The sequence below is a fragment of the Leifsonia virtsii genome (assembly GCF_030433675.1).
Taxonomy (GTDB): Bacteria; Actinomycetota; Actinomycetes; order Actinomycetales; family Microbacteriaceae; genus Leifsonia; species Leifsonia virtsii.
Genome location: NZ_JAROCB010000002.1, coordinates 899,134 through 988,071, shown reverse-complemented (window position 1 = coordinate 988,071; position 88,938 = coordinate 899,134). Strand labels below are relative to the sequence as shown.

Annotated in this window: 86 protein-coding genes, 1 tRNA gene and 1 pseudogene (1 of these 88 only partly in view); 41 read left to right on the top strand and 47 right to left on the bottom strand. The window is 68.7% G+C overall.

The genetic code is table 11. From position 1 onward, the window contains the following. The 3 genes and pseudogenes from P5G59_RS10780 to galU form a co-directional block, all read right to left on the bottom strand. A pseudogene (locus P5G59_RS10780) lies at positions 1–342 on the bottom strand (hypothetical protein); the annotation flags it as partial. Positions 343–403: 61 nt separating this feature from the next. Beyond that, positions 404–1,066 (bottom strand): GNAT family N-acetyltransferase, encoded by a 663-nt coding sequence (locus tag P5G59_RS10775; RefSeq protein ID WP_301218778.1) that lies wholly within the window; start codon positions 1,064–1,066, stop codon positions 404–406. Positions 1,067–1,088: 22 nt separating this feature from the next. After that, complete coding sequence (galU, locus tag P5G59_RS10770) at positions 1,089–2,066, bottom strand: UTP--glucose-1-phosphate uridylyltransferase GalU (RefSeq protein WP_301218776.1); 978 nt, start codon at positions 2,064–2,066, stop codon at positions 1,089–1,091. A 60-nt stretch (positions 2,067–2,126) separates the two neighbouring features. Here galU and P5G59_RS10765 point away from each other — a divergent pair, with 60 nt between their 5' ends. From P5G59_RS10765 to mscL, 3 genes are read left to right on the top strand one after another with little or no spacing between them, the layout of a single operon-like run. After that, on the top strand, positions 2,127–2,711 hold the full coding sequence (locus P5G59_RS10765) for a 5-formyltetrahydrofolate cyclo-ligase (protein ID WP_301218774.1): 585 nt from the start codon (positions 2,127–2,129) through the stop codon (positions 2,709–2,711). A gap of 19 nt (positions 2,712–2,730) precedes the next feature. Continuing rightward, a complete protein-coding gene (locus P5G59_RS10760; RefSeq protein ID WP_301218772.1) occupies positions 2,731–3,030 on the top strand; it encodes an FmdB family zinc ribbon protein in 300 nt (99 codons plus the stop codon). A 17-nt stretch (positions 3,031–3,047) separates the two neighbouring features. Then, positions 3,048–3,485 (top strand): large-conductance mechanosensitive channel protein MscL, encoded by a 438-nt coding sequence (gene mscL, locus P5G59_RS10755; RefSeq protein ID WP_301218770.1) that lies wholly within the window; start codon positions 3,048–3,050, stop codon positions 3,483–3,485. A 68-nt stretch (positions 3,486–3,553) separates the two neighbouring features. Here the strand turns inward: mscL and P5G59_RS10750 are convergent, their stop codons facing one another. From P5G59_RS10750 to P5G59_RS10730, 5 genes are all read right to left on the bottom strand, one after another. Continuing rightward, positions 3,554–3,733, bottom strand: a complete 180-nt coding sequence (locus P5G59_RS10750) for a hypothetical protein (protein ID WP_301218768.1) — start codon at positions 3,731–3,733, stop codon at positions 3,554–3,556. A 22-nt stretch (positions 3,734–3,755) separates the two neighbouring features. Beyond that, positions 3,756–7,511 carry an AAA family ATPase gene (locus tag P5G59_RS10745; protein ID WP_301218767.1) on the bottom strand — a complete coding sequence of 1,252 codons (3,756 nt, stop codon included), beginning with the start codon at positions 7,509–7,511 and terminating at the stop codon, positions 3,756–3,758. A 119-nt stretch (positions 7,512–7,630) separates the two neighbouring features. Continuing rightward, the gene (locus tag P5G59_RS10740; RefSeq protein ID WP_301218765.1) at positions 7,631–8,131 is read right to left on the bottom strand and encodes a hypothetical protein; all 501 of its coding nucleotides are present in this window, start codon (positions 8,129–8,131) and stop codon (positions 7,631–7,633) included. Between the two features lie 53 nt (positions 8,132–8,184). Then, entirely contained in the window at positions 8,185–9,450 is a 1,266-nt protein-coding gene (locus tag P5G59_RS10735) for an MFS transporter (RefSeq protein ID WP_301218763.1), read from the bottom strand. Continuing rightward, on the bottom strand, positions 9,447–10,100 hold the full coding sequence (locus P5G59_RS10730) for a helix-turn-helix domain-containing protein (protein WP_301218760.1): 654 nt from the start codon (positions 10,098–10,100) through the stop codon (positions 9,447–9,449). Before P5G59_RS10730 ends, P5G59_RS10735 begins: the two co-directional genes overlap by 4 nt. Positions 10,101–10,175: 75 nt before the next feature. Between P5G59_RS10730 and P5G59_RS10725 the strand changes: the two genes are divergently transcribed. Then, positions 10,176–11,621, top strand: coding sequence for an MDR family MFS transporter (locus P5G59_RS10725; RefSeq protein ID WP_301218830.1), 1,446 nt, complete (start codon positions 10,176–10,178; stop codon positions 11,619–11,621). Positions 11,622–11,646: 25 nt separating this feature from the next. On the opposite strand, the gene P5G59_RS10720 is transcribed toward P5G59_RS10725, so the two are convergent. Together P5G59_RS10720 and P5G59_RS10715 are read right to left on the bottom strand one after the other, a co-directional pair. Continuing rightward, positions 11,647–12,282, bottom strand: a complete 636-nt coding sequence (locus P5G59_RS10720) for a class I SAM-dependent methyltransferase (protein WP_301218758.1) — start codon at positions 12,280–12,282, stop codon at positions 11,647–11,649. Positions 12,283–12,362: 80 nt separating this feature from the next. Next, the gene (locus P5G59_RS10715) at positions 12,363–12,986 is read right to left on the bottom strand and encodes a G5 domain-containing protein (protein WP_301218757.1); all 624 of its coding nucleotides are present in this window, start codon (positions 12,984–12,986) and stop codon (positions 12,363–12,365) included. Between the two features lie 174 nt (positions 12,987–13,160). Here P5G59_RS10715 and P5G59_RS10710 point away from each other — a divergent pair, with 174 nt between their 5' ends. Next, positions 13,161–14,069 carry a DsbA family protein gene (locus P5G59_RS10710; RefSeq protein ID WP_301218755.1) on the top strand — a complete coding sequence of 303 codons (909 nt, stop codon included), beginning with the start codon at positions 13,161–13,163 and terminating at the stop codon, positions 14,067–14,069. Positions 14,070–14,203: 134 nt separating this feature from the next. Further along, entirely contained in the window at positions 14,204–14,527 is a 324-nt protein-coding gene (locus P5G59_RS10705; protein WP_301218753.1) for a hypothetical protein, read from the top strand. On the opposite strand, the gene P5G59_RS10700 is transcribed toward P5G59_RS10705, so the two are convergent. Continuing rightward, the gene (locus P5G59_RS10700; protein WP_301218751.1) at positions 14,524–15,111 is read right to left on the bottom strand and encodes a TetR/AcrR family transcriptional regulator; all 588 of its coding nucleotides are present in this window, start codon (positions 15,109–15,111) and stop codon (positions 14,524–14,526) included. The genes P5G59_RS10705 and P5G59_RS10700 overlap by 4 nt on opposite strands. Before the next feature lie 132 nt (positions 15,112–15,243). Between P5G59_RS10700 and P5G59_RS10695 the strand changes: the two genes are divergently transcribed. From P5G59_RS10695 to P5G59_RS10685, 3 genes are read left to right on the top strand one after another with little or no spacing between them, the layout of a single operon-like run. Then, positions 15,244–15,840 (top strand): DUF6230 family protein, encoded by a 597-nt coding sequence (locus P5G59_RS10695; protein ID WP_301218749.1) that lies wholly within the window; start codon positions 15,244–15,246, stop codon positions 15,838–15,840. After that, on the top strand, positions 15,831–16,391 hold the full coding sequence (locus P5G59_RS10690) for a DUF6114 domain-containing protein (RefSeq protein ID WP_301218747.1): 561 nt from the start codon (positions 15,831–15,833) through the stop codon (positions 16,389–16,391). The genes P5G59_RS10695 and P5G59_RS10690 overlap by 10 nt, the downstream gene beginning before the upstream one ends. Then, on the top strand, positions 16,388–17,095 hold the full coding sequence (locus tag P5G59_RS10685) for a hypothetical protein (protein ID WP_301218745.1): 708 nt from the start codon (positions 16,388–16,390) through the stop codon (positions 17,093–17,095). The genes P5G59_RS10690 and P5G59_RS10685 overlap by 4 nt, the downstream gene beginning before the upstream one ends. 80 nt (positions 17,096–17,175) lie before the next feature. Here P5G59_RS10685 and P5G59_RS10680 read toward each other — a convergent pair whose 3' ends face one another. Next, positions 17,176–17,796: a DnaJ family domain-containing protein gene (locus P5G59_RS10680; protein WP_301218743.1), complete on the bottom strand. Its 621-nt coding sequence runs from the start codon at positions 17,794–17,796 to the stop codon at positions 17,176–17,178. Positions 17,797–18,042: 246 nt separating this feature from the next. On the opposite strand from P5G59_RS10680, the gene P5G59_RS10675 reads away from it, so the two are divergent. Both P5G59_RS10675 and P5G59_RS10670 read left to right on the top strand, forming a co-directional pair. Continuing rightward, positions 18,043–18,675, top strand: a complete 633-nt coding sequence (locus tag P5G59_RS10675; protein ID WP_301218741.1) for a class I SAM-dependent methyltransferase — start codon at positions 18,043–18,045, stop codon at positions 18,673–18,675. Further along, entirely contained in the window at positions 18,672–19,460 is a 789-nt protein-coding gene (locus P5G59_RS10670) for a hypothetical protein (RefSeq protein ID WP_301218740.1), read from the top strand. The genes P5G59_RS10675 and P5G59_RS10670 overlap by 4 nt, the downstream gene beginning before the upstream one ends. A 3-nt stretch (positions 19,461–19,463) precedes the next feature. On the opposite strand, the gene P5G59_RS10665 is transcribed toward P5G59_RS10670, so the two are convergent. The 3 genes from P5G59_RS10665 to P5G59_RS10655 all read right to left on the bottom strand — a co-directional run bounded on the left by P5G59_RS10665 (position 19,464) and on the right by P5G59_RS10655 (position 21,853). Next, positions 19,464–20,900, bottom strand: coding sequence for an FAD-dependent monooxygenase (locus tag P5G59_RS10665; RefSeq protein ID WP_301218738.1), 1,437 nt, complete (start codon positions 20,898–20,900; stop codon positions 19,464–19,466). Between the two features lie 130 nt (positions 20,901–21,030). Continuing rightward, positions 21,031–21,573 (bottom strand): GNAT family N-acetyltransferase, encoded by a 543-nt coding sequence (locus P5G59_RS10660; RefSeq protein ID WP_301218736.1) that lies wholly within the window; start codon positions 21,571–21,573, stop codon positions 21,031–21,033. A 61-nt stretch (positions 21,574–21,634) separates the two neighbouring features. Beyond that, a complete protein-coding gene (locus tag P5G59_RS10655; RefSeq protein ID WP_301218734.1) occupies positions 21,635–21,853 on the bottom strand; it encodes a hypothetical protein in 219 nt (72 codons plus the stop codon). 135 nt (positions 21,854–21,988) lie between these two features. Between P5G59_RS10655 and P5G59_RS10650 the strand changes: the two genes are divergently transcribed. The 3 genes from P5G59_RS10650 to P5G59_RS10640 all read left to right on the top strand — a co-directional run bounded on the left by P5G59_RS10650 (position 21,989) and on the right by P5G59_RS10640 (position 25,911). Further along, the gene (locus P5G59_RS10650) at positions 21,989–24,571 is read left to right on the top strand and encodes a winged helix-turn-helix domain-containing protein (RefSeq protein ID WP_301218732.1); all 2,583 of its coding nucleotides are present in this window, start codon (positions 21,989–21,991) and stop codon (positions 24,569–24,571) included. Positions 24,572–24,726: 155 nt separating this feature from the next. After that, positions 24,727–24,933, top strand: coding sequence for a hypothetical protein (locus P5G59_RS10645; RefSeq protein WP_301218730.1), 207 nt, complete (start codon positions 24,727–24,729; stop codon positions 24,931–24,933). Positions 24,934–25,449: 516 nt separating this feature from the next. Next, positions 25,450–25,911, top strand: coding sequence for a pyridoxamine 5'-phosphate oxidase family protein (locus tag P5G59_RS10640; protein ID WP_301218728.1), 462 nt, complete (start codon positions 25,450–25,452; stop codon positions 25,909–25,911). A gap of 9 nt (positions 25,912–25,920) precedes the next feature. Here the strand turns inward: P5G59_RS10640 and P5G59_RS10635 are convergent, their stop codons facing one another. Next, a complete protein-coding gene (locus tag P5G59_RS10635; RefSeq protein ID WP_301218726.1) occupies positions 25,921–26,280 on the bottom strand; it encodes an ACT domain-containing protein in 360 nt (119 codons plus the stop codon). 132 nt (positions 26,281–26,412) lie between these two features. On the opposite strand from P5G59_RS10635, the gene P5G59_RS10630 reads away from it, so the two are divergent. Further along, positions 26,413–27,507 carry an SRA domain-containing endonuclease gene (locus P5G59_RS10630; protein ID WP_301218724.1) on the top strand — a complete coding sequence of 365 codons (1,095 nt, stop codon included), beginning with the start codon at positions 26,413–26,415 and terminating at the stop codon, positions 27,505–27,507. Between the two features lie 106 nt (positions 27,508–27,613). On the opposite strand, the gene P5G59_RS10625 is transcribed toward P5G59_RS10630, so the two are convergent. From P5G59_RS10625 to P5G59_RS10600, 6 genes are all read right to left on the bottom strand, one after another. After that, positions 27,614–27,841, bottom strand: a complete 228-nt coding sequence (locus tag P5G59_RS10625) for an RNA-binding S4 domain-containing protein (protein WP_301218722.1) — start codon at positions 27,839–27,841, stop codon at positions 27,614–27,616. A 665-nt stretch (positions 27,842–28,506) separates the two neighbouring features. Continuing rightward, positions 28,507–29,904, bottom strand: coding sequence for a ThiF family adenylyltransferase (locus P5G59_RS10620; RefSeq protein ID WP_301218720.1), 1,398 nt, complete (start codon positions 29,902–29,904; stop codon positions 28,507–28,509). A gap of 8 nt (positions 29,905–29,912) precedes the next feature. Beyond that, positions 29,913–30,314, bottom strand: coding sequence for a hypothetical protein (locus tag P5G59_RS10615; RefSeq protein WP_301218718.1), 402 nt, complete (start codon positions 30,312–30,314; stop codon positions 29,913–29,915). Next, the gene (locus tag P5G59_RS10610; protein ID WP_301218716.1) at positions 30,311–30,580 is read right to left on the bottom strand and encodes a hypothetical protein; all 270 of its coding nucleotides are present in this window, start codon (positions 30,578–30,580) and stop codon (positions 30,311–30,313) included. Before P5G59_RS10610 ends, P5G59_RS10615 begins: the two co-directional genes overlap by 4 nt. Before the next feature lie 15 nt (positions 30,581–30,595). Further along, positions 30,596–31,279 (bottom strand): hypothetical protein, encoded by a 684-nt coding sequence (locus tag P5G59_RS10605; RefSeq protein ID WP_301218715.1) that lies wholly within the window; start codon positions 31,277–31,279, stop codon positions 30,596–30,598. Positions 31,280–31,290: 11 nt separating this feature from the next. Beyond that, positions 31,291–31,512: a DUF2188 domain-containing protein gene (locus tag P5G59_RS10600; protein WP_301218713.1), complete on the bottom strand. Its 222-nt coding sequence runs from the start codon at positions 31,510–31,512 to the stop codon at positions 31,291–31,293. A gap of 343 nt (positions 31,513–31,855) precedes the next feature. Between P5G59_RS10600 and P5G59_RS10595 the strand changes: the two genes are divergently transcribed. Both P5G59_RS10595 and P5G59_RS10590 read left to right on the top strand, forming a co-directional pair. After that, positions 31,856–32,221, top strand: a complete 366-nt coding sequence (locus P5G59_RS10595; RefSeq protein WP_301218711.1) for a helix-turn-helix domain-containing protein — start codon at positions 31,856–31,858, stop codon at positions 32,219–32,221. Next, positions 32,218–32,763: an ImmA/IrrE family metallo-endopeptidase gene (locus tag P5G59_RS10590; RefSeq protein ID WP_301218709.1), complete on the top strand. Its 546-nt coding sequence runs from the start codon at positions 32,218–32,220 to the stop codon at positions 32,761–32,763. The genes P5G59_RS10595 and P5G59_RS10590 overlap by 4 nt, the downstream gene beginning before the upstream one ends. Positions 32,764–32,931: 168 nt before the next feature. Here the strand turns inward: P5G59_RS10590 and P5G59_RS10585 are convergent, their stop codons facing one another. From P5G59_RS10585 to P5G59_RS10575, 3 genes are read right to left on the bottom strand one after another with little or no spacing between them, the layout of a single operon-like run. Continuing rightward, entirely contained in the window at positions 32,932–33,966 is a 1,035-nt protein-coding gene (locus P5G59_RS10585) for an Eco57I restriction-modification methylase domain-containing protein (RefSeq protein ID WP_301218707.1), read from the bottom strand. 1 nt (position 33,967) lies between these two features. Continuing rightward, entirely contained in the window at positions 33,968–37,303 is a 3,336-nt protein-coding gene (locus tag P5G59_RS10580) for a DEAD/DEAH box helicase (RefSeq protein ID WP_301218705.1), read from the bottom strand. Further along, entirely contained in the window at positions 37,296–37,943 is a 648-nt protein-coding gene (locus tag P5G59_RS10575; RefSeq protein WP_301218688.1) for a DNA methyltransferase, read from the bottom strand. The genes P5G59_RS10580 and P5G59_RS10575 overlap by 8 nt, the downstream gene beginning before the upstream one ends. A gap of 840 nt (positions 37,944–38,783) precedes the next feature. Between P5G59_RS10575 and P5G59_RS10570 the strand changes: the two genes are divergently transcribed. The 4 genes from P5G59_RS10570 to P5G59_RS10555 all read left to right on the top strand — a co-directional run bounded on the left by P5G59_RS10570 (position 38,784) and on the right by P5G59_RS10555 (position 45,595). Next, positions 38,784–40,292 (top strand): restriction endonuclease, encoded by a 1,509-nt coding sequence (locus P5G59_RS10570; RefSeq protein ID WP_301218686.1) that lies wholly within the window; start codon positions 38,784–38,786, stop codon positions 40,290–40,292. A gap of 240 nt (positions 40,293–40,532) precedes the next feature. Continuing rightward, a complete protein-coding gene (locus P5G59_RS10565) occupies positions 40,533–40,817 on the top strand; it encodes a hypothetical protein (RefSeq protein WP_301218684.1) in 285 nt (94 codons plus the stop codon). 375 nt (positions 40,818–41,192) lie between these two features. After that, the gene (locus P5G59_RS10560) at positions 41,193–43,925 is read left to right on the top strand and encodes an AAA family ATPase (protein WP_301218682.1); all 2,733 of its coding nucleotides are present in this window, start codon (positions 41,193–41,195) and stop codon (positions 43,923–43,925) included. A gap of 506 nt (positions 43,926–44,431) precedes the next feature. Further along, a complete protein-coding gene (locus tag P5G59_RS10555; protein ID WP_301218680.1) occupies positions 44,432–45,595 on the top strand; it encodes a site-specific integrase in 1,164 nt (387 codons plus the stop codon). Between the two features lie 80 nt (positions 45,596–45,675). Here the strand turns inward: P5G59_RS10555 and P5G59_RS10550 are convergent, their stop codons facing one another. Further along, positions 45,676–51,813 carry an ATP-binding protein gene (locus P5G59_RS10550; RefSeq protein WP_301218678.1) on the bottom strand — a complete coding sequence of 2,046 codons (6,138 nt, stop codon included), beginning with the start codon at positions 51,811–51,813 and terminating at the stop codon, positions 45,676–45,678. Positions 51,814–52,222: 409 nt separating this feature from the next. On the opposite strand from P5G59_RS10550, the gene P5G59_RS10545 reads away from it, so the two are divergent. Further along, positions 52,223–53,017 carry a type IV toxin-antitoxin system AbiEi family antitoxin gene (locus P5G59_RS10545; RefSeq protein WP_301218675.1) on the top strand — a complete coding sequence of 265 codons (795 nt, stop codon included), beginning with the start codon at positions 52,223–52,225 and terminating at the stop codon, positions 53,015–53,017. Continuing rightward, positions 53,014–53,985 carry a nucleotidyl transferase AbiEii/AbiGii toxin family protein gene (locus P5G59_RS10540; protein WP_301218673.1) on the top strand — a complete coding sequence of 324 codons (972 nt, stop codon included), beginning with the start codon at positions 53,014–53,016 and terminating at the stop codon, positions 53,983–53,985. The genes P5G59_RS10545 and P5G59_RS10540 overlap by 4 nt, the downstream gene beginning before the upstream one ends. Before the next feature lie 342 nt (positions 53,986–54,327). On the opposite strand, the gene P5G59_RS10535 is transcribed toward P5G59_RS10540, so the two are convergent. The 4 genes from P5G59_RS10535 to P5G59_RS10520 all read right to left on the bottom strand — a co-directional run bounded on the left by P5G59_RS10535 (position 54,328) and on the right by P5G59_RS10520 (position 57,141). Beyond that, a tRNA-Arg gene (locus tag P5G59_RS10535) sits at positions 54,328–54,399 on the bottom strand. A 31-nt stretch (positions 54,400–54,430) separates the two neighbouring features. Further along, positions 54,431–54,946 (bottom strand): HNH endonuclease, encoded by a 516-nt coding sequence (locus P5G59_RS10530; RefSeq protein ID WP_301218671.1) that lies wholly within the window; start codon positions 54,944–54,946, stop codon positions 54,431–54,433. A gap of 395 nt (positions 54,947–55,341) precedes the next feature. Beyond that, positions 55,342–56,226: a C40 family peptidase gene (locus P5G59_RS10525; protein ID WP_301218669.1), complete on the bottom strand. Its 885-nt coding sequence runs from the start codon at positions 56,224–56,226 to the stop codon at positions 55,342–55,344. 222 nt (positions 56,227–56,448) lie between these two features. After that, a complete protein-coding gene (locus tag P5G59_RS10520) occupies positions 56,449–57,141 on the bottom strand; it encodes an iron-dependent transcriptional repressor DtxR (protein ID WP_175338348.1) in 693 nt (230 codons plus the stop codon). 131 nt (positions 57,142–57,272) lie between these two features. On the opposite strand from P5G59_RS10520, the gene serC reads away from it, so the two are divergent. Then, positions 57,273–58,388 carry a phosphoserine transaminase gene (gene serC / locus P5G59_RS10515; protein ID WP_301218667.1) on the top strand — a complete coding sequence of 372 codons (1,116 nt, stop codon included), beginning with the start codon at positions 57,273–57,275 and terminating at the stop codon, positions 58,386–58,388. Positions 58,389–58,396: 8 nt separating this feature from the next. Further along, positions 58,397–58,621, top strand: a complete 225-nt coding sequence (locus P5G59_RS10510) for a DUF2530 domain-containing protein (protein ID WP_301218665.1) — start codon at positions 58,397–58,399, stop codon at positions 58,619–58,621. A 21-nt stretch (positions 58,622–58,642) separates the two neighbouring features. Here the strand turns inward: P5G59_RS10510 and P5G59_RS10505 are convergent, their stop codons facing one another. After that, the gene (locus tag P5G59_RS10505) at positions 58,643–59,386 is read right to left on the bottom strand and encodes a DUF3027 domain-containing protein (protein ID WP_301218663.1); all 744 of its coding nucleotides are present in this window, start codon (positions 59,384–59,386) and stop codon (positions 58,643–58,645) included. Continuing rightward, positions 59,379–59,759, bottom strand: a complete 381-nt coding sequence (locus P5G59_RS10500) for a cold-shock protein (RefSeq protein ID WP_175338344.1) — start codon at positions 59,757–59,759, stop codon at positions 59,379–59,381. The genes P5G59_RS10505 and P5G59_RS10500 overlap by 8 nt, the downstream gene beginning before the upstream one ends. Before the next feature lie 56 nt (positions 59,760–59,815). Here P5G59_RS10500 and P5G59_RS10495 point away from each other — a divergent pair, with 56 nt between their 5' ends. The 6 genes from P5G59_RS10495 (at position 59,816) to P5G59_RS10470 (ending at position 65,709) form a co-directional block, all read left to right on the top strand. Next, positions 59,816–60,118 carry a hypothetical protein gene (locus P5G59_RS10495; RefSeq protein ID WP_301218662.1) on the top strand — a complete coding sequence of 101 codons (303 nt, stop codon included), beginning with the start codon at positions 59,816–59,818 and terminating at the stop codon, positions 60,116–60,118. Between the two features lie 23 nt (positions 60,119–60,141). Then, entirely contained in the window at positions 60,142–62,013 is a 1,872-nt protein-coding gene (locus tag P5G59_RS10490; protein ID WP_301218660.1) for a helicase-associated domain-containing protein, read from the top strand. A 125-nt stretch (positions 62,014–62,138) separates the two neighbouring features. Beyond that, a complete protein-coding gene (locus P5G59_RS10485) occupies positions 62,139–62,555 on the top strand; it encodes a hypothetical protein (RefSeq protein WP_301218658.1) in 417 nt (138 codons plus the stop codon). A gap of 82 nt (positions 62,556–62,637) precedes the next feature. Beyond that, complete coding sequence (locus P5G59_RS10480; RefSeq protein ID WP_301218656.1) at positions 62,638–64,281, top strand: DNA repair helicase XPB; 1,644 nt, start codon at positions 62,638–62,640, stop codon at positions 64,279–64,281. A 55-nt stretch (positions 64,282–64,336) separates the two neighbouring features. Further along, the gene (locus P5G59_RS10475) at positions 64,337–64,933 is read left to right on the top strand and encodes an RNA polymerase sigma factor (RefSeq protein ID WP_301218654.1); all 597 of its coding nucleotides are present in this window, start codon (positions 64,337–64,339) and stop codon (positions 64,931–64,933) included. Next, positions 64,930–65,709 carry a hypothetical protein gene (locus P5G59_RS10470; RefSeq protein ID WP_301218652.1) on the top strand — a complete coding sequence of 260 codons (780 nt, stop codon included), beginning with the start codon at positions 64,930–64,932 and terminating at the stop codon, positions 65,707–65,709. Before P5G59_RS10475 ends, P5G59_RS10470 begins: the two co-directional genes overlap by 4 nt. Here the strand turns inward: P5G59_RS10470 and P5G59_RS10465 are convergent. From P5G59_RS10465 to P5G59_RS10450, 4 genes are read right to left on the bottom strand one after another with little or no spacing between them, the layout of a single operon-like run. Beyond that, the gene (locus P5G59_RS10465; RefSeq protein WP_301218650.1) at positions 65,682–66,584 is read right to left on the bottom strand and encodes an aminoglycoside phosphotransferase family protein; all 903 of its coding nucleotides are present in this window, start codon (positions 66,582–66,584) and stop codon (positions 65,682–65,684) included. The two genes, P5G59_RS10470 and P5G59_RS10465, sit on opposite strands and share 28 nt — an antisense overlap. Beyond that, complete coding sequence (locus P5G59_RS10460) at positions 66,571–67,332, bottom strand: pyrimidine reductase family protein (RefSeq protein ID WP_301218648.1); 762 nt, start codon at positions 67,330–67,332, stop codon at positions 66,571–66,573. Before P5G59_RS10460 ends, P5G59_RS10465 begins: the two co-directional genes overlap by 14 nt. Then, on the bottom strand, positions 67,325–68,284 hold the full coding sequence (gene folP, locus P5G59_RS10455; protein ID WP_301218646.1) for a dihydropteroate synthase: 960 nt from the start codon (positions 68,282–68,284) through the stop codon (positions 67,325–67,327). Before folP ends, P5G59_RS10460 begins: the two co-directional genes overlap by 8 nt. Beyond that, positions 68,238–69,458 carry an NAD(P)/FAD-dependent oxidoreductase gene (locus tag P5G59_RS10450; protein WP_301218644.1) on the bottom strand — a complete coding sequence of 407 codons (1,221 nt, stop codon included), beginning with the start codon at positions 69,456–69,458 and terminating at the stop codon, positions 68,238–68,240. The genes folP and P5G59_RS10450 overlap by 47 nt, the downstream gene beginning before the upstream one ends. Before the next feature lie 104 nt (positions 69,459–69,562). Between P5G59_RS10450 and P5G59_RS10445 the strand changes: the two genes are divergently transcribed. Together P5G59_RS10445 and P5G59_RS10440 are read left to right on the top strand one after the other, a co-directional pair. Beyond that, positions 69,563–70,255, top strand: a complete 693-nt coding sequence (locus P5G59_RS10445) for a response regulator transcription factor (RefSeq protein ID WP_018191755.1) — start codon at positions 69,563–69,565, stop codon at positions 70,253–70,255. Between the two features lie 60 nt (positions 70,256–70,315). Further along, the gene (locus P5G59_RS10440; protein ID WP_301218642.1) at positions 70,316–72,016 is read left to right on the top strand and encodes a sensor histidine kinase; all 1,701 of its coding nucleotides are present in this window, start codon (positions 70,316–70,318) and stop codon (positions 72,014–72,016) included. 361 nt (positions 72,017–72,377) lie between these two features. Here the strand turns inward: P5G59_RS10440 and groL are convergent, their stop codons facing one another. The 4 genes from groL to P5G59_RS10420 all read right to left on the bottom strand — a co-directional run bounded on the left by groL (position 72,378) and on the right by P5G59_RS10420 (position 75,567). Continuing rightward, positions 72,378–73,997, bottom strand: a complete 1,620-nt coding sequence (groL, locus tag P5G59_RS10435; RefSeq protein ID WP_301218640.1) for a chaperonin GroEL — start codon at positions 73,995–73,997, stop codon at positions 72,378–72,380. A gap of 322 nt (positions 73,998–74,319) precedes the next feature. Further along, on the bottom strand, positions 74,320–74,523 hold the full coding sequence (locus P5G59_RS10430; RefSeq protein ID WP_175338330.1) for a cold-shock protein: 204 nt from the start codon (positions 74,521–74,523) through the stop codon (positions 74,320–74,322). 156 nt (positions 74,524–74,679) lie between these two features. Next, positions 74,680–75,234 (bottom strand): LytR C-terminal domain-containing protein, encoded by a 555-nt coding sequence (locus P5G59_RS10425; RefSeq protein WP_301218638.1) that lies wholly within the window; start codon positions 75,232–75,234, stop codon positions 74,680–74,682. A gap of 15 nt (positions 75,235–75,249) precedes the next feature. After that, the gene (locus tag P5G59_RS10420) at positions 75,250–75,567 is read right to left on the bottom strand and encodes a DUF3263 domain-containing protein (protein WP_301218828.1); all 318 of its coding nucleotides are present in this window, start codon (positions 75,565–75,567) and stop codon (positions 75,250–75,252) included. A gap of 178 nt (positions 75,568–75,745) precedes the next feature. Here P5G59_RS10420 and msrB point away from each other — a divergent pair, with 178 nt between their 5' ends. Then, a complete protein-coding gene (msrB, locus tag P5G59_RS10415; RefSeq protein WP_301218636.1) occupies positions 75,746–76,171 on the top strand; it encodes a peptide-methionine (R)-S-oxide reductase MsrB in 426 nt (141 codons plus the stop codon). Then, positions 76,171–76,722, top strand: coding sequence for a nitroreductase family protein (locus tag P5G59_RS10410; RefSeq protein WP_301218634.1), 552 nt, complete (start codon positions 76,171–76,173; stop codon positions 76,720–76,722). Before msrB ends, P5G59_RS10410 begins: the two co-directional genes overlap by 1 nt. A gap of 18 nt (positions 76,723–76,740) precedes the next feature. Here the strand turns inward: P5G59_RS10410 and P5G59_RS10405 are convergent, their stop codons facing one another. Genes P5G59_RS10405 through pdhA form a run of 5 tightly spaced genes read right to left on the bottom strand, consistent with a single transcriptional unit; the run spans position 76,741 to position 81,313 of the window. Further along, positions 76,741–77,694, bottom strand: a complete 954-nt coding sequence (locus P5G59_RS10405; protein ID WP_301218632.1) for a DMT family transporter — start codon at positions 77,692–77,694, stop codon at positions 76,741–76,743. Between the two features lie 45 nt (positions 77,695–77,739). Further along, positions 77,740–77,862, bottom strand: a complete 123-nt coding sequence (locus P5G59_RS10400) for a hypothetical protein (protein WP_283810106.1) — start codon at positions 77,860–77,862, stop codon at positions 77,740–77,742. Between the two features lie 9 nt (positions 77,863–77,871). Continuing rightward, positions 77,872–79,200 (bottom strand): dihydrolipoamide acetyltransferase family protein, encoded by a 1,329-nt coding sequence (locus tag P5G59_RS10395; RefSeq protein ID WP_301218629.1) that lies wholly within the window; start codon positions 79,198–79,200, stop codon positions 77,872–77,874. Further along, positions 79,197–80,225 (bottom strand): alpha-ketoacid dehydrogenase subunit beta, encoded by a 1,029-nt coding sequence (locus P5G59_RS10390; RefSeq protein WP_301218627.1) that lies wholly within the window; start codon positions 80,223–80,225, stop codon positions 79,197–79,199. The genes P5G59_RS10395 and P5G59_RS10390 overlap by 4 nt, the downstream gene beginning before the upstream one ends. Next, a complete protein-coding gene (pdhA, locus tag P5G59_RS10385; protein WP_301218624.1) occupies positions 80,222–81,313 on the bottom strand; it encodes a pyruvate dehydrogenase (acetyl-transferring) E1 component subunit alpha in 1,092 nt (363 codons plus the stop codon). Before pdhA ends, P5G59_RS10390 begins: the two co-directional genes overlap by 4 nt. Positions 81,314–81,440: 127 nt before the next feature. Here pdhA and P5G59_RS10380 point away from each other — a divergent pair, with 127 nt between their 5' ends. From P5G59_RS10380 to P5G59_RS10360, 5 genes are all read left to right on the top strand, one after another. After that, entirely contained in the window at positions 81,441–81,869 is a 429-nt protein-coding gene (locus P5G59_RS10380) for an Lrp/AsnC family transcriptional regulator (protein WP_175338321.1), read from the top strand. Continuing rightward, positions 81,866–83,044 (top strand): low temperature requirement protein A, encoded by a 1,179-nt coding sequence (locus P5G59_RS10375; protein WP_301218622.1) that lies wholly within the window; start codon positions 81,866–81,868, stop codon positions 83,042–83,044. The genes P5G59_RS10380 and P5G59_RS10375 overlap by 4 nt, the downstream gene beginning before the upstream one ends. A 185-nt stretch (positions 83,045–83,229) precedes the next feature. Beyond that, a complete protein-coding gene (locus tag P5G59_RS10370) occupies positions 83,230–84,414 on the top strand; it encodes a thiolase family protein (RefSeq protein ID WP_301218620.1) in 1,185 nt (394 codons plus the stop codon). Continuing rightward, positions 84,411–85,157: an enoyl-CoA hydratase/isomerase family protein gene (locus tag P5G59_RS10365; RefSeq protein ID WP_301218618.1), complete on the top strand. Its 747-nt coding sequence runs from the start codon at positions 84,411–84,413 to the stop codon at positions 85,155–85,157. Before P5G59_RS10370 ends, P5G59_RS10365 begins: the two co-directional genes overlap by 4 nt. After that, positions 85,154–86,041 carry a 3-hydroxyacyl-CoA dehydrogenase family protein gene (locus tag P5G59_RS10360; RefSeq protein ID WP_301218616.1) on the top strand — a complete coding sequence of 296 codons (888 nt, stop codon included), beginning with the start codon at positions 85,154–85,156 and terminating at the stop codon, positions 86,039–86,041. Before P5G59_RS10365 ends, P5G59_RS10360 begins: the two co-directional genes overlap by 4 nt. Here the strand turns inward: P5G59_RS10360 and P5G59_RS10355 are convergent. Further along, positions 86,019–86,420, bottom strand: coding sequence for a PaaI family thioesterase (locus P5G59_RS10355; protein ID WP_175338433.1), 402 nt, complete (start codon positions 86,418–86,420; stop codon positions 86,019–86,021). The two genes, P5G59_RS10360 and P5G59_RS10355, sit on opposite strands and share 23 nt — an antisense overlap. Positions 86,421–86,468: 48 nt before the next feature. Here P5G59_RS10355 and paaZ point away from each other — a divergent pair, with 48 nt between their 5' ends. Continuing rightward, a complete protein-coding gene (gene paaZ, locus P5G59_RS10350) occupies positions 86,469–88,517 on the top strand; it encodes a phenylacetic acid degradation bifunctional protein PaaZ (protein WP_301218613.1) in 2,049 nt (682 codons plus the stop codon). Positions 88,518–88,604: 87 nt separating this feature from the next. Here paaZ and P5G59_RS10345 read toward each other — a convergent pair whose 3' ends face one another. Then, on the bottom strand, positions 88,605–88,938 hold the 3' portion of the coding sequence (locus P5G59_RS10345; RefSeq protein WP_301218611.1) for a TetR/AcrR family transcriptional regulator. Its footprint extends 245 nt past the window's final position; the window shows 334 of its 579 coding nt (coding positions 246–579); its start codon lies beyond the right edge, outside the window; it ends in the stop codon at positions 88,605–88,607.

Genomic DNA, 88,938 nt, shown 5'->3' with positions numbered 1-88,938 from the left:
GCGCTCGGCCTCCTCGGCTGCGCGGCGGCGCTCCTCCGCGATCGCCTGCTCGCGGCGCGCGTGCGCGGCGGCCTCGGCGCGGGCGGCGGCGAGCTTCCGCTCCTCCGCGCGGCGCAGGATGCGCTGCTGCTCCGCCACGGTGCGCGCGGTCGCCTCCATGCGCACCTCGTCGGGCAGCTCGCTCGTCTCGGCCAGGATCCGCAGGGTCTGCTGCAGTCGCACGGCGTTCCGCTCGGTGGCGAGGTACTCGCGGCGCCTCAGCCACACCGGGACCAGATAGGCCAGCCAGAGCACGGCCGCGATCGCGACGACGACCCCACCGCCCATCACATCCCCGTTCATGCCTCTACGGTAGGGGCGGGGGACACCGGGCCCGTGTCACCTGCGGGGGTGTGTCACGGGTTCAGCGGTGCCGGGCCACCGGGAGCGGGACCGCGGCGGCGGCCCGATCCTCCGCCGGGATGTGCGCGGCGTCGGCCGGGACGTTCCCGTCGAGCCACCGGCGCAGCACGCCCTGGCTGAGCTCCTCCGTCACCAGGCCGAAGCAGAAGTGGTCGCGCCAGTCCCCGTTGATGTGGATGTAGCGGCGGCGCAGCCCCTCGTAGCGGAACCCGAGCTTCTCCACGACGCGCAGGCTCGGGCCGTTCTCGGGACGGATGCAGATCTCCATCCGGTGCAGGCCCAGCTGGTAGAAGCAGTAGTCGGTGGCGAGGGCGACCGCGGTCGGCGTGATGTTGCGCCCGGCGAACTCCTCCGCGATCCAGTAGCCGATGGTGGCGCTCGACAGCGACCCGTAGGCGATCGACGAGACGTTCAGCTGCCCGGCGAGCTGCCCGTCCCACTCCACGATGAACGGGAGGCCGTGCCCGGCTCGCGCGTTCGCCAGCAGCGACCGGATGCTCGCACGGGTGTCGAACGACCCGGGCGCGTACGGGCTCGTCGCCTCCCACTGGCGCAGCCAGCTGCGGTTGTCGAGCAGCGAGCGCTCGAGCGCGCGCGCGTCCCGCAACCGGATCGGACGCAACCCCACGCGACCCTCGGCGAGGGTCGGGATCACGATCGCCACGGGCTCTCCCTTCAGCAGTCCGTCAGTTGTCCCGCGCGGAGAGCGTCTGGATCGGACCGGTCGGGTCCGCCGGCATCTCCTCGACGAACTCCACCGGCTCGTCCTCCAGCTCGCTCGCGAACTCGCGCAGCCACGGCCGCAGCTCAGGGCCGAGGTCCTCCCGGTCGATCGCGAGGCGGATGATCGCCTTGATGTAGTCGAGCCGGTCGCCGGTGTCGTAGCGGCGGCCGCGGAACACGACTCCGTACACGCCGCCGGTCCAGTCCGGCGCCTCGGCCATCGACTGGAGGGCGTCGGTCAGCTGGATCTCGCCACCGCGGCCAGGCTCGGTGCGCTCCAGCACGTCGAACACCTCGGGGCGCAGCACATAGCGGCCGATGATGGCGTAGTTGGAGGGCGCGTGCTCCTTGTCGGGCTTCTCGACCAGGCCCGTGATGCGGACGACGTCGTCCTCATCGGTCTCCTCGACGGCGGCGGCGCCGTACAGGTGGATGGAGTCGGGGTCGACCTCGAGCAGGGCGACGACCGTCGCGTGGCGTTCGGCCTGCACCTGCAGCATCCGCTTGAGCAGGTCGTCGCGCGCGTCGATGATGTCGTCGCCGAGCAGCACCGCGAACGGCTCGCGTCCGACATGCATCTTGGCGCGGAGCACGGCGTGGCCGAGGCCCTTCGGGTCGCCCTGACGCACGTAGTGCATGTCGGCGAGGGCGGTCGAGTAGTTGACCTTCTCGAGCCGGTCGGTGTCGCCCTTCTTGACGAGGGTCTCCTCCAGCTCGGCGTTGCGGTCGAAGTGGTTCTCCAGCGCGTTCTTGTTGCGGCCGGTGATCATCAGGACGTCGTGCAGGCCGGCGTCGACCGCCTCCTCCACCACGTACTGGATGGCGGGCTTGTCCACGACCGGGAGCATCTCCTTCGGCATCGCCTTGGTCGCCGGGAGGAAGCGGGTGCCGAGTCCTGCGGCGGGGATCACTGCTTTCGTGACGCGGTCGTGATTAGCCATGCCGCCTACAGTATCCGCATTTCCGCGGAGCACACCGACGGCATCTCCTAGGATTGCCCTATGGACTCGGACACTGCCGCTCATCGCAAGCGCGCCCTGCGCGCCGAGCTCCGCGAGCGCCGGCAGAACCTCACCAGCACCGAGCGGCAGGCAGCGACGGCGGGTCTGACCCGCAACCTGGTCGACCTCGCGACCGACCTGTCGGCCCGCTCGGTCTCCGCCTACCTCTCCACGCAGATCGAGCCCGACACGCGTCCGTTCCTCAACTGGGCGCACGCCCAGGGCCTGCGCGTGCTGCTTCCGGTCTCCCGCGAGGACGGCCTGCTCGACTGGACCACCGGCGACGGCGAGTCCGAGACCGAGGGGCTGTTCGGCCTCCCGGAGGCGGTCGGCGAGCTGCTCGGTCCGATCGCGATCAACGACGTCGACCTGATCCTGGTCCCGGCGGCAGCGGTCGACGTGACCGGGATGCGGATGGGGTGGGGCCGGGGATACTTCGACAAGACCCTGGGGAGCATGGAAAAATGTCCCCCGGTGTACGCCGTCCTGTTCGACGGCGAACTCGTGGACGAGGTGCCGCGCGAGCGCCACGACCAGCCGGTGGACGGCGCGGTCACCCCGACCAGGATCGTCCAGTTCACCTGACCTCCCAGCGGGAAGAAGAATGCCCACCTACTCCTACTCGTGCCGCGACTGCGGCACCGCCTTCGACATCCAGCAGGCCTTCACCGACGACGCCCTCACCGTCTGCCCCACCTGCGGCGGCTCGCTCCGCAAGGTGTTCGGCACGGTCGGCGTGACGTTCAACGGCTCCGGCTTCTACCGCACCGACTCGCGCGGCGGGACGAAGAAGGCGGATTCGTCGTCCTCCACCTCCTCGTCGTCTTCGTCGTCCTCGTCCAGCTCCTCCAGCTCCTCGACCTCCTCGACCCCGTCGACGCCGTCGTCGGGCTCCGCCGCGTAGAAGGGTCCGTCTCGGCCATGATCAAAGGTTTCAAGGAGTTCATCCTCCGCGGGAACGTCATCGACCTGGCCGTCGCGGTCGTCATCGGCGCCGCGTTCACGGCGGTGGTGACCTCGATCGTCAATAACCTGATCAACCCTCTGCTCAACAGCTTCTTCGACGCGAAGTCGCTCGACACGGCTCTGGTCTTCACGATCAACAAGTCCGAGTTCCACATCGGCTCCATCATCGGCGCGATCATCAACTTCCTGATCGTGGCGGTCGTGGTGTACTTCGTGTTCGTGTTCCCGATGAACATGGCGAAGCAGCGCGCCGAGCGCCTGCGCAAGAAGGGCGTCGTCGAGCCGGAGGCGCCGGTCACCGAGCTCGACCTCCTCACCGAGATCCGCGACCTGCTCCAGGCGCAGCAGTCGCCGCCGCAGGCCGCCGGCAAGCACGCCGACCCGCTTCCCTGAGCCGTCCCTCCCAACGAGTTGCACGTCGTGGTCGCTAAAGCGCCGCGATAGCGACCACAAGGTGCAACTCACCAGTGGGGTGGGACGTCCCGGCGGAGGCGGTCGTCGTTGGAGGACCAGGTCGGGCGGTCGCCGTCGGCCGGACGCGAGGCGTCCTCGCGCGGCTCGACCTTCGGCGCCGGGTCGGTCCCGGGCGCGCCTGGCCGCTGCACGCGCCGGTGCTTGCGTCGTCCGGGAGTCTCGCTCACCCCTCCAGCCTAGAGCGAGAACCTAGAGCGTCGGCAGCGTGATCGGAGCCGTCTCCGGCTCCGGCTCGGGCTTGCCGATCAGCTTCGCGATGCGGCCGGCGACGGCGTCCGGGTCGGCGAACAGCTCGAAGCTGTGCACCCGGAGGTAGTGCCAGCCGAGACGGCGCAGCACGTCGGGCCGCAGGCGCAGCGACTCGCGGAGGCTGCCCTTCGACACGTCCGCGTCCGTCTCGACCACGACCGCACGGCCCTCGTTCGACGCCACCAGGGTCAGCTTGCCCCGGTAGCCGAGGTGCACGTCCAGCCCGCGGCGCGCCAGGCGCTTGGCCAGGTCGACCACCATCGGGTCGGCGTCCGGGCTCAGATACTCGGGGGCGGCGGCCTGCAGCTGGTCTGCCTCCCCCAGCACCTGCGCGAGCGCGGCGATGCCGTGGCGCATCCGGGACTCGTCGATGTCCTCCGGCTTGAAGCAGGAGACGATGTCCATGCCACGGCGTCCGCGGGTCATCCCGACGGCGAGCAGGCGGTCGCCGCCCGGCTCCGCCAGGGCGCCGAAGTTCGACAGCAGCCGGCCGTGCGGGGTTCGGCCGTAGCCGATGGAGAAGATGACGCGGTCGCGGCTCTGGCCGACCGACTGGTCCAGCGTCACCACCGTGAACGGCTCGGCGCGGTCGCCGAGGATGAAGTCGGCCAGCTCCGACCGCTTCGCGAACGCGGACAGCACGGCCTGGTTGACCCGCACCGCGTGCCGCTCGCTGGCGGTGATGACCATGAGAGACTCTCGCGGCCGCTCGGTGGCGTGCGCGAGCACGAGCTCCACGACCTTGGCCACCTCGGCGTCGGTCGACTCGACCGCGCCGGTGTCGCTGTCGGGCATGCCCTGGCCGCCGGAGACGTAGTGCAGGGCGAGGCTGCCGTGGCCGAGGTAGGTGCCGGCCCACGGGAGGGAGTCGATCATCCCGCCGTAGAAGCGGCGGTTGACGAGCTCGGCGAGGTCCTCCCCGCCGGCGCGGTAGCTGCGGCTGAGCGTGTAGACCGGGAGCAGCTCGGAGAGCCGTGCCAGCGCGGAGTCGGCGTGCAGCTCGTCCACGTCGGCCGGCTCGACCGTCGTGCCGTACTCGTGCACCCCGATGTCGAAGCGCGAGGGCGTCTGCGTCACCGGGTCGCCGAACGCGACGACCTGCCGTGCACGGCGGATGACGGGGACGTTCTCGGCGAGGGTCGAGGCGCCCGCATCCACCAGCAGCACCGCGTCGAAGCCGACCTCGCGGCCGATCGAGGACACCTCGTACGGCGAGATCAGCCAGACCGGGGCGAGCGGCCGCGCCAGGTGCGGCGCGGCCTCGGTGAGGGTCGTCGCGGTGGGCACGGCGCTCTTCAGCAGGCGCTTCAGCGCGGCCGCCTCGTCCGGCCAGTCGACGATGCCGATCTTCCAGGTCTCGGCGAGCATCCACGCCAGCTGCTTGCCGGTGGCGGAGGCGTGGGCCTCGTCGACCAGGCGGAAGTCGGCCTCCAGCCGGTCGAGCACCGCGGTGTTGGCGTTCAGCAGGGCTCGGTCGGAGGCGAGCAGCGACTCCAGCACCGACTGCCACCAGGCGAGCTCCAGCTCGGCGCTCACCTGCGTCTCGGGCACATGGCGGACGGAGAGGTCGGAGATCAGCGGGTCGAGCTCCCGCTCGCGCAGCTGGGTGAGCAGCGAGGTGCGCTCCTGCAGGTTGGCGAGCACCTCCGACTCGGCGGCGAGACCGGCGATCTGCCTGCTCAGCTCGTCGATGGGGAGCGCGGCCAGCGACTGCGGCGTCCCGGTGCGGCGCAGCGGGATGTCGAGGCGGGCCAGATCTTCGGCGACGCGCTGGTAGGCGACCTGCACATCTGCGATGCCGACCGGCACCTCGGGCACCACGCCCGCGACGGCGAACCGGTTCCACAGGATGCGCTGCTGCTGGATGCGCCGCAGGCTCTCGTTCAGGTCGGTCACGTGCACGCCGGGCCGCACGTACTCGAGCGCGTGCTTGCGCAGGCGGCGGCGGTTGGCGCTCGACATCGACGGCGACTCGCGACGGGACGCGGTGGCCGCGATGAGCTCGGTCAGCGACCGGTCGAACACCGACGGCGTGAACTTGTCGAGCGTCTCGCGGATGTCGAGCAGCAGCCGCAGGTAGACGCCCAGCTCCGCGATGGAGGCGAAGGGGCGCATCCGGGTCTGGCCGATGAGCGCGTTGGCGCGGTCGATCAGGCGCGGCAGCTCGGCGCGGTTGAGCTTCTTGGCCAGCTCGTGCGCCGCCTTGCCCTCCTCCGTGGTGGAGAAGGAGGCGCCGTACCAGGGCGAGTCGTTGGGGCCGTAGCGGAACTCGCCCAGGCGGGCCGCGCGGATGAGGGCGTCGGCGGAGGCGGCGCGGTCGCGCGCGAGGGCCTCGATCGCCCGGCGGCCGAGGCGTGCGGTCGTGGACGGCGGCGACGGCAGCAGCGACAGGCGCGACAGCTCGCGCAGCGCATCCAGCACCGACACCCGGAGCACGGGGTCGCGGCGGGTGAGGGCCGCGCGGTAGTCGACCAGCACCTTGCGCAGACGCACCAGCGCCTCGTCGACGTCGGTGACCTTGGGCTGCGTGGCCTTCTCGTTGCGGCCGATGGACTGCACGAGGTCGCGGCGGAGGGTGCGCGGCGTCACCGCGAGCCCCGGCAGGCCGGCCTTCGCCAGCCGCTGCGCGATGTCGTCGAGGCTGGAGCGCCGCGGGCTCACCACGAGCACGCGCTTGTGCTGCGCCACGAGCGCGCCGATGGCGTTCACGATCGTCTGCGTGCCGCCGGTGCCCGGCAGCGTCTTCACGACGAGGGAGTTGCCGGCGGCGATCTGGGCGACCACGTTCTCCTGCGCCTCGTCCGCGTCGAGCAGGAGGGTGTCGGTCGCCGGCGGGCGCTCGTCCTGGCGGATCGGCTCCACCGGGTTGAAGGCGCTCTCGACGGTCGTGCGCGCGGTCGGGTTGCCGGCCAGCGCATCCAGCAGGACGGTGTCGAGGTCCCGCGCCTCCTCGGTGAGCGCCGGGGCGACGTCGGCGAAGGAGGAGGCGACGAGCCGCGGCTGCACGTTGAACCACGGCAGGTGCGAGGTGAGACCGCGCAGCCGGTCGATCACCGGCTGCGGCTTGAAGACCCCGCCCTCCACGGCGAGCGCGACGAACGCGTCGGCGTCGAGGGTGATCTGGAACTGGTCGTTGAGGGCGCGCGCGAGCTCCGGGTTGAGGAAGGTGTGGCCCTTCAGCTTCAGCTCGAAGTCGCGGCCGTAGCGGCGGATGGCGAGAGGTCGCAGCAGGATCGGCGCCATGAACTCGTCGCCGCCGTGACGCCACTGCGCCAGGCCGATGGCGAGGTGGATGGACTCGATGCCGCGCACCGAGCGCAGCTCGATGCCTTTGGCCGTGATCGCATTGGCGGCCGCCCGGGCCGTGCGGAGCGCCAGCTCGTCGCGGATGAGGCTCGACAGCAGCGTGCTCTTGCCCGTGATGAACTGCGGGAGCCCGCCGGGGTGCGTGGTGCTGAGCTCGATGCGCGTGCGCGGGCTGTCCTCGAAGTGGAGCAGCGGCGAGGCGCCGCCGACGGCCGCGATCTCCTCGCGCCAGCGCCTCCAGACCGGGTCGGCGATGTTGCCGGCGACCAGCGCCGGATCGCCCAGGCTGAGCGTGTGGGGCGCGGTCGTCGTGCGCGGGTTCAGGGCGTCGTCTTCTGGGATGTCCGACGTCGCGTCGTCATCCTCGGTCTTCCTGTCCAGTCGCCACACACGGACACCCTACGTTCACTTCCGCGGAATCGCCGGGATTCCTGAGGGGTTTCGCGTCAATATCACGTGCGCAATGTCGGCACGCGAACGTCCCCATCCCGCAAGCGGACGCCCTGCGGTCAGGAGGAGGGGGACGGGGTGAGGGTGCCGTAGGGCTGCAGGGAGCCGGTGACGACCGGCACCTGGAGGCCGACCGTGTTGCCGGCGCTCGTCACGGTGACCGTCGTGAGCGAGCCGGGCTTCGCGTCCAGGCCCGTGACCGACGACAGGTCGTCCGGCGGATCGCCCAGCTGCCGGGTCTGCCGCGGCTTCAGCGTCACCGAGATGCTCTGGCCGCCCTGCGGCGAGAGCTGCACGTGCTGGGTGTCGCTCCCCTCGTTCACGAGGGTGACCACGAGGTTCGCCGTGTCGTCGCCGCCGCTGACCAGCACCGCGTTGCCGACGAAGACGTCGCCGACGGTCGCACTCGGCCCGACGCTCGCCTCCTCGATGTAGAGGGTGTCCTGCGGCGCCCACAGCGTGCACGCCGTGAGGCCCGTGAACGCGGCGCCTGCGAGCACGAGGGCCGTCACCGTGCGCCGCGCCGGCGTACGGCGGACCAGCGGGATGCGGAACGTCATCACTCACCTCCGGCGAGACCTCGGTGGCGCCACACTACTGGCCCCGCGCCCCGTTATGGAAGACGCTTCTCACGCCGAAGCGCCAGCACCCCGATCACGCCGCACACGAGGTACAGCGACGCCTGGAAGTCGAGGATCGGGACGATGTCGCCGCCGTCCGCGAGCAGGCCGCCGAGCAGCAGGCCGAGCCCCTGGGCGGCCCCGTCGACCGTGGTCATGGCCGCGATCACCCGGCCGAGCGCACGCGGCGGCACGATGGTCTGCACCAGCGTGATCTCGCCGGTGGCCGTCGTCACCGACGGCAGCCCCATCGCTATGAACAGCCCGGCGTAGACCCAGAGCGCGGTGGTGAAGGGCGCGAGGTTCCAGGCGAGCAGCGACAGGATCCCGAATACCAGGTAGCCGCCGCCGACGAGCGACCGCGGTCCGAGGCGTCGCGCGAGCCAGCCGGTGACGAGACCGCCGAGCACGCCGCCGATGGCCTGCACGCCGCGGATGATGCCGGCGCCGGTGTCCCCCGCGCCGAGGTTCTGCGTGACGTACACCAGGAAGAGCACCAGGAAGAGACCCTGCGCCACGCCGCCCAGCGCGGCGATGAGGGCGAGCACGCGGAGCGTACCCGAGCGGGCGATCAGGGCGAGGCCCTCGACCCACTCGCGCAGGATGCGGCGCTCCGCCGCGACCGGCTCCTCCCCTTCCGCGTCGGGTGCGGCCGGTGGATGCGGCCTGCTGATCGCGACGAGCACCGCCGTCACGAGGTAGGTCGCGGCGTCGGCGATGACGACTCCAGGCAGACCCCACAGCGCGAACGCGAGACCGCCGATCGGCGAGCCGATCAACCGGGCGAGGCTGTCGCTCACGGCGACGAGCGCGTTGCCGCGGGCGAGCTGGTCCGGGCCGACCAGCTGCGGGATCATCGCCTGCCTGGCCGGGTTGATGATCGCGCCGAGCACCGCCTCCACGCCGGCGACCGCATAGACGATGCCCATGGTGTCGGCGGTCGCGAACAGCAGCGGCAGCAGCAGCACACCCTGAAGCAGCGCGACGACGATGATGGTCTTCCGGTGATCCCAGCGGTCGACCAGGACCCCGAGGAAACTGCCGAGGAGCAGCATCGGCACGAGCTCCACCAGGAAGACGGTGGAGGCGCCGAGGGCCGAGCCGGTCGCCGAGAGAGCGAACAGCGGCAGCGCGATCATCAGCAGCCAGTCGCCGGTGTCGGAGACGAGGCCCGCCGTCCAGATCAGCGCGAAGTCGCGGCGGAACAGCGGCGAGCGCGAGCGGGTCGGCCGCGCTGCGGGGGCGGGGGCGGTGGTCACGGCACGTCATCCCCTTCCGCGGCGTCAGCCGCGGAGGCATCGGCCGCGCGGGCCGCGGCGTCGGCGTCGGGGTGGCGGAAGGCGTTTAGGTGCAGCGCGACGACATCGCTTTCGGCCGGGGCGTCGTCGCGGGTGAGGGCGATGTAGGGGCGGATGAGCGCATCCAGCCTCTCCCCCAGCTCGCGCAGCTCGGCGGGCGTCAACCGAAGGGCGTAGCCGAAGAGCATGCTCGCCTCGCGCCACTCGACCGGCTGGTCGTCGCGCTGCGCGATCGACCGGTGGATCAGGGCGGCCTCGTCGTCGACCTGCTGATCGGCCAGGGCGCGCTCGACGGTGTCCGAGCCGATCGCGAACTCCGGGTCCTCCGACCGCCCGAAGGTCAGCCCGGTGGAGGCGGACCGCCAGGGGCGCTCGCGGCCGTCCTCCGCATCCACCGCCTCCACCAGCCCGACCTTGGCGAGCGCGCGCAGGTGGTAGCTGCAGTTGGACGGGGTGGAGCCGACCACCGCGGCGCACTCGCTCGCGGTGCGCGGGCCGAACGACATGAGGTGGTCGAGCAGCGCGAGGCGCAGCGGGTGCGCGAGGGCGCGCAGCGCACGCGGGTCGGTGACGGTGGTCCGGCGCTCCGGTCTGCCCGATGTGAAAGACATGTTTCAGATTGTCGCGCGGCCCCTCTTTCACGTCAAGCGGGAATGCCCGCCGAAGGAGGAGACTTATTGATGGATATGAACGAACCCACCCGAGCGAGCGTCGGCTTCCGATCGGAACGCGGCCCCATCCTGATCGCCCTCATGCTGACGACCGGGCTGGTGGCGATCGACTCCACGATCCTCGCGACGGCGGTCCCCTCGATCGTGCAGGACCTGGGCGGCTTCGCGCAGTTCCCGTGGCTGTTCTCCGTCTACCTGCTGGCGCAGGCCGTCTCGGTGCCGGTGTACGCCAAGCTGGCCGACACGGTCGGCCGCAAGCCCATCGTGCTGATCGGCATCGCGCTGTTCCTCATCGGGTCGGTGCTCTGCGGCTTCGCCTGGAGCATGCCCGCGCTGATCGCGTTCCGCGCCATCCAGGGGCTCGGCGCCGGCGCCATCCAGCCGATGTCGATGACCATCGCCGGCGACATCTACACCGTCGCCGAGCGCGCCAAGACCCAGGGCTACCTGGCGAGCGTGTGGGCGATCTCCTCCGTCGTCGGACCGACCCTCGGCGGCGTCTTCTCGCAGTTCCTCTCGTGGCGGTGGATCTTCTTCGTCAACGTGCCCCTCTGCCTGCTGGCGGCGTGGATGCTGATCCGCACCTTCCACGAGAGCATCGAACGCCGCAAGCACCGCATCGACTACGCGGGCGCCGCCCTCCTCACCGGCGGTATGACCCTCCTCATCCTCGCGGTGCTGGAGGGCGGCCAGGCCTGGGCGTGGGACTCGGTCTGGAGCATCGGCTCGTTCGCCCTCGGCGGCGCGCTGCTCGTCGCCTTCGTGCTGGTGGAGCGGAAGGCGGCCGAGCCGGTGCTTCCGCTGTGGGTGTTCTCCCGCCGACTGCTGGTCACGACGACGCTCATCTCGCTCGGCGTCGGCGCCATCCTGATCGGGCTCACCTCGTACGTGCCGACCTACCTGGAGGGCACGACCGGCGCCGCGCCCATCGTCTCCGGTCTCGCCGTGGCGGCGCTGACCCTCGGCTGGCCGATCGCCGCCAGCCTCTCGGGCCGGTTCTACCTGCGCATCGGGTTCCGCAACACGGCGCTGCTCGGGACGGTGATCGCCATCGTCGGCGCGAGCACTCTCGCGCTGACCTCCCTGACGCCGTCGGTGCTGTTCGTCGCCGTGAGCTGCTTCGTCGTCGGCCTCGGGATGGGTCTGATCGCCGCGCCGACGCTCATCGCCGCGCAGTCGAGCGTGCCGTGGAACGAGCGCGGCGTCGTCACCGGCAGCAATATGTTCGCCCGGTCGATCGGCAGCGCGGTCGGCGTGGCCGTGTTCGGCGCGATCGCCAACGCCATCATCGGCTCGTCGGCGGCCGGCGCGCACGATGCTGCGACCATCCAGGCGGCGTCCACGGCGGTGTTCGTCGCGGTCGCTGTCGCGGCGGTGCTGACCATCGTCGCCGGGCTGGCGATGCCGCGGTCACGCGTGGAGGATGTGGAGCTCGGGAGGGCGCAGGCCGCGGCCGAGTGAGCCGGCCCCGGTAGACCTAGCGAGCTCAGGTGGGGATGCGGGTCAGCTGCACGAACTCGTTGTAGGTGAACGCCTTCCCGGCGAACCGCGGGAGCGGGAACGAGTACTGCCGTTCGACCGCCAGTCCGGCGCGGTCCGCCAGCCGGCGCAGGCCGTCGAAGTCGGTGAACGACACGTGCGTGTGGTCGCTTGCGTAGCCGCGCTCCTGAGGGGTGATGAACATCACCCGGCCACCGCGCCGGATGTACGGCAGGTACGTCCGGACGAGTTCGACCGCGAAGTCCGGATCCACGTGCTCCACCACGTGCGCCAGTAGCATCGAGTCGAACGCACCCGGGACCGCGTACCCGCTCGTAGGGAACTCGTCGCTGGTGAACGCGGTGAGCCCGCGCGCCCGCGCGATCGCCACCGACTCGGGGTTGTGGTCCACCCCGACGCCGTTGTTGCCCACGTGCGCGAGATTGCGGCCCAGACCGCTGCCGACGTCCAGGACGCGTCCCAGGTGGTGCCGCCGGATGTTCCAGCGGTAGGGCGCCTGCACGTTCAGCGTGCGGCGCCACCACGACGCGTCCAGGCGCCGGAGGCGCTCGGCGTAGTCGGAGCCGGCAGTGCCGCGACCGTCGTTCGTCGCGCCCTCGGCGCGCTCGGACCGCTCGGACATCAGCGTCGCCCCCGCGTGCGTTTCATGGGCTCAACGGTAGGGCCTCCTCCTCCGGGTTCCAAGCCCACAGCCGCGCGGCCCTACTCGCAGCCGATCCCGTCCCCGTCGCGGTCGAGGTCGTAGATGTCGGTGCCCACCACGGTCACGGGTCCCTGCACGTAGGCGGGACCGTTGCCGCTGCCGCCCGCGCAGTCGACGTCGCTCGCGATCGGCACGCAGGCTCCCGAGTAGTTCGGGTCGCAATTGCCGCCCGGCGCGGGTGCAGGTGCAGGTGCGGGCGCCACGGCAGGCGGGGGTGCGGGCTGGCGGGTTCCGACGCTCGTCACCTGATCGACGGGAGGCGTGGTGACCGCGTCCGAGACCAGTTCGCGGGCCGTCTCGACGCCGTCGACGTAGGTGACGCGGTACGTCTTGGTCTTGACGCCGTTCTGGCCGTTCGTCGTGACGGCGGTCCAGCCGACGTCGTGCGTCGCATCCTCGACGGTGGTCGCAGCGAAGGGGATGGCCTCGTCGGCCGTCTCGGTTCGCACCTCGGGAGTGGGCATCGGAGTGGGGGTGGGGCTCGGGCTGGCGGGTGCCGTCGCGGCAATTTCCGAGGTCGAGGCCGCCGGGTGGCTCGCGGCGTTGGCCGCGATCCCGACCCCCAGGACCAGGGCCCCGCCCAGTCCGATCGCCGCCCACGTCTTCGCCCCCGGTCGCGCCACCTGGTCCGCCTCTCTCGTCGCCAGTCCCCCTGGCCGTCAGGCCGATGCTAGGGAAACTGAGTAGTCCTCGCCTATCCCGCGAACAGGGGGTGGCAGCGCCGGCACAGCGGGTTCAAAGCAAATCCCCCCTACGATCGTGGGGAGAACTGTCCACTGTTCGATGGGATGAGCTGAATGGCAACTGGCAGGGGATCGACAGGTCCGACCAAACGCGACCGCCGCGAGGAGGCGCGCGAGACCGCCAGGAGGATGCGCGAAGAAGAGGCCAAGAAGGCGAAGCGGCGCAAGATCGTCGTCCAGAGCTCCGTCATCGTCGGCGTCATCGCGGTGCTCGCCATCATCGGCGTCGTGATCTTCACGACCGTCGGCACCGGGGGCGGCGCGGCCGCCAACCCGAAGAACATGGCCAGCGGCGGCATCGTGCTGACCGCCCCCGACAAGGCGGTCTCCACCCCCGCCATCAAGAGCGGCGCACAGCCGACGCCGACCAAGATGGAGCTCGACGGCAAGACCGCGCACATCCAGATCTGGCTCGACTACCAGTGCCCCTACTGCGACCAGTTCGAGACCACGAACGACGACCAGATCAAGCAGTGGCTGAGCGACGGCTCGGCGACGCTCGAGATCCACCCCGTGGCGATCCTCGACAGCGCGCAGAACCAGCAGTACTCGACCCGGGCGGGAGCCGCGGCGTCGTGCGTGGCCAACTCCGAGCCGAGCAAGTTCTGGGACATCAACTCGGCGCTGTTCGCCAAGCAGCCCGACGAGCAGACCGGCACCGGGCTCACCAACTCCGAGATCCTCTCGATCTTCAAGGATGCCGGAGTGGACTCGAAGGCCGTCACCGACTGCGTCAACAAGCAGACCTTCGCCGACTTCGTGACCAACATGACGTCCGACGCGACGAAGAACTCGCAGCTGAAGAACCCCACGTCCGGAGGCTTCGGCACTCCGACCGTGTTCGTGAACGGCGAGCGCTACCAGGGCGGCTTCACCGACGCGGCCCAGTTCGCCGCCTTCAAGGACGCCGCGGTCAAGGACGCCGGCTCGGGCAAGACCATCACCTTCCCGACCTCCAACTGACCGAAGTCCCCAGCCATCAGTTCCGGAGTTCTTCGACCGAATCCCCGCGATTCGCTCGAAGAACTCCGGAGCTGTTTGCGTGGGGGCGGGGGTAGGGTGCGTGGGGAAGCGAGGCGGCGAGAGGGAGGCTGCGCATGGAGCGGATTCCGGAGGACGGGGTCGACGACGTCGAGATCGGCGAGACCGACGCGGGCGAGACCCCCGGCTGGTCCGATCCGGCCGACGGCGACGTGGACTACGCGCTGAACGACCCGGAGGCCGAGGCCGACTTCGCCGACGAACTGGTCACCAACGACGCGGTCGCCGGCGAGACGATCTGGTCCGGCCCGGGCGACGGCAACGACGGCCCGACCGGCGGCCAGGCACGCGAGGCCGAGCCTGTCTACGACGAGCACGGCGATGAGCCGGAGGAGGACGGCGTCCTGACCGAGGACGACGTGGAGGAAGAGGGGATCTAGCCCAGCGCGTCGACGACGCCGCGGGCGCTCCGCTCCAGGAAACCGACGATCTCCTCCGACGGCAGGTCGGTGCCGATCGCGCTCTCGACGAGCGCCTCCTCGGCGAAGGCGATCCACGACCGCAGCGCGATGCGCAGCATCGGGGTGTCCGCCGCGCCGAGCTCCAGGAACACGGCCACGACGCGCTCCGCCTGCTCGGCGCGCGCCTCCTCGACCACCTGGCGCACCTCCGTGTCCCCCGACGCGACACCGCGCACCAGGGAGTAGAAGGTGCCGCTGTGCTCGCGCACGAACGCGACGATCCGCTCCAGCGTGTCGTGCAGCCGGTCGAGCGGCGGGAGGCCGTCGACCGGCTCCGTCGCGTGCAGCATGGCGTCGCGAGCCGTGCGCACGACCTCCCGGTGCAGCCCCTGCTTCGACCCGAAGTAGTGGAACAGGAGGCCGCGTGAGACGCCCGCGCGCGCGGACAGGTCGTCGATCGTCAGCTGGTCCAGCGGGTTGTCGGCGAGGAACGCCACCCCGAGCGCAACCAGCTGCGCTCGACGCTCGTCCGGCGTCAACCGCGTGCGCCGGTCGTTCTCCATGCATCGACCCTATCCACTTCGCTCAAGCGAACGGTGTGCGCCCGCAACTATTGACACACGGTCAATAACGTCTAAGCTCGCATCTGGACCTGACTGCGGCGTTGCTGTCAAGTCCCCCGAACAGGAGGATCGATGAAGTTCCGAAAGCTCGCCGGTTCGCACGCCGGACGGATCGTTCTCGCCGCCGTCCCCGTCGCGATCGTCTCCACGGTTCTCATGACCGGCGTCGCGCAGGGCGCCGTGCCCGTGTCGTTCGCCGTCTCCGGCAGCCAGTTCCAGATCAGCGCGACCAAGCTCGACGGCACCGGCTTCTCGCAGTACGCCGGCGTCGCGCCGGACACCGCGGGCAAGGACCACCAGGTCGCCATCGCGAACATCAAGTCGGCGACGCTCTCCGACCTCTGCCAGGCGGTCGTCACCGACACCCCGCTCGGCAAGGTGGGCATGCTCATCACCGCGGGCGGCGGCGGCACCCCCGCCTCCGCGTCCGACCTGCAGATCGGGATGACGGACCTCAAGGGCGACTCCGAGTTCCACAACATCCGCATCGGCGTCGACGCCTCGACCGTGAACACCACGGCGAAGGGCGCAGCGGGCGACTTCGCACAGGATGCCGACACCGTCACCATCACGAACCTCCAGCAGACCGCGTGGAGCACCCAGGCCTCCGTCTTCACCCTCAACGGCATGCACGTGCAGCTGACCGACGGCTCGAAGGGATGCTTCTGATCGTGGCCGCGCACGCCACCCGGCAGGGCACAGCGGACGGGACGGACGCCCCAGCCCCCGGCGCCCGCGCGCGGTTCCGCGCCTGGCGCCGCAGCCGGCCGTTCTGGGGCGGACTGCTCACCGCGCTCGGCGGCGTCGAGATGTTCTTCTCCGGGCAGCTCGACATCGGCAAGATCCACGTGCAGCTCGGGATCGAGGGGCTGCAGGCGACGATCATCCCGGTCCTTCTGGTGGTGCTCGGCGTGCTCGTGATCGCGATGCCGGCGCACCGCATCTTCTACGGCATCATCGCGCTCGCGGTGGCGGTCTACTCCCTGGTCGGCGTGAACCTCGGCGGCTTCTTCATCGGGATGCTGCTGAGCTGCGTCGGCGGTGTGCTGACCGTCGCGTGGATGCCGGCGAAGGCAGAGCTGGACGCCGAACCGGAATCACCGGGCGAGCTCGACGGCGATGCTGCCTTGGACGCCGCGGCCGCGGACACCGTCGCGGGCGACGACGGCGCCGCCGACGCCGCCGAGCCCGCCGACCCGGCGAAGGGCGCGATCGCGTGAGGCGCCGCCGCTCGGGGTTCGTCGCCGGGGCGCTGATCGCCTGCGTGGCCGCGTCGCTCGCCGGCCTCGGCGCCGCGCGCGTGCCCACGACCGCGCACACCGCCTGGTGCATCCCCCTGTTCATGTCGTGCAGCTCGCCGAGCCCGACCCCCACCCCGACGCCCACTCCGACGAGCGGTGTCCCGGGCGTCCCGACGCTCCCTCTGCCCGGCTCCCCCGCCGTGCCCGGCGCGCCGACCCCGACGCCCACCCCGACCGCCCCCGCGGCCCCGGCAGGCCCGGACGCCGGCGCCCCCGTCTTCACCCAGCCCCCGGCGCAGCTGGGCAGCAGCTCGCTGTCGTTCTCCGGTCTGAAGGGGATCAGCGTCGTGACGGTCCCGCTGGCCGACGGCAGCCGCATCCCGGTGCTGAAGATCTCCGCCGACAGCATCACCATCGACGGGTTCAGTCTGACCGTGCGCAAGGACACCGGCCCGAAGCTGGCGACCACCGCCGACCAGATGGCGCTGCGCGGCAACGTGCAGGTCTACCTGGACTCGGTGACCGCCACGGGACCCGACGGCAAGGGCATCACGCTCGGCGCCTCCACCCCTCCCCCGGCCGACGGACTGCCGCCGCAGCTGCTGCGCGTCACCCTGGGCCTCGTCGGAGTGACCGCGGACAGCATCCACTTCACCGCGCCGCACCAGCACCTCACCGAGTAGCGCCGATCCATGGGTCGCGACACGCCGTCAGCGCCCAGCCATAACGGCGTGTTGCGCCCCGTGGATGCGCGCTCGCAGGGTCAGCGGCCGGACTCCCGCCGCAGCCGGCGCCGTTCGCGGCGGGACAGCGCGGCGTACGCCTCCTGCTGGGCGCGGCGGGCCTCCTCCGCCTGACGGAGGCGCTCGCGGCGACGGTCATGCCAGCGCTCGACCTCGGCGTCGACGTCACGGGTCGGGGTCACGACCGGCGGCCCGCCCTGCAGCTGCCGGCGCGCCTCCACGATCCGGCGGTTGAAGCTCTCGAGGTGCTCCCGCACCGTCGCCTCGGAGCCCAGCCGGTCCAGCCGGTCCTCCAGCTCCTTGTCCTCGGTGCGCAGCAGGAGCGCGGGCGGGCCGAGCCCGGTCAGCTGCTCGCGCTCGATCTTGCGCCGGATCCACCAGTCGGGATCGTGCGTGCCGGTCAGCCCGGGAAGCGGCTTGCCCGCGCCGGGCAGGTCGTCGAAGTCGCCGCGGCGGATCGCCTGCTGGATGGCCGTCTCGACGATCTGGGCGCGCTGGTCCATGCTCGGCTGGCCCGCGTTCGCCTCCTCGACCGTCTCGCCCCGCGCCTCCGCATCACGGCGCAGGCGGTAGCGCGCGGCCTCGACGAGGGGATCCGACTCGCCGGCCGCGCGACGCTGCTCGTCGCGGTTGCGGGCCATGCCTTCAGCCTACGCTCGGCCGCCGACGGTGAACCCGACGTGAACGTCCGGAGACGAACTGGGGCACCCGGTTGACTTCGTGCCGAATCCGTTTAATGTGTGCACTAAGCAACCGGATGGCAGGCTGAACCGCAGGGGGCGGGCAGCTGTACTGCATTCCCGGTGCGCCGGCGGTCGGCTCTTTCGGGTGGAGCCGACCGCCGCACCTTCTTCCAGCGCCTCCTCTTCCCCGCTACGCTGACGCGGGTGACCGATGACGAGCACCTCCGGGTCGTCCGCGAACGCTTCGACGACCGCGCGCCCACCTACGACGAGAGCGCCATGCACCGCGGCCTGGCCGCGGCCGTCGCCGCCTTCGCCGACCTCGACGGCGTGGAGGCGGTGCTCGACGTCGCGACCGGCACCGGGCTCGTGCTTCGTGCCCTCCGCGACCGCGGCTACGACGGCTCCGCGGCCGGCGTCGACCTGGCGCCGCGCATGATCGACGAGGCCCGCCGCCACCTCCCGGAGGCCGACCTGCTCGTCGGCGACGCGACGCGCCTCCCGTTCGCCGACGACACCTTCGACCTGGCGACCTGCGTTACGGGCCTGCAGCTGTTCCCGGATCCCGGCGCCGCCATCGCCGAGTGGGCGCGCGTGCTGCGACCCGGCGGACGCGCGATCACGGCGACGTTCCTCGCCTTCGACCGGTCGCGCCACCAGGCCGCGCCGCCGCCCGCCTTCATCGACCACATCCCATTCGACTCGGTCGAGCACCTCTCCGCGACCGTCGCACCCGCCGGCTTCGCGGTCGGCCGCACCGACACGTGGACCGACGGCGCCGACGAGGTGCTCATCGCCGAGCTGACGCGGAGCGCTGAAGCGAGCGTCACCCCGTGAGCCGGCACCCTCTCGCCAGAGCGTTGGCGACTGCCGCCGCTCTGGGGACGGTCGCGCTGGCGAGCGTCGCACTGACCGCCTGCACCACCACCGCGACGGCGCACACGCCGACACCGGCGGCCTCCGTCTCGACGGCCGACTGGCCGACCGCCCGGCTCTTCCACGTCGGCCGCGCGACCATGGAGCTGGAGATGCCGACGGGGGCGCGGTCGCTGCGGGTCGACTTCTCCTGCACCGCCGGGCTCTTCGCGGTGGCTCCTGCTCTCGGCGGCATCGACACCCGCTCGGGGACGTGCGGCGGCGCGCAGACCTTCGACTTCGATCTCGGCCACACGTATCCCGGAACCCGGGTGCGGGTCGACCTGACCGTACCCGACGACAGCCGGTTCGCTGCCACTCTCGCGTTCAGCCCACGCCCGTTCGTCCCGGACCAGGCGACCAAGAAGCAGTGCGCAGAGCTCTCGACGATCACCGAGGCGTTCTGGAACGCCGACCAGGCGCACGAGCACGGCGATCTCACGGATGCGGGCTGGGCCCAGAAGACCGCCGATGCCAAAACACGACTCGCCACCCTGTCCGAGTCGACGCAGCGCGACGGCGCGTCCGCAGGCTTACTGGGACCGGTCATCCCGCAGCTGGCGGCCTGGCTGACCGGCGACGGCGACCACCCGGGCGGGCTCCTGCACGCTCCGCTCGGCGATTTCACCGCCGCCGACAGCCTGGCCGGTCAGATCTGCGAGTCGAACGGCACGCCGATCATCGTCAACTCGTCCTACGGCGGCTGACCCTCAGGCGACGGACCGCCCGAACCACCGCTGTAGCGCCTCCACCAGTCCCGCCTGGTCGTCGCCCGCCCACGCCACATGGCCGTCGGGCCGCAGCAGCACGGCCGGCGCCTCCAGTCCCTCCGCCGGCTCGGCGACCAGGTCGACGCGGTCCGTCCAGCCGTCGAGCGACAGCGCGCCGGTCTCATCGAGCAGCAGCCCGCGTCCGTCGCGCATCCGCTCGTAGAGGCGGCCGTGGGTCAGCGGGAGGTCGCGCATCCGGCGACCGACCAGCCCGTCGCCGCCCAGGTCGTAGCGCACCCCGGTTCCCGCGATCTTCTCGGCGAAGAACCGCGCGACGTCGTCGAACTCCATCAGCTCGGTGAGCAGCCGCCGCACCGCCTGCGGGCCGGGCGCCGGGTCGATCAGCTCGCTCTGCGCGCGCGTGACCGTGAGCACCTGCTCCGCCGCCGGGTGTCGCTCGGCGAAGTACGTGTCGAGCAGCCCCTCCGGAGCCCGGCCGCTCAGCTCGGCCGCGAGTTTCCAGCCGAGGTTGAACGCGTCCTGGATGCCGAGGTTCAGCCCCTGCCCGCCGAGCGGCGGGTGCACGTGCGTGGCGTCGCCCGCAATCAGCACGCGGCCCACCCGGTAGCGGTCGGCGAGCCGGGTCGCGTCGGTGAAGCGCGACAGGGACCTGGGCGAGTGGAGGCCGAAGTCGGTGCCCGCGTAGGCGCGCAGCTGCTCCCGGAACTCCTCCAGGGACGAAGGCGTCGTCCGGTCCTCCGACACGGTTGCTGCCGGGACGACCGCACGGTAGCGTCCCTCCCCCGCCGGCCCGATCCCGAAGCCGCGGTGCGTCTTCCGCACCTCCTCCGAGATCGCCGCGATCTCCTCCGCCGACGCCGTCACCTCCACCTCTCCCAGGATCCACTCCGTGGTCGGCGCCTCACCCGGGAACCCGATCCCGAGCGTGCGCCGGGTGAGGCTGCGGCCGCCGTCGCAGCCGACCATCCACCGCGCGCGCAGCCGCTCGCCGTCGGCCAGCGACACGGTGACGCCCTCGTCGTCCTGTTCGAAACCGGCGACCTCCGCACCGCGGCGGAGCTGCGCGCCGAGTTCCGCCGCGTGCTCGGCGAGCAGCCGGTCGGTGACCGGCTGCGGGAGGCCCAGGGTGTACCCGTGCGCGGTGTCGAGCACGACCGGGCGCGGCGCCGGGATGCCCGCGAAGCTGCCGATGCCCGGGTAGCGGGTGCCGAGCTCCAGGAACCGGTCGAGCAGTCCGCGCTGGTCCATGATCTCCAGGCTCCGCGCGTGCAGCCCGAGCGACCGCACCAGCTGCGTCGGCTCCGCGTCCCGTTCCAGCACCAGCACGTCGGCGCCGTGCAGCCGCAGCTCGGCGGCCAGCATCATCCCCGTCGGGCCCCCGCCCACGATGATCGTGTCGTACACGTGTTCCGTCATCCTTGCCCCGTTCCTCGCGCCGGAAGATCGTCGGATTCCGGCCGCGACCAGCCATTCTGGTGGATGCGGGGGCCCTTGCCGCAAGCCCCCGCCCGTCCGGTATCCTGGAAATGCGGGAGGGGCCGGAACGTCAGTCCGCCGCCCGCTCGCTCCACTCCTCGGCGAGGAGCCCGAGCACGATGTCGTCCAGGAACTCGCCCATCACCCACGACGACGACCGCAGCCGTCCTTCGCGCACGAAGCCGTTGCGCTCCGCCGCCCGCAGCATCGCGTGGTTGTCCTCCAGCGTCTCCAGCTGCAGCCGCCGCAGCCCGCGCACGACGAAGCCGTACCGGCACAGCAGCGCCACCGTCTCGGTGCCGTACCCCTTGCCGCGCGCGGCGGGCACAAGCCCGAGGCCCAGATGGGCGTTGCGGTTGTGCGTGTCGATCCCCCACACCGTCGCGCTGCCGATGAGGGCGCCGCTGCCGAGCTCCACCACCGAGAACGCCACGACTCCGTCGTTCGACGGGTCCGGCTTCAGCCGCGGGTCGTCCGCCCACGGCACCACCGGGCGCCAGGGTCCACTTTCCGCGCGCGAGGAGCCCGCGACGTCCTCGTAGAGCTCCGTCAGCAGGATGGGGATGTCCTCTTCGTGCCGGGCGCGCAGCCCGACCGTGGTGCCGGTCAGCATGACTCCTGTCTAGCGGACGCGGCGGCCGGCCGCGAGCGGCGAGCGCGCCTGCGCCCTTACCTCACCGGGCGTCCACCCCGGCCCCCTCCACCCGCCGCACCGACACGACCTCGACGTGGAGCTCGTCCAGCAGCTCGAGCAGGCCCAGCAGCGCGGCCTGGTCGGCCACGGCGCCGACGATCCGCGTGCAGCCGTGCCGCGCGGCCGTGCAGGAGAAGCCGTGCAGCTCGCCGACCTGCTGCAAGAGGCAGCCGGGGTTGCCCTCCACGACGACTTCCACGCGCCGACCCGCCATCCGGAACCTCGTCCTTCCGTGTGCTCTCTTGCGCATGATCCGGCATCGGGAGGAGGCTGTCGTCACCCTTATAGGATGACTTCTATTCACGTATCCCGAAGTCCGATCACGGGAGCCCGGATGCCAGACCGCAGCCCAATTCCGGTGCACGCGGTCTCCCGGCCCGGCCTGTTGAAGCTGCTGGACGCGGGCGTCCGCTCGCCCCTGACCGTCGTCATCGCACCGGCCGGTTCGGGCAAGACGGTGCTGCTGTCGCAGTGGGTGCAGTCGCGTCCCGATCTCGCCTTCGTCTGGTTCGAGGTGTCCGACATCGACCGGGACACCGTGCGGTTCGCCCGCCGGTTCGCCTCCGCGCTCTCGCACGCGCACCCGGGCATCGCCTCCCTGCTGCCTGCACCGGAGGCGACCGGAGGCCTCGGCGAGGCCTACCTCGATGCGGTGGTCGGCGCGCTCTCGGACGTCGACGGCGAGGTCGTGATCGTCGTGGACGACGTGCAGAGGCTGCGCAACCCCGCACTCGTCGACGACCTGTGGAAGCTGGCCGACCTCCTCCCGCCGAACGCGCACCTGGTGCTCTCCTCCCGCGTCGACACCGGGATGCGGCTGACCCAGCACCGCCTGCGCCACTCGCTGGTCGAGATCCGGCAACGCGATCTGCGTTTCGACGACGACGATGCCGCTCGCCTGCTCGGTCTGCTGAGCGGCGGCGAGGTTCCCGCCCGCACGGCCGCCCTGGTGCGCGAGCACACGGACGGCTGGGCCGCGGGCGTGCAGCTCGCCGGCCTCACGCTGCGGTCGCGTCCGGACGACGACCTGCTGGCGAGCATCGCCGAGAGCGACCGGCTGATCGTCGACTACCTGGGCGAGGAGGTGCTGGACGCGCAGCCGCCGCAGCTGCGGGAGGCCCTGCTGCGGCTGTCGGTGCCGGACGAGCTCCACCCCGACCTCGTCCCCCTGCTCGCCGGCGACGGCCTCGCGCCGGACCTGCTGCGCGAGCTGGAGCGCGAGTCCATGTTCCTCACGGCGCGGCCGGAGCGGCCCGGGTGGTTCGCCTTCCATCCCCTTTTCCGCAACCTGATGCGGTTGAGGCTGCGGGTCGAGCATCCCGGGCTGGAGGAGACGCTGCTCGTGCGGCTCGCGGAGTGGTCGAGGGAGCGCGACGACTCGGTGACCGCCGTGCAGGCACTGCTGCGCGCCCGGCAGTGGGAGGACGCCCTGCGGCTCGTGCTCGCCACCGGGCGCGAGGCGTTCGAGGTCGGCTACTCCGCCACCCTCGTGCGCTGGTTGTCCGCCGTCCCCGCCGAGGTGCGGCGCGCCGACCCGCAGGCGGAGGTGCTGTACGGCATCGCCCTCGGTATCAGCGGCCACGCCAGAGAGGCCGTGGAGCTCCTCCGCATCGTCGCCGACCGCACCGACCTGGACGACGGGATCCGGACGATCGCCCGCGGCTACCTGGCCGCCGGGGTCCAGTTCGTCCCGGCCGCCGAGACGCTGCTGGCGGACGGCGTGATGGCGCTGGCGGCGCTCGACGCGGATCCCGGAATGACGCTGCCCGACATCATGCAGCTGACCCAGCGCGAGCCGCTGTATGCGCTCACGTTGGCCTCCGTCGCGCGTGCGGAGCTGTTCCTCGGCCGGCTCGCGCAGGCAGAGGAGCGGCTCGACCGGATGCTGGCCTCGCCGGGCGCCCTCTACGCGCCTTACCGCATCCACGCGCTCGGCAGCCGTGCAATGGTCGATGCGCTGAGCGGGAGGCTGGCCGCCGCGACCGCGCGCGCCGACGAGGCGCTGCAGCTGGCCGCGGAGACGGGACTGCGCGAGCACCAGTCCACCGGCGACCCGCACCTCGCCCTCGCCCTCGTCGCCGCCCGCCGCGGCGCGCCCGAGTCCGGGGCGCTGTCGCTGCGGGAGGGTGTGCTGCGCGCCACCGGGAACGCCCGCCACCAGTTGCTCTGGCTGGCCGTGCTCGCGGAGCGCCTGTCCGCCCCATCCGGAGCCACCGAAGTGGAGGAGCCGCCCACCCCCGCGCCGCCCGTGGTGCAGGTGGAGCTGGACGCCGTCCGGCTGCGCGCCGCCCGCCAGTCCGGCCAGCCGGAGCCCGCCCACGAGACACCGGAGGGATGGTCCTCCGTCGCGTTCGAGGAGGTCGCCGCCCGGCTCGCGCGCGGCGACGTGACCGCCGCGGGACGCCGCCTCCGGGATGCGCTCCACTCCGACCCGTCGCCGACCCTGATCGGCCAGGTCGAGCAGGAGCTCGCGCTCGGCTGGTTCCAGGCGGCCTCCGGCGACCGTGCTGCGTCGGAGCGGCACCTCGTCCGCGCCCTCTCGCTCGCCGAGCCGGAGCAGCTGCTCGGCCCCTTCCTCGCCGCGGGCCGTCCGGTCGCAGCGCTCATCGAGTCCCTCCCCGGCGCCCCGAACGCGTTCCGCCGCCACGTCGTCCGCACCGCCGGACTGGTCGGCCACGGCGGCGCCGACGAGCTCCCGGAGCCGCTCACCCGCCGCGAGCTCGCCATCCTGGCGTACCTGCCGACCCGGCTGTCGAACGCCGAGATCGCGGCGCGCGCGTACGTGTCGCTGAACACCGTGAAGACCCATATCGCCCGCATCTACCGGAAGCTGGACGTGCAGTCCCGCTCCGCCGCCGTCGACCGCGCCGCCGACCTGGGCCTGCTGGAGCCGCTGGGCACCGGCGACGCGCTCTGAGCGCGGGTGCGCCCTCCCGTCACCCGAATCACCCGCAGGGTCACCCTCGCCGGGTGACGCCGCCGGCGCCGGCCGCCCCCTAACGTGCTGCGCACAGGGGTGAGCCGCCGAAGGATCGGGCCATCGACCGCCGCACCCCGGAACCGGAGGGGGACATGACCGACATCGAGCTGCCGATCGGCCTCACGCCGCGCATCGGCGCGGAGTTCCACCTGGTGCGCTGGACGCGCGGGACGGACGAGTGGACGGCACAGACCATCCTCGCCGTCTACCTCTCCTCCACCCCCGAGGAGTGGGAGGTGGAGCACCTCGGCCGCCGGCTGAGGCTGCCGAGGCAGGAGTGGTTGCGGTTCATGCCCTGAGGGCCGGCCGCGGTCTGCGGATTCGGGCCCGCAGGCCGCGGTCGTCGTCTCTACGCGGGCACGTGCGCGCTGTACAGCACCCGCGGGGTGTCGGGCAAGCCGCCGAAGAGGGATGCGTCCTCGTCCAGCTTGAGCCTGCCTTCAACTCCTCGCTCGGCTCGCTCCCGCCGGCCCTGTGATCGCACGGCAGCGCCACCATCCACCCTGCAGGAGGCCGCCGGGCCGCCGACCGGGGCCCGCCGTCCGCGTCGGCCGCTGCCGCCGGAGCGCACCTGGCGTTCGTCGCCGGCGGCGTTCTGTCGCTGGTGGTCATCGCGCTCGCACTGCTGGTGCGGAAGCTGGCCGCGGTGCCGGCGCACTGAATTCACCCGTCTCGTCTCTGTGGAGGTCATCATGGAACGCGCACCGTCGCCCGCACCATCCGGACGCTGTTCGCCCGCCCGTCGGGCCGCCCGGTTCCGCCGCTGGCCCACGCGCTAAGCGCCCCGCACCGCTGATCCTTCTCCGGAGGTCGCCATGACCGATCGCGCCACCATCGACCGCATCCTGACCGCGAACCGCTACTGCGTGCTGGCCACCGCCGATGCCTCGGGACGCCCGTGGGCGACGCCGGTGTTCGTCGCCCCGCTCGGCGACGACCGGCTGCGCTGGGTGTCCGGCGCGGACGCGCGGCACTCCCGGAACATCGCGTCTCGTTCGTCGGTCGCGGTCACCGTCTTCGACTCGACGGTCCCGGTGGGGAGCGCGGAGGCGGCGTACTTCGACGCCGCGGCCTCCCGTGTCCCGGCGGACGAGGTGGGTGCGGCCCTGCGCGCGCTCAACGACCGCCTCCCTTTCGGTCGGGCGCTCTCACCGGCTGACGTCGACGCGGGAGGCCCGATGGAGCTCTACCAGGCGCGGATCCTGCACCGGTACGTGCTGGTGCGCGGCGGCGACCCAGGGCACGGCAACGTGCTGGACATGTCGCTGGAGGTGTGAGGCCGCCCGTCAGTGGACGGCGTGGCCGGCGTCGCGGAGCAGCTGCTGCACATCGGCGAACCGGTCCTGCGGAACCAGCACGATGTCGCCGTCGTAGCTCGCGGCCGTCCACACCGGCACACCTCCCGCCGCAAGCGGCGTGACGATCACGGCGAGCATCCCCGTCGCCTCCGGCGAATGCGCGGCGTCGCCGTTCCAGAGGGCCACCCAGGTGTCCGCGGCCGCGGAGTCGTCGCGCCGCATCCGGGCGCCGCCGTCGGGGCCGTGCACGGTGGCGAGCACCTCGGTCTGCGGGGCGTCGGTGGTCAGGCGCTCGAGGACGTAGCGGCCGTCGAGGATGCGGAGGGTCTGGAGGTCGGCTGCAGACATGTGGGCAGGGTTTCATCGATTGGAGACCGTGTCCAGGCCGTGCCGGACGGCGCTAATTCGAGGCACGAGCGATGCTTCCAGTGCCCTGTCGTGGGGATTGCAGGCATTACCTGCATTTCATAGCGTCGAAGCATGCCCAACATCACACCTGCGCAACTTTCTCTCGAGCTCAACGTCAGCCAGAAGCGGATTAGAGGCATCCTGCGCGAGCTCTACGGGACGCTGCCGGAGGCTACGACGCGATGGATGCTGACAGATGAGCAAGCAGAAAAGGTAAGGGCGCGCATCGGACGATCGGCCCGCGCGGAGCCGGCCGTCTGGACGCTTGAACCCGGAGACACCGTCCATCGCCGGGCGCTCCACGGTGCGTACAACGGCAGCCGCCAGAACGGGATCGTGACTCTCAAGACGCTGCCCGACATCTTGGTGTTCACCGATGTTAGAAGCGGCTCGGCCTTCGGTTACCACCTGTTCGAAGGCCTTCAAGAAGACGGTTCATATTCATACACGGGGGAAGGCCAGCGCGGCGATCAGCAGCTCACGCGCGGCAACCGCGCGCTAGCCGAATCCGGGTCCAGCGGGCGACCGATTCGCCTCTTCACCGTCCAGGGCACGTCGGTTACGCATGTCGGGGAATTTGCGACCGGCGATCCCACCTACTGGGAAAGAACCATTCCTGACGTGGACGGGAACCCGCGCACCGGCCTGATCTTCAACCTGGTTCCGGTGGACGCGGCCATCACTCTCCTTGCGCCGGAATCCGCACTGAAGGCTCCACGAGCGGATATTGAAGCATGGACGCCTCCGAAAACTAGCGACGTTGTGGTCGCTGTTGCAGCTCCAGAGGTATCAGCTGATCGAGTAGTCTCACGCCTGGAATTCGCCCTCCAGTCAGACTTTGGCACCTGGCTGCGGGCCGGCGGTGACGAACCTCGGCGCTTGAGGCTGACCTCGCACGGTGCGACGATCGAGCCGGATCTATACGTGGAGTCCCGCGGATGGATCGTGGAAGCCAAGAAGTCTTCCGGCCGGGAGTACGTACGAACCGCGATCGGCCAGGTACTCGATTACGTGCATGTAGCCGAGCAGGCGGGAAGGTCTGCGACGCCTGTAGTGCTGCTGCCCTCTCGCCCGACGCCGGATCTCGTGGAGCTGCTGGGGCGGCACGGCATCACGTTGGTTGTTCGACACGACGACGAGTTCGAGATCGTGTCGTCCGGGTTTTAGGCTCGCTCACCGGGCTGGGCGTAGTCGCTCTCGTCCTACGGCTCGTCTTCCTCCATATTGAGCGCAAGGATCGATAGTCAGCCTCGGAGGACTGGAGTGCGCGCCTTCACGGGCGAACTCGCACGCTCCGCCCCGCGAACGTAACGACGTCCCCCACATGCAGCTGACGCCCGCGTCGACGATCTACTTCCCCATTTACAGTGACGAAGCCGTCGATGATGGCTTCTTTCACGTTCCCTCCCGAGTCGAGGAGCCCAGCAAACTTCAGGAACTGGCCGAGGCGAATGACGTCGCCGCCGATCGGTACGTCTTCGATGCGGCCAGAGTTAGTCATGCCGGAATGCTAGCCGACCAAGCGGGCGTGCCCGAGTCGCCGCGGTCCCGCGTCAAGCCACGGGAAACGCTCACGACGAATGCAGGTCCTTACATTGCCACCCGAAAACACCAAGCCGCATCTCCTGTCATGTGCGGCGACGATCACCACTAGAGGGACTCGAAAACTGCGACCACCCTTTAATCACCGTTCGCCTGGTGCCAAAAACCGCGGAATTCCGCGCTTTTCGACCCCGGAGAGATGACTGCGATCACATAGAAACTCACTCGGTTGTGGGCAAATTGTGGGCAAATTTCGTCCTGCCGAAATCTAGTACTTGCGACTTGGCGAACGATTTGGTGAGGCCTAGTCGTGACCAGGCTGCTACCTCAGGCGCCCCAGCGCTAACGGATCCGAGGCGGCCTTTGCCATGTGCAAGCCGATGCGCTGGCTACTCGACCGCGACTGGGCGACGCGGCGAACGTCGGGCGCCAATCTTTCGGCTCGGGCGGATGACATAACTAAGCATCTCACTCGCTCGTTTGTTCGGGGAAGCCAGCGTCCTCCGAACGACTGGCCTACCACATCCCTTGCAGATGACCCTGCTCGGCTGCCGGGGTCGCTTCTAGGCTTCACCCAGACCGTTCTGGGAGCCGGCACCGCGACCACACTTGCTTTCCGCCAGATCACCGAATCTTGACCGGTAGCTCAAGAGCGTCGCCTTGCCCGTAACGTCGCGGCCCGCACCAGGGGCAGTCTTGATCCTGCCGAGCACCATCCAAGTTGTACTCGCCGTGGAGGGCGTCGACGGTGACCCAGTCGGGAGTAATCGCTCGCCGCGCCAGTCCAACGGTTCGCATCAGCCATTCGTTGACTGCGATGCTTGCGGCCACGGCGTTGAGCGCAATGACGCTGGGGGCGTGGACGTCTGCGTCGTCCACGTATCTCTGACGCTTGCGTTCGGCCGGAGGAGTGGCTTCTTGGGTGAGTTTGGTCGATGAGATCAACCCGTTGCAGCGAAGGCAGGTTTGGCCGGGTTCGATGAGCCTGCTGACGGAGTACACCGCCGCGACGTCGCCCGCGCCCTCTACTTGGGCTTTCGCGCCGACCTGGGTCACGGGGATCAGGTATTGATGGGCTATCGCGTTGACGAGGAGCCTGGCTGTATGAGAATCGGCGGCGAGAAAGATATGGTCGCAGTCAGTCAACTGTTTCCACACGCCGGCATCTTCGACGTTGGAGCGGACGATGTCGACGCGGGCGTGCCGCGATGCCTGCTTCGCGACTCGTTTCCCGATCCTCACCTTCGGGGCGGTGAGGCGCCCGCCGAGCTGGCGCATCCAGGCTGGACGGTCTTCGCCGGTAAGCCACGTGTGCGCATCGAATCTGGTAGCGCCGACGACGCGGGAGAGGTTGGAGGTTTCGATCCGGTCAGCGTCAATCAGAATGAGGTGTCCGACGCCGAGGCGGGCGACTTCCTCGTTGATGAGCGATCCGGCTCCGCCAAGCCCGATGATGGCGATTTTCTGGCGGCGGAGGATGTCCTGACCAGCAGCCCCAAACAGGAGCGCCTGCCGGTTGTACGCCGGCAGCGCCGCCTGCCGGGCGCGCGGGGCGGGGTACAGTTCTCGGCGGAAGGGGCCGGCGATAACCAGTTTCTCGAGCGGGCGCCTTGCCCCGTCAGCTGTCCAAATGTCACCGGCGACGGCATTTTTGGCGAATACGAGCGCGCCGACGGCTGGCGCGCCGGTGATCTGCAGCAGTGCCGGATAGCTGCGCTCATGGGATCCCAGGTCAATGTCCGAGAACTCCACCTCGTCGTCGCCGCCGTGGTTGTGGACGGCGACGTAGACGGAGTTGTCCTCAGCGAACCGAAGGGCCTGTCCCGTGATGAAGTCTGCGGTAAGCCGTCGGTACGAGCTCGTGCCGGGGACATAGTCGCGGCCGTCGACGGCACGGATCACCTCACGGACGAGAAGTCGGCTTCCGGCGATACCGCAGCGGAGAACAGCTCCGTGCTCGTCGCGATCGCCGGGGAAGATGTGAGCGTTGAGCTCGGCCCAGTGGGCTCCGCTGATGGTCATTGTCCAGCTCATTGCTGCTCCAACCATCGCAGCACTTTGAGGAGCTTCCCGGCAGCGTTGTTCCACCCGCTTTGAAGGCCACGGGTGGTACGGGACAGCTGTGTCGACGGGATGGTCCCGTCCGGGCCACACATGACCTGCTGGAAACCGTGCTCGGCCCGCAGTTCAGCGCCGTCCCTACGGCGCAGATCAGGGGCGATGAAGAGCGGGTAAATGTCCGCTTCCGGGTAGGTGAACGGGATCCGGAACCGCACCCACGTCTGTTCGACCGTGAACGCAGCCCCAATACTGACAGGGTCGATGAGGACCCACGCGCCGCCGTCTCCGGTCTCCTCCGCGACGACTGAGGAATCCGGGAACGAAGCGCGCAGCTCGTCGATCGCACGGCTGACATCGGAAGTGAATGTCATGAGTTGTTGTCGTTGCCCATCGCAGCGAACTCGGACTCCTTGTTCACCTCGACGGTGTCGTGGTCGCCGACCACGTCACGACGGCCGTTGTGCTTGACCTCGAAGAGAACGAAGTCCAGCTGGATGGCGACCCCCTGAGCGATCGCCGCTTCTTTCAGTTCGATGCCGGTGTACCTGCGCTGCTGGAGAGTGATGTGCTGCTTGTTGAACAGCACGGTCACGTCCTTCGCGTGCGCCTTGTTTCCGACCTGCTCGGTGTGGGTCATGTGTTTGTGTTCCTTTCATGAGGTGTGCGGCTCCACGATTGAGGCCGCAAGTGGGCGGCGCGGTGCTGCCCTATGATCTGCAGACCGGTCGGTCTGCTGAATGGTTGCCGCCCGAGAAGGGGCAGGATGTCTGCTTCCACCGGTTCGTCGCCGATGACGGATGAGCGCGATCCGGTTCCGGATGATCTTGACGGCGTCGCGGAGTTCGGAGACGGTGGTGACTACGGGCAGGCCAGCGCCGTGTCGCGCGGTGTGATCGAGGTGCCGGCGGTAGAGGGCGACGAGCGCGACGATCAGGGCGGCGACACTCAGCCAGAGGAGGATGGTCCCTGCCCATAGTTCGACTCGGGAGCTCGGGGCGATGACATCGCTAACGCCCATCCAGGCGAACGCGATCACGTAGAAGGTCGCCATCCCGATCAGCGGGGCTCGCAGTCCAAGGGGTGCCCCGCTCTGTAGGTAGCGGGCGGCGTTGAACCGAGCGTCGTCACGCAGTCGAGCTGGCGTTGCCTGAGCGGTCGCCGGACGGAGGGCCGGAACTGCGGTTGCGCCTGCGGCTTCGAGCGCGGTGGCCAGCTCGAGAGAGGTACGTGCTCGGTCTGCGTACTTCCGGCCAGGCATCCGCCGCGCCTGAATCAGCGCAAAAATCGGCACCAGGACAGCAAGCGCCTGGAGGGCGCGGTCGAAGATCTCAGCCATTTTGAGACCGCTTAGCCGCGGGGCGGAAACGGGTCGTCGCCGTAGGTCCGCTCGTCTTCGATGGCCCCGTCCTGCCGGTGGATGAGCAGCTGGCTCGGCTGGTTCGCCCGAGCAGCGGCGACACCTGCATCGATCGCCGCCTGCTTCGCCAGGTGGTTGGACACCGTCGCCCCGAGATGGGTGAGTCTCCACTGCGTACCGTTTGGGACGACGTCCCACCGCTTCCTCGTCATGACCTTCTCCCTCTCCGGAACACTCCCGGTTCCATACCCACTTGTGCAGATTCTCGAACAGTGTTGGATCTTTCCAACACTCCTGTCTGTGCCAGATTAGCTTCACTGTTCGAAACGTGCAACACATCGAACGCGGTGGGTCGGATTTGATTTCGGCATGCTCAGCACTCCCGAGAAGATGCGGATCGCGGAGCCCCCAACAGGGACCTGTCACTAAACCGAGTTACTGTTGCAGAATTGGAACAGTCAGATAGCCAGTTAAATTAGCCCGACGGCCCGGTAAGCGAACCGTCCTGCGTATCCAACAGAGCAGATCAGAGCAGAGCAGATTAGAGCGGATCCAGTGAAAACACGCATCGATGTAGAAGGTCTGTACGCGGCGCTCGATGCGACCCGTCGCGCTAACGGCCTTTCGTGGCGCACTCTCGCGAAGGAAGTGGGCGTTGGCCCATCGCTGTTCTCCCGCATGGCAAACGGCTACAAACCAGATGCAGACAGTTTCGCCACAATAGTGGACTATTTGAACCTTGACGCGAACCAGTTCTTCACCGACCGGGACGACAACGCAGACCGCGAAGAACCGGAATTAGTCGCACAACTCGCACCGCTACTTCGAGCACGAAAAGACTTGAAAGAGGCAGATGTCGAGTACATCGAAGAGATCATCTCCCTCACGCTCAAGAGAGCACGAGCCGCCGTCAACGAATGATCCACGGGTTCAAGGCTCATGCGAAGCGGCTCGCACTCGAGGTTCGTGACGAACTAGGCCTCAAGCTTATGGATCCCTTCGACCCATACGAACTGGCGGCCCTATACGGCATCCAAGTGATTGCAACCAGTGCCCTCCTTCCCGAGCGCCTCCCAAAGGACGCTGTTTCCGGTGCGCTCGTTCCAAATGGCACCGGTGCTGTCATCATCGATAACGACTTCGAACCGTCAACCCGACGCCGGCTCACCACGAGCCACGAGATGTCGCATGTTGTCCTCGAGCATGAGTTCCCGGCGTCACTGGTCGACGAAAAGGGCTGTCGCACCCGCGTCGGCGACCAAGAAGACGAGGCCACCTACCTCGCCGGGGAACTCGTCCTCCCGTACGATGCCGCCGTGAAACTCGCGTGGCAAAACGCGCCGGACGAAATCGTCGCCCGTGATTTCGGGATCAGCGTGCGCGCCGCCGCTTGGAGGATGAACTCGACCGGCGCGCGCAAGATCGTAGCGCGAGCGCGCGCCAGCCGATGGGGACAACCTTAGCCTGCAAATGCTACGGCGTTTGGACCCGAATACTGCTCGTTAAACATCAGCTGGCTTCAGCAAAAGTGCTGATCAGTCGAGTGATTTCAGCGACATTAGATCTCCACGAATCACTCGTAACCTCGTACGATTGCGGGCAAAAAACGTGGGCAAACGCCGGCGCTCGCGTCATGACATTGGCACGATCTGGTTCTCGAGGAACGAGATCTCGTCGGTGTCGAGGCCATACTTCGCGTAGAGTTGCGCATCGATCTCCGCGCCCGTCTTGGTCCAATCGATGTCCGAGGCCTTCGTGAAGTCTTCTGCGGGGACAAACTTCCAGGTGCTTCGCGGGTTGTGCTGCGTCACCTTCAGCACGTATAGCATCGCGCGCGCAAACTTCGTCTTCACGTACGCAAAGCACGCCTGAGCTTCTGACTCAGTGTCGAACGCGCCGATAGTCAGGAACGTCTGCGTAACACCGATCTTGGGACCGAGGACCTGGGGAGCCGCCATCTGCCCCAATTTTTTTGACTCGTTCGCAGCAGGTACGGCGACTTTGAACTTGTTGAATCCCTCCGGTCCGGTGACGAACGCGCTTCGAATCCAGCGGAGCACTCTTTTGTTCTTGATTACACCGAGGAGTTGGACATACTCGTGACCGTCTTGGGGCCGCTCTTCGGAGTACAAGAAAGAAAGATTCTCGAATGTCTTGGTATTGATCTTGAATTGTTCCCCTGACGGCATCAGCCCTAGCGCCTGCGGAAAGGCTTCGTGCATTGCGGCGGTGTAGCGGTAGGAGCGCGAGCTAGTCATGTTGAGGGCCTCCAGCGGCTTGAAGCCATGCTCTGCAACCTTATGGACAATCCTGTTTAGCTCTGGGTACTCAGTGAATGTGCCGACGGGCTCGCCCTTGCGGGCAGCATCTCGGTAGGTGACTGCAATACCTGCTCGGATCTTTGTACCGGGGAAGAGCTCAGAGCTGTCGCGAACATATATCGGTACCGTCAGGTGTGGATCCGATAGCATCTTCTCGTTCCACGCCTTGGGTGTATAGCCGGCATTGAACAAGAATCGGGCGGGCGTAATAAGCACAACCTTTTCCCCGACCTCGTAGGCCGCATCCATGAACCGGTTGTAGATCGGCATGTTGTGTGTCGCAGAGCCCGTGGCTTCCTCCTGGTAAGGAGGATTGCCAATGACGACATCGAACTTCTTGGCCATTTCAGTTGCCTTCCAGCATCTCATCCACTACTCGCTCGCGTTCTTCGGAGGTCATAGTGGCGAGGTTTTTGACCCGGAAATGACCCGAGCTCTCTAGCCACATCCGTCGCTCCGCCACACCACCACTGACGGCCTCAAGTGTGATGTCGTGCAAGATCTGATTGGGGCTCATCTCGAATACCTGGCGGGTCAGGATGTGTCGGAGCCGCTCGTCTGAGTCCGGCATTGCTTCAGTCAGTCCAGCGTCGAGTCTCCGGACGATCTCCATGCAGAACATGCCAGCTGTAGAGAACAGGTCGGCGAAAGTCTTACTGGAGTCGGAGAAGATCCCTGGATTCTCCGTCTCTAGCACGTCGCACATCATCTGCACGACACGCTTCGGAGTGAATACCAACGAAGTCTTCTGCTGCGGGATGTACCCAAAGATGTCCTCGGTCAGCGCTGGATCGAAATAGTTTGCGAGCTCAGCCTTCTTGTTCAGGAACTCCTGGATCGCCTGGTTAAATACCGCTTCATCGAACAGTCCTGGGACTCGGCTAAGCTCGCCGGTCTGCGGGTCAATGACATCCCTACCGTCGCGGAGTTTGCGGAACTCCTCTTCGCTGATCCCGGTAATCTCAGCGAACACGTCGTCGGGGGTGTAATCGTCAAAGTCCGCAAGGGTGGTCTCCCGTTTGCCGTACGCCATGAGAAGCATCGGGATAGTACGGGCGAATCCGCGCAAATGATCTCGAGCGTCATCGAGGGTCTTATCGACCACTCTTTGCGCCTTCTTCGTCTCCTCACGCTTGACGACGGTTTCCGTCAACGTTTCGAGAGTGTCGTGAAGGATATCAAGAACTTTGGCGTCGAACTCGACTTTTGCCACAGCTCGCTTGGACTGAACCGCGTCAAATTCAGCCTCACTTGCCGCGGCCTTAGCTTCATCGTCGATGTGGCTGATAGCGATCTGGTGCTCGACGTAGGCGCGTTCGACTTTCGCCTGCACCAGGGCTTCCGTGGCCTTCTCATCGTTCTCGACCTGCTTGGCCGTCATGCTGTACTCAGCGGCCACTGCGGTGCGTGTCGGGCGGGCCTTTTCTGTCACGATTGCGGCGATCTGCTTAGCCGCCTCGGATGCCTTTACTGCGGTGGGGTCGACTTCGGGCACGTCTACAGTCGAATAGATCGGTTTGCCGAGCTGGGCCACCTTTGGGTTGATAACCGTCTCGATATTCACCACCACGTTACCTTCGAGGTCAGTGACGGGCGGCGGAGTCGGCATTTCGACCGCTTTGCCCTTATCGACCTTCTTCTCTTTGGCGACGGGCAGCTGATCGAGTATGTCTTTGAAGTGCTCGACGGCCCGGAAGATGCCCGCAACGTTTGCAAACAGGAGGTTCGAGAGGAATCCCCGTCGCACGACCTCCCGCGCTTTGAATACCTGCGGAAACGTAAGTACCTGATCGGCGTCGAGCTCGATCATCCGGCCCTCGGTGTCCTCACCCAGGATGGGGAAAAAGTTGAGCAACCGCTTAATATTTTGTCTACGCTGTCCGCCATCGATCGGCGGATGCGGGGCAAGGTTGTTTGCGAAGGCGTCAAAGATCGTCAGGGTGCGTTCCGGTGCGAAGTCGAAGATGTAGGCGTTTTCCTTCTGGAGCACTTTATTGCCCCGCGTGAACGTGCACGGGTTCTGCGACCGGAACGCCGCCTGCATGTAGAGCGCCGGACTGGCAAGGTTCGACAGCATGATGACAGCCGTCCATTCGGGCACCGTAACGCCGGTAGTTAACTGGCCGACCGACAGGGTGATCGTCTTGCCGCCCTCGGCCTCTGCCTTGGCGATCGCGGCGCGGACCTTGTCGAGTGACTTTCCGACAGTCACCGGGTCATCGGCGTCCTCGTCCAGTCCGCCGTCGTCATCGACATGGGGTCGACCGTCGCCGGCGGCAAGGATGATGGTGTAATCGCGGAACACATCGTGGGCCTTGAGAAGCTTTTCGAGTGCCTTGGCAGACGCGACGCGGTTAAGTAGCCAAAACGAGTGCCTGATTTCGTCGCGCAGCTTTGGTGTAGAGAAGGGATACTTCTCGCTCGCCGTCAGAGCGTCGAGGAACCTAATGACGTCGGCCTCGTAGGTGAAATAACCATTGTCCTTGGTGGAAAAGAACTCCGCCAGATCGAACGTATAGTCGACATTCCCGGCATCTTCTTCGAGCGCCACTCCCGCGGCGAGTTTGTCTCTGACCATGCGAGAGAGCTGGTAGGTCAGCAGGTTGAGGGTCGGAAGCTCGGCGTAGGGGTTGTCCTGGCCAACATTGTTGGAGTGGTGTGCCCACGACTCCTTCGCGCTCTGCTCGTCCTCGTATGTCCAGTTGAATATCTGTTCTGGGTTGCTGAACTTCCCCGATGCCAACGCCTTGAACGGTGTACCCGACAGGTGGAGCGTGTGGGTGCGCTTGATCTGTTTGAACGCAACGTCCGTCTTAGTGGTGTCGATCCCCTCGTGGGCTTCATCGATCACAAGTAGGTCCCACTCGGCATCTGCGATGTGCTTGAGCTTGTTGAGCGAGCCGCCAAAGTACTGCGAGCCCTTCAGATCCTGCAGCGAGACGAACTCGATGATGCGCGGATCTTGATCCAGGTGTTCCGCGCCATAAGCCCGCCACTGTTCCCGAGTCATCGGGGTGCGCTGTCCAAGCGACGGGGAATCGGAGACGAATTGGTAGGAGGTTTGATGCGCTATGAAGCGCTGGTAGTCATCGAACCACGAGTTGGCGATTGCTGGCCGATTGGTAACAATCAGAACGCGCCTAGCGTCCATCTTCCGTATTAGGTCGTAGGTCGTAAGCGTCTTGCCGAATCGCGGCTTGGCGTTCCACAGGACCTCGCTGGCGCCGACCGTCGCGCCGAACGCGTTTATCGCTTGGGCCACAGCCCGCTGCTGCTCCGGACGAAGATCGTAATTTCGGGCAACCACGCTCTGCGGTGCTGAGAATTTCTTCTTGGTGAAGTCGCTGAAATAGTCATCAGAGGCTTTAGGGGCGCTTGCGAACTCGTGCCACTCGGTGCGCGGACTCAGCTCGCGCTGGATTCCCTGCTGGCGCAGGAACTCGTGGAAGTCGCTATCGCGGAATGTGCCGCCATCCTCGGTCACGAATACCGCCTGGTAAGCCCAGACCTTTTCTTTCGTGATACCGAGTTGACTCGCCTGCTGCGCAATGCGCTTGTCAGCTGATTCCTGCTCGGTGTAGCCGATCTTTTCCCAGCCCTCATACTTCGGTATGTCCGGGGTCCGCCACGAATAGATGAGTGGAATTATCTCGCGGAAAGTACGAATATTCGGGCTAGCCACCGGCTCTCACTTCTTCGTGCACATGGTCAATGCGGCAGGAAACATATCGGACAGGTTCAACCAGGTAATCGAACAGGTCTGGCGCGGGTGCGCTCGCGCGCAGGGAGTTGAATGTGAAAGGCTCTCGCACGACCATGCCGGGGTCGCTTTCGTCGCGGATCCACCAGGACAGCGCTATCTCCTCGCCGAGCCAGTCCAGCCCGGTTAGCGTGTTCCCACAGACGATGTTCGAGTTGACAAGGAAGGTCGCAGCGCGCATCAGGTCGGTGTCGGGACTCAAAAAGACATCGCGGCTGGTGTGGAAATGCGCGAACTCCTCAAGCATCGCGGCCTTGGCATCCTGATGATTGTCTTCAAGCAGCTCTATGCCGTAGATCGAGGCGAGGGCAAACAAGGACTCGCGACCCCACAGATCTTTCGCCAGGCGCCGTTCTATTAGCCGGAGCTTCCGCTGAAGGATCGCGATCAGGAAGTTCCCGTCGCCTGCCGCCGGTTCGAGGAACGTCTTGTCAACGAACTGCAGATCCTCGCTGACCAGATCGAGCATCTGGTCGACCATGCTGCGCGGTGTGAACACCTCGCCGTGTGCCTTGACTCGAGCGCGCGACTTCACCAACACCTCCTGGTCGATCGCCCACATTCTGAAGTCTCCTGTACTACGTCCGGGATGCGCTCCACCGGGTACGGTCAGGCTACAGGGCAGGCCGGTTCGGCAACCGTCGCCGCGTCGATTCAGCGCGTTTCGTTACCTTACCGGGGACGGCCGACATCGATCGAGAGTCGTCCGGCCGCTGGGTCGTGCGGGTGGTGGGGCCCGGCAGAGTCAGAGTTTGCGGCTCCCTAACTTGGCGCGGAGCTAAGGAACTCAACGTAAGAAATAAACCAACCTAGATGGGCCCAAAGTCCAGTGTTCCGACGTATCACTGTGTGTCGGCTCGAATCCACCAATGCGCCGCGACCCATCGATGGGGCGGCGACGGAACACAGTGAGGGAGCGAACGAAGCGAGACCAGAACAGGAAGAGACCAATGACGGAGGACTACAGAGACAAGATGCCAAGGGTGAGCGATGGAAGAGACGTAGGCCAAGAGATAGGAACAAAGAGCGAATCAAGAGATAGAACGAAGAGTCAATGAACGAAGAGTCAATGAACGAAGAGTCAATGCACGTAGGCACTTAAGTGGAACGGATACTCATGTCTCAGGAGATCCAATCCCTCTGCCTCGATAGATCGGTGACACCACGGGCTGTCTAGGTGGGGACCCTTCTCTCCATCCCCTAAGGGATGAACCCTGTCCAGCCTGCTGATCCTCGCCATGAGCCGCTACCTGGCCGCCGACTGCTGATCGCGCTGGCACCCGCACCAAGGAGAGGTGATCTGGAAAGTGGTGTCGGCCGTGAGCCTTTTAAACGGTGAGCTCAGTTACTACCCCCACAACGCGGTGATGAGCGGACGGCCGCCCACTGAAAGACTTGACGGGTGCATTATGAGGATTTTGTCGAGATTTATCGTGAGGCGGGGGAACGGACAGGAGCGATCTGGGTTCGCGGCGAGCCGCGGCCCGACCTCGCGTTGACGATGGTTGTGTACCTGACGACAACCTACGAGTACTCCTCCGCAATGAAGACTCTGGAGACGCGGCGCGATCTTGGCGTCCCCAGAGAGCCGGCGAAAGCGCTCATGGCCGAGTTCGAGGCGGCGGCGCACGCGGCCGCCGTGACCGACGAGGCGACGGCGGAGGCCAACGCCCGCGCTTTCGCAATCGAGTTGGCGGAGCGCTCCGCCGAGGGAACACTTCGCGAAGAGTACCGGGCGGTCGTCGCGCGGCTCGGCGAGGAGCCGGTGATTACACGGGAGGCAGCGGCACGCTACTTGGAGTACTACAAACACGCGGATTTGAACTCCGGGATCCTCCAGCAGGCAGTGGAGGCCCGCGCCCGCGCGCGGCGGGAGATCAGCGCCGAGGCGGTCGCGCTCACTGAGCGGTTGTCCGCGGAGCCGAACCTCGTCCTGAGCAGGGTAGAGGGCGAGCTGCTCGCCGGCGAAGTCGGGCGGCTGATCGGTCCGCTGCTCGGCGCCTCTCGGTACGAGGAGCGGCCGAAGGCGTTGACTCAGGCTCTGGCGATCGTCAAGACAGTCGTCGTAGACCGGGCCGAGGGCTGGCGGGAGTTCAACGTCGTCTCCGAAAGCTGGCGCGACCTCGACCCAGGAGAGGTGGCCGAGAGGGCTGCCGAGGCGGCGCTCCGCGACGCCCGTTACCACTACTTGCGTGACTTTCCCGCCGGGGGCGCGCTCCCGTCCGACCCCCGCAAGGCCGAGGCGGAGGCGGAGCGACGCATCGCATTGCGCAAGGAGCACACCGACACCGCTCTGCGTACCGCGCTGCAGCTCCTCGAGCCGTGGGCCTCCGCTCTCAACGCGCGGCTCGCAGCGGTCGCCGACGAACAGCGACGGCGGATCGAGGCCGCCGAGGCTGAACTTGCGGCGCGGCAGGAGACGCTCAGCGCAGCGCCGCGCCCTCCCATGCCCCCGGCTCAGGAGTTCGGGGTCTCAGCCCGCGGCGCAGAGCTATGGTGCCAGCAAGCGCTCCTCGCGCTCGGCATACACGACGCTGTCGTCACCCGACAGTCGGCCGACGGAGGCCAGGACATCTACTCGGACGCGCACAGGCTGTCCGTCAGCGTCAAGAACTACGCCGGCACCGTCGATGTCATCGCGTGCCGCGAGATCTTCGGAGTCGCGGTCGCGCAAGGACGCCGGGCGCTGCTGATGACCAGCGGCGGTCTAACCCGCGACGCCGAGTCGTTCTGCTTGGCTGCACCGGTCGCGGTCATCCACTACGACGTCGCAGCGGCCTTGCTGCGCGGCTTGAACGATCTCGGGAGAGTCCTCGTCGACGCCGGCGCCCCAGCGATGGAGCAATGGCCACCGTCCGGTGCGGCTGGCATAACGCCTTTCGCTCACCTGGCCCCGTCGGGTCGACCGTAGCGCCAAATTGAGCAGCGTCCGATTCGGACTAGGTGCGCCAGCATTACGGCGCGGCCGATTGAGGCTTGAGGGCCTTTCCGCCGCCCGATCGTAGCTCGCTCCCGGTGCTCCGTGCCGGGCTTTCGCGGCGTAGCCTCCTCCGCTACGCTCCCCCGATACTCCACGGACCCGGCACTGCGCACCTTCCACTCGCTCTCGATCACTCGCCGAAAAGGCACTCAAACATGATCGACATTGGGAGTGAGCGAGATGCGGGTATTCATCATCGACGCCAGCAACATGGGCCCAGAACTGCACGGCGGACTCATCGGCGTGGAAGGTCCCTCGAACCTGGACGCGAGCGAAAAGCAGGAGTGCGTGGAGACCGTCAGCAGCTACGTGAAGGATGGGTGGGCAATCGCCGCCGACCCCCACACCCCGATCGGCTGGCTCGCCGCACTCACCGCGGAGACGGCATGCGTGCCCTTCATCAACCTGAGCCGGCTTGAGTTGCACGCGCCCCGGCTTCAGGAAACGCACCAATGACGTAGAGCAGCGAGCGGATCTCGGCCGTCTCGCAGGAGTACTCCGTGGCCGGCGACAGGAGCCGCGAGTGTCTCCAAGCACGAAAACATTCCTGCAAATTTCACGTTTGCGCGTCAAAACCGGCTGGGAAACACAACGTGTAGGTATGAGGGCATTCGATCCGACCCACGACAACGCGGCGCACGTCGCCGACGGTGTCGGTGGCATGCAGGAGCCTGGCGGTGCGATGGGGCACGGCGAAGCCGTGATTTGCCAGATAGGCGCCGGTGCGCGCTCAAAGCGTGCAAAAACAACCGGCGAACCGGAAGTACTAAGTAGAGGACCCCTTTTCTGACCAGGACAAGGCTGTCCAGGTTCGGGAGACGAAGGAGGTGAGTGCAGGTGCGAGGCGGAGTAGCCAGATGGAAGCGGGGACAGCAGTCTCACGGGGTCAAGCAAGCGGTCAACTACGCTTTCAGCGGCGTCTGTGACGCCACCCTCACCGCCAAAACCGCGGACGGCATCATCGCCGCCGCCGGCTACGCCGACGCGGTCATGACCCGGTACATCGTCGAGAACGGTGCCATCCGCGACGACCTCCTCACCCGCGACCAGCTAAAAGCCTGGGTCGACGGGCTCGACCCCCTCATCGGTGAGCGCCGCGGCCGGGACCTCGAGTCGCCCGTGGCGGATCTGATTCTGGATGCGACGATCAACGCCCCGAAGTCGTTCTCCATCGCCGCCATGATCGACACTGACCTCGCCGCCGCCTACGAAGATCTCCAAGACCGACTCCGCGATCGAATCATCAAGCTGTGGCAGTGCGAGCTCAACGCCCGCCGCGGCAAAGGCGGAGCCATCCGCGAGAACCTGGCGCGGATCGAAGTCGTCGAACTCCGACACGAACGCTCCCGGTCCCTAGATCCCCACAAGCACCGCCACCTCTGGCTGAATGTGAAGGTCCAAGGCGTGGACGGCAAGTGGTCCAACATCGACACCCGGGTCGCGCTCAGGTTCCAGAACGTGATCAACGCAGAAGGCGACCTCGCCTCCCGCACCGACCCCACCTGGATCACCGCGCTTGCCGCGAAGGGCTTCACACTCAACGAAGACGGGGAGATCACCCAGCTGCAGCACCTAGTGCGGCCGCTGTCCAAGCGGTCAGCGCAGATCGAAGCCAACAAGAGCGTCCGCTCCGCCTGGTGGAAGCAGCAGCACCCCGGGCAGGAGCCGTCCCACGATGTGCTCAGTCAGATCGACCACTGGGCGTGGGCGGTCGGCCGACCCAACAAGCCCGGCGACCTGGACGAAGACGGATGGGCCGAACTCGTCCGGGAAGAACTCCTCGCCGCCGACCCCGCGCTCGGTACGCATGGTTCGCCAATTTCAGTGCCACCCGTCGCCATTGACCACCTTGACATCAAGTTGCTGGCAGCCAAGGCCGTTGTTGACGCGGACGCTCGCTCGACCGGCAGCGGCGGTCGATTCAGCTGGATGGATGTGCGGGCCGGTGCGCTCCGAGCTATCGCCGGGACCGGCGTTGTCGCCGACCGCGATGCGCTCGCGAAGCTCGCTGAGGAAGTCGTAGCGCGATCCCGCACCGTGACGCTGATCTCCGAAACGGACGCGCCAAAGCACGTCAAGCACCTCATGGCGGTCTCCACCGCAACGCTAAAGGCCACACTGGCCCAGAAGGTCGACGCGTTCTCCGCGCCCGGACAGATCCTGGATACGGACGAGGTCGTCGCGATTGGTCGCGCAATCGAGCCTGACCGAGTTCTGGACGACGGGCAGCTTGATGGTGCTGCGGCCATAGGTGGCACGTCAAGCAGCGTCGTCGTCTCCGGCCCGGCCGGCACGGGAAAGACCACCATGCTCAAGGTCGCGGGCGCCGCTTTGCGGCGACGCGGCCGCAAGATGATCATCGTTGCACCAACCAGAAAGGCTTCCGCTGTCGCCGGACGCGAAACGATGAGCTCGTCGTCGTCCCTCCACCAGCTCCTTCACGATTTTGGATGGCGCTGGGCAGCTGACGCGTCCGGGGCGACCGTGTGGAAGCGCCTCTCGATCGGCGAGAGGGATCTGGTGACGGGCGCAATCTACAACGGCCCACGGATCCGCATCGATCCTGGTGACCGCATCGTCGTAGACGAGGCTGGCATGCTGGACCTCGACGCCGCGTCAGCCCTCCTCGATATCGCCCATGCCTCTGGCGCGGGAGTCGCTCTCGTCGGCGACGAGCAACAAGCGCTCCCGGTCGGGCACTCGGGCGCCATGGCGCTCTTCTGGCGCCGGTCACCTCAGCGTGTTGAGCTCACGACTACGCATCGATTCAAAGATCCCGAGTGGGCGGAACTCATGCTTCGACTACGGGATCCCGTAGACCAGGCAGCCATGTGGGGCGTGGCCACCGACATCATTCGTACCGAGCGCGCTGTGATGGCAGATAGCGACCTCGCCGCGCGCGCGGCGATGGTCGAAGGATGGTTCGACGCCGCACGCGATCGAGAGACGATATCCCTGGTCACGGCGACTCACGCTGAAGCGCAGGAGATTAGCGAAGCGATCCAGGCCCGCCGGATCGCTTCTGGCTCGATCTCCGTGGGCCGCTCGGTTTCCGGACAGGGTGGACAGACAATCTTTGTCGGCGACGTAGTTCAATCGCGTCGGAATGACTCAGTCGCCGACGTGCAGAACCGCCAGAACTGGATCGTAAAGACCATCAGCAACGACAGCGTCATCCTTGCCGCCAGCACCGATACGACCGACCTTAGGAAGGTCAGCCTCGACTACGCCGAGTCGCACATCCACCTCGCCTACGCCACAACGGTCTACGGGGTTCAAGGCGAGACGACCGACCGCTCCCTCGTTGGTCCGGGAGTTGACGCCGCGGGCCTCTATGTCGGTCTTACTCGCGGCAAGGAGCAGAACTCCGTCGTGCTCGTTGCCCCGACTGAAGACGCTGCGAGAGCAGAACTGGTCGAACTGATGCAACGCCGAACGATAGAAGAAACGATGGAGAAGTCTCAAGCGGCCGCCAGATCGGAACTGCGGCGCGCTGCCCAGTCATCCGCTGGACCGATCGTCGAGGCTCCTGTGCGGCACGCCGCTTCGGTTGGCATCGAATGATCAAGCTGAGGGCTCTACCGGGCGAGCCCCGTCGCCCACAGTTGGCGGCCCAGGAAATTGACGCCGTCCAATGTCCCGCCCCGCGGATCGAACCCGAATATCGCGATACCCAGCTGATCGGCGCGATCAATCGCTCCGGGACGAACGCCGCGACGAACAAAGATCAGTCCCCGACGTCCGTCGGACGTGACGAGCGACGCCGCACGCTCAACGAGTTCCGAGCCAATGTTCCCCCGCCCGTTCTCTACCCACCCGAGGTAACGAGAACCATACAGATCGCAGACCCGGTGCGATTCACCTCTGGCCACGACGGCGTCTATCTCACCGAGGTATCGCATCCACTCGGCGCAAAGCTCGACCGCTTCGTCGTCCGATGCTCCCCGCGGTCTTGGTTCTGGTGGCGCTTGCACAGGTCCAGAGTGCACCCATCCTCAGATAGCCGTCGAACCTGGAGTTCCTGGATAGCGCCGCGCGGCGTCGTCGGTGGCGAGAGTTAGGTTCTGCGAGTGGGAAGCATCGACGCTTACGAGTCGGCCAAAGGCCGGCGCTATCGCGTGCGCTGGCGCGACCCCGAACACCAGCAACGCGAGAAGCGCGGGTTCCGCACCAAACGCGAAGCCGAGCTCTATAACGCGACGGTCGAAGTAGCGATGATGAAGGGGACCTACTTCGAGGCATCTCAATCCAGGATCACCGTCGGTGAGCTCGCCGAGGAATGGCTCGCCAACAAGGAGCAAGCCCTAAAACCCTCTAGCTTCTCCCCCATCCGCATCGCCTGGCGCGTCTACGTCGAGCCGCGCTGGGCGGCGACGCCGATCGGCGCGATTCGCCCCTCCGCGGTCGAGAAATGGATCCGAGAACTGAGCCAGGGCAAAGCGGTCACTGTGCGGGTCCGCGTGGGCAACGGCGGCAAGCCCAGATCGGCCGGCGTCGTCCTGCGCGCGGTGGGGATCCTCGCCGGGATTCTCGATGTTGCGGTACGTGATGGCAGGATTGCAGCGAACCCGGCTCGGGGCGCGAGCAACCTTCCACGCAAGGGAACCAAGAAGCGTCGCCGGTATCTCACCAACGAGGAGGTCTTCCGCTTCGCTCGAGCGGTGCCCGATGACAAGCGAAGCGTCCTCGTGTTGACGCTGGCCTACACCGGCATCCGGTGGGGCGAAGCCGTCGCCCTCACCGTGAACGACATCGACCTCGACCGTTGCCGTCTGGCCATCCACCAGACCGCGACAGAAGTAGACGGGCTCATCCACGTCGGGCCACCGAAGAGCTGGGAAGCTCGCTCTGTACCGTTCCCTTCCTTCCTCGCGCCCCGCCTAGAAGCGCTCATCGATGGGAAGAAGGGCGGCGATCTCGTGTTCCCGGCGCGCGCTGGCGGCTACCTCGCCCGGCCCGACACTGCCTGGAACCGGCAATCCTGGTGGCTCAGTGCGCTCCGCGATGCTGGGCTCGAGCACATGACCCCGCACGACCTCAAACACAGTGCCGCCAGCCTGGCCGTGAGTGCCGGCGCCAACGTCAAAGCCCTCCAGCGAATGCTCGGACACAAGTCAGCTGCAATGACGTTGGACACATATGCGGACCTCTTCGAAGACGATCTCGGGTCCGTCGCAGATCGGCTCAACGAGCGAGTGCTGTCGGAGAGCGGCGGAACGTCGTGGAGTAACTGAACCTGCCATTCATCTGTGCGACCCCGGCCCCGCCGACAGTTGGTGCGCACTGCACGCCGAGATCCAAGATGTGGGCTGGGTCATTCGTCGGGCTCGATATCGGCATCGTTCTGAGCAAAAAGCGTTCGGATCATCACAGAAGTCAGATCGAACGGCATCGACTCTGCGAGCTTCGCCATTCGATCGGGTCGGACTAGGAGAGCTTGGCCTTGAATGCGAGGGTACGTGAGTTCGTAGTCGCTGACCTCGTACTCGGCGCGCCACACGACCAGCCGAGCGGCGACTTCACCCGACCCGTCTGCCATCGCGAATTCGGGGTCGGCCGCCCGAAGGTCGAGCGCGCCGCGCAGGGCGGGGGTCGGGGCGAGTATGAAGCGAGGTGCGCCGAGCCCATTCGGGCCCGGACCGTCCTCCGTCATCGCTACCAGCGGGAACGGTTCGGGAGAGAGAAGGCCCCCTCGCCCAGAGTCTTGCCACCATCGAATGCTTCCTGCCGCGAGAGGAATGTTGCCGAAGTCGGGCTCCCCGGCGTGGACGCCGGCAATCGTCAAACTCGTTCGGCTGCCCTTGTCAGGGCGCACACTTTCGTACTCTCGTCGCTCGATCAGTCCGAGACAGATCCATCCGTCAATCTTGAGATCCGCGAGATCACCATTTGATCGGATCGTATTACGTTCCCCGTAGACGTCGTCACCCCAGCCGGGGTCGGAGGGATCGGGAGCGGCTTGGATATCAGGTCGCGGGATGCGAACGGCCTCGATGGCCAAAGCAGTTTGAGCGTCGGGTTCCAGGCTCATCCCGACCAGTCTCTCCCAATTGGCGGGGTCCGGGATGGGGTCTCCTACCACGATGCGCGCCATCCGCGCCGATCCCGCCAGAGACTGGAATTGGCGCTCGGCCTCTTCCTCATGGGACAGGATGGCATCCGGCCATCGCAAGCGAGAACGACTCGCCGAAGCCTCGAGCTGAGACGTGACCCGCTTCTTTATGGCCGCAGAGATGTTTTTGTCGGACAACCGAGCCAGGATGGCGTCCGCCAACTCAGGCATGAGCCATTCAGTTTCTGCGATGCGGTGAGCGAGGAACTGTCCTACGAGTTCCTGCGCCTCCCGGCTCGGTGTCGGATAAGAATCGGCGTCGCGGAGCGCTGCGAGCAGCTCCGGCGGAGGGCTACTCGCCGGGAGTTCGGGAAGAACTTCGAGGTGCCCGCGAGCGACGCTCCGGATGTCCAAGAGCTCAGACCCAGCAGTCTCCGCAAGACCACGTTGCAGCTTGTCGGGGACCCCGCTTATCGCGAGCGCAGCCGACAGCACGGCATGTTGCGTGATGGGGTCGCTCAGCCGTCCGACGATCTGGTCCAGATCGCGGACAATCGATTCTGGCCGGAACTCAAGCAGATCGCCGAGGGCGATTAGTGCTCGGCGTTTACCTTCCCGACTCGATGCGCACACTCGTGCGAGTGCGACAGCCGCGACACAGCGATCTAGTTCAGCTTGAGAAATCTCGACGTCGACGCTGGGCACGTATGGGAACTCAGGGACATCGGATGGCGGGAACCGCGGCGTCCGCCGATCGATTACGTCGCATGCCGCTGACCAACACTGGATGGCAGCGTCCCGCGGCCCATCGGACCATGGGAGTGCGCCGGCTTTCGCTGCCTGGATAAGGGCCTGCGAAATCCCCGACGAATCTGATGTGATCGCGGTGCGCGCCGCTTCCCGACCGAGAACCTCACTGGCGACGGTTGCATCCACCGCGAACGCGCCTGCGAGGTACTCCAGGTTCGCTTCGGCTCCGAACGCTCCCCACCCGCCCCGCTGCCGCGTGCGGGTCCAGACGAGGACGCCTGTCGTGGCGGCGAGCCTGGCTCGACCATATCTCTGAAACCCCTCGCAGAGGTACGTCAGTAGCACCGGACTCTCGCCAAACGGTAGAGCGTCGGCCAACTCGAATACGGCTTGTTCGGCATCACCCCCGCGCCCTGTCTCATCGAGCTCCAGAAGCCTGAACCCGAGCGCGTTTTCAAATCCGTCCGGTCCGAGCCCGCTGCCATCGGAGTCGCGGCGGCGATGTCGGATGGTCTGAATGATCTCGTACACGCCCGGCAGGCCGGGAGCAGAAGGCTGCGAGCGCGACCAGTCAACAATCATTGCCTCGCTCTGATACCGAGACTCCATACCCCATCGGTCGTCCTTGTTCTTCGCGGGAAGTTGTGGCCGGACCTTAGATACCCGAGGGAGCGGGGTCCCAGCGACAGCGTCGTTAGCTCGACCAACCAGTCTCTCGCTCGCGTCGAGGATCTGCTGGCCGTTGGTGTAGACCGACGTTGTGGCGCGCTCGTCGAATCGCGCCAGAATCGCCCTGAGGAGATCCGGACCACCAGGCTCGTCAAAAAGCTTGCTTTCGAGGTACCTCGAGAGGTCGGCCGGGTCCGCGTCGATGAGTGGTGTCTCAACCGCGACTCGAACGGCCGCTGAGATTCGCGGGTCAGCCTTGCCGTGGTGGAATGTCCATACTTCCTCCACCGCGCGATGTAGAGCCCAGTGTGATGAGTTGACGTGGTCAGCGAGTTCAGGCAGCGCCAGGTCGATTAGCCATGTGGGGTCGGCGCGCGCCACTTCCTTCCACCAGTCCGCATGCGTCCGGCTGGTGCCACGGCCGTCGGTGTGATGCTCGACAGCGAGAGTAATGGGCTGAAGTCGCTGGATGAATTCCCGCACCGCCGATAGGTCTATCTCGATCAAGCCCTCGAGCGGTTCGGTCAGCTCGTAGACTGTCGGATCTTTGTGCGATCCATACGCGGTCAAGAGAGACAACGCTCGATTCCAGTGCTCTGCCGCCGCGTCCTTCGCGCCGTCTCGCAACTCAAGGCGTGCCAGACGGAGGTGGTAGACGGCTACTTCGGGATACATGACGTCCGCACCGACGTCGGCGACCGCCTTCAAAAGGTGGGATCGCAGAATACTGCGCCCATTCTCGGGCGAGACGTTCTCAGCGATGCTCGCAAGAACTTCAGGGAGTAGCGGGCCGCCCTGGAATCCCATTCCAATCGTGGTGGTGAAGTTGCTCACACGACCGAGGATGTCGAGCGCGTCAGCCAACTGGTCTGCGTCGACGAGGTGGAGCGCTCGAGTTATCGTTGCAGCGATCGTCTCATGTGCTGAATAAAGGTCGGTGGCCCGCGGTTTTCCCTTGAACGGATTTGTCTCGTTTTCGAGGATCCGAATCGCGTCCAACGCAAGGCCGCCACGCAAGGTGGGTTCCTCGCACTCGGCTCTGACTAGGGCGATGGCGAACTCAAGCCAGCATCGGTACCAACCATCGCCGCCCACGAGCGCCTCGGCGGTTGCGAGTCCTACAGGATCGAGTCGTGCGGCGTACGCGCAGGAGTCCAACCAACGGTCCAGATGGTCGAGTTGCGAAGCTGATGTACCGCCAATGACTGTCCTCGTGAGCATAAGGAGGTGATCCCGGAGCTTAGAGATCTCTGGCCACATCTCCGTTGGATTCAAGCCGAAGGCCAGCGCAATGTTGGCCAACCCGGTACTCTCTTGGGGCGTGGTGCGAAGTCGCTCCAAAGCCATCTCGCGATACTCAGGGAGTCGCTGTGCGAGCTCGATGAGCAGACGCGTGCCATCCTTCGAGTGCTTTGCGAGGGCCGGGATCTGTTCGAGCCCGACGACATCGCTGATCACGTCGACCACTCCCGATACAGGCGCCCCGATACTGTCGACGAACTTTGCGATGGCTTTCCACTTGAGCCCGTCAACGGAATGATCCGGCGTTGCAAGTCGGAGACGTCCTCGGAGCAAAGCCAGGCCAACCTGCTGGTCATCCGCACCACCGCGGCGGACGTTGTGGTCGTCGCGTTCGAAGGCCGACAAGCAATCTGTCCAAGGCGCGACAGCGCCAGCTGCGTCGAGCGCCGCGCAGCGCAGCAAGCCCTGCCTCCCGCTCACGACCAGACGATCGCCGTCGCTGAGCCGATCGGCGATGTGCTGAGGATCAATGAATGCCGCCTGCACATCAGAGAAATCGACGAGCGTCTCGAAACGATCGAAATCGTATGTATTCACGGCGGCAGCCATCTGGATCAGGCGAACAAGTCCAGGCCAGTCCATGAGGATCGCTGCCGATTCCGACGCACGTGCAAGATTGGCGTTGATAGCTCGGGCCGAAAAGGCGTTCGCGATCGAGGTTTCGACAAAGGCGTCGTCGATCAACGCGACCAGCTCATCGTGTCGCTCCTGCTCGGCTAGCGTCGGGAGCAACCAGCGATACGCCCGAGAGTCCTCGAAGATGCCCCGCTTCATGAGCCAGGTGCTGATCGTCTCAAGCAGCGCACTTACCTCAGCGGGATGCTCGGCAAGACGCTCTCGGACGAACCGACCGAACGACTCGTGGTAGAACCTGATGCCCGAGCTGACCTGCACTCTGAGCACCGGCGCCATAACCCGGAGCGCGTTCTCCACACGAGAGGGGTTTCGCAGCTGCTCGAGCTCTTCTCGCGTCATCGCGAAGTTAGCGACAGCGAGTTCTTCGGCTACGACCCAGCCCTCAGCATCCATTTCCGCATACAGGTACTCGTAGTAGTTCTTCAACGTTCCATCGAATGGGGGAAGGGCGGAGATCAGGTCGGCGCGGGTCGGGTACCGGCCTACGTCGCGGCGGGATGCTTCGAATACCAGGTAGGTCGCGTACAGCGCATTGCCGCCCGAACGGGCGTCGAGTTCGTCAAGGTAGTGCCCTTGCTCCGTCTCCCCTTCCGTCGTCTCCCCCAGGAGAAGGTTGCTCAGTTCGTCGAGCTCAGCGCGCGTCATTCCAGGAAGTTCCGACCGCTCCGCCTCCGTGAACGGTGCGAGATGTTCGCCGGGCTGACTGAGTACGACGAGAACGACGTTCTCGGGCAGTTCCAACTGCGCGAGCGCCTCGCAAACCACCAGTGACGGATTGCTCGACCGGTGGGTCCGCATCACACGGGAAATGTGATCAAGGCCGTCGACAACAAGGGCTACTTTGCGTTTGCCGTCGCGAGTCGCGGTACGAAGCGACTGTTGGAGAGTGTTGCGATCGGCGGCGAACCGCGGAAAATTCTCGAGAATTAACTTCCCATCACGGTCAGCCAGCCGAGCGATCAGGCTACCGAAGATGGCATCCAAGAGAACACGATCGTCGCGCTCGAGGTCGGCTTCCCCGAGGAAGCAATAGTGCTCAGCGACGAGCCATCCCTCCGCCTCGAGGCGTTCACCGACCTGGTCACTGACCCAGGACTTTCCCTGGCCGGGCGGTCCAACAATAACGAGCACGCCCCCGGACGAGCTTCGCGATTTTATCTTGCCGACCAAGTCGGTGACGAGCATGTGACGGCCGACTTCTCGTCCGGGCGTGACTGGGGTCGCGGCGGTTACAGCGCCGAAGTCCGTACGGAGCCTAGTCCGCCGAATGAGGGTCGCGGCGGTCGTGTCGTCGAGGCCCGTGCGCGCCGAGACTGCCGCCATGATCAGCTGCGCAGCTACATCGACAGGGGTGAGGTCTGCATTCGGATATGAGCCGGCGCCGACCTCATCACGAACGCGATCCAAAAGCAGCTCCTCGGCGGGTCCAGGTGCAGTTAAGTCACCGCTGAATTCGAGAGCCGAGGTTTCGACGAGTAGGTGATCGCACACCCAATGGAGGTCGTCTTCCGTGAGAGACGGGAGACCAGACAGGACGCTCCCGAGACTCCCGCCCTCTGCTTTCTGTGCTTTCATCTGCCAGAGCCGAGTCGGATCGAAGCGTCGAGTGGTGTTCGAGAGTCCCACAAGCGGAGAGCTGTGGCTCAACGTGGCAGGGCGAAGGAGGCCGGCGAGCTCGCCCGAGCTGGAGAGCGCCTCAGTGAACACGAGTCGGTATAGCGTCGCGTCGGCTTCCTGAGGGAAGGTCGCACGGTCTTGGAGCACGGAGGAGATAACGAGGTCGATTCGGATGCCTCGAGAGTTCCCTGTGAAGGTCGTCAGATTGAGTTCGGTGTTCGGGCCGGCGGAATGCTTGAGTTGAAGTCTCTGACGACCGCTCGAGCTCGTAATCGTCAAGTCGTCGAAGAGATCCCCGGCGAATAGCTTCCGATCGATGATCGTGTCGACGGTGCGCTGAAGTAGGGCGTCCACAAGTGCGAGCGCCGCGATCAGGTCCTGATACTGGTACCCACGGTGAGCCTTCGCAAGCCCGCTGGCTTTCACTTTTTCAGCCCCTTCTGCTCGGAGTCCGTCAGTGCGCACTCGTCACGCCGAACCTATCGCGATCACCGGTGTGCACGACCGCGCCACGATCTAGCTGGCAAGCACCAACGAAGGTCACCCAAGCTCGGTGCTCCGCTCCAGCAGTTTGGCCGCCCTGCAGGGCGTGTTTTCGACGAATAGCACCCATGCGATCGGGGTCATCTAAGGAGGGCGACTACGAGAAGCATGACGTTCGAAAGCGCAAGCGATGCTCCTCCCATCTCTGAGTGGCTGCGGTGTAGGGTTCGGCGCGGTGTCGTACATGTGTAATGGTTACTAATTCTGTAACTTTCCACCATCTTTGACACCGATCGGAAATGGTGTCAAAATAAAAAGGTAAGTAACCAAATACGATACCAAGAAGGACGTTTTGACACGATCCATTCCTCCTGGTTTGAGTGGCATCCTCGAAGACCTCGAACTCGATCAGACCCCGATGGTCACCAGCGACCATCTGTCCGAACTTGTCATCCGGCATGGGCTGAAGACTCCGGCGAAAGTGGTTGCCTCGCGCCTGCGCGACCGCGGCTGGCTGCTTCCAACAGGGCGCCGCGGCGTCTGGGAGTTCGCACCCGCCGCCGTTGCGGGGCCATACTCACGTAACGACCCGGCGACCCCTCTTAAAGCCTTTCTCGCGAGCCGCCCCGATGCTCAGGTCGCACTTACATTCCAAGCTGCCGCATGGGCGCATGGCGCCGCGGACCGAGTGCCCCTACATCCCGAGGTCGCGGCTGCGACCGCCGAACTCGCCCGACAGCTTCCCTCAGCTCTCTCCGGAAGCGTGTTCGCGCCCTCCCTGGCCTACGCGCGTCTGCGTGGGGTTCCGGTGCTTGCTGCTGAGAGCATCGTCGTCCACATGAGCACACGGCCCGCCGCGGTCCGCTCCTGGAGCAGTGCGCTCGAATGGCTTCCCGATCTCACAAACGGGCTCGATCTGGGCGCGCTCCGCACGGAGCTTGCCGACAGGCCCTCGTCGGTTTGGATGCGTACCGGCTACCTTCTTCAAGGGCTGCGTCCCGACCTCGCCCACCAGATTCATGATCAGGTGCGCCCGTCTACCAAGACCTGGTTCGGTCCTCGCGGAAAGCTCCGTCGCCACGACTCTAACTGGCAGGTCGCGGACACGATCTTGCCCTTCGACCCGAAGGGGCTCCGCGTCTCGTGACTGTCGAGCTCAAACTGACGGCCGGACACATCGCCCGCCACACACCGGTTGGCGCTGGCGCGCAGGGGCGAGACGCGGCCATCATCGACGTCGCGCAGGACCTCCTTCTGCGTCATCTTCACGGGATCGGAGTCCTCGAGCCCCTTATCTTTAAGGGCGGAACGTCGCTACGCAAGCTCTACGCCGGCAACGCCGGCCGCTTCTCGCTCGACCTGGACTTCTCAACCTCGGAAATCGGCGCCACAGCCGACGACGCCCTCCTTGGGCTGCTCACCGCAATCGAGGGCCTCGAGGTCGGTCCGTTCCGATACGGAACTACTGAGCACCGCGGGAAATGGTCTCTCACCTTCGCTCACGACTTCGGCGGCGACACAGACCTCAAGAGCAAGCTCGATATGAATCCACCACCATGGCTCCCACCGGTCCGCCGTGGCTGGCGCCCGCTTACCATTCACGAGCAATACGGAGAACCCGCCCTACCCGAATTACAGGTGGTGCGTCTCGAGGAAAACATCGCTGAGAAGATAGCCCGCCTCAACCGCGCCACTCCCGCCCGCGACATGTATGACCTTCGCTGGGTCATGACGAACATGGCCGAGACCGGCGAGCTGGACCTCGCGCTCATGCGGCGCCTCGCCGTCTTGAAGATCTGGGTAGACGCGAACGGCGTCCACGCCGGGGACACCTTCTGGAAGCCTGGGCACGAGGGGCCGCCGTTCGATCCGGACCTGTGGCTCCGCGATCGCAGTCACGACGAGTTCGACGAAGAGGACATCGGAGCGCTGGCTGTGCCGGTCCCGACTGCGAGCGAGCTCAGCGAAGCGTTGCGGAACTACTTCGCCTTCCTGGCCGACCTCGACGACGACGAGAAGACCCTCGCGCGTGCGCTCGAGAGAGATCGACCACTCGCGCTCCGGCTGCTCGGCGAACTGCCAGGCGAGCGGCTCTCTGGCGCGGGGCTGTACTAACTATCAATGTCGAATTATCCCTGACTCTCCGGCCGCCCTCATCAGTGGGCGGAGGCTCCCGCTAGCCGGTCGGACAACGGCCCCTCGAGATGACCGACCCCAGGGGATACATCGCGACGTGAACAGATGGACGGCCCCGCGAGACGCCCGCGAACGAGCTCGCCATGGCGCAGCAAATGCTTTAGCGGTGTCCGTGACGATCGGCCGCGCCGCCGCAAAACACTTGAGCTTCTTGAGATTCTTCGGCGTTGCTGTGGGCAAAATGTGGGCAAATCCAAAAAGAGAGTAACTTAGGCCCTTGGGAAATTAGCCCTGACCGGCTATTACCTTGGAGCGACAAAGTGCCCCTGGAGGGACTCGAACCCCCAACCGTTTCCTTAGGACGGAACTGCTCTTCCATTGAGCTACAGAGGCTGGCCCCGCAAGTCTAGCGAACGACCGCCGGCTACCCGGCCAGCTGCAGTTCGTGGCGGCGCCAGGGCTCGGTGAACTCCTCCCAGTTGGGGTCGTTCCAGCGCATGCTGATCAGGGACGCCATGTTGAGGTGCGGTTCCTTCAGCTCGAAGGGGAGCTTCCAGCCGAGCTCGGTCAGCAGGCGGTCCGACTTGACGTTGTTGCAGCGGAAGCAGGCGATGACGACGTTGTCCCAGGTGTGCGTGCCGCCGCGGGCGCGTGGGATGACGTGGTCGAGGGTGTCGCCGTACTTGCCGCAGTAGGCGCAGACGTGGCCGTAGCGCTCCAGGGCCGACTTGCGGGTGAGTGGGATGCGGCGGTGCGGGACCTTGATGAACTGGTTCAGGAGCACGACGCTCGGCGCATCCAGCACCAGGGAGCGGCTGTGCAGCTGCGCACCGTTCCCGGCGACGGTGGACGCTTTGCCGGCCAGCACGAGCATGACCGCCCGCCGCGTCGAGATGACGCCGAGGGGTTCGTAGCTGGCGTTGAGAACCAGAGTCTTCATGGGCGACCTTCCGGGAAAAGGCGGGAACCGACGGATGGGGAAACAAAAAGGGCACTGTCCGTGCGGACAGCGCCCAAGGAGGAGGCGGCATGGTGGCGGCACGCCACATGGTGGCGGTGGCAGGCCTCGACGTGGTGACGGCAGGCGAGGAAGTCCCCCCAGCGGGAGAGCGTGATGCTCGATCCCGGCCGGAGGCCGCGCTCGTCCCACCCGGTCGCACTCAGCGACCCGGCGGAACAAGTTCCGGCCATCGGATCCTCCGATCAGCAACTGCGGTGACGCAGCGTCAGAACGCAAGGGTAACCCAGAAACGGCGCGCCACCTATTCGTGGCGCGCCGTTCTGGTGCTGTGGTGCTGAATGTTCACCGGCTCGACGCCGGTTCGACAACCTCGCTCAGATGCCGAGGCGGACGATGTAGTAGTCGCTGGTCCAGATCGGACGGATGGACACCGACTTGCCCTCGGTGGGCGCGTCCAGGATGTTGCCGTTGCCGGCGTAGAAGCCGTCGTGGCCCGACATGATGACCAGGTCGCCCGGCTGGGCGTCCGCGATCGAGATGCGCTTGCCCGCGGCGGCCTGGCCGGAGACGGAGTGCGGCAGCGAGATGCCGAACTGGGCGTACACGTACATCACGTAGCCGGAGCAGTCGAAGCCGGCCGGGCTGGAGCCGCCGTAGACGTACGGGGTGCCGATGTACTGCTGCGCCACCGAGAACACCTGCGAGAGGCTGAAGTTCGGGTACGGCGGGTTGGCCAGGAAGTCGGAGACGGACGGGCCGGACGACGACTTGCTCGCGTAGCTGGTGAGCTGGATGGCGGCCTGACGGCGGGCGGCCTCGGCGGCTGCCGCAGCGGCGGCGGCTGCCTTCTGAGCGTTGAGCTGCTCCTCGCTGGTGGCCGACGCGGCGTCACGGGTGACCGCGGAGGAGGCCACACCGCCCACCTCGACGGTCTGCGACTGGGCCTTCTTCATGGAGTCGGCGGCGCTCGGGCCGAAAGCGGCGTTCTCGGCGCCGTCCGGGTTGAACGCGAAGGCGGGGAGCGACATGGTCGCGATGAGCCCGGTGGCGACGGTGATGACGCCGGCGTTCAGGATCCAGCCGCCCTTGCGCTTCTTCTTCTGCGCGGCGGTCGAACCGGTCGCGGTGGAGACTGCGGCGGGGCGCGACGCAGCACGCGCGACGCGACGCGAGACGGCGGGGGAAGACGAGATGTCCGTGGTGCTCTGGTCCGGGTTCGTACGGTCCTTGTCGGGACCGGGCGTGCTCGACAGTGCCAAGTGTGACCTCCAGCGCTCCGGCAGCACTAGGGATGCTGCCCCCGTCCCAAGCTGGGTGGCTTCGGCTTCACGGATCGCGAGACGGGTCATAGGAGGGTGGAGCGTCACGATCCGGGGTCCTGATGGGCCGGCTTCTGGCCCGTTCGGACTCGTTAGAGCCTAGGGGAAGCGCCGCCGTTTGTCACACGTTTTGGCCGCTTTTTAACGAATCGGTAACGGCGATCAGGCGTCGACGAAGATGTGCGCGGCCAGCTCGTTGGGCAGCTCGAGGCCCGGCTCGAAGCCGTCGATCTGCACGGCGACATAGGAGCCGGCGGGAGAGAAAGTGCCGGTCGAGCCGGGAAAAACGCCCGCCTGCTTGAGCTGCAGCAGGAGCTCGGGGTCGACCTGCGCGGGCTCCCCGAGACGGCGGATCCTGGCAGTCACCCCGGAATCGTTGCCGCGGACGACGTCGACGAGGTTGACCAGACTCTCGGTGGATACGGAGGAGTCGGGCGCGCCGAGCTCGCCGAGGCCGGGGATCGGGTTGCCGTAGGGCGACTCGGTGGGGTGGCCGAGCATGGTGAGCAGCTTGCGCTCCACCTGCTCGCTCATCACGTGCTCCCAGCGGCAGGCCTCTTCGTGGACGTACTCCCACTCCAGCTCGATGACGTCGCTCAGCAGGCGCTCGGCGAGGCGGTGCTTGCGCATGACGTGGACGGCCTTGCGGCGGCCCTCGTCGGTCAGCTCGAGGTGGCGGTCGCCGGAGACGACGACGAGGCCGTCGCGCTCCATGCGGCCCACGGTTTGCGAGACGGTCGGGCCGGAGTGACCGAGCCGCTCGGAGATGCGCGCGCGCAGCGGGACGATGTTGTCCTCCTCCAGCTCCAGAATGGTGCGAAGGTACATCTCGGTCGTATCGATCAGATCGGTCATTACCCCTCCACATGACGGCGCGCGAGTGCCGGATATCAGCCTACTTGGTGCGGCCGACAGGCGGCGGCAGGCGGCCACCGCCTGTGCACAACCCGCCGTCCGGAGCGTTCAACAGCCAATACACTTCCTTTATGCCGGACGTCACGATCCCCTCTGAGCTGCTGCCCGCCGACGGTCGATTCGGATGCGGACCCTCCAAGGTCCGCCCGGAGCAGGTCGCCTACCTCGCCGGTCCCGGCGCCGAACTGCTCGGCACCTCCCACCGCCAGGCGCCGGTGAAGAACCTGTTCGGCCGCGTGCGCGAGGGCCTCGGCGAGCTGTTCCGCCTGCCCGACGGCTACGAGGTCGTCATCGGCAACGGCGGCTCCACCGCGTTCTGGGACGCCGCCGCGTTCGGGCTGATCGAGAAGCGCAGCGAGAACCTGGTGTTCGGCGAGTTCGGCGGCAAGTTCGCCAAGGCGGCGACGACTCCCTGGCTGGAGGCGCCGCACGTGCTGGAGGCGCCGGGCGGGTCGCGCAGCGAGGTGGAGGTCGTTCCTGGCGTCGACGTCTACGCCTGGCCGCACAACGAGACCTCGACGGGCGTGATGGCCCCGGTGCGCCGCGTCCACGGCGACGAGGGCGCACTGACCGTGATCGACGCCACCAGCGCCGCGGGCGGGGTGGACCTCGACGTGAGCGAGGCGGACGTCTACTACTTCGCACCGCAGAAGAACTTCGCCTCCGACGGAGGCCTGTGGCTCGCGCTCTTCTCCCCCGCCGCCCTGGAGCGGGTGGAGCGCATCGCGGCGAGCGGGCGCTACATCCCCGAGTTCCTGAGCTTGAAGAACGCGGTCGACAACTCCCGCCTCAACCAGACGCTCAACACCCCGGCGATCGCGACGCTCGTGCTGCTGGAGAACCAGCTGGAGTGGATGAACGGCAACGGCGGCCTCGCCTGGGCCGACGCCCGCACGCGCGAGTCGTCGGGCGCGCTGTACTCGTGGGCCGAAAGCGTCGACTACGCGACCCCGTTCGTGACCGACCCCGCGCACCGCTCGCAGGTGGTCGTGACGATCGACTTCGACGAGCAGGTGGATGCGGCGGCCGTCGCGAAGACCCTCCGCGCGAACGGCGTGGTCGACACGGAGCCGTACCGGAAGCTCGGACGCAACCAGCTGCGCGTCGCCACCTTCACGGCCATCGAGCCGGCGGACGTGCGCGCGCTGATCGGCTGCATCGAGTACGTGGTCGAGCGGCTGGGCTGAGCGACCGCATGCGCCTCTGGCTGCGGGACGACGAGCGCAGGCCCGACCCGGTCCCGGCGAAGACGGACGACCGCCGGGCCGTGCTCGTCGGCCTCGCGCTGTGGGTGGTCGCGCTCATCGTCGTGCTCGCAGTCGGCGGCGGCGGGACCACCGCGATGTGGACCGTGGTGGTCGGGCTGGCGCTCGGCGCGCTCGGGATGGGCTACCTGACGATCACACGCCGGCGGCGGTGACCGCCCGGCGGCGGTGAGGGGTCACTCGTCCTCGTCGGACTCGTCGTCGTCGGAGTCGTCGTCCTCGTCGCCCTCGTCCGACTCGTCGTCGTCCGCGTCGGCGAGCGCCGCGGCCTCCTCCGCCTCCAGGTCGAGGTCGGAGTCGACGTCGGTCTCCTCGTCGAAGTCGACGTCGACGCTGTCGATGTCGACGCCGTCCAGGTCGTCGCCCGCGTGCAGGTCGTGGATGTCGTGGTCGTCCTCGGCGTCCGCGTCGTCACCCGACTCGTCGTCGTCGGACTCGTCGTCGTCCTCGTCCTCGGCGGACTCGGCCTCCTGCGCCGCGAGGGCCTCCTGGGCGGCCTGATACTCCGCGAGCCGCTCCGACCACGGCACCCAGTCGGGCGCGAGCAGGGAGCCGTCGCCGGGCATCAGCTCCGCCTCCAGCACGGTCGGCTCCTCGTCGTCGCCGGTGCGGCCGACGGTCACGGTCCAGCGCCAGTCCGGGTAGCCGGGCAGCAGGCTCGCGAAGAGCAGGGACACGACGCCCGGCGCCTCGACGACGTGGCCGAGGGGCTCGCCGATCGTCCGCTCCGGGGTGATCTCGGCGAGCGCCTGCCGCGCCAGCGGAACGGCGGCCACCAGCTCGGGGTCGGCGACCAGCTCCACCTCGGGCTCGGCAGCCTCAGCGGCCTCCGCCCCCTCAGCCGCAGCGTCCGCGGGCGCGCCCGTCTCCCCGGCCGGCGTCTCCGCCGCCGGGTCGACCTCGTCGCCGAGCTCAGGCATCCAGGTCGTCCGCGACCTTGCGCAGCACGGCCGCGATCTTCGCGCCGTGCGCCTTGTCCGGGTACTTGCCGCGGCGCAGGTTCGCGCCGATGCCGTCGAGCAGCTTGACCAGGTCTTCGACGATGATCGCCATGTCGTCGGCCGACTTGCGCTTCAGCTTCACGAGACTCGGCGGGGCGTCGAGCACGCGCACGGACAGCGCCTGGGCGCCGCGCTTGCCGTCGGCGATGCCGAACTCGAGACGGGTCCCCGACTTCACGACGGCGCCGGCGGGAAGAGCCGAGGCGTGCAGGAAGACTTCCTGGCCGTCATCGGAGCTGATGAAGCCGAAGCCTTTCTCCTCGTCGTAGAACTTGACCTTGCCGGTTGGCATGGGAACCTCACTTCGCATGGGGGATCGAATGACCAGCCTCAATTATCCTTGATTTCGTGACCCAGCAGACCCCGCCGCCGGCATCGCGGCTCCAGCGCATCCTGTCGTACATCGTCGCGGCGCTCGTCATCGTCTCTCTGGTCTGCATCGCGGCCATCCTCATCGGCACCGCGGCGGGCCAGTTCGCGTCGCAGGGCTCCGGTCAGGGGATCTGGCCGACGGTCTTCTTCTTCCCGCTGATCGCGCTGCCGATCGCCTTCGTGCTGATCATCGTGCTGCTGATCGTGAGCGCTGTGCGGAACAGGGCCGCCAACCGGTCCGGCGACTCTCGGCCAGGCGACTCCAAGGGCCGGCGCTAGTCGCGATCGCGGCGGTCCGCGCGATGACGACCACCCTCGCTCTCGCAGCCCGGCTGCGGGAGCCGGACGACGCCGCGCTCGTCGGCGCGCTCCATCGCCGCACCTACCGGCGGACGGGCGTCTCCGACTTCTTCGACCTGGCCGACGCCCTGCTGGACGCCGACTCGGTGCAGCGCGCGCTCGTCCCGCTCGACCGGCCCCGGCTCGCCGCGGCCGTCGTGCTGGGCCGGGCCGACGAGCCGCTGAGCGCAGAGGAGGTCGCCGAACGCCTCTCCGCCGAGCCGGCTACCGCCGGCATCGCCGTCGACACGGTCGTCGCGGCCCTGGACGACCTCACTGGCCTGCTGCTCGCGCATCCGGGCGACGGCGACCCCCGGCGCTTCACCGTCTACGACGCGGTCACCGCCCAGCTGGCCGCCTGGCCCGACCTCGGCCTTCCCTCCCCCGACGAGCTGCTGCACACCCCGCCGCCGCCCGCGCTGGCGCCGGTGCCCGACACCGAGCGGCGGTTCACCGACCGGCTCGCGGCCGAACGCGCGTTCGAGGCGGTCACGGCCGTGTCCGAGCTGCTCGCGGAGCTTGCCAGAGAGGGCGCACGGCGGCTGCAGAAGGGCGGCCTCGCGCTCCCGGCGATCAAGCGTCTCGCCGAGGCCCTCTCGGTCGACGCCGAGATCGTGCCAGTCGCCCTCTCGGCGGCCGAGCGCGCCGACCTCGCGGCGGTGGACGACGGGATGTGGCTGCCGACCGACCGCGCCGCCACCTGGACGCACGCCCCGACCCCTGACCGCTGGCGCGCCCTGGCCGCGGCGTGGCTGGAGGCGCTGCCGGACGACGTCCGGGCGCTGCTCGCGCTCCGCAGCAGGGCCGCGTGGGGCGAGAGTCTGCGCGAGCACGTCGCGTGGCTCCATCCCGCAGCCGTCGAGGAGGCACAGGAGCGGGTGGACGCGCACACCCGCCTCGCCGACTGGCTCGGCATCACGGCCCACCAGGCCCCCAGCACCGCGGGGGCCGCGCTGGTGGAGCAGGGACCGGAGGCGGCGACCGCGGCGATGGCGGAGCTGTTCCCGGCCGAGGTGGACCGCGTCTACCTGCAGCACGACCTGACCATCGTCTCCCCCGGCCCGCTGGCGCCGGAGGTGGAGACGCGGCTGCGCGGGATCGCGGACCTGGAGTCGCGCGCCCTGGCGTCGACGTTCCGCCTTTCGGCCGCGTCGGTGGACCGGGCTCTGACGGCGGGCGAGACGGCCGAGGGCATCCGGGAGTTCCTCTCCTCGATCTCGCTCACCGGCCTCCCGCAGCCGCTCGACTACCTCGTCACCGACGCGGCGGAGCGGCACGGCCGGGTGCGCGTGCGCGAGGCGGAGGGCGCCGACGGGGTGCGGTCGGCTGTGCGGTCGGCGGACGCGACGCTGCTGCGCACCATCCAGGTGGACCAGGCGCTCGGGTCGCTCAGGCTCGCGCAGGGCGGCGACGGGGAGCTGCTCAGCCGGTTCGCACGGGATGTCGTGTTCTGGGCGCTCAGCGACGCCCGGTACCCGGTGGTGGCGGAGGATGCGGAGGGCCGCGAGGTGATCCTGCGCCGCCAGCGCGTGGCGCGGGCGCGGTCCGCATCCGTCGAGGACCGCGACGCGGAGCTGGTGCAGCGCCTGCGGGCCGCGGAGGCCGAGGCGGGAGACGACACCGGCGAGCGCTGGCTGGCACGCCAGCTCGACCTGGCGGTGCGGGCGAGGTCTCCGATCGTGATCGAGGTCGCGATGCCGGACGGCCGTGTCGTCGACTACCTGCTCGAGCCGACCGGGGTCGGCGGGGGCCGGCTGCGCGGGCGAGACCGGGCTGCCGACATCGAGCGGACGCTGCCGCTCTCGAGCGTGCGCGGGGTGCGCCCGGCGCCCTGATCCACGGTCCGGGTCCGGGTCCGGAACACGCTCCGGAAAGGTATGCCAGCATTCCTTTCCCGACTCTCTTTCGCCGCCCCGCGAGGGTGGAATAGCTTGTCCAGCGCGGAGAGAGACGGGGGCCTGTGAACGGGTACGTGCTGGACATCGCGGGCTACTCCGCGGCGAGCTTCTGGGGTTACGACGAGCTCGGCGATGTGCTGTTCGCCACGGTCGTCCCCGACGCGGATCCCGCCGGCCCGGCTCTGGAGATCGTCGCCGTGACGATCGACCAGCTGCTCGACCGGCTCGACCTGGCCACGGGATCCCGTCACGGCGTCGCACGGATGGTGCTCGCGCTGAGCCGCGCCGAGGTCCGGGGCTCCGCACGGGTCTGGCTGGCGTCGCGCGTGCGGCTGTTCACCGACCGCGCCCTGATCGCGGAGGCGTCGCGCTCCGACGTGCCGTGGCTCGCGGCGGAGGGACGCAGCCACCCGCTGTTCGAGGCGCCGCTCGACGCGATGCCGTCGTGCCCGCTGTGCGGGTCGGTCACCGCATCCTGAACGCCCGCATCCTGAACGTCCGCATCCTGAACGCCCGTATCCTGGGCGGGGTGCACACCGGCAGGGCGTAGGCTGGTGAGCTATGTCCGATGGCCCCCTGATCGTCCAGAGCGACCGCACCGTCCTGCTCGAGGTGGCGCACCCGGCCGCGGAGGACGCCCGCCACGACCTCGCCGTCTTCGCCGAGCTGGAGCGGGCGCCCGAGCACATCCACACCTACCGGATCACCCGGCTCGGGCTGTGGAACGCGCGCGCCGCCGGCCACACCGCCGAGGACATGCTCGGGACGCTGGAGCGGTACTCGAAGTTCCCCATCCCGCAGACCGTCTCGGTGGATGTGAGCGAGACCGTCGCCCGTTACGGCCGGCTGGTCATCGAGCGCGACGACGAGGGGACGCTGCTGCTGCGCTCCACCGACCTCGCCGTGCTGACGGAGGTCGCGAGCGCGAAGCGGATCGCCCCGCTGCTGCTGCAGCGGCGCGACGACGAGACGTTCGTGGTGGAGGCGTGGGCCCGCGGGCAGCTGAAGCAGGAGCTGGTCAAGCTCGGCTGGCCGGCGGAAGACCTGGCCGGCTACACGCCGGGCACCCCGCACGAGATCGGGCTGCTGGAGGACGGCTGGGCGCTGCGCGACTACCAGCGCAAGGCGGTCATGAACTTCTTCGACGGCGGGTCGGGCGTCGTCGTGCTCCCCTGCGGCGCGGGCAAGACCCTGGTCGGCGCGGGCGCGATGGCGACCGCGAAGACGACGACGCTCATCCTGGTCACCAACACGGTCTCCGCCCGGCAGTGGCGCGACGAGCTGCTGAAGCGCACGACGCTGACCGCGGAGGAGATCGGCGAGTACTCGGGACAGGTGAAGGAGGTCAAGCCGGTCACGATCGCGACCTACCAGATCCTCACGGCCAAGCGGAAGGGCGAGTACGCGCACCTGGCGCTGCTCGACGCGCTCGACTGGGGCCTCGTGGTCTACGACGAGGTGCACCTGCTCCCGGCGCCGGTGTTCAAGCTGACGGCCGAGCTGCAGGCCCGCCGCCGGCTCGGGCTGACGGCGACGCTGGTGCGCGAGGACGGCCGCGAGGGCGACGTGTTCAGCCTGATCGGGCCGAAGCGCTTCGACGCGCCGTGGAAGGAGATCGAGGCGCAGGGCTTCATCTCCCCCGCCGCCTGCTACGAGGTGCGCGTCGACCTGCCGGCCTCCGAGCGGCTCAGCTACGCCGCCGCTCCCGACGACGAGCGCTACCGCCTGGCCGCGACGGCGCCCGCGAAGCTCGACATCGTGCGGCAGCTGGTGGCGCGGCACGAGGGCGAGCGCATCCTGATCATCGGGCAGTACCTCGACCAGATCGACGAGCTGGCGGAGGCGCTGGATGCTCCGCAGCTGACCGGCGCGACCCCCGTTGACGAGCGCGAGCGGCTGTTCCAGGAGTTCCGCGACGGCCGGACGAAGGTGCTCGTGGTCAGCAAGGTCGCGAACTTCTCGGTCGACCTGCCCGAGGCGACCGTCGCCATCCAGGTCTCGGGGTCGTACGGTAGCCGGCAGGAGGAGGCTCAGCGCCTCGGGCGCCTGCTGCGCCCGAAGGAGTCGAGCCTGTCGGCGAACTTCTACACGCTCGTCGCGCGCGACACGGTCGACCAGGACTTCGCGCAGAACCGGCAGCGCTTCCTGGCCGAGCAGGGCTACTCGTACACGATCCTCGACGCGCACGCGCTCGAGGCCGCGTAGCGGCGGCACGCCTGCGAAGAACGGAACCTTTCCGGACCAGCGGACATGATGGAGTGTGACAGCACTCAGCTTCGATGATCGCGAACCGCAACTGTGGTCCCGGGTCAGCGCGGGGGACGCCGAAGCGTTCGGCGAGCTCTTCGACAGGTTCCGCGACAGGGTCTACTGGCAGGCGCTCCGGCACACGGGCAGCGCGCACGATGCGGAAGACATCACTGCCCTCGTCTTCCTCGAAGCGTGGCGCAACAGGGTGCGAGTCAGAGTCGTCGACGGGTCGCCTCTTCCCTGGCTCCTCGTCACGGCCAATAACGTCGCGCGGAACCACGCACGCACCCAACGACGGCATCAGCGGGCGATGGCCAGAGTCTCGCCCGAACGCGACCTCCCCGATTTCGCTCCGGAGTCCGACGCTCACCTCGACGGCGCAGCTCGGCGGGAGGCGGTGATGGAGGCATTCGCGCGGCTCTCGCCCAAGGATCAGGATGTCGTCTCCCTCTGCGTCCTCGAGGACATGTCGCTCGCGCAGGCCGCCGCGGCCCTCGGCATACCGACGGGAACGGTCAAGTCCCGTCTGTCCAGAGCGAAGGCGCGCCTACTTCGACTGACCACCGACCTGACCGACGCAGGGTCCGTTTCCGGAGGCGTGAAATGACCGAACAGCCCACTTTCGACCCTCGCCGCAGCAGGAACATCCGCGCGATGCTCGTCTCGGAGGCCCGGAACGACGTCCGCAGCGGGAACGGGCTCGCCAAGCGGGTGACGCTGCTGGTGTCGCTCATCGTGGCCGCTCTCCTCCTCTCGAGTGGGGGAGTCGCGCTTGCGCTGACCGGCAACATCCCCTTTCTTCCGCAGCAGGCGCCCCCGGCCCTGAGCAGCCCGAGCCCTGTGCCGACCGAGACACCGACGTTCCCGCCGACCCCGACTCCGACCCCGACTCCGACTCCGACTCCGACTCCGACCGTCGATCTGTCGGCACCGGAGACGTGGATCATCGAGCAGAACCGCGTCGGACCGGTCGTCGTCGGCGATGACCGCGCGAGCGCCGCAGCTGCGCTCGGCCGAGCCTTCACGACCACGCCCTATCAGTGCGATGTCGACGTGTACGCGTCGACCGTCTCGAGAATGAACATCGTCGTGACTCCGGATGCCGAATCCACGCGCATCGCGTCGATCCTCATCAACGGGTCGAACGACGACGCCTCGCCGTCTCCCCGGACGTCAGCCGGAATCGGCCTGGGCTCCACCGTGGCAGAGATCCTCGGCGCTTACCCGGACATCCAGCCTCCCGCACCCAACCGGTACCCGTGGTACTCGCTGCGGCAGGCGGACGGAAGCTGGATCGACTTCGAGATCGCCAACGACGGGGATCGGGTCATCGCGATCTTCGTCGGCGGCAGCGACTACCCGGCGCCGGAGTACTGCGGGTAGCCGTGCGACAGGATGCGCGCGAGGGTGGCGCGCGCCTCGGCGTCGGCCGGGCGGTCGCGCACGGTGATCGCCGACTTCCACAGCGCCCAGCCGCGAGCGCGCGACCACGCGGGTTCGTCGAGGCCGACGGCCGCGACGAAGGCCTCCCTGGCCTCTCCCTCGAACATCGTCCAGGCCGGCACCAGGTCGCAGGCGGGGTCGCCGACGCCCGAGGTTCCGAAGTCGATCACCGCAGACAGCGCGCCCGCCGCATCCAGCAGCAGATTGCCCGGTGCGACGTCGCCGTGGAACCACACCGGGTCGGCCTGCCACCGGGAGTCGGTGGCCTCCTTCCACAGCGCCCGCGCGCGGCCGCGCCACGGCCCATCGAGCAGGTCGAACGCCGCGAGCGCCTCCTCCTCGTACACCGCAGGCGGCGCCCCGCGGAAGAAGTTGTGCGTCCCGGGAGCCGGCGCTCCCGCTGTCGGCGCGGCCCGCAGCGTGACCAGGAACCGGCCGACCGCGTCGGCGAGCGCCGCATCCCGCGACACATCGCCGGCGAGCACGACGGGCGTGCCGGGCAGCCAGCGATAGACCGACCACGGGAACGGGTATCCCTCCCCCGGCTCGCCCTGCGCGACCGGCTGCGGGATCGCCACCGGCAGCAGCGGCGCGAGCCGCGGCAGCCAGCGCTGCTCCTTCGCCACCTGCTCGATGTACCCCTCGGCGCTCGGCAGCCGGACGCTCAGCGCATCCCCGAGGCGGAAGGTGCGGTTGTCCCAGCCGTCGTGGTCGACCGGCCGGACCGGCAGCCCCCGCCACTGCGGGAACTGCGCGTCGACGAGCCGCCGCACCAGCGCGGCGTCGATCCCCGGGCGCAGCTCAGCCGCGGACATACCGCAGCAGCAGCGTGTCGTCTCCCGCCAGCGTGTGGGCGAGCCGCAGCCCGAGCGGTGCGATGGGGGCCGCGCCGGTCGCGATGCGCGGCGACGTGCCGCCCTCCAGCCGCGGACTGACGGTCAGGCACAGCTCGTCGACCGCGCGCGCCGCGATGAGGTCGGCGAACAGGTGCGGGCCTCCCTCGCAGTGGATGCGCGTCAGCCCGCGCTCGTGCAGCACCGCGAGCCCGCGCTCGGCCTGCACGCGTTCCCGGCCGCAGATCACGACATCCGCGACCTCGGAGAGCGCCTCGCGCGCCTCCGGCCGGGAAAGCTCGGTGGTGAGCACGATCGGACGCTCTGGCGCGTCCTGGAAGATGCTGCTGCGGGGGTCGAGGTCGAGTCCGGCTGAGACGATCGCGAAGACGGGGTGCGCGGTCATCCCGGCGCCGCTGCGCGCCCGCGCCGACGCGGCATCCACCCGCATAGCCCCGTAGCCCTCGGCGCGCACGGTCCCGGCGCCGACCAGCACGACGTCGCACAGCCGGCGCAGGATCTCGAACACCCGGGCGTCGACGTCGTTCGAGAGACCGCCGGAGAGGCCCTGGTGGGTGGCGGCGCCGTCCACGCTGGTGACGAAGTTCACGCGCAGCCACGGGTCGCCCGCGCCCTCGCGGTACAGCTCCGCGATCTCCTCGTCGGTCAAGCCGGTCTGCGACGGCAGCGGCGACAGCCGGTGGATGGCGGGGACCGCAGGGTCAGTCATTCACGTCTCCCATGTTGTGCTTGAGGTAGGCGGGCGCACGGAGGCCGAGCACCGCCTCCGTCATCCGCATGGCGGCGACCGAGGCGCGCACGTCGTGCATCCGCACGATACGCGCACCGTTCATCACGCTGATGACCGCGGCCGCGAGCGACCCCTCCAGCCGCTCGGAGCGCGGGGCGTCGAGGGTCTCACCGACGAAGTCCTTGTTCGAGACGGCGGCGAGGGTCGGGAAGCCGAGGTCGGCGATCTCCGAGAGCCGCCGGGTCAGCTCCAGCGAGTGCAGCGTGTTCTTGTTCAGGTCGTGACCGGGGTCCAGGATGATGCGCTCCTCCGGAACTCCGGCCGCCATCGCGCGGTCCACCCGCTCCAGCAGGAACCGCGACACGTCGGCGACGACGTCGTCGTAGTGCGGACGCGGGTACGGCCGCCGCGGCTCCGCCAGGCTGTGGGTGATGACGAGGGTGGCGTCGCTGTCGGCGACGACCGGCGCGAGCTCGGGGTCGCTGAGCCCTGTGGTGTCGTTGATGACGGTCGCACCCGCGGCGATCGCGTGCCGGGCCACGGTCGAGTGGAAGGTGTCCACCGAGATGACGACGTCGGAGCCCGCCCGCAGCGCCTCGACGACCGGGACCACCCGCTCCACCTCCTCCTCGACCGGGACGGGCTCCCCCGGCGCGAAGGGCGCGCCGCCGATGTCGACCCAGTCGGCGCCGAGCGCGACCGCTTCGAAGCAGGCGTCCACCGCCCGGTCGAACGCGTACGTGCGGCCCTGGTCGAAGAACGAGTCGGGCGTGCGGTTGACGACGGCCATCACCGCCACCCGGCGGGAGAAGTCGAAGGTGCGGGCGCCGATGGTCCGCACCGGGACGCGCAGCGGAGGGAGGTACGGCTCCGCGCTCCGCGCCTCAGACGGCGGCAAGGTCGACGCTCTGGTCGGCGAGCCGGTCGGCATCCACCCGTTCACCGCCGCGGATGAGGCGCTGGATGTCGTCCTGCACGTCCCAGACGTTCACGTTCATGCCGGCGACGACACGGTCGTTGCGCAGCCAGAACGCGATGAACTCGCGCGCCTCCACGTCGCCCCGGAAGACGACGCGGCTGCCAGCGGCCAGCGGCGGGTAGCCCGAATACTCCATGCCCAGATCGTATTGGTCGGAGTAGAAGTACGGGATGTCGTCGTACGACGCGCGCTCGCCGAGGATGGCGTGCGCGGCCACCGTGCCGCCGGCGATCGCGTTCGCCCAGTGCTCGTTGCGGTAGTGCCGGCCGAGCGCGGGGAGGAACGGGTTGGCCACGTCGCCCACGGCGTACACGTCGTCGATGCTGGTGCGCATCCCCTTGTCGGTGAGCACGCCGTTGGAGAGCCGCACGCCGCTGCGCTCGGCCACCTGGGTGTTCGGCGTCGCCCCGACCCCCGCGACGACCACGTCGGCGGGGATGCGCTCGCCCGAGGCGAGCACGACCACCTGCTCGGCGCCTCCGTCGACGCCGACCACCTTCGCGCCGTTGCGGACGGTGACGCCGTTGTCGCGGTGCAGCCGCTCGAAGACCGCGCCGAGTTCCGGGCCGATCGCGGCGCTCAGCGGCACGGCGGCGCGGCCGAGGACGGTGACCTCGTTGCCGTAGCCGCGGGCCGCGGCGGCGACCTCGAGCCCGATCCAGCCCGATCCGACCACGACGACGCGGCGGCCGCCGACCTCGAGAGCGGCGCGCAGCCGGCCGGCGTCCTCCCTGGTGCGCAGCGGGAAGACGGCGCCGTGCCCGCTGCCGGGCACGCCGAGCGGCCGTGCGCTCGCGCCGGTCGCCAGCACCAGGCTGTCGTAGGTGATACGCCCGCCCTCGGAGACGAACAGCTCGTGCGCGCCCGGGTCGAACGAGCCGGCCGTGACACCCGGCAGGAACTCGACCGCGTGCTCGGCGTACCAGTGCCCGGGATGGACGTCGGCGTCGTCGACGGGCGCGTCCCCTTTCAGGTACTCCTTGGACAGCGGCGGCCGGATGTAGGGGCGGTGCTCCTCGGCGCCGAGCAGCAGGATCCGCCCCTCGAAGCCGCGCTCGCGCAGCTCGGTCGCGACGGTCGCACCGGCCAGGCCGGCGCCCGCGATGACGACGGTGGGATTCGACATGACCTCAGCATCCACTCTTCACACTGCGGGCGCCAGACCCGCGCACTCATCGCGCACCGACGGCTCACAGGTAGGACTCAGCCCACGCGCAGATAATGGTGTGCATGAACGCCGGACCCCGCATTCTCATCGTCGACGACGAGCCGAACATCCGCGATCTCCTCACCACCAGCCTCCGTTTCGCCGGGTTCGCCGTCCGGGCGGTCGGCAACGGCGCGCAGGCGATCTCCGCGGTCCTCGAAGAGGAGCCAGACCTCATCATCCTCGACGTCATGCTCCCCGACATGAACGGGTTCGGCGTCACCAAGCGACTCCGCGGCGCCGGCTACACCGCGCCCATCCTCTTCCTCACGGCGAAGGACGACACGGAGGACAAGATCACCGGGCTCACGGTCGGCGGCGACGACTACGTGACCAAGCCGTTCAGCCTCGACGAGATCGTCGCCCGCATCAAGGCCATCCTGCGCCGCACGATGCAGGCCGACGAGGACGCCGTGATCCGCGCGGGCGAGCTGACGATGGACCAGGACACCCACGAGGTCTTCGTCGGCGACACCCCGATCGAGCTCTCGCCGACCGAGTTCAAGCTGCTGCGCTACCTGATGCTCAACCCCAACCGCGTGCTGTCGAAGGCGCAGATCCTCGACCACGTCTGGGAGTACGACTTCAACGGCGACGCCGGCATCGTCGAGTCGTACATCTCGTACCTGCGCCGCAAGGTGGATGCGCACTCCAGCGAGCCGCTCATCCAGACCAAGCGCGGCTTCGGCTACATGCTCAAGGCCGCCAAGGCCTGAGCTGGGTCACCGGGAGCACACATGCCCGGCACAGCATCCCCCGCATAGACTGACGGCCTGATGCACTCACGCCTGCTCGACCGCTGGAACGCGATCTCCCTCCGCACGAAGATCACGGGCGTGACCGTGCTGATGCTGACGCTCGGGCTGCTCGTGACCGGCATCGGCACGATGTCGATGCTGAAGCCGGTGCTGCTCGACCAGCTGGATGCGCAACTGTCGGCGGCGTCGGGGGCGTCGTACCTGAACACGTACCTGTTCAGCTCCTCGACAGAGGGCGACAAGATCGCGACCGATTCGAGCCCCTCGGACTACTTCGCGGCGCTGTACGACTCCAACGGCAAGCTGGTCACGTACAACTGGAAGAACATCCCGTACGCGCACCGCCCCGACATCCCGCAGACGCTGACGCTGCCCGAGGCCAAGGCGATGCTCGGCCCCTTCACATTGCAGAGCAACGACGGGCGCACCACGTACCGCGCACTCGCCACCACGCAGACATTCGCCAACTCGGGCGAGCTGGCGACAGCGATCGTGGCGACCACCACGTCGCAGATCGACACCGTGATGGCGAGCTTCCTCGCGATCTTCCTCGGCTTCGGCGTCATCGTCATCATCGTCGGCGCGGGACTCACGCGCATGCTGGTGACAACGACGTTCGCTCCGCTGCGCGAGGTGGAGCAGACCGCGGCCGCCATCGCGGACGGCGACTTCAGCCAGCGCCTCGGCGGCGCGACGCCCAACACCGAGGTCGGGCGGCTGAACCGCTCCCTCAACACCATGCTGAACCGGATCGACCGCGCCTTCAGCGACCGCGCGCGCACCATCGACCAGATGCGCCGATTCGTGGGCGACGCCTCGCACGAGCTGCGCACTCCCCTGGTCTCGGTGCGCGGCTACGCCGAGCTGTACCGGATGGGCGCGCTGCAGACTCCGGAGGACGTGGCGCAGGCCATGGACCGCATCGAGAAGGAGGCGATCCGGATGGGGACCCTCGTCGAGGACCTCCTGGAGCTCGCCCGCCTCGACGAGACCAAGCCGCTCGACCTCACGCGCGTCGACCTGGTGAAGATCGCCCAGGACGCGGCGATGGACACCATGGCCGGGGCCCCCGGACGCGTCGTCACCGTGCTCACGCCCGAGCCGGTGCAGCCGGAACGGGACGAGGAGCCGGAGCCCGGCGTCGACACGGTGCCGATGACGGTGCCCGACCTCGCCGGTCGTCCGTCGAACGCGACAGGCCCGATCGCCTTCGCCGGGTCCGCGCTCGCCCGGCTGCGGCGCGGGCGCAGCAGGCGCGCGTCCACCGGCCCGCTCCCGATCAGCACGACCGAGAAGGTCGTGCTCGCGCAGCACCCGCCGACGGAGCCGGCGATCGTGCTCGCGGAGGAGAACAAGCTCCGCCAGGTGGTCACCAACCTGATGGGGAACGCCCTGCGCTACACGCCGGAGGGCAGCCCGATCGAGATCGCGGTGCAGATCGACCACCGCAGCGAACGGGCGACCCTGGAGGTGCGGGACCACGGCGAGGGCATCCCGCCGCAGATCCGGGAGAAGATCTTCCAGCGCTTCTGGCGCGCCGACACGTCCCGCGCCCGCGAGACCGGCGGCAGCGGCCTGGGCCTCGCGATCGTGTCGTCGATCGTGGCCGCCCACAACGGCACCGTGGAGGTCGTCGACACCGAGGGCGGCGGCGCCACCTTCCGCGTCTCCCTGCCCCTGGCCGGCTCCCCCGCCGCCCCCAAGCCGCTCACCCCGTAACGCCCGCCCGGCCGCCGCCTGGTTGACGCAACGCGCCGCGGCGGCCGCCCGGCGGCCGGAGTGTTGTGTCAACCAGGCGCATCCGTGGGGCGCAAAACGCCGCTACGCCGGCGGCGATGCGGCGTGTTGCGTCCCATGGATCGCGTGCGGCGCCCCGGCGGCCGGACACCTGGTTGACGCGACGCGCCGCGGCGGCCGCCGGGCGCGCGGCGTGTTGTGTCACCTGGCGTATCCGCGGGACGCAACACGCCGTTATGGTGACGGCGACGCGGCGTGTTGCGTCCCACGGATCGCGTGCGGCGCCGGACGCGAAGAGGGCGCCTCCCCAACGGGGAGACGCCCTCTTCGTGGTGGGTGGGACTTAGAAGTCCATGCCCGCGCCCGGGTCGCCGACCGGCGCCGGGTTCTTCTCGGGCTTGTCGGCGACGACGGCCTCGGTGGTGAGGAACAGGCCCGCGATGGACGCCGCGTTCTGCAGCGCCGAGCGGGTGACCTTCACCGGGTCGTTGATGCCGGAGGCCAGCATGTCGACGTACTCGCCGGTCGCGGCGTTGAGGCCGGAGCCGACCGGGAGGTTGCGGACCTTCTCGACCACGACGCCGGCCTCGAGGCCCGCGTTGATGGCGATCTGCTTCAGCGGAGCCTCGATGGCGACCTTGACGATGTTGGCACCGGTGGCCTCGTCGCCGGTCAGCTCCAGCTTCTCGAACGCGGTCTTGCCGGCCTGGATGAGGGCGACGCCACCACCGGCGACGATGCCCTCCTCGACGGCGGCCTTCGCGTTGCGGACGGCGTCCTCGATGCGGTGCTTGCGCTCCTTGAGCTCGACCTCGGTGGCCGCGCCCGCCTTGATGACGGCGACGCCGCCCGCGAGCTTGGCGAGGCGCTCCTGCAGCTTCTCGCGGTCGTAGTCCGAGTCGGTCGACTCGATCTCGTTGCGGATCTGCTGCACGCGACCGGCGATGGCCTCGGGGTCGCCCGCGCCCTCGACGATGGTGGTCTCGTCCTTGGTGATGACGACCTTGCGGGCCTGGCCGAGCAGGTCGAGGGTGACGTTCTCGAGCTTGAGGCCGACCTCCTCGGAGATGACCTGGCCGCCGGTGAGGATCGCGATGTCCTGCAGCATGGCCTTGCGGCGGTCGCCGAAGCCCGGAGCCTTGACGGCGACGGACTTGAAGATGCCGCGGATCTTGTTGACGATCAGAGTCGCCAGCGCCTCGCCGTCGACGTCCTCAGCGATGATGAGGAGCGGCTTGTTGGCCTGGATCACCTTGTCGACGATCGGCAGAAGGTCCTTGATGTTGCTGATCTTCTGGTTCGCGATGAGGATGTACGGGTCCTCGAACACCGCCTCCTGGCGGTCCTGGTCGGTGACGAAGTACTGCGACAGGAAGCCCTTGTCGAAGCGCATGCCCTCGGTCAGCTCGAGCTCGGTGCCGAAGGTGTTCGACTCCTCGACGGTGACGACGCCCTCCTTGCCGACCTTGTCGATCGCCTCGGCGATGATCTCGCCGATGGTGGTGTCGCCGGCGGAGATGGACGCGGTGGCCGCGATCTCCTCCTTGGTCTCGACCTCCTTGGCGGAGGCGATGAGCTCCTCGGTGACCGCCGCGACGGCCTTCTCGATGCCGCGCTTCAGCGTGATGGGGTCGGCGCCGGCCGCGACGTTGCGCAGGCCCTCCTTGACCAGGGCCTGGGCGAGCACGGTCGCCGTGGTGGTGCCGTCACCGGCGACGTCGTCGGTCTTCTTCGCGACCTCCTTGACGAGCTCCGCACCGATCTTCTCGTACGGGTCGTCGAGCTCGATCTCCTTCGCGATGGAGACGCCGTCGTTCGTGATCGTCGGGGCGCCCCACTTCTTCTCGAGGACGACGTTGCGACCACGCGGACCCAGGGTCACCTTGACCGTGTCGGCCAGGGTGTTCAGGCCGCGCTCGAGGCCGCGGCGCGCGTCCTCGTCGAAAGCAATGATCTTTGCCATGTGTTTCTCGTCCCTCCCGGACGTCTGCGAAAGATTCCGTTGATTAGCACTCGATCAGATGGAGTGCTAAAGCGATTCTGGCACTCGGAGCGGGAGAGTGCAAGCGCGCGCGGTGGAGCTCAGAGCAGCGCGGAGCGATGCCGCGACCCCAGCGCCGCGCGGTGGAGCTGAGGGCAGCGCGGAGCGATGCCGCGACCCCAGCGCCGAGGGAGCCTGCGACCGAGGGTGGAGCCTGCGACCGAGGATGACGCAAAGCTCCCACAACGGCGAAACGCCGCCCCCCGCAGGGGACGGCGTCTCACGGGTTTCGTCGCGCTGCCGGTCAGGCCAGGCGCACCGACTCGGCCTGCGGGCCCTTTTGCCCGGAGCCGACCTCGAACACGACCTGCTGGCCCTCCTCGAGAACCTTGTATCCGTTCATGTCGATCGCGGAGTAATGAACGAAAACGTCCTGTCCCCCACCTTCGACGGTGATGAAGCCGTAGCCCTTCTCAGCGTTGAACCACTTCACGGTCCCGTTCGCCATGCATTACTCCCATTGCTGTGTCGCTCGCGCGATCCGACGCCGCACGTTGACTCCCGATCCTAATGCGTGCAATGCCCCGCGTCGCCAGTGTTTTCGGGAATCCGTTCCGAATTGTGTCCGAACTTAAACACGCGCGAAACAATGGGACGAGCGCGCTCAGCCCGGATAGTTCGCGCCGATGACCACGGTGATGTCGGCGCCGGTGTCGCTGAAGGCGGTGCTCTGCTGGATCGTGGCCCCGGGGAGGGACTGCGCGACGCCGAGCGCCGCCGCCTGGTTGGCCGGGTCGCCGTAGTAGACGATGGTGGCCGCGAGGTCGGTCTTGTCGGCGTTCGCGAGCGCTCCGACCTTCCACCCGGCGGCCTTGAGCTTCTCGCCCACGGAGGCGGCGAGCCCCTCTTTCGCGGTGCCGTTGAGCACGTTGACGTTGAGGGACGGGTTCACGGTCGGGACGATCGTCGGGGTCGGCGTCGCGGTCGGCGTCGTGGATGCGGTGCGCGACCCGGTGCCGGACGGCCCGTGGAAGTCGATGCTGCCGTTCACGAGTGAGAGTCCGAAGATGCCCGCGCCGACGAGCAGCACGGTGGCGAGCGCCGCCCAGCCGACGGCGATCCAGCCGCGGCCGCGACGGCGTGGGGCCCGGTGGGCGCCGACGCGCTGGAGGTCGTCCGGGATCTCGTCGAACCGGTCGCGGGGGAACTTCTCTGCCATCGGGGGTGGGGGTCCTCAGGGTCGGTCGCCGGACGGGAGCGTCCGTGCGTGTCGTGCGGCCAGTCTCGCCTCGCGCAGCCGGAGCAGCCGCTTGACGAGCATGGGGTCGTGGCGAAGTGCCGCCGGAGAGTCGATCAGCGCACCGAGCAACTGATAGTACCGAGCCGCCGACAGACCGAACTCCTCGCGGATGGCCTGCTCTTTGGCTCCGGCGTGACGCCACCACTGGCGTTCGAACGCGAGGATCGCGGCATCCCGTTCGCTCAGGCCGCCCGCTTCCGAGGGCTCGTGCTCGGTGGCACGCCGTCCGTCGGCTGACCGGGTCACGCGCACCGCCTTCCCTCGTCGCGGACGCCGGGCGGCCGGCATCCCGGTCGTGCCCCGCGTTCGCACGTCATCCTAGGGCGCTGGTCCTGTGTGTTCCCCGTTTCGCCGCGGCACGTCGCGGGACGCAACGGGAACAGGATCCGGAACCGCGCCGTTTAGTCTGGTGACGACGAAAGGGACAGGCATGGCACAGAACCACACCGCCGAGGACGGCTACACCGTCTCCAAGACCGAGGACGAGTGGCGCGAGGAGCTCAGCCCTGAGCAGTACGCGGTGCTGCGCGAGGCGGGGACGGAGCGCCCGTGGACGGGCGAGCTGCTCGACGAGGGCCGCGCCGGCCTCTACACCTGTGCGGCGTGCGGCGCCGAGCTGTTCAAGTCGGGCACGAAGTTCGACTCGGGATGCGGCTGGCCGAGCTTCTACGAGTCGGTGCGCCCGGAGGCGGTCCAGCTGCTCGAGGACACCAGCCTCGGCATGGTGCGCACCGAGGTCCGCTGCGCGAGCTGCGGCTCGCACCTGGGCCACGTCTTCCCGGACGGCTTCGGCACTCCGACGGGCGACCGTTACTGCATGAACTCGATCTCGCTGAATTTCACGCCGGAGGCGTGATGACCGAGCTCGCGGGCCGCGTCGCCGCGCGGCGGTCGTACTCGCGGGTGACGGCGGACGCGCCGACGCACGAGGAGCTGCTGCCCCTCGTCGCGGCGGCCGGCCGGGTCGCCGACCACAGCGCGCTGCACCCGTGGCGGCTGATCGAGCTGCGCGGCGAAGCGCGGGAGCGGCTGGGCCGGGCGTTCGTCGCCGACGCGAAGGCGAGCGGGACGGACGCGGAGAAGCTCGCCGCCAAGCCGCTGCGCTCCTCGCTGCTGCTGGCGATCGTGTCGGTCCGGACGAAGAGCGAGAAGGTGCCCGGTTGGGAGCAGGACGCGGTCGCATCCGGTGTCGCGCACATCCTGAGCCTGTTGCTGCACGACGCGGGCTGGGGCGTGATGTGGCGGACCGGCCACCACACCCGGTCGAAGGCGGTGCACCGGATGCACGGCCTGGCGAAGAACGAGCGGCTGCTGGGCTGGCTGTACGTCGGGGGGATCCCCGCGGACAGCAAGGAGGGTCACCGCACGACGATCGACCCGGAGCGGTTCCTGACGACCCTGGAGTGACCCGCCGGCTCTCCGACGCTAGGCGCCGGCCCGCGTCCGGCCGCGCCACCGGACGCTGGCGATCGCGACGGCGACGATCGCGAGCAGCGTGCCGCCGATGGTGGAGAACGCCAGCTGGTGTCCGGCCGTCGGGAGCAGCAGGTCGAGCAGCAGCGCCGCGGCGAGCTGGCCGGCGACCGTCGCGAGTCCGAGCAGCAGGACGCCGGTGATCCGGACCAGCAGCGCGGTGACGCCGATGAACACGCAGCCGAGCGCGCCGCCGATGTAGAGCCACGGCTCCGCCGGCAGCCGCTGCGGCATCCCGCCGACGCCCCAGCGCACCAGCATCAGCACGACGAGCACAGTCGTGCCGACGGCGAAGTTGATGAAGGTCGCGGTGAGGGCGCTCTCGGCGACCACGCGGACCTGCCCGTTCACCGCCTGCTGCCACCCGGTGCCGAGGCCGGCGATGAACGGGAGCAGCATGAGGAGCACCGGGGCGCTGCCGCCGAATTGGGCGGACACCGCCCAGGTGACGGCGACGAGGGCGAGCAGCGCGCCGACGAGCCGCGCCGGCGTCAACGGACGGCGGCCGCCCGGGCCGATGCCGACGCGATCGAGCACGAGACCGCTGAGCGTCTGTCCCGCGACGACCGCGACGGTGAACAGGGCGACGCCGAGCGCCGCCGCGGCGAGGCCCTGCGAGAGCACCAGGAAGGAGCCGGCGGCGCCGCCGCAGACGTACCACCAGCGCAGCCGCCGGTCGCGGAGCGCCTCCCGGACCCGCGCGAGACCGCGCCGGCCGACGGGAGCGATGGCGAGGGCGATGCAGAGGATGACGAGTCCCGAGCCGAACGAGATGCTTGCGGCGGTGAAGCCGTCGCCGAGCCTGCTGCCCAGCTCCCCGTTGATGCGGGACTGGATCGCCACCAGAGCACCGCACAGCAGCGCGAGGACGAGGGCGAGCCAGAGCGGGAGGGAGCGAGGGGTCACTCCTCCCACCCTATGCCGTGACGCCTTGGCTCGGGGCGCAGGAGCTCAGGGCGCGGGCGCTTCGCCGTCGGTCGGCTCCGGCTGGGGCAGCCAGTCGATGTTCTCCTCGGGCGCGACCTCCTTCTCCTCGCTGAGGTCGTAGTCGTCGTCGTTCTTCTTGTCGCTCATGCCGCCACCCTACGCCCGGCCGCCGACGGCGCCGGGGAGGTCGGCGAGGGCGCCGAGCGGCGACTCGATCGCGTCCGCGACCTCGCGAAGCAAGGCCGCCGCGACGCCGCCGTCGGTGACCCGGTGGTCGAAGACGAGCGAGAGCTGCAGGATGCGCCGGGGCACGACCGCGCCCTCCACCACCCAGGGCCGCTCGATGGCGCGGCCGAGGCCGAGGATGGCGACCTCCGGGTGGTTGATGATCGCGGCGCTGCCGTCGACGCCCAGGCTGCCGTAGTTGTTGATCGTGAAGGTCGACCCCGCGAGGTCGGCCGGCGGCAGCTTCCCCTCACGGGCCGCGCGTGCCAGCCGGTCGAGCTCGGCGTCGAGCTCGCGAACCGAGAGCCGGTCGGCGCGGCGCACCACGGGCACGAGCAGTCCCCGCTCGGTGTCGGCTGCGAAGCCGAGGTTGACGCCCTCGAAGGTGACGAGACCCTGTCCGTCGGGGGCGACGCGGCCCGCGAGCTCGGGATGCCGCGCCAGCGCTGCGAGGGCGAACCGCGCGACGAAGGAGAGGAACGACGGGGCGCGGCCGTCCCGGGCCAGCCGACGGCGGCCGTCCCACAGCTCGGTCGCGTCCACATCCACCCAGACGGTCGCCTCCGGGATCTCGGAGCGGCTGCGCGTCATCGTCTCGGCCACGGTGCGGCGCAGGCGCGAGAACGGGGTCGTCGCGGCGACGGTGAGGCCCGTGCGGGGGTCGGAGGCGCCGGGGTCGGTGAGGGGCGCGGGCGCGGGCGTGCTCTGCGGCGAGGTGGTCACGCCTGCGGATGCGGTCGCGAAGGCGGCCTCCACATCCCGTCTCGTCACCACACCGTCGGGTCGGCTGGGGCGCAGCGTGGCCAGGTCGATGCCGTGGCTGCGCGCCAGCGCGCGCACGACCGGGGAGACGACCGGGACGATCCGGCCGCGCGGCGGCGCGGACGCCGGAGACGTCGCCACGGCCGTAGCAGCGCCACCGGCCCGCGCCGCGCGGGTCCTCCGCGCGCCGTGCGCGGTCGTACCGTACCCGACGAGCACCTGCCCCGAGCCGGACGCGGCCGGCGCGGCAGCCGCCGTCTCCTCCTCCACCTCCAGCAGCGGAGCGCCGACGAGGATCGTCTCGCCCTCGTCGCCGTGAAGCGCTGCGACCCGTCCGGCGAACGGCGACGGCACCTCCACCACCGACTTCGCGGTCTCCACCTCGGCGATGGGCTGATCGGTCGTGACCGTGTCTCCCACCGCGACCAGCCAGCGGACCAGTTCGGCGTCGGTCAGCCCCTCCCCCAGGTCGGGGAGGGTGAACACCCGGGGGCTCACGCGTCCTCCCACTGCAGCGCGTCGACGGCGTCCAGGACGCGGTCGACATCCGGCAGGTAGAACCGCTCCAGCTTGGGCGGCGCGAACGGAGTGTCGAAGCCGGCCACGCGCCGCACCGGGGCGAGCAGGTGGTGGAAGCAGCGCTCCGAGACGCGCGCCGCGATCTCGGCCGCCATGCTCGCGAAGCCAGGAGCCTCGGCGATGACCACCGCCCGGCCCGTCGCGCGCACCGCGGCGCACACCGTCTCGTCGTCGAACGGCACAAGCGAGCGCAGGTCGATCACGCCGAGGCTGCGGCCGTCCTCCGCGGCGGCCTCGGCGGCGGCGAGCGCCACCGGGACCGAGGGTCCGTACGCGATGAGCGTCGCGTCGGTCCCCTCCCGCGCGACACGGGCGCGGCCGATCTCCGGAAGCGGAGCCTCCGTGTCCACCACGCCGGTCGACCAGTACAGCTTCTTCGGCTCGAGGAAGATCACCGGGTCGGGATGCGCGATCGCGGCGCGCAGCAGCCCGTACGCGTCCTGCGGGGTCGTCGGCGACACCACGGTCAGGCCGGGCGTGTGCACGTAGTACGCCTCCGACGAGTCGGAGTGGTGCTCGACCCCGCCGATGCCGCCGGCGTACGGGATGCGGATGACCAGCGGCAGCCGCATCCGCCCGCGCGTGCGGTTGCCCATCTTGGCGACGTGGTCGACGATCTGCTCGAACGCCGGGTAGGCGAAGGCGTCGAACTGCATCTCGACGACCGGGCGCATCCCGTTCATCGCCATCCCGACCGCTGTGCCGACGATGCCGGCCTCGGCGAGCGGGGTGTCGAAGCAGCGGTCCTCGCCGAAGCGGGCGGTCAGCCCGTCGGTGATGCGGAAGACGCCGCCGAGCGGGCCGACGTCCTCGCCGAAGACGACGACGGTCGGGTCGGCGGCGAGCGCATCGGCGAGCGCGCGGTTGAGGGCCTGCGCCATCGTCAGGGTGGCGGGCGCCGGGGTGGCCGGCCGCTCCGCCGGGGCATCGTGCATCAGGGTCATCGTGCGGCCTCCTCCGCTGCGGCGAGCTCGCCGGCGAGCTGCTCCGCCTGCTCGCGCAGCTGGGGCGTCGGGCTGGCGTAGACGTGGGCGAACAGGTCTTCGGGATGCGGTTCCGCGTCGGCCATGATCGCCGTGCGAAGCTCGGCGGCGACCCGCTCGGCGTGCGCGTGCGCCTCGGCGTCGTCGCCCTCGCTGAGTGCTCCCTCGGCGGTCAACCAGGTGGCCAGGCGCAGCAGCGGGTCGCGGGCGCGCCACGGCTCCACCTCGTCGTCGGTGCGGTAGCGGGTGGCGTCGTCGGCGTTGGTGTGCGACTTCATCCGGTAGGTCAGGGCCTCGACCAGGGTCGGGCCGCCGCCGTCGCGCGCCTCCGCGACCGCGTCGCCGAGCACCGCGAGCAGCGCGGCCAGGTCGTTGCCGTCGACCAGCCGGCCGCGCATCCCGTACCCGACGCCCTTGTGGGCGAGGCTCGGAGCCGCCGTCTGCCGGCTGAGCGGCACGGAGATCGCGTAGCCGTTGTTCTGCACGAGGAAGACGACGGGCAGGTGGAAGACGGCGGCGAAGTTGAGCGCCTCGTGGAAGTCGCCCTCGCTCGTCGCGCCGTCACCGCAGAGGGCGAGCACGACGGTGTCCTCGCCGCGCATCCGGGCGGCGTGCGCGAAGCCGACCGCGTGCAGCAGCTGCGTCGCGAGCGGCGTCGACTGCGGCGCCACGTGGTGCTCGTGCGGGTCGTACCCGGAGTGCCAGTCGCCGCGGAGCAGCACGAACGCCTCGAACGGGTCGACGCCGCGGGCGATGACGGCGACGCTGTCGCGGTAGGTCGGGAAGAGCCAGTCCTGCTCGCCGAGGACCATCGCGGCGGCGATCTCGCACGCCTCCTGGCCGTGCGACGACGGATAGACCGCGAGGCGGCCCTGGCGCACCAGCGCGTCGGCCTGGTCGTTGATCCTCCGGGCCAGCACGAGCCGGCGGTAGCCCTCCAGCAGGGTGTCGGCCGTGGGCATCCGGTGGCGGTCGTCCGGGTGGGACGCGCCATCCTGGTCGATGAGCCGCAGCGGGGTGTCGCCGGGCAGCAGATCGTCCGCGTGCATCTGTTCTCCTTCGAAAGACGTCGCTCCTCCCCAGGATGACTTCGGCAGACGCGGAACGCTACGGGTGCGCGCGAGTCGAGACGAACGGGTGCGCACGGCCGGGATCGGTGCCAGACTGTCCAGCACCATGGACGACATCGACGTACGGATCCTGGACGCTCTGCGCGCGGACGGCCGCGCCTCCATCACCTCCGTGGCGGAGGCGGCCCACGTGTCGCGCGCCAACGCCTACTCGCGGGTCTCCCGGCTGGTGTCGGAGGGCGTCATCACGGGGTTCACCGCGAAGGTCGACCCGCGGCGCTCGGGGCGGGCGTCGTCCGCGTACGTGACGCTGCGGGTGGAGCAGGCGGACTGGCACGACCTGCGCGAGCGGCTGCAGCGCATCCCGGAGGTGGAGCACTTCGCGCTGGTCGGCGGCGACTTCGACGTCATCCTGCTGGTGCGGGCCCGCGACAACGAGGACCTGCGGCGCGTGGTGCTGGAGGAGCTCACCGCCATCCCCTCCGTGCGCGACACGAAGACCTCGCTCGTGTTCGAGGACCACGACCTGCGATGAGGATGATCGGGAACAGCGACCGCGACCCGGGCAGGGCCGACTGGATGGAGCTGTTCTTCGATCTGATCTTCGTGGCGCTGGTCGGGCAGCTGGCGCACGGCCTCCACGAGCATCCCGGGTTCGCGGCGATCGGGGTGTTTCTCGCCCTGTTCGCCGCCGTGTGGTGGTCGTGGGGCAACCTGACCTTCGTCGTCAACGTGTCGCGGCGGCTCACCCGGCGCGGGCTGTCGCTGGTGATGCTGCTGGCCATGGTGGCGGTCGGCGCGATGGCCGTCGCCGCCCCCGAGGCGATCGGCGAGCGGGCGTGGCTGTTCGCGGCCGGGAACGCGGCGCTGCGGATCGTGCTGCTTGTGGCCTGGATCCGGCTGTCGTGGGCCGACGGGGTCGGCTCGCGCATCCGGATCAGCGTCTATAACGGTGTCACGGCAGTGCTCTGGCTGGTCTCGATCGTGCTGCCGGAGCCGGCCGGGTACGTGCTGTGGGCCGTCGCGATCGCGCTCGAGGTCGTGCTGCTGATCACGACGGCGTCGAGCTGGGCGTCCGGAGCGTTCGAGACGCTGAACGTCGACCACCTGTCGGAGCGGTTCGGGCTGCTGGTGATCATCGTGCTCGGCGAGTCCGTGCTCAGCATCGTCGCGGCGGTGAGCGCGACGTGGACCGCGGCCGGGGCTGTCGTCGGCCTGCTCGGCCTGCTCATCGCCGCCGGGCTGGCGTGGACGTTCTTCCTGTACGGGGTGGACGCGATGCACCAGGGGCTGGAGCGTCTGCTCGCCCGCGGCGACATCCGCGGCGTCCGGGACACGGTGGCGTTCCTGCCGTTCCTCCTGCTGGCCGGGGTGACGGCGCTGTCGGGAGCACTGTCGGCGGCGATCGCGCATCCTGGCGAGCCGCTCCCGCTCGCGCTCTCGCTGTGCCTCGGCGGCGGGATCGCGCTGTTCTACTTCGCGAACACGGTAATCTCCCGGCGCTACGGCGACGAGTGGCGGGTGGTGCTGCGGTGGGGCGTGCCCGCGGTCGTGCTGTCACTGCTGCTGGTGCCGCTCGGGGCGGTGCTGCCGGCGGCGGTGACGGTCGCCTGCGCGGTGCTCGTGCTCGCCTACGTCGTCGCCGCCGCGGAGCGCGCCTCCCGCCGCCGCGCCCGCGCCGCCTCCCCCTCTCCCTCCCCCTCCCCCTGACCCGTCCCCAACCATCGCTTCCTCGATTAGTCCGCGATTCGACCCCGAAAGCCCGGATTAATCGAGGAACCGATGGCGGGGACGCTAGTGGCGTGGGCGGCGGGTTGATTGCGACGGCGGGTTCTGCGACGATGCAATTGCTGAACGATTGTTCGGTAATTCGTGGCGTCGAGGGAGAGGGCACGATGGCGGAGGCCTACCTGGTCGACGGGGTGCGCACACCGGTCGGCCGCTACGGCGGCGCGCTGGCGGGCGTCCGGCCCGACGACCTCGCGGCGCTGGTCGTCGGCGAGGTGGTCCGCCGCGCCGGCGTTCCCGGCGACGCACTCGACGAGGTGGTGCTCGGCGCGGCCAACCAGGCGGGCGAGGACAACCGCAACGTCGCCCGGATGGCCGTCCTCCTCGCCGGGCTGCCCGACGAGATCCCCGCTCTCACCGTCAACCGGCTGTGCGCCTCGGGCCTGACCGCCGTCATCCAGGCCGCGCAGGGCATCCGCGCCGGCGACGCCGACCTCGTCGTCGCGGGCGGCGTCGAGTCGATGACCCGCGCCCCCTGGGTGCAGGGCAAGCCGGAGCGCGCCTACGCGAAGCCCGGCCCGCAGTACGACACGTCGATCGGCTGGCGCTTCACAAACCCCCGCCTGCTGGCCCGCGACAAGGCCACCTACACGATGCCGGAGACGGCCGAGGAGGTCGCCAGGATCGACGGCATCACCCGCGAGGAGGCCGACGCCTTCGCCCTGCAGAGCCATCGGCGGGCGGCCGCCGCGGCCGACGCGGGACGGTTCGACGCCGAGCTGCTCGCGGTCGACACCCCCGCCGGGCCGGTCGCGACCGACGAGGGCATCCGGCGCGACACCAGCCTGGACGCCCTCTCGCGCTTGAAGCCCGTCGTCGCCGCAGGCTCCGTCGTGACGGCGGGCAACTCCTCCCCGCTGAACGACGGCGCCTCGGCGATCGTCGTGGCGAGTGCGGAGGCGGTCGAGCGCCACGGGCTGCGGCCGCGCGCCCGCATCGTCGCCGCGGCGAGCGCCGGCGTCGCCCCGGAGGTCATGGGGCTCGGCCCGGTGCCCGCCACGCAGAAGGCCCTGGCGCGCGCCGGCCTCGACGTCTCCGACCTGGGCGCGGTCGAGCTCAACGAGGCGTTCGCCAGCCAGGCGCTCGCGTGCATCCGCCGGCTCGGGCTCGACCCCGCGACGGTGAACGCCGACGGCGGCGCGATCGCCCTCGGCCACGCGCTCGGGTCGAGCGGGTCGCGCATCCTGGTCACCCTGCTCGGCCGGATGGAGCGGGAGGGCGCACGCTACGGCCTCGCCACCATGTGCGTCGGCGTCGGCCAGGGCACCTCGCTCATCGTGGAGGCGGTATGAGCGGCACCCGCAGCCTCACGGTCGACGAGTTCCCCGACCGCGTGGTGGTGACCCTCGACCGGCCGGAGCGGCGCAACGCGATCGACCAGCGGATGGTGGACGAGCTGCACGACGTGTGCGAGTCCCTGGAGCGCGAGCCGCGCATCCTAATCCTCACCGGTTCGGGCGGGGTGTTCGCGTCGGGCGCCGACATCGCCGAGCTGCGCGATCGCACCGCCGCCGACGCCGCGCTCGGCATCAACGACTCGGTGTTCACCCGCATCGCCGACCTGCCCATGCCGGTGGTCGCCGCCCTCGACGGTTACGCGCTGGGCGGAGGGGCCGAACTCGCGTACGCCGCCGACCTGCGCCTCGGCACGCCGCGCCTGCGCATCGGCAACCCGGAGACCGGCCTCGGGATCATCGCGGCCGCCGGCGCACTGTGGCGGCTCCCCGCGCTGGTCGGCCTGCCGCTTGCGACCGAGCTCGTGCTGACCGGCCGCATCCTGACCGGCGAGGAAGCCCTGGCCGCGGGCCTGGTGTCGTCGCTGCACGAGGCGGACGACCTGCTCGCCGCCGCCCACGCACTCGCCGACCGGATCGCCGCGAACGACCCGCTCGCCACCCGGCACACCAAGCGCGTGCTGCGGGAGCCCGCCGAGCGGCACCCCGCCGCAGAGCGGGAGGCGCAGGCCGAGCTCTTCGGCTCTCCGGAGAAGCACCGGAGGATGACCGAGTTCCTGGAACGGAGGAGACGCACATGACCGAGGCGGCACTTCCCGAGCGGATCGCTGTCATCGGCGGCGGCCGGATGGGTGCGGGCATCGCGCACGCCTTCCTGATGGCGGGCGCGGAGGTCGTCGTGATCGAGCGGGACGCGTCGGCGGCGGCCGAGGCGCGCGACCGCATCCTCGCGGCGGTGGAGGGCAGCGTCCGCCGCGGGGCCGCGACGCCCGACCCCGAACGCCTGCTGGTCACCGTCACCTGGGAGGCGCTCAACGGAGCCGGCCTCGCCGTCGAGGCGGTGCCCGAGCTGGTCGGCCTCAAGCGCGAGGCCCTGCAGAGGGCGGAGGACCTGCTCCCGGTGGATGCCGTGCTCGCGACCAACACCTCGTCCCTGTCGATCGACGTGCTGGCCGAGGGGCTGCAACGCCCGGGCGCGTTCCTCGGGATGCACTTCTTCAATCCCGTGCCCGCGTCCACGCTGGTCGAACTGGTCACCGGCACCGCGACAGCACCGACGGCCGCAGAGGCCGCAGAGCGCTGGATCCGCGCGATCGGCAAGACGCCGGTCACGGTGCGCGACTCCCCCGGCTTCGCCTCCTCGCGACTCGGGGTCCTGCTGGGTCTCGAGGCGATCCGGATGGTGGAGGACGGCGTCGCGACGCCCGAGGACATCGACACGGCGATGACGCTCGGCTACAAGCATCCGGTCGGCCCGCTCCGGCTCACCGACATCGTCGGGCTGGATGTGCGGCTCGACATCGCCGAGTACCTCGCGCGCGAACTCGGCCCCCGGTTCGAGCCTCCGGAACTGCTGCGGCGGATGGTCGCCGAGGGCATGCTCGGGCGGAAGTCGGGCCGCGGCTTCTACGACTGGACCGAGGGCGACGCCCCCGGCGCCCCTACCTCTCCGGGGCGTCGATGATGAGGTTGGTGATGCGCGCCGTGCAGAGCCGGTTGCCCTCCTCGTCGGTGATGACGATCTCGTGCGACGCGATCGTGCGGCCGAGCCGGATCGCGGTCGCGACGCCCGTCACGAGGCCCGAGCGCGCCGACCGGTGGTGCGTCGCGTTGATGTCCACGCCGACCGCGCTGCGCCCCGGACCCGCATGGATGACGGCCGCCCACGACCCCAGCGCCTCCGCGAACGCCACAGAGGCGCCGCCATGCAGCAGGCCGAACGATTGGCGGTTGCCCTCCACGGGCATGGTCGCGACCACGCGCTCCGCCGACTGCTCCAGGATGCGCACACCCATCTTCGTATCGAGCTCGCCCAGTTCGATCGTCCAGTCGCCGTCGGCCATGCCGTCAGCTTACGCATACACTCGCCCCTCGAATCGAAGGAGCCACCCATGATCCTGCCCAGCTACCTCCGCGACGGATGGTGGACGCCCGACACCGAGGACGGCGCGGCCGACGTGCTCGACGCCTCCACCGGGGAGCTCATCACCCGGGTCAGCACGGCCGGCCTCGACCTCGGCGGCGCGCTGGAGCACGCCAGGACCGCGGGCCAGCGCTCACTCGGCGAGCTGACCTTCCACCAGCGCGCACTGCTCCTGAAGCAGCTCGCCCAGGCGCTCACCGAGCGGAAGGACGAGCTGTACGCGCTGTCCGCGCAGGCCGGCGCCACCCGATCCGACGCCTGGATCGACGTCGACGGCGGCATCGGCGCCCTGTTCACGTACGGGTCCAAGGGCCGCCGAGAGCTCCCGAACGCGCAGGTCGTTCTCGACGGCCCGGCGGAGTCGCTGTCGAAGGACGGCAGCTTCCTCGGCCGGCACGTCTACACACGGCTGCCGGGCGTCGCCGTGCAGATCAACGCGTTCAACTTCCCGGTCTGGGGGATGCTGGAGAAGTTCGGTCCGTCATTCCTCGCCGGGATGCCGACCCTGGTGAAGCCGGCGACCCCGACCGCCTTGATCGCCGAGGCGGCGGTGCGGATCATGGTCGACTCCGGGCTGCTCCCCGCGGGCTCGCTGCAGCTCGTCTCCGGGTCAGTGCCCGACCTGTTCGACCACCTGCGGCTGGGCGACCTGGTGGCGTTCACCGGCTCCGCGTCCACGGCGGAGCGGCTGAAGGCGCACGACGCCGTGCAGACCGGCGGCGTGCGGTTCACGAGCGAGACCGACTCCATCAACGCGTCGGTGCTCGGGCCGGACGCCGTGACCGGCACGCCCGAGTTCGACGCCTACGTGAAGGGGCTCGTCGTCGAGCTGACGGCGAAGTCGGGCCAGAAGTGCACCGCCATCCGGCGCGCGATCGTGCCGGCGCCGCTCGTGGACGACGTGGTCGCCGCCGTCCGCGACCGGATTGCGTCGCGCGTGGTCGTCGGCGACCCGCGCGCGGAGGGCGTTACCATGGGGCCGCTCGCGTCGCGCACGCAGCGGGAGGAGGTGCTGCGTCAGGTCGCGCGTCTGGTCGCCGCCGGCGGCGAGCTGGTGCTCGGCGGTCTCGACCAGCCGACGGTGACGCACGCCGACGGCACCACCGGGGTGGCGCCGGAGGGCGCGTTCGTCGCTCCCCTGCTGCTCCGCTTCGCCGACGCGTGGACGCCCGAGGCGCACACCGTCGAGGCGTTCGGGCCGGTCGCCAGCGTGCTCGCGTACGAGGACCCGGCGGAGGCGGTGGAGCTGGTGGCGCGCGGCGGCGGCTCGCTGGTCACCAGCGTCGCGACGCACGACCCCGCGTTCGCGCGCACCTTCGTGCTCGGCTCGGCGGCCTACAACGGCCGCATCCTGGTGCTCGACCGCGACGACGCGCGCACCTCCACCGGCCACGGCTCGCCCATGCCGCACCTGGTGCACGGGGGGCCGGGACGCGCGGGCGGAGGCGAGGAGCTCGGCGGCATCCGGGCGGTGCTGAACCACATGCAGCGGACCGCGCTGCAGGGCTCCCCCGACCAGCTGACCGCGATCACCGGGGTGTGGCACCCGGGCGCGGCGGCGTCGGCGGAGGGGCCGCATCCGTTCCGCAAGTCGCTGGCGACGCTGCGCATCGGCGACCAGGTGAAGTCCGGGCCGCGACGGGTGAGCCTCGACGACATCGAGGAGTTCGCGACCTTCACCGGTGACACCTTCTACGCGCACATGGACGAGGAGGCCGCCGCCGCGAACCCGTTCTTCCCCGGCCGGGTGGCGCACGGCTACCTGCTGGTGTCGTGGGCGGCCGGACTGTTCGTCGACCCCGAGCCGGGCCCGGTGCTCGCCAACTACGGCCTGGAGGACCTGCGGTTCCTGACGCCGGTCGTGCCCGGCGACAGCATCCGGGTCGCCCTGACCGCGAAGCAGATCACCCCGCGCGAGACGGACGACTACGGCGAGGTGCGCTGGGACGCCCGCATCCTCAACCAGCGAGACGAGCTCGTCGCCACCTACGACGTGCTCACCCTCGTCGCCAAGTAGCCGCCACCGTCGAGTCCGCAAAGACTGCACGCGACACGCCGTCGGAGCGTGCACTCTTTGCGGACTCGATGGTGGCGGCACCCCGGGTCAGCGGAGGGCGAGGGCGAGGATGATGTCGGCGAGGTCGTCGGGGGTCAGGGGACCCGCGGGGTCGTACCACTCGGTGAGCGAGTTGATCATGCCGAACAGGAGGCGCGCGACGACCGCCGGGTCGGCGTCGGTGCGCAGGGAGCCTTCCGCGCGGGCCTCCGCGACGAGCGCGGCGACCGCGTGGTCGAACGCGCGGCGGCGTCCCAGCGCCGACCGCTCCACCTCCGTGTTGCCGCGCACGCGCAGCAGCAGCGTCACGTACGGCAGCCGGTCGGCGAGCACGCGCACCGCGCCGCGCAGCACGTACGCGAGCCGGTCGGCCGCCGTGCCG

What these genes read in the sequence shown, in the direction of transcription:
- mscL (WP_301218770.1), top strand. Translation starts at nt 3,048, where the DNA reads ATGATCAAAGGTTTCAAGGAGTTCATCCTCCGCGGGAACGTCATCGAC.
- P5G59_RS10505 (WP_301218663.1), bottom strand. Translation starts at nt 59,386, where the DNA reads ATGCCTGAGCTCGGCGACGAGGTCGACCCGGCGGCGGAGACGCCGGCC.
- P5G59_RS10615 (WP_301218718.1), bottom strand. Translation starts at nt 30,314, where the DNA reads ATGACATTCACTTCCGATGTCAGCCGTGCGATCGACGAGCTGCGCGCT.
- P5G59_RS10705 (WP_301218753.1), top strand. Translation starts at nt 14,204, where the DNA reads ATGGAGCGGATTCCGGAGGACGGGGTCGACGACGTCGAGATCGGCGAG.
- P5G59_RS10500 (WP_175338344.1), bottom strand. Translation starts at nt 59,759, where the DNA reads ATGCCAACCGGCAAGGTCAAGTTCTACGACGAGGAGAAAGGCTTCGGC.
- P5G59_RS10630 (WP_301218724.1), top strand. Translation starts at nt 26,413, where the DNA reads ATGCCCAACATCACACCTGCGCAACTTTCTCTCGAGCTCAACGTCAGC.
- P5G59_RS10465 (WP_301218650.1), bottom strand. Translation starts at nt 66,584, where the DNA reads ATGTCCGCGGCTGAGCTGCGCCCGGGGATCGACGCCGCGCTGGTGCGG.
- P5G59_RS10590 (WP_301218709.1), top strand. Translation starts at nt 32,218, where the DNA reads ATGATCCACGGGTTCAAGGCTCATGCGAAGCGGCTCGCACTCGAGGTT.
- P5G59_RS10650 (WP_301218732.1), top strand. Translation starts at nt 21,989, where the DNA reads ATGCCAGACCGCAGCCCAATTCCGGTGCACGCGGTCTCCCGGCCCGGC.
- P5G59_RS10450 (WP_301218644.1), bottom strand. Translation starts at nt 69,458, where the DNA reads ATGTCGAATCCCACCGTCGTCATCGCGGGCGCCGGCCTGGCCGGTGCG.
- P5G59_RS10380 (WP_175338321.1), top strand. Translation starts at nt 81,441, where the DNA reads ATGGACGACATCGACGTACGGATCCTGGACGCTCTGCGCGCGGACGGC.
- P5G59_RS10370 (WP_301218620.1), top strand. Translation starts at nt 83,230, where the DNA reads ATGGCGGAGGCCTACCTGGTCGACGGGGTGCGCACACCGGTCGGCCGC.
- P5G59_RS10375 (WP_301218622.1), top strand. Translation starts at nt 81,866, where the DNA reads ATGAGGATGATCGGGAACAGCGACCGCGACCCGGGCAGGGCCGACTGG.
- P5G59_RS10460 (WP_301218648.1), bottom strand. Translation starts at nt 67,332, where the DNA reads ATGACTGACCCTGCGGTCCCCGCCATCCACCGGCTGTCGCCGCTGCCG.
- P5G59_RS10625 (WP_301218722.1), bottom strand. Translation starts at nt 27,841, where the DNA reads ATGACTAACTCTGGCCGCATCGAAGACGTACCGATCGGCGGCGACGTC.
- P5G59_RS10480 (WP_301218656.1), top strand. Translation starts at nt 62,638, where the DNA reads ATGTCCGATGGCCCCCTGATCGTCCAGAGCGACCGCACCGTCCTGCTC.
- P5G59_RS10575 (WP_301218688.1), bottom strand. Translation starts at nt 37,943, where the DNA reads ATGTGGGCGATCGACCAGGAGGTGTTGGTGAAGTCGCGCGCTCGAGTC.
- P5G59_RS10620 (WP_301218720.1), bottom strand. Translation starts at nt 29,904, where the DNA reads ATGACCATCAGCGGAGCCCACTGGGCCGAGCTCAACGCTCACATCTTC.
- P5G59_RS10390 (WP_301218627.1), bottom strand. Translation starts at nt 80,225, where the DNA reads ATGACCCTGATGCACGATGCCCCGGCGGAGCGGCCGGCCACCCCGGCG.
- P5G59_RS10720 (WP_301218758.1), bottom strand. Translation starts at nt 12,282, where the DNA reads ATGTCCGAGCGGTCCGAGCGCGCCGAGGGCGCGACGAACGACGGTCGC.
- P5G59_RS10760 (WP_301218772.1), top strand. Translation starts at nt 2,731, where the DNA reads ATGCCCACCTACTCCTACTCGTGCCGCGACTGCGGCACCGCCTTCGAC.
- P5G59_RS10600 (WP_301218713.1), bottom strand. Translation starts at nt 31,512, where the DNA reads ATGACGAGGAAGCGGTGGGACGTCGTCCCAAACGGTACGCAGTGGAGA.
- P5G59_RS10440 (WP_301218642.1), top strand. Translation starts at nt 70,316, where the DNA reads ATGCACTCACGCCTGCTCGACCGCTGGAACGCGATCTCCCTCCGCACG.
- groL (WP_301218640.1), bottom strand. Translation starts at nt 73,997, where the DNA reads ATGGCAAAGATCATTGCTTTCGACGAGGACGCGCGCCGCGGCCTCGAG.
- P5G59_RS10355 (WP_175338433.1), bottom strand. Translation starts at nt 86,420, where the DNA reads ATGGCCGACGGCGACTGGACGATCGAACTGGGCGAGCTCGATACGAAG.
- P5G59_RS10635 (WP_301218726.1), bottom strand. Translation starts at nt 26,280, where the DNA reads ATGTCTGCAGCCGACCTCCAGACCCTCCGCATCCTCGACGGCCGCTAC.
- P5G59_RS10740 (WP_301218765.1), bottom strand. Translation starts at nt 8,131, where the DNA reads ATGACGTTCCGCATCCCGCTGGTCCGCCGTACGCCGGCGCGGCGCACG.
- P5G59_RS10490 (WP_301218660.1), top strand. Translation starts at nt 60,142, where the DNA reads ATGACGACCACCCTCGCTCTCGCAGCCCGGCTGCGGGAGCCGGACGAC.
- P5G59_RS10445 (WP_018191755.1), top strand. Translation starts at nt 69,563, where the DNA reads ATGAACGCCGGACCCCGCATTCTCATCGTCGACGACGAGCCGAACATC.
- folP (WP_301218646.1), bottom strand. Translation starts at nt 68,284, where the DNA reads ATGCCGACCGGCTCGCCGACCAGAGCGTCGACCTTGCCGCCGTCTGAG.
- P5G59_RS10765 (WP_301218774.1), top strand. Translation starts at nt 2,127, where the DNA reads ATGGACTCGGACACTGCCGCTCATCGCAAGCGCGCCCTGCGCGCCGAG.
- P5G59_RS10610 (WP_301218716.1), bottom strand. Translation starts at nt 30,580, where the DNA reads ATGACCCACACCGAGCAGGTCGGAAACAAGGCGCACGCGAAGGACGTG.
- P5G59_RS10710 (WP_301218755.1), top strand. Translation starts at nt 13,161, where the DNA reads ATGGCAACTGGCAGGGGATCGACAGGTCCGACCAAACGCGACCGCCGC.
- P5G59_RS10695 (WP_301218749.1), top strand. Translation starts at nt 15,244, where the DNA reads ATGAAGTTCCGAAAGCTCGCCGGTTCGCACGCCGGACGGATCGTTCTC.
- paaZ (WP_301218613.1), top strand. Translation starts at nt 86,469, where the DNA reads ATGATCCTGCCCAGCTACCTCCGCGACGGATGGTGGACGCCCGACACC.
- P5G59_RS10690 (WP_301218747.1), top strand. Translation starts at nt 15,831, where the DNA reads ATGCTTCTGATCGTGGCCGCGCACGCCACCCGGCAGGGCACAGCGGAC.
- P5G59_RS10510 (WP_301218665.1), top strand. Translation starts at nt 58,397, where the DNA reads ATGCGCCTCTGGCTGCGGGACGACGAGCGCAGGCCCGACCCGGTCCCG.
- P5G59_RS10700 (WP_301218751.1), bottom strand. Translation starts at nt 15,111, where the DNA reads ATGGAGAACGACCGGCGCACGCGGTTGACGCCGGACGAGCGTCGAGCG.
- P5G59_RS10725 (WP_301218830.1), top strand. Translation starts at nt 10,176, where the DNA reads ATGAACGAACCCACCCGAGCGAGCGTCGGCTTCCGATCGGAACGCGGC.
- P5G59_RS10400 (WP_283810106.1), bottom strand. Translation starts at nt 77,862, where the DNA reads ATGAGCGACAAGAAGAACGACGACGACTACGACCTCAGCGAGGAGAAG.
- P5G59_RS10360 (WP_301218616.1), top strand. Translation starts at nt 85,154, where the DNA reads ATGACCGAGGCGGCACTTCCCGAGCGGATCGCTGTCATCGGCGGCGGC.
- P5G59_RS10410 (WP_301218634.1), top strand. Translation starts at nt 76,171, where the DNA reads ATGACCGAGCTCGCGGGCCGCGTCGCCGCGCGGCGGTCGTACTCGCGG.
- pdhA (WP_301218624.1), bottom strand. Translation starts at nt 81,313, where the DNA reads ATGCACGCGGACGATCTGCTGCCCGGCGACACCCCGCTGCGGCTCATC.
- P5G59_RS10585 (WP_301218707.1), bottom strand. Translation starts at nt 33,966, where the DNA reads ATGGCCAAGAAGTTCGATGTCGTCATTGGCAATCCTCCTTACCAGGAG.
- P5G59_RS10430 (WP_175338330.1), bottom strand. Translation starts at nt 74,523, where the DNA reads ATGGCGAACGGGACCGTGAAGTGGTTCAACGCTGAGAAGGGCTACGGC.
- msrB (WP_301218636.1), top strand. Translation starts at nt 75,746, where the DNA reads ATGGCACAGAACCACACCGCCGAGGACGGCTACACCGTCTCCAAGACC.
- P5G59_RS10470 (WP_301218652.1), top strand. Translation starts at nt 64,930, where the DNA reads ATGACCGAACAGCCCACTTTCGACCCTCGCCGCAGCAGGAACATCCGC.
- P5G59_RS10660 (WP_301218736.1), bottom strand. Translation starts at nt 21,573, where the DNA reads ATGCTGACCGGCACCACGGTCGGGCTGCGCGCCCGGCACGAAGAGGAC.
- P5G59_RS10605 (WP_301218715.1), bottom strand. Translation starts at nt 31,279, where the DNA reads ATGGCTGAGATCTTCGACCGCGCCCTCCAGGCGCTTGCTGTCCTGGTG.
- serC (WP_301218667.1), top strand. Translation starts at nt 57,273, where the DNA reads ATGCCGGACGTCACGATCCCCTCTGAGCTGCTGCCCGCCGACGGTCGA.
- P5G59_RS10665 (WP_301218738.1), bottom strand. Translation starts at nt 20,900, where the DNA reads ATGACGGAACACGTGTACGACACGATCATCGTGGGCGGGGGCCCGACG.
- P5G59_RS10365 (WP_301218618.1), top strand. Translation starts at nt 84,411, where the DNA reads ATGAGCGGCACCCGCAGCCTCACGGTCGACGAGTTCCCCGACCGCGTG.
- galU (WP_301218776.1), bottom strand. Translation starts at nt 2,066, where the DNA reads ATGGCTAATCACGACCGCGTCACGAAAGCAGTGATCCCCGCCGCAGGA.
- P5G59_RS10425 (WP_301218638.1), bottom strand. Translation starts at nt 75,234, where the DNA reads ATGGCAGAGAAGTTCCCCCGCGACCGGTTCGACGAGATCCCGGACGAC.
- P5G59_RS10530 (WP_301218671.1), bottom strand. Translation starts at nt 54,946, where the DNA reads ATGAAGACTCTGGTTCTCAACGCCAGCTACGAACCCCTCGGCGTCATC.
- P5G59_RS10680 (WP_301218743.1), bottom strand. Translation starts at nt 17,796, where the DNA reads ATGGCCCGCAACCGCGACGAGCAGCGTCGCGCGGCCGGCGAGTCGGAT.
- P5G59_RS10730 (WP_301218760.1), bottom strand. Translation starts at nt 10,100, where the DNA reads ATGTCTTTCACATCGGGCAGACCGGAGCGCCGGACCACCGTCACCGAC.
- P5G59_RS10645 (WP_301218730.1), top strand. Translation starts at nt 24,727, where the DNA reads ATGACCGACATCGAGCTGCCGATCGGCCTCACGCCGCGCATCGGCGCG.
- P5G59_RS10520 (WP_175338348.1), bottom strand. Translation starts at nt 57,141, where the DNA reads ATGACCGATCTGATCGATACGACCGAGATGTACCTTCGCACCATTCTG.
- P5G59_RS10640 (WP_301218728.1), top strand. Translation starts at nt 25,450, where the DNA reads ATGACCGATCGCGCCACCATCGACCGCATCCTGACCGCGAACCGCTAC.